The organism is Tistlia consotensis USBA 355, assembly GCF_900177295.1.
Classification (GTDB): Bacteria; Pseudomonadota; Alphaproteobacteria; order Kiloniellales; family DSM-21159; genus Tistlia; species Tistlia consotensis.
Map to the genome: position 1 here is coordinate 148,498 of NZ_FWZX01000002.1, position 115,343 is coordinate 263,840.

The window sequence follows — 115,343 nt, forward strand, 5'->3', positions numbered from 1 at the left end:
GCCTACAACAGCGACAAGATCGCGACCAGGCCGGTCTCCTGGGACGCGCTGCTCGATCCGCAGTGGAAGGGCCGCGTCGCGCTCAAGGGCTCGAGCTCGGCGATGGTCCAGATCGGCGCCCTGATGACCGGCCAGGACTTCAACGCCATCAAGGACCTGGACGCGATCGAGAAGAAGCTGAAGGCGCTCAAGCCGAACCTGCTGAAGTACTGGGGCAGCGGCTCCGAGCTGACCCAGCTGTTCGCCACCGGCGAGGTCTGGATCGCCGACTTCTGGCGCGGCCGGGTCAACAAGCTGAAGGAGGACGGCACGCCGATGGGCTACGTCGTGCCCAAGGAGGGCGCGCCCTCCTGGGTCGACTGCGTGGTCGTGCCGCGGACCTGCGCGAACCGGCGGGCGGCCGAGGCCTTCATCGACATGTCGCTCGATCCCGAGGTGCAGAAGAACTTCGTCACCAAGGGCATCAACTACGCGCCCTCGAACGTCCACACGCAGCTCAGCGACGCGGAGCGCGAGCGGCTTGGCGCCTGGCCGGCGATCTTCGATTCGGCGGTCTTCGTCGACGCCGCCTACCAGGCCACGCACATCGACGAGTGGAACCAGATGGCGAACCGTGTCAAAGCCTGAGCGATGATCCCGGCCCCGCGCCCGGCGCGGGGCCGGCCTTCCCGCTTCCGAAACGCGTCAACGGGATGCAGGGCTGCATGACCGCCAGCGAGCTCGACGTCGAGCTGACCCACGTCTCCAAGTCCTTCGGCATGGTGCGCGCCGTCGACGACGTCTCCTTCGGCGTCGGCCGTGGCGAGTTCTTCTCGCTGCTCGGCCCGAGCGGCTGCGGCAAGACCACGATCATGCGCATGATCTCGGGCTTCGAGGCGCCGACCTCGGGCAGCCTGAAGATCCGCGGCCAGGACGTAGCCGCGCAGCCGCCGTTCCGGCGGCCGACCAACATGGTGTTCCAGCACCTGGCGCTGTTCCCGCACATGACGGTCGCCCAGAACATCGCCTTCGGGCTGGAGATGGAGCGCCTGCCGAAGGCCGAGATCGGCCGCCGCGTCGGCAGCGCGCTCGAGCTGGTGCACCTGGCCGGCTTCGACCGGCGCCGCGTGTCCCAGCTGTCGGGCGGCCAGCGCCAGCGCGTCGCGATCGCGCGTGCCCTGGTCAAGCGGCCCGCCGTGCTGCTGCTCGACGAGCCGCTCGGCGCGCTCGACCTCAAGCTGCGCGAGGAGATGCAGCTCGAGCTGAAGCGCATCCAGCGCGAGATCGGCACGACCTTCGTCTACGTCACGCACGACCAGAAGGAGGCGATCACCATGTCGGACCGGATCGCCGTCATCAACGGCGGCCGGATCGAGCAGCTCGACACGGTGAGCGCGATCTACGAGCGGCCGCGGACCGCCTTCGTCGCCGGCTTCATCGGCGAGACCAACCTGCTGCGCGGCCGCCTGGTCGAGGCCGGCGGCGAGACCGCGACCGTGGCGGTCGGCGAGGCCCGGCTGGCGGTGCGGCCGGAGGCGCCGCTGCCGCGCGACACCGAGGTGCTGGTCTCGCTGCGGCCCGAGAAGATCCGCCTCGGGCCGCCCCTGCCGGAGACCGCCAACCGGCTCGACGGCACGGTCGAGAGCATCGTCTACCTCGGCTCGCACACCCGCTACCGGGTGCAGGTGCCCGGCGTCGGCGGGCTCGACGTCGACGTCCAGAACGCCGAGCCGGCGGCGCCGCACGAGGCCGGCCGGCCGGTGACGCTCGGCTGGCAGCCGGCGGCCGCGGTCGTCATCCCGCAGCCGTCCGGGAGGGCGGAGTGAGCGCCGACGGCACCGCCGCCGCGACCGTGGCCCGGCGCGAGCGGCTGAAGCTGGCCGCCCACATCGGGCCGGGCACGCTGTGGCTGCTGGTCTTCTTCGTCGTGCCGGCCTTCATCGTCCTGAGGACCAGCTTCTATTCCTTCGTCGATGGCCAGATCGTCCCGCAGTTCACCCTCGAGAACTACCTCCGGGTGTTCCGCGAGCCGCTCTATGCCGAGGTCTTCGTCAAGAGCCTGGCCTACGGCCTGATCGTCGTCGCGATCGCGCTGCCGGTCGGCTATCCGGTCGCGCACTTCATCGCGCGCAAGGCGCGGCGCAACCGCGAGATCCTGTTCCTGGCGCTGATCATCCCCTTCTGGACCAGCATCGTCGTCCGGACCTACGCCTGGAAGATCCTGCTCGGCAACTCGGGGCTGGTGAACTACCTGCTGCAGAGCGCCGGGATCACCGACGAGCCGATCCGCTTCCTGTTCTCGCTGCCGGCCGTGCTGATCGGCCTGGTCCATGTCTTCCTGCCCTACATGATCCTGCCGATCTACGCCTCGCTGGAGAAGCAGGAGGCCGAGCTGGAGCAGGCGGCCCAGGACCTCGGCGCCAACCGCTTCCGGACCTTCGTGCGGATCACCTTCCCGCTGTCGCTGCCCGGCGTCGCCACCGGCTGCATGCTGGTCTTCATCATGACCGTCAGCTCCTACCTGACGCCGGACATCCTGGGCGGGCCCTCGCAGGCGATGATCTCCAACGTCATCCAGTCGGAGTACTTCGAGACCTACAACTGGCCGTTCGGCGGCGCCCTGTCGGTGACCTTCCTGGTCTTCTCGCTGGTCTTCTTCGCGATCTACAGCCGGCTGATCAAGCTGGACGGCGGGGCGGCGCACTGAGCCATGGTCAACGCGCTGCAGCGAGCCTGGACCCTGCTGGTCTACCTGTTCCTCTTCGCGCCGATCGTCATGGTCGTGATCATGAGCGTGAACCGCTCGCGCTACTCGGTCTTCCCGGTGCCGGGCTGGTCGCTCGACTGGTACCGCCAGGCGCTGTCGGACCCGAGCATCGTCGAGGCGCTGCGCACCAGCGCGGTCGTCGCGGTGATCGCCTCGGTCCTGGCGACCTCGATCGGCACGCTCGCCGCCGTCGCCCTGGTGCGCCTGCGCTTCCGCCTGCGCAAGGTCGCGCACGCCGCCTTCATGTCGCCGCTGATCATTCCCGAGATCATCATCGCCATCGCGCTGCTGACGCTCTCGACGACGCTCGACTTCCGCGGCGGCTACCCGATCGTCGTCGCCGGCCACGTGCTGATGGGCCTGCCCTTCGTGATCACCGTCGTCTCGGCCCGGCTCTACGGCTTCGACCAGTCGCTGGAGGAGGCCGCGCGCGACCTCGGCGCCGACGAGGTGAGGACCTTCCTCAGGGTGACGCTGCCCCTGGTGCTGCCCGGCGTGGTCGGCGGCCTGCTGCTCGCCTTCACGGTCTCGTTCGACAACTTCCTGGTGACCTTCATGGTCGCCGGCTCCGAGATCGTGACCATGCCGCTGAAGATCTATTCGATGCTGCGCTTCGAGTTCAGCCCGAAGATCCACGCGGCCTCGACGGTGATCATCTTCATCACGATCTCGCTGCTCTTCGTCTACAGGGCTTTGACACGCAAAGACCGCTACCTTTAGGAGCTGTCGTGGGGAATCCGGCAGGGGAGCAGACGAGCCAGGCGATGGCCGAGGGAAGCGCGACAGGGCTGGCGCCGGTGCCGCCGGCGCACAGCGAGGCGGAGATCCAGCGCAGCGTCGGCGCCCGGATCCGCGAGCTGCGCCTGTCGCTGTCGATGAAGTCGGTCGAGCTGGCGCGCCAGGCCGGGATCTCGCAGAGCCAGCTGTCGAAGATCGAGACCGGCAAGGCGACCCTCTCGATCAAGGTGCTCTCGCGGCTCTGCGAGGTGCTCAACCGGCCGCTCTACTACCTGTTCCAGAACGAGGAGAACGTGCCGCGGGTGCTCGGCACGCTGTCGACCGTCGAGGGGCCGGAGCGCCTGGCCTTCTCCTGGTTCGCCGAGGAGCTGGAGCGGCGCACCGAGGGCCGGATCTCGCTGATCCCGCTCAGCGCCTCCCAGCTCGGCAGCGGCACCGACCAGGTGCAGCGGCTGGCCGAGGGCGTGATCGACATGTTCATCGAGGACCTGTCGCACTACAGCCCGCTGGCGCCGCCGCTCGGCTTCCTGGCGGTGCCCTACAGCTTCGCCAGCTTCGAGCACCTGCGCGCCTTCCTGACCAGCCGCCACTTCGACGAGGCCGTGCGCAGGCCGCTGCTCGACCACAACATCCGGCTGCTCAACACGCGCTGGAGCTGGCGCCGCGGCATCGAGCTGGCGCTGGTCGGCCGCGAGACGGTGATCCAGCCGCGCGACGTCCGGGGCCGGCGGGTGCGCGTGCCGGACAGCGGGCCGGCGGCGGCGTTCTGGGCGCGACTCGGCGCGACGCCGGTCGTCATGCCGTGGCACGAGGTCGGCCAGGCGCTGGCGCGCGAGCAGATCGACCTGCTGCCGACCCACAAGACCCACATCACGCCGCTCGGCCTGTGCCGCCACGCGCGCTACGTGACGCTGCTCGGCGACATCTCGATGGCGATCGGCGTCGCCGTCAACGAGGCGAAGTTCCAGGCCCTGCCGCCGACCGTGCAGGACGCGGTGGTCGGCACCAGCATGGAGGCCGGCGAGCGCTTCACCAGCCGGGTCATCGAGGCCGAGAAGGACAACGAGGTCCGCAACATCGCCGAGAACGACGCGGTCTACCTGAAGGTCAACCTGAAGCCCTGGCAGGCGGCGGCGGCGAAGGCGCGCGAGGACCTGGTCGGGCGCGGCATCCTCGATCGGGCGACGCTCGCGGCGATCGAGGCCTGCCGGCCGGCAGCGTCCTGATGGCCCGGCCGACGGTCGCCGGCGGCCTGGCGCGCTTCCTGGCCGGCTTCGCCGCCGACGCGCTGCCGGATCCGGCGCGCGCGGCGGCGCGGCGCTGCCTCTTCGACCTGGTCGCCGCGGCGGCGGCCGGCGCCGGCGGCGCGGCGGCGCGCTCGGTGCGCGGCCTCGCCCTGGCGCGCGGCGGCCCGGGCGGCGTCTGGTTCGCCGCGGGCGGCGGCCCGCCCGAGCTGGCCGCGATGGCCAACGCGACCGCGGCCAGCGCGCTCGACATCGACGACGGCCACCGCGCGGCGGCCGGCCATCCGGGGGCGGCGGTGATCCCGGCGGCCCTGGCCGCCGCCGAGCGCGAAGGCAGCAGCGCCGGGCAGCTGCTGACCGCCGTCGTCCTGGGCTACGAGGTCGCGGTGCGCATCGCGGCCGCCCGCGACTTCGGCCGCCTCTACGCCCTGTCGAGCGGCCGCTGGTCGGGCTACGGCGTGGTCGCCGCGGCCGGCTGGCTGCGCGGCACGCCGGCGCCGGCGCTGGCGCAGGCGCTGGCCATGGCCGGCGAGCTCTCGCCCTGGCTGGTCGGCTCGGGCTACGGCGGCGACATGGGCAACCAGGTCAAGGAGGGCATCCCCTGGACCGTGCAGGGCGGCCTCGTGGCGCTGGAGCTGGCCGAGCGCGGCTTCACCGGGCCGCTCGACCTGCTCGACCACCCCGAGCACTACGACGGCGCCGCGATCCTGCGCGGCCTCGGCGAGAGCTTCGCCATCGAGGGCACCTACTTCAAGCCCTACGCCTGCTGCCGCTGGATCCACAGCGCCCTTGACGGGCTGCTGGCGATCCTGGCGGAGGAGGCCGTCGAGCCCGGCCGCATCGAGGCGATCCGGGTGCGCTGCGTGCGCCGCGCGGCGACCCTGACCAACAGCGCCGACCCCGACTGCGTCGAGAACGCCCAGTACAGCTTCCCCTACTGCCTCGCGCTCGCCGCCCTGGGCGGCGCCCGGGCGCTGCTGCCGCTCCGGGAGGAGTCGCTGCACCGGCCCGAGGTCGTCGCCCTGGCGCGCCGGGTCGAGCTGGAGGTCGATCCCGAGCTCGACGCCGCCTTCCCGGCCCGCTGCCCGGCCGAGGTCGAGCTGCTCGCCGGCGGCCGCCGGCTGACCCGGCGGGTCGACCTGGCGCTCGGCGATCCCGGCAATCCGCTCGGCGAGCGCGCGCATCTCCGCAAGTTCCTGGCGCTGACCGTGCCGGCGCTCGGCGCGGCGCCGGCCAAGCGGCTGGCGCGGGCCGTGCTCGGTCTCGGCCGCGGCGGCGAGCCCGCCGAGCTGCTGGCCGCCCTGCGGGCGCCGCTCGCCGGATAGCCTGCTCCGACATCGCGGGGCTGGGCGAAGGCACGCCCGGTGAGGCAAGCTCGGGGTCGGCCGGGGAGGAGCGCGCGCGACGTGGCGAGCAGGCGGGGATCGGATCGAGCCGCGGGGACCGGAGCGGCCGCCCTGCCGCGGCAGGCCGCCCGCCTGGTCTTCCGGCACCACATCGAGAACGGCGTCTCGGTCGCCTTCTGCCTGGCCGCCGTCGGCCTCGCGCTCGGCGCGGCGCTCGGGCTGCGCGCGGCGGTGCTGGCCGGCACCGGGGCGCTCTGCGTCAGCATCGTCGACCAGCCGGGGCGGCTGACCGGCAAGGCGCCGGTCTTCCTCGCGGCCCTGGCCGGCAGCGGCGCGATCTCGCTGTTCGCCGGCCTCGCCGAAGGCTCGCCGGTGCTGCTGGCGCTGCTGATCGCCGCGATGAGCGCCGGCTTCGCCCTGGTCACGGTCTACGGCCGGCCGGCCATGACGCTCGGCATCGCGGCCGTGCTGTCCCTGGTGCTCGGCCTCGCCACGCCGGCCGCCGGCACCGGCGAGGCGCTCCGGCACACGGCGCTGTTCTGCGCCGGTGGCCTGCTCTACGGCCTGCTGGCCCTGGCGGTCGCCTGGCTGCTCGACCTGCGCAGCCGGCGCCTGTTCCTCAACGAGGCGCTGCTCGCCTTCGCGGCCTTCCTGGAGGCCCGCGCCCGGGGCTACGACGGCGTGACCCCGACCTCGACCGCGCTGCGCGGCGTCGTCGAGGCGCACGGCCTGCTGATGGAGCGCCTGCAGGCGGCGCGCGACGCGATCTTCACCGGCCGGGCCACGGCGCGCCGGCGCCGCTGGATCGCCGCCATGCTGGCGCTGCTCGACGCCTACGAGACGGTGCTGTCCAGTGACGCCGACTGGCAGACCCTGCCGCGCGCGACCGGCGGCGAGGCGCTGCGCCGGATCTCGGTGCTGATCCGCGCCATGGCCGAGGACGTCGAGGGCATCGCCCTGGCCCTGGTCGCCCCGGCGGCGCTGCCGCCGGCCTGCGACCAGGAAGCGGCGCTCGCGGCGCTCGACGCCGAGCTCGAGCGGCTGGCGGCGGGCGGCGAGGCCGAGGCGGCGGCGAGCCTGCGGCCGACCCGCGAGAAGATCGCCGAGACCCTGCGCCGACTGCGCGTGCTGGCCGGGCTGGTCGATGGCCAGAACGACGGTGCGGCCGACTCCGGCGGACCCGAGCTCGACCTCGCCGCCTTCGTCCAGGTCCAGGACACGCGCCTCGCGACCCTGCGCGCCCACATGACCCTGACCTCGCCGGTCATGCGCTACGCGATCCGCCTGACCCTGGCGATGCTGGCCGGCTACGCGGTCACCCTGGCGCTGCCGCAGCTCGTGCACGGCGGCTGGGTGCTGCTGACCGTCGCGCTGATCATGCGGGCGAGCTATGCCCTGACCCGGCAGCGCCGCAACGACCGGGTGCTCGGCACGCTGGCCGGTTGCGCGGTCGCGGCGCTGCTGATCCCGGCCCTGCCGCCCGAGGCCCTTCTGCCGCTGATGGTCGCCGGCGCCGGCGTCGCGCACGCCTACGCGACGGTCAACTACAAGGTGACCTCCTTTGCCGCCTCGGTCATGGCGCTGCTGCTGCTGCACGTGCTGGAGCCGCAGGAGGTCCTGGTCGTCGACCGCATCGTCGACACGCTGATCGGCGCCGGCCTGTCGGTCGCCTTCAGCCGCCTGCTGCCGAGCTGGGAGTGGCGCGACCTGCCGCGCCTGGTCGGCCGCCTGCTCGAGGCCGACCGCGCCTTCGCCGCCCAGGCCCTGTCGCTGCAGCCGGCCGAGCAGGCCTACCGCCTGGCGCGCAAGCGCGCGCTCGACGCCTTCACCGCGCTCGCGACGACGACCCGGCGCCTGTCCGGCGAGCCGGTCGCCGGGGTGCGCGGCCTCGCCGGCCTGAGCGCGCTGCTCGGCGCCAACTACCTCTTCGCCTCGGACCTCGCCTCGGTGCGCGCCCTGCTGCGCCTGCGCGGCGGCGAGCTCGACCCGCAGGTCGCCGGCGGGCTGCTCGACGGCACGCGCGCGGCGGTGCTGGAGACGCTGGCGCCGCGGCCGGCGGGGGAGGCGCCGCCGGCCCCGGCCCGCCGCTTCGGCTGGACCGAGATGCCGGCGGCCGACGCCCTGACCTTCCTGCGCCGCCGCCTGCGCCACATCGAGTTCGCCGCGCATCGCCTGGAGGCGCTGGCGGCGCGGGCCCTCGAGTAGCTGGTCTTGCTCAGGCCGCCGGCTTCGCCGCCCGGAACAGCGCGGCGTCGAGGCAGAAGCTGCCGTCCGGCTCGGTGTCGAACCAGGCCGTGACCTGGGCCGAGACGGCCTGCTGCAGCGCGCGGATCGCCTCGACCTGGACCGGCGGCGTGCGCATCCGCTCGACCCAGGAGGCGAAGTCCAGGCGCAGCCGCCACTGGTCGGTGCTGGCGACCTGCAGGCCGGCCCGGCCGAGCGCGGCCTCCCACTCGGCGCGGGCATAGTCGCGGACGTGGGAGCAGTCGCGCAGCAGCTCGATCGCCTGGAAGAAGGTGTCGTAGAGCGGGTCGGCCGGCGCGACCGCGTCGACGAAGCCGGCGATGCCGCCCGGCTTCAGCACACGCGCCGCCTCGCGCAGGCCGGCCTCGAAATCGCGCCAGTGGTGGGCGCTGAAGCGGCTCAGCACCAGGTCGAAGCTGGCGTCCTCGAAGGGCAGCTGCTCGACCGCGCCCTGCCGGGTCGCGACGTTGCCGAAGCCGCGCTCGCCGGCGGCCCGCGCGACCACCGCCAGCATCTCGGGCGACAGGTCGTAGGCGACGACCTCGCGGACGTGCGGCGCGACGTTGAAGGTGACATGGCCGCCGCCGCAGCCGAGGTCGAGCACGCGGGCGTCCTTCCGCCCCTCGGCGACCCCGGCCAGGGCCATCAGGTCCGGTCCCGCCGCATGCACCGCGCTGGTCAGGTAGGCGTCGGCCCGCGATCCGAACTGGCCGCCGACCAGGGCCTGGTGGCTCTGCTTTTCCGCCATCTCTTCTCTCCGTTTCTCGAAGGCTGTCCGGCGAGGGTGGCAGGCCTACAACACCAGTGTAAGTTCGCAAAATATACTGGTATGAATTTCACCATGGTGCAGACGGGATCCGAGGAGCGGCGGCGGGAGCTCGGCGCGTTCGTGCGGGCACGCCGCGAGCGGCTGTCGCCGGCCGAGCTCGGGCTCGCGGCCGGGACCCGGCGGCGCACGCCCGGCCTGCGCCGCGAGGAGGTCGCCCAGCTCTGCGGCCTGAGCGCGACCTGGTACACCTGGATCGAGCAGGGGCGGGAGGTCTCGGCCTCGCCCGGCGCCCTGGCGCGCCTCGCCGGCGTGCTGCGCCTCGGCCGGGCCGAGCGCGCCTACCTCTTCGAGCTGGCCGGCAAGCGCGATCCCGAGCCGGGCGGCGTCGGGGCCGAAGCGATGCCCGCGGCGCTGCCGGCCTGCATCGCGGCGATCGCGGCGCCGGCCTACGTCCTGGACCGCTGCTGGACCGCGCGGAGCTGGAACGCCGCCGCCGAGCGGCTGTTCGTCGGCTGGCTCGACCGGCCGGGTGAGCGCAACCTGCTGCGCTTCATCTTCCTGGAGCCGTCGGCGCGCCGGCTGATCTCGGACTGGCCGGCGCGCGCCCGACGCGTCGCGGCCGAGTTCCGGGCCGCCTGCAGCGGCCGCCTCGACGACCCGGAGCTGCGTCCGCTGATCGCCGAGCTGCGCCGGGAGAGCCCCGAGTTCGCCGCGTTCTGGGGCCAGTACGGCGTGCTCGAGCGCGAGGGCGGGGCGCGCGGCTTCGCGCATCCCCGCGACGGCCGGCTCGACTTCGAGCAGGTGACCTTCGAGCTGGCCGGCCGGCCGGACCTCAGGCTGACGATGCTGGTGCAGCTCGGCGGCGCCCCGACCGGCGACTAGCGCGCCGCGGCATACGGCAGGCTGTCCAGGCGCCTGCGGCCTGGGGCAGACTTCCGGGACGAAAATCTGGGAGGAAGCGGATGCGAGAGATCGACGCGGAGAGCCTGACCGAGGCGGTCATCGAGCGGCTCGCCGGAACACCGGACCCGCGGATGCGCCAGGTCGGCGAGGCCCTGGTCCGCCACCTCCACGCCTTCGTCCGGGAGGTCGCGCCGAGCCAGGCCGAGTGGCACGCCGCCATCGACTTCCTGACCCGCACCGGCCAGACCTGCGACGCCAAGCGGCAGGAGTTCATCCTGCTGTCCGACACGCTCGGCGTCTCGATGCTGGTCGACGCGATCAACGCTGGCCGGCGCGGCGAGGCGACCGAGACGACCGTGCTCGGGCCCTTCTATGTCGAGGGCGCGCCCGGCTTTCCGCTCGGCGCTGACATCTCGGGCGGCGTCGAGGGCCGGCCGCTGCTCGTCAGTGGCTCGGTCTCGGGAGCCGGCGGCGGCCCGCTGGCCGGCGCGCAGCTCGACGTCTGGCATGCCGACCCGCGCGGCTTCTACGACGTGCAGAACCTCGAGGGCTACGCCCTGAGGGGCCGTCTCTCGACCGACGCCGACGGCCGCTTCCGCTTCTGGTCGGTCAAGCCGACCTTCTATCCGGTCCCCGACGACGGCCCGGTCGGCGAGCTGCTGCGCGCCCAGGCGCGCCATCCCTACCGTCCGGCCCACGTCCACTTCATGATCGCCGCCGAGGGCTACGAGACGCTGGTCACCCACGTCTTCGAGGCGGGCGATCCCTACCTCGACAGCGACGCCGTCTTCGGCGTCAAGGAGGCGCTGATCCGACCCTTCGTCGAGCAGCAGCCGGGCCGGGCACCCGACGGCCGGATCCTCGATCGGCCCTGGAGCAGCCTCGCCTACGACTTCGTCCTGAAGCCCCTGGCGCCGGGCTGAGGGAGAGGGCGGCATGCTGGACCTGCTGCGCGGCCGCCAGCCCCTGGAGCGGGCGCTCTGGGTCTACGCCATCCTCTACGGCACGCTGCTGAACCTCGTCGCGACTCTCGCCGGCCTGCTGGCGGCGGCGGCCGGCGCGCCGGACTGGCTCGCCGTCGGCCTCTTCCTGCTGCCGCTGCCCTACAGCCTCGCCGCCCTGCTCGGCGTCTGGCGCAGCGCCGGCCGGCCCGGCGTCGCGGCCGCCAGGGCCGCCAGCGCCCGCCTGATCGTCGCCGTCTGGGCGGTCGCCATGCTCGTGGTCTGACCGCCGCTCAGCGTCCGTCGACCAGATGCGGCAGCCAGAGCGAGAGCTCCGGCCAGTAGGTGATGAGCAGCAGCGCCGCGGCGAGCGGCACGTAGAAGGGCAGGATCGCGCGCACGATCTGGCGGAACGAGATCTGGGCGATGTCCATCATGATGAACAGGATGACGCCGAAGGGCGGGGTGATCGCCCCGACCAGCAGGTTGAAGACGACGATCAGCCCGAAATGCACCAGGTCGACGTCGAGGGCGATCAGCACCGGCAGCAGCGCCGGCACCGCGATCAGCAGGATCGCCGTGGTCTCCATGAAGCAGCCGGCGACCAGCAGCATCAGGTTGATCATCGCCAGCACGACCCAGGGCTGGTGGCTGATCCCCAGCAGGCCCTCGGCCAGCGCGGCCGGCAGGTTGTTGATCGCGACGACCCAGCCGAAGGGCACCGCGGCGGCGATGATGAAGACCAGCACGCCGGAGGCGACCAGAGTGTCGACGAAGCACTTCAGCAGGTCGGCGAGGCTCAGCTCGCGGTTCGCGAAGCCGAGCACGATCGCGTAGATCACGATGATCGCGCCGAGCTCGGTCGGGGTCGCGGCGCCGGCCAGCATGCCGGCGACCAGGAAGGCCGGCGCGGCGAGGGCGAGCAGGGCGCGGACGAAGCTGCGCCGGATCTCGCCGAGCGGCGGGCGCGGCGAGACCGGCGCCTCGATGCGGCCGGTCGCCGCCAGGAACCAGATCGTCGCCATCAGCAGCAGGCCGATGCCGAGGCCGGGCAGGATGCCGGCCAGGAACAGGTCGGACAGCGGCACCTGGGCCATCACCGCGTAGATCACCATGATGACCGAGGGCGGGATGATCGGCCCGATGATCGCGGAGGCGGCGGTGACCGCGGCGCTGAAGGGCGCCGAGAAGCCGTTCTGTCGCATCGCCTTGATCTCGACCGTGCCGAGGCCGGCGGCGTCGGCCTGGGCGACGCCCGACATGCCGGCGAAGATCAGGCTGGCGACGACGTTGACGTGGGCGAGGCCGCCGCGCACGTGGCCGACCAGGGCGACGGCGAAGGCGAAGATCCGGTCGGCGATGCCGGCCCGGTTGAGCAGGTTGCCGGCCAGCACGAACAGCGGGATCGCCAGCAGCGGGAAGGAGTCGAGGCCCGGTGCCATGCGCTGCACGACCAGGGTCATCGGCACGCTGGCGCCGACCAGCAGGTAGGTGACGGCGGCGAGCGCCAGGGCGAAGGCGATCGGGATCTCCAGGCCGACGAAGACCGCGAGCGAGAAGAACAGCAGCGCGAGGGTCACAGGATGCCCTCCTCGGCGGCCTGGGGCAGGTGCGGCGCCCGCTCGCCGGTCGCGGCGAGGCGCAGCTCGGCGGCCAGGAAGTAGAGGGTGGTCGCGGCCATCGAGACCATCGAGACGAACAGCGGCAGCGAATAGAACAGGTCGCGCGGCAGCTGGACCGGCAGCGAGACGCTGCTGCTCGAGCCCTCGATCGGCATGACCTTCAGGGCCTGGCGCGCCAGCAGCACCAGCAGGGCGAGCACGAGGGCGTGGGCGAGCGTGCGGAACAGCGCCTCGCGGCGTGGCGCAAGGCCGCTGACGAAGGTCGCGATCTGGATCTGCCGGCCGCGCTTCAGGCCGACCGAGGTGCCGAGGAAGGTCGCCCAGATGAAGGCGTAGGTCGCGAACTCCTCGACCCAGACCAGCGGCGTGCCGAGCAGGTAGCGCGAGACGACCTGCGCGCCGATCGCGGCGACGACGCCGGCGAGCAGCAGCACGCCGAGGGTGATCTCGAGCAGCTCGACGAGGCGCAGGACGCGCCAGTAGAGGGCGAGAAGGGCGGCCATGGTGCCTCCGGTGACGGCGTCGGGGCCGCGCCCGCTCCCGGACGCGGCCCCGGCGACTGCTGGCTCAGAGGTTGTGGATCTGCTCCCAGAGGCCCTTGCTCCAGACCCCGTCGGCCTCCATCTTCTCGACCCCGGCGCGGGCCTTCTCGGCGAAGGGCGCGGTGTCGACCGGCACGATGGTCGCGCCCTCGGCGGCCATCTTCCTGTAGAGCTCCTCGGTCTCGCTGTTGGCCTCGTTGCTCGCCCAGCCGACCGCCTCCTGCGCCGCCTCGGTGACGATCTTCCGCAGCTCCGGCGACAGGCTCTCGTAGGCCTTCTCGTTGATCGCGATGTGGGTCGTCGAGATCAGGTGGTCGGTCTTCATGACGAAGGGCGCGGCCTGGTAGAACTTCGCCGCGTAGGCCGCCGAGACCGGCCCCTCGGCGGCTTCGATCACGCCGGTCTTGAGGCCGAGGAAGACCTCGCCCCAGGTCACGCGGCTCGGCTTGGTGCCCAGCGTCTCCCAGAGCAGCAGGTAGGTGCGGATCTCCGGGACGCGCATCTTGAGGCCGGCGAGGTCGGCCGGCGTCCCGACCTTCTTCTTGGCGAAGAGGTCGTGCGGCTGCGTCGGTGCCGCCGCCAGGATGCGGATGTCGTGCTCCTTCTGCAGCTGATCGGCGAGCTTCCGGTAGACGTCGCTCTTGAAGAAGCGCTCGACCTGGGCCTTGTCCTTGAAGGTGAAGCCCCAGTTGAGGATGGCGAAGTCCTTGACCCAGTTGTTGTACCAGCCGACGACGTCGCCGTAGAGCTGGACCGAGTTCTGCATCATCTGCTCGATGACCTGGACGTCGCTGCCGAGCGCCTCGCCCTCGATGAAATTGATCTTGAGCTCGCCCTTGGCGCGCTCGTTGACCAGCTTGGTGAACATCTTGTTCTGGCGGTCGAGCAGCGAGCCGACCGCGTCGGAGCCCGCGAAGGTCATGGTTGTCTCGGCCTGCGCCGAGACGGCGAGCACGACGCCGAAAGCCGCGGCGGCGAGCCCCGCGGCCAGCTTTGCGAATCGCATCTTCTTTCCTCCCGTTCGCCGTCTTTTTTGGTATGGGACCGGTCGGGGTGGCGAGGCCCGGCCGGCTCGGTTCGACTGCTGTGCGGCTAGGCGACCTCCTCCGCCTCCTGGAAGACGGCGAAGGCGCGCTGACCGGCCTTCTTCTGGGTCTGGTAGATCGAGCCGGCCTGCTCCGGCTTGGGCAGCGGGATGCGCACCGGCACCTCGGCAAGGCGCGGCTGCAGCGTCGGCGAGCCGCAGAGCAGGCGGGCGTCGAAGTCGGCGAGGTCGGCGAAGGCCGGCGCGGCGCCCATCAGCGGCCAGGCGTCGGCGGCCATGACCTCGAACAGCAGCAGGCGCCGGTCGCGGCCCGAGCGGTTGAGGTCGGAGCCGTGGACCGTGCGGGCGTGGTGCAGGCTGATCGAGCCGGCCGGGGCGGTCAGCGGCACCGCCTGCGACAGCCCGAGGCCCGGCGCGTCGGGCGCGATCGCGCCGCAGAACACGCCGTCGCTGTGGTGGTCGAACACCGGGCCCCTGTGGCTGCCCGGCACGACCAGCAGCGGCCCGTTCTCCAGGTCGACGTCGTCGAGCATCACGCCGATCGCCAGCACGTCGTCGTTGGTGTGGGGATAGAAGGCCCAGTCCTGGTGCCACTCGACGGCAGCGCCGAAGCCGGCCGCCTTGAGGTTGAGCTTGCTGCCCTGCAGGCGCAGCGAGGGGCCGAGCAGGTCGCGCACCGGCCCCAGGATCGCCTCGTGCCGGACCAGCCGGTCGAAGACCGCGCTCTGGCGGTGCGGCTGCTTGACCCGGCGCACCCGCGGCCGGTCGGGACGGTGGCTGTCCTCCAGGTCGAGGTCGTCGTTGCTCTCGCTCAGGCCGCGCGCCCTGTCGGTCAGCTCGGCGAGGGCGGTCCGGGCCGCCTCGACCTCGGCGGGCGAGAGCACCCTCTCGAGTACCAGGTAGCCCTGCTCGCGATAGAACTCGATCTGCTGCGCTGAAAGCATGCCGCTCGTCGCTCCTTCACCGTCCACGCCGGCAATCGCCGAATGAAAGCGCTTTCATGAACTATAGATCGGATTCTCCGATGATGAAAGCGCTATCATCCGCTACAAGGGGCGGGCATGAGCGAGGACGGCAGACAGGACGGGGGGGCGCGGCGCGGCCGGCGCCCGCGCATGGCGGACGTGGCGGCGCGGGCGGGAGTCTCGCTGGTCACGGTCTCGCGCGCGCTCGGCCAGCCGCAGCTGGTCTCGCCGGAGACCCGGCAGCGGGTCACCGCCGCGGTCGCCGAGCTCGGCTACCTGCCCGACCTGGTCGCCGGCAGCCTCGCCTCGAGCCAGACGCGCATCGTCGGCGCCGTGGTGCCGACCCTGGCCAACTCCTTTTTCGCGGCCAGCGTCCAGGGCCTGTCCGAGGTGCTGGACGCCGCCGGCTACCAGCTCCTGCTCGGCAACTCCGGCTACGACACGCGGCGCGAGCAGTCCCTGGCGGCTGCCTTCCTCGGCCGGCGCGCCGACGGCCTGGTGCTGACCGGCAGCCGGCACGAGGCGGCGCTGCGCGGCGTGATCGCCGGCGCCGGGGTGCCGGTGGTCGAGACCTGGGAGCTGCCGGCCGAGCCGCTCGACATGGTCGCCGGCTTCTCGAACGACGCCGCTGCCGAGGCCATGACCGCCGGCCTGCTCGACTGGGGCTACCGCCGCATCGCCTTCGTCGGCCTGCCGGACGGCGGCGAATCGCGCTCCGACCAGCGGCGCAAGGGCTGGCGGCGCGCCCATGCCGACCGGGGCCTGGAGGCGGGACCGCACATCGCGGTCGAGGACGCCAACTCTCCGGTCGGCGGCGAGGCCGCGCTCGAGCGGGCCTTGGCCCTGGCCCCGGCGGTCGACGCGCTGTTCTGCGCCAACGACACGCTGGCGCTGGGCGCGATCGTCGCCTGCCAGAAGGCCGGCGTCGCGGTGCCGGGGCGGATCGCGGTCGCCGGCTTCGGCGACTTCGACCTAGCCCCGCATCTCGTGCCGGGCCTGACGACGGTGCGCGTCCCCGGCGGCGAGATGGGCGAGACCGCCGGCCGCATGCTGCTCGACCGCCTGGCAGGACGGCGCGTCGAGCCCCGGGTCGTCGACCTCGGCTTCGAGATCGTCCGCCGCGCCAGCGCCTGAGCGCCCGGTCCGCTCAGATCTCGACCTGGATGCCGAGCTCGACGACCCGTTCCGGGGGCAGGTTGTAGAAGGCCGTGGCGGCGACGGCGTTGCGGCTCAGGAAGGCGAAGAGCTTCTCGCGCCAGAGCGCCATGCCGGGCACCTTGTCGGAGGCGATCACCGCCTCGCGTCCCAGGTAGTAGGTCGTGTGCTCCAGGTCGATCTCCAGGCCGAGCTCCTCGGCCAGGCGCAGCGCCACCGGCACGTTCGGCGACTGCATGAAGCCGTAGCTCACGCGCACCCTGAGGAAGCCCTGCTCGAGCGCCTCGACGCTCAGGCGCTCCTCGGCCCGCACCCGCGGCTCCTCGGCGGTCGTCACGGTCAGCAGCAGCACCTGCTCGTGCAGCACCTGGTTGTGCTCCAGGTGGTGCAGCAGGATCGGCGGGACCGCCGGCTCGGCGGAGGTCAGGAACACGGCGGTGCCCGGCACCCGCAGCGGCGGATCGGCCTCGAGCCTGGCCAGGAAGTCCTCGAGGCTGCCCTTCTGCCTGACCAGGCGGGCGCGCAGCAGCGCGCGGCCGCGCGCCCAGGTGCTCATCAGCAGGAAGATCAGGCCGCCGACCAGGATCGGGTACCAGCCGCCCTGGGCGATCTTCAGGCTGTTGGCGCCGAGGAACAGCAGGTCCGGGACCAGCAGGCCGCCGGCGATCACCGCCGCCAGCCAGGGCCGCCACTTCCAGCGCCGGCTCATCGCCCGGAACAGCAGCAGCGTGGTGATCACCATGGTCGTGCTGACCGCGATGCCGTAGGCCGCGGCCAGGTTGCCGGAGGTCCGGAAGCCGAGCACCAGCCCGATGGTGGCGAGCGCGAGCGCCACGTTGACCGCCGGCACGTAGACCTGGCCGGTCTCCTCCGACGAGGTCTGGACGATGGTCAGGCGCGGGCACTGGCCGAGCTGCACCGCCTGGCGGGTCAGCGAGAAGGCCCCGGAGATCACCGCCTGCGAGGCGATCACCGTGGCGACGGTGGCCAGCCCGATCAGCGGATAGCGGCCCCAGGCCGGGGCCAGGTGGTAGAAGGGATGGACCGCCTGCAGCGGGTCGGCGAGCACCAGGGCGCCCTGGCCGAAGTAGTTGAGCAGCAGGCAGGGGAAGGCGCCGACGAACCAGGCGAGGCGGATCGGCGCGCGGCCGAAGTGGCCCATGTCGGCGTAGAGCGCCTCGCTGCCGGTGACGACCAGGAAGACCGCGCCCAGCACGATCAGCGAGCGCGCGCCGGCCGCGGCGCAGAAGTCGACCGCGTAGAGTGGATCGAGGGCCTTCAGCACCCAGGGCGCCTCGACGATGTGGGCCAGGCCGAGCCCGGCGATGACCAGGAACCAGACGACCATGATCGGCCCGAACAGCGCGGCGACCCGCGCCGTGCCGCGCGACTGGAAGCTGAACAGCAGCACCAGGATCGCGATGGTGATCGGGATCACCCAGGGCGCGATGCCGCTGGCCGTCGTCTCCAGGCCCTCGACCGCGCTCAGCACCGAGATCGCCGGCGTGATCATGCCGTCGCCGTAGAGCAGCGCCGCGCCGAACAGGCCGACGGCGATCAGCACCGCCTTGCTGCGGGTCCGCCGGCCGCGCCAGGGCCGGAGCAGGGCGAGCAGCGCCAGGATGCCGCCCTCGCCGCGGTTGTCGGCGCGCATCACCAGCGCCAGGTACTTCAGCGACACGACGACGATCAGCGACCAGAAGATCAGCGACAGCACGCCGAGCACGTGGCCGGCCGTCGGCGTCAGGCCGGCGAGCGCCTGGCGGAAGGCGTAGAGCGGGCTGGTGCCGATGTCGCCGTAGACGATGCCGAGCGCGGCCAGGGCCAGGCCCGGCAGCCGCGCACGCCGCTCCTCCGCCCCGCTTCCCGTCGTCCTCGCCATCCGCCCCCCTCTCGTCCCTCGCCACGACCGCGGCCCGCCCGGAAGATCAACGGGATGGAGCGCCGAGAGTTGCATTGTCCTCGGTCGACGGCCGGTCCGGCTTGATCCACCGCAAGGTTGCCGCCACCTCAGCCGTTAGTCTGCCGGCCGGCTGAGCGGCGGCGAAAGAGGGGCGAGGCATGACGGCCGACGGGACGCAGGCGCCGGGCGAGCGGCACTGGCACGCGCTCAGCGCGGAGGAGGCCGCGGGCGCGCTCGGCTGCGGGCTCGGCGGCCTGTCGGCGGAAGAGGCGGCGGCGCGGCTGGCCAGGATCGGGCCGAACCGCCTGCCCGAGGCACGCGGGCCGGGCCTCGCGGTGATCCTGCTGCGCCAGTTCATGAGCCCGCTGATCTACCTGCTGGTGGCGGCCGCGCTGGTCTCGCTGGCCATCGGGCACCTCAGCGACGCCTTCTTCATCCTGGTCGTGCTGCTGGTCAACGCCGTGATCGGCGCCTACCAGGAGTTCCGCTCGGAGCGCGGGGCGGCGGCCCTGCAGCAGCTGGTCGCGGTCCGCACCGAGGTCCTGCGCGACGGCCGGCCGGTCATGCTGCCGGCCGCCGAGCTGGTGCCCGGCGACCTGGTGCTGCTGGAGAGCGGCATGGCCGTGCCGGCCGACCTCCGCCTGGTCGAGGCCCAGGGCCTGACGATCGACGAGTCGCTGCTGACCGGCGAGTCCGAGACCGTCGAGAAGAGCAGCGGACCGCGCTGCGCGCCCGAGGCGCCGCTCGCCGAGCGCTTCACTCTGGCCCATGCCGGCACCCAGGTCGCGAGCGGCCGGGCGCGCGCCCTGGTCGTCGCGACCGGGGCGGCGACCCAGGTCGGCACGATCGCCGGCGCGCTGGCGCGCTCGTCCGCAGCCCCGCCGCTGGTCCAGCGCCTGGAGCGCTTCACCCGGCAGCTCAGCCTCGTCTCGCTGGTCGGCATGGCCGGCTTCGGGGTCCTGCTGCTCGGCCGGGGAGTGCCCTGGCAGGAGGTCTTCCTGGTCGCGGTCGCGCTGGCCGTGGCGGCGATCCCCGAGGGCCTGCCGGTCGCGGTCACCGTCGCGCTGTCGATCGGCCGGGCGCGCATGGCGGCGCGCAACGTGATCGTGCGCTCGCTGCCGGCCGTCGAGGGCCTCGGCGCCTGCACCCTGATCGCCTCGGACAAGACCGGCACCCTGACCCAGAACAGCCTGTCGGTCGCCCTGCTGGTGCTGCCCGACGGGCGGCGCGCCAGCGTCACCGGCGAGGGCTACCGGCCGCACGGCGCGCTGGAGCCCGACGGCGAGGCCGACCGGGAGGCGGCCGAGGCGGCGGCCCGGGCGCTGGCGCGGGCGGCCGCGGCGACCTGCGACGCCAGCCTGCATCACGACGGCGAGGACTGGCGCCATCTCGGCGACACGGTCGACGTCGCCTTCCTGGCCCTGGCCGGCAAGCTCGGCCTGGACTGGCAGGCCCTGCAGAGCCCGCCGGGCCGCTTCGGCGTCCTGCCCTACGAGCCGCAGCGCCGCTTCGCCGCCGTCTGCGATCCGGATGGCGAGGCCTGCCGGGTCGCCGTCAAGGGGGCGGCCGAGACGATCTTCGCGATGTGTGCGGAGGTCCCCGAGGCTCTGCAGCACGAGGCCGAGCGGCTGGCCGCGGACGGCTACCGGGTGATCGCCGTCGCCGAGGGCGGCCACGCCCTGCCCGAGCGGCCGGGCCTGCCCGACGACGCGCTCTCCGGTCTGCGCCTGCTCGGCCTCGCCGGCCTGATCGATCCCCTGCGTCCGGAGGTGCCGGAGGCGGTCGAGGCCTGCCGCAGCGCCGGCGTCCAGGTGCGCATGCTGACCGGCGACCATCCGGCGACGGCGCTGGCGATCGCCCGCCAGCTCGGCATCGCCGGCCCGGACGCCGAGGTCGTCACCGGCCGGCAGCTCGCCGAGGCCCAGGCCGACCCGCAGGCGCTGCGCGCCCTGGTCGCCGAGGCGCCGGTCTTCGCCCGGGTCGAGCCGCTGCAGAAGCTCGGCCTGGTCGAGGCGCTGCAGGGCGAGGGCCATTTCGTCGCGGTCACCGGCGACGGCGTCAACGACGCGCCGGCCCTGCGCCAGGCCAACATCGGCGTCGCCATGGGCCGCGGCGGCACCGACGTCGCGCGCGGCGCCGCCGACCTGATCCTGACCGACGACAACTTCGCCTCGATCGTCGCCGGGGTCGAGGAGGGCCGCATCGCCTATGCCAACGTGCGCAAGGTCATCCTCTTCCTGATCGCGACCGGCTTCGGCGAGATCGTGCTCTTCGCGCTCGCCCTGGCCGCCTCCCTGCCGATCCCGCTCTATGCCGTGCAGCTGCTCTGGCTGAACCTGGTGACCAACGGCATCCAGGATGTGGCCCTGGCCTTCGAGCGGGGCGACGGCGAGGCCCTGAAGCGGCGGCCGCGGCCGCCGCGCGAGCCGCTGTTCGACGGCCGGCTGATCCGCCGCACGCTGCTCTACGGCGGCACCATGGGGCTCTTCGCCTTCGGCTTCTTCGCCCTGGCGCTCGACGCCGGCCTGCCCGAGGCCGAGGCACGGACCGCCCTGCTGCTCGCCATGGTGCTGTTCGAGAACGCGCTCTGCCTGGTCTGCCGCTCCGAGCGCCGGCCCTTCTTCGCCGTGTCCTTCGCCGCCAACCGGCTGCTCGTCGCCTCGATCGCCGGGGCGCTGGCCCTGCACCTGGCCGCGACCAACCTGCCGGGCCTCTCGGAGCTGCTCGGCGCCGTGCCGCTGTCGCCCGCCCTCTGGCTGCCGGCCCTGGGCCTGGCGCTCGCCCTGCTCGCCGTCGCCGAGCTGGGCAAGTGGGCCTGGCGGGCGACGGCGTGAGGAGGGCGGCCGGCATTCCCGCGGGGGCCCCTTCATTCGCTTCGTCCTGAGCTTGTCGAAGGGCGGAGCGAACCCAGCCGGGACGGTGCCGGAATGGCTCCGCCCTTCGACAAGCTCAGGACGAAGCCATCGGGAGCGACCGTGGAGCGGGCGCGGTTGGGCTCCGCCTACTGCCGTCCGTAGTTGTCGTCGAAGCGGACGATGTCGTCCTCGCCCAGGTAGGCGCCGGACTGGACCTCGATCATCTCGAGCTGGACCCGGCCCGGGTTGGTCAGGCGGTGGCGCTGGCCGAGCGGGATGTAGGTGCTCTCGTTCTCGGCCAAGAGGAAGGACTCGGTCTCGCGGTTCACCTCGGCCGTGCCGCTGACCACGATCCAGTGCTCGGCCCGATGGTGGTGCATCTGCAGGCTGAGGCTGGCGCCGGGATTGACCGAGATGCGCTTGACCTGGAAGCGCTCGCCCATGTCGAGGGTCTGGAACCAGCCCCAGGGCCGGTGCCACTTGCTGCCCTGGGTCGCCTCGGGGAAGCCCTCGCTCTTCAGCTTCTCGACCAGCTGCTTGACGTCCTGGGCGCGGCCGCGGTCGGCGACCAGCACGGCGTCGTCGGTCTCGACGACCAGCACGCCCTCCAGGCCGAGCACCGTGACCAGGCGGCCGTTCGAGCGGACGTGGCAGTCGCGGGCGTCGAGCAGCGCGGTGCGGCCGACCGTGGCGTTGCCCTGCTCGTCGCGCTCGGCGACCTCGTAGAGCGCGTCGAAGCCGCCGAGGTCCGACCAGCCCATCTCGACCGCGACCGTGCCGACCCGCTCGACCCGCTCGACCAGGGCGTAGTCGATCGAGATCGCCTTGGCCTGGCCGAAGCTCTCGGGATCGAGGCGGGTGAAGTCGATGTCCTTGCTGGCCCGGTCCAGCGCGTCGCGGCAGTGCTGGACCAGCTCGGGCTCCAGGCGCTCCAGCTCGGCGACGACGCGCGCCGCCGGTAGCACGAAGATGCCGGCGTTCCAGAGGTGCCGGCCGTCGGCCAGCATCGCGGCCGCGGTCGCGGCGTCCGGCTTCTCCTTGAAGCGGGCGACCTCGAAGGCGCCGGCGAGCCCGTCGAGGGCGCCGCCCTTCTCGATCCAGCCGTAGCCGGTCTCCGGGCGGTCCGGCGTGATGCCGAGGGTCATGACGCGGCCGGCCGCGGCGGCGGCGCGGGCCGTCTCGACGGCCCGGCGGAAGGCCTTGGCGTCGCGGATCAGGTGGTCGGAGGGCAGCACCAGCATGATCGCGCTGTCGTCGGCGGCCAGCAGGTCGAGGGCGGCGCAGAGGATTGCCGGCGCGGTGTTGCGGCCGACCGCCTCGAGCAGGATCGCGCGCGGCGCGGTGCCGGCGAGGCGCGCCTGCTCGGCGACGGCGAAGCGGTGCTCGGCGTTGACCACCAGGGTCGGCGGGTGGAAGGCGCCGCTGCCCGAGACCCGGCGCAGGGTCGCCTCGAGCAGGGTCTGCCGGCCGACCAGCGGCAGCAGCTGCTTCGGGTTCGACTGCCGCGACAGCGGCCAGAGGCGGCTGCCCGAGCCGCCCGAGAGGATCACCGGATAGAGGCGCTCCATGACGCGCGACCTGCCCTTTCGCACCGATTGCCGACCGCCCCGCAGACTGACGATGGGGCCCGATAAGTCAAGGTCCTCGGCCCCAACGGCGGTCGCGCGGCGAAAAGGCGACTGGCCGTCGCCCGCCGCGGCCCCATAGTTGTCTCCGGCAGGGGGGGCGCCTTGCCTCGACGACAACCAATGCGAGGACGAACCATGACACGGAGACTTGCCCTGACGCTGTCGGGGGCCTTGTTCGGCGCCCTTCTGACGCTGCCGGCCGCGGCCGCGGACCGGACCAAGGCGCCCGAGGGCGCGCGGGTCTACATCATCTCGCCGGCCGACGGCGCGGTGGTCAGCAGCCCGGTGACGGTGCTGTTCGGCGCCGAGGGCATCGGCGTCGCGCCGGCCGGGGTCGACAAGCCCAAGACCGGCCACCACCACCTGATCATCGACGCCGACGTGCCGCCGCTCGACGAACCGATCCCCTCGGACGCGCACCACAGGCACTTCGGCGGCGGCCAGACCCAGGCGACGATCGACCTGCCGCCGGGCAAGCACCGGCTGTTCCTCATGATGGGCGACATGAACCACATGCCCTTCGACCCGCCGGTCATGAGCCAGCCGATCACCATCACCGTGAAGTAGCGGAATCGCCCGTGCGGGCCGGGCCGGCTGTGCCCGGCCCGCACAGGTGGTTTGCCGGCCGCCCCCGCGATCGGCGCTTTACGGGTGCGACACCCCGTCGTATCGGAATCGCCCTCCAGCGTCCGTTCCGAGGAGCGCCCATGGCCACCACCGTCGACCCGCGACCCGCCGCCGGCTGGCGCACGCCGCTGATCGTCATCCTGGCCGGCTGCCTGATCGCCATGGTCGGCTTCGGCGTGCGCTCGGTCTTCGGCCTGTTCCTGGAGCCGATGACCCTGGCCCACGGCTGGAGCCGCGAGACCTTCGGCCTCGCCATGGCGATCCAGAACCTGCTCTGGGGCATCGGCGTGCCGGTCGCCGGCGCGCTCGCCGACCGCTACGGCTCGCCCCGGGTGCTGGCCGTCGGCGCGGTGCTCTACGCGCTCGGCGTCTGGGGCATGGCCGACTCCGACTCCGCGTCGCTGCTGCACCTCAGCGGCGGCGTGCTGACCGGCCTCGGCATCGCCTTCACCTCCTTCTCCCTGGCGCTCGCCGCCATGGCCAAGGTGGTCGGGCCGCAGCGCCGCTCCTTCGCGCTCGGGCTCGGCACGGCGGCCGGCTCGTTCGGGCAGATCGTCTTCTCGCCGCTGGGGCAGGCCTTCATCGTCGAGTACGGCTGGCACACCGCCCTGCTGCTGCTCGCCGCCAGCACGCTGGTGATCATCCCGCTCGCCTTCGTGCTGCCGAGCACGACCTCGGCGGCGGGGGAGAGCCACTTCGAGCAGACCCTCGGCCAGGCGCTGCGCGAGGCGACGGGGCACCGCGGCTTCGTGCTGCTGACCCTCGGCTTCTTCGTCTGCGGCTTCCACGTCGCCTTCATCACCGTGCACTTCCCGGCCTACATCAAGGACCTGGGCCTGCCCGGCACGGTGGCGGCCGGGGCGATCGCGCTGATCGGCGCCTGCAACATCCTCGGCTCCTTCGGCTCGGGCGCCTTCGGCCAGCGCTGGAGCAAGCGCTACGGCCTCTCGGCGATCTACTTCCTGCGCGCGATCGCGATCACCGGCCTGATGCTGGCGCCCAAGACCGCCCTGGCCATCTACCTCTTCTCCGCGGTCATGGGCGTGCTCTGGCTCTCGACCGTGCCGCTGACCACCGGCATCGTCGGCCAGGTGTTCGGCGTGCGCTACATGGCGACGCTGTTCGGCATTGTCTTCCTCAGCCACCAGCTCGGCAGCTTCTCGGGCGTCTGGCTCGGCGGCTACCTCTACGACACGACCGGCAGCTACGACCCGGTCTGGTGGGCCGGCGTCGGCTTCGGCCTGCTCGCCGCCGTTGTCCACCTGCCGATCGACGAGACGCCGCTGGCCAGGCTGGCACCGGCGCGGAGCTAGCTGGCCGCCCCTCCGGCCCGCAGCAGGCGGCGCGGCGCCCGGGTCAGGCGGCGGCCGCCGGACGGGCCGACCGCGACCGACTCGCTGACCGCGATGCCGGCGGCCGAGGCGTAGAGGTGGAAGGTCATGTTCTCGGCCAGGGTCCAGGCGCTGTCCGGCTTGAAGCAGTAGGTGAAGTCGCTGGTCCGCGGCGTGCGGCCGTAGTAGCCGATGGCGTAGCCGCTGACGTTGTCGAAGCGGGTGCGCAGCCCCGACTCCAGCAGCGGCCGGCGCAGCAGCGCATCGACGGCACGCGCCTCGACCCCCGGACGCAGCGCCTCGATCTGGCGGTCCTGCAGGGCGATCAGCGTCTCCGCCGCCGCTTCGAGCGCGGGATCGGCCGGTCCGACCGCGATCGGCCGCATCAGCCGGGCGCTGTAGCCCTTGACCCGGGGCACCAGCTCGACGTGCAGGACGTCGCCCGGCGCCAGCGGCTCCTCTGCCAGGTGGCCGTGCAGGAAGCCGTGCGAGCCGCGCGCGCGGACGATCGGGCCGGTCTCGCCGCTGTCGGCGCCGCGGCGCAGGAACTCGCCGGCCGTGAAGGCCGCGGCGTCGCGCGCCGTCCAGCCCGGCGTCACGGCCTCGGCGAGGCTCAGCATCGTCGCGTCGGCGATCGCCGCGGCCTGCTCCAGATAGGCCAGCTCGCGCGCCGACTTGACCGCCGGCAGCGCCTCCAGCAGATCGGCGAGATCGACCCACTCGGCCTGGGGCAGCAACGCCGCCAGGCGGTCGCGGGTCCAGGCGGTGAAGGCGTAGGAGCGGAAGCTGGCGCCGATCCGCGCGCCGCCGTGGCCGGCGCGGCGGATCGTGCGGGCGACCTCGGCCAGCGGGTCGGCGAGATCGGGGTAGCCGATGACCTGGGAGAGCCAGCTGCGCTGGCGGCAGGGCTCCAGGTCCAGGTCGCGCAGCACGATCCAGGGCTCGCCCTCGTGGGGCACCAGGCAGGCCCGGTAGAGCGTGTCGGAGCAGGCGTAGCCGGTCAGGTGGAACAGGTGCTCGGCCTGGTCGGCGACGAGCAGGTCGACCTGCCGCTCGGCCATGCCGGCGCGCAGGCGCTCCAGCCGGGCGGCGAACTCGACCGGCTCGAACAGCAGGGCCGGCGGATTGGCGTCCGGGGTCATGCCGGCTCGCAGATCTCGAGGATGGTCAGCAGGTAGATGCGGATCATGTCGAGGTAGTCGGGGATGTCGACCCGCTCGTCCGGCATGGTGTTGTAGCGGCCGCCCGGCCCGCAGACGACGCCCTCCATGCCGAGCCGCTGGTAGAAGTGCGCGGCATCGGTGCCGTAGTAGGCCGGCGGCTTGACCGCGCCGGTCGGCTGCGGCTCGCCGCGCACCGCCTGGTAGGCGGCGTTGACCGCCCGGACGATGCGCGAGTCGCGGTCGACCTCGAAGGGCAGCATCGAGGGGCGGCCGCCCTTGTGCTCGGCCTCGACCGTCGTCTTCAGGCCCGGGAAGCGCGCCTCCAGGGCGTCGAGCTCGCGGCGTAGGTCGGCCAGCACCGAGGCCTCGCTCTGGCTCGGGGCGTAGCGGGCCGAGCCGCGGATGCGCGCGACGTCGGCGACCTGCGGCGGGCGCCACTCCAGCAGCTCGCGGCCGAGCCCGGCCTTGAGCACGCCGACATGGGCGCGGTTGATCGCCCGGTGCTCCTCGCTGGCGGCGCCGCTCCAGGTCATGGCGTCGATGCGCGGCACCAGATCGCAGGCCGCGAGGATCGCGTCGACCGCCTCCTCGCGCTTCGACAGGTGGCGGGTGCTGCCGGTCAGCTCGATGACGAAGTTGAAGGCGCCGACGTGCAGGGTCATGGCCTGCAGGTCGGTCGGCTCGGAGTTGACGAAGTAGTCGGCGCGCACGCCGCGCTCGATCGCCGCCACCGTGCCGATGCCGCCCTGCAGCTCGCCGATCACGTAGGTCAGCACGACGTCGCCCCTGAGGCGCACCCCGGCGTCGAGCAGGGTCTTGACCGCGCAGAAGGAGGCGGCGTCGCCGGCCTTCATGTTGGACACGCCGATGCCGTAGATGAACTTGTCGTCGACCAGCCCGCCCCAGGGGTCGACGGTCCAGCCCTCGGTCGCCGGGTTGGTGTCGATGTGGCCGTTGAACAGCAGCGACTTGCCGCCGCCGCTGCCGCGCAGGCGGCCGATCGCGTTGACGCGCGTGCCCTCGACCGGCTGCAGCTCGCTCTCGATGCCGAGCGCCGCCATCTCGGCGGTCAGGTGTTCGGCCAGCTGCCGCTCGCCCTCGGTGTCGCTGTAGCTCTTGAAGCGCACCATGCGTGCCAGGAAGTCGAGGCTGGCCTTCTCGTCGATCCGGGCGAGGAGGGACTGCTTGTCCATGTCGGGTTTTCCCTTGTCGTTGACGTCGTTCCGCCGCGCGTGCCGGTCAGCCGACCGGGGTCGGCACCGCCTCGAGCAGCGCGCGGGTGTAGGCATGGCGCGGGCCGGCGGCGGCCAGCGCCTCGACCTCGACCAGCTCGACCAGGTCGCCGCGGTACATGACCGCGATGCGGTGGGCGATCTGGCGGATCAGGTTGAGGTCGTGGGTGATGAACAGGTAGGTCGTGCCGAAGCGCTCGCGCAGCGACAGCAGCAGCTGGACGATCTGCGCCTGGATCGAGACGTCGAGCGCCGAGGTGATCTCGTCGCAGATCACCAGCTGCGGCCGCGAGGCGAAGGCGCGGGCGATCGCGACGCGCTGCTTCTCGCCGCCGGACAGCTGGTGCGGGTACTTGCGGGCGAAGTCGGCCGGCAGCTGGACCTCGGCGAGCAGCGCCTCGACCCGCTCGGCCAGCGAGGCCGCGCCGGGCGCGTCGTAGAGCCGGAGCGGCCGGGCCAGGATCTCGCGGATCTGCTGGCGCGGGTTCAGCGAGGAATCGGGGTGCTGGAAGACGATCTGCACGGCCCGGCGGTAGGCGCGGTCGAGCTCCGCCGGCCGGGCGAAGCGGCGGCCCTCGAAGCTGAAGCTGCCCTCGAAGGGATTGAGCCCGGCGAGCGCCCGCGCCAGGGTCGACTTGCCCGAGCCCGACTCGCCGACGATGCCGAAGATCTCGCCCGGCCGGACCGCCAGGCTGATCGCGCGGTTGCCCTCGACCTGCCGGCTCGCCCGGCCGCGCAGGCGGTCGAGCAGGCGGTCGCGGCCGTAGCGCACGGTCAGGGCCTCGACCTCGAGCAGCGGTGCCGCGGCGGCCGGCGCCGGGGCCACCAGCCGCCGGTCGGGGCGCGGCACGCTGGCGATCAGCTGGCGGGTGTAGTCCTCGCGCGGCGCCGAGAAGACCTGGGCGGCCGGCTCCTCCTCGACGATCCGGCCGCGGTGGATCACGGCGACCCGGTCGGCGATCCGCGAGACCAGGGCGAGGTCGTGGGAGATGTAGAGCGAGGCGACGCCGGTCTCCTCCTGCAGGCGCTCGAAGAGCTCCAGGATCTGGCGCGCGGTGATGATGTCGAGGGCCGTGGTCGGCTCGTCGAACAGGATGCAGTCGGGCTGGCAGGCGAAGGCCGTCGCGATCGCGACGCGCTGCTTCTCGCCGCCCGAGACCTCGTGGGGATAGCGCCGCATCATCTCGGCCGGCGTCTTGAGCGCGACCCGCGCCAGCGCCGCCTCGGCCTCGCGCCAGGCCTGGCGGCGGCTCAGGCCCTGGTGGCGGCGCAGCACCTCGGCGAGCTGCTCGCCGAGCGGCAGGGTCGGGTTCAGCGAGGTGCCGGGGTCCTGGAAGACCATGGCGATGCGCCGGCCGCGGATCGCCTCCAGCTCGCGCGTGCTCTTGGCCGTCAGCTCCTCGCCGGCGAGGCGGATCGAGCCGCCGGTCTCGCGGGCGTTGGCGCCGAGGTCGCGCAGGATCGCGAAGGCCAGCGAGGTCTTGCCCGAGCCTGACTCGCCGACCAGCCCGAGGACCTCGCTCCGGGCGATCGAGAGGTCGATGTCGCGCAGCGCCGCGAAGCGCCCGGACGGCGTCTCGTAGTCGAGGCCGTAGCCGCTGACCTGGAGCGCGGGGGGCTGGGCAGGGAGGGGCATCGGCTCCGCCTCAGGTGCGCGGGTTGAGGGCGTCGCGCAGCCCGTCGCCCAGCAGGTTGAAGCCGACCGCGACGACGGCGATGGCGATGCCGGGCCAGACGATCATCCAGGGATTGCGGAAGATGAACTGGCGCGCCTCGGCGACCATCAGGCCCCATTCCGAGGAGGGCGGCTGGGCACCGAGGCCGAGGAACGACAGGGTCGCCAGCAGCATCACGGCGAAGGCGACGCGGATCGTCGCCTCGACGATGATCGGCGCGACGCAGTTCGGCAGCATCTCGCGCAGCACGATGTAGCCCTGCGTTTCGCCGCGCGCGATGGCCGCCGAGACGTAGTCCTGCTTGCGCACGGTCAGCGCGACGCTGCGCGCGATCCGCGCCATGCCCGGCGTGAAGGTGATGCCGATGGCGATCAGGGCGTTGAGCTCGCTGGCGCCGAGGGCGGTGACGATGAGCAGGGCGAAGAGCAGCCCGGGGATCGCCATCACGGCGTCGAGCAGGCGCATGACGATCTCGTCGAGCCGGCCGCCGGCGAAGGCCGAGACGTTGCCGATCACGGCGCCGAGCCCGGTGCCCAGGGCGGTCGCGGCGACGGCCATCAGGACCGTCGAGCGGGCGCCCACCAGCAGGCGGCTCAGCAGGTCGCGGCCGAACTGGTCGGTGCCGAGCCAGAAGTCGGGGCCGGGCCCGAGCAGGCGAGCGGTGAAGTGGAACTGCTCCGGGTCGTAGGGTGCCAGCCACGGCCCGGCGACGACCGGCACGGCCAGGGCCAGCAGCAGGGCGCTGCCGAGCGCGCCCTGGGGCGAGCGCAGCAGGCGGGCGAGCGCCTCAGTCATACTGGATTCTCTTGTCGAGCCAGGCGTAGGCGATGTCGGCGGCGAAGTTGGCCAGGCCGTAGGTCGCCGCCATGACCAGGGCGCCGGCCTGGATCGCCGGCAGGTCGCGGGCCTGGATCGCGACGATCAGCTGCCGGCCGATGCCGGGGAAGGCGAAGATCTCCTCGACCACGATGATGCCGCCGAGCAGGTAGCCGACGTCGAGCGCGACCACCGTGATGGTCGGCAGCAGGGCGTTGCGCAGGGCGTGCCTGATCAGCACCGTGCGCCGCCTCAGGCCCTTGAGCCGCGCCGCGCGCACGTAGTCGCTGTGCAGCACGTCGACCATCTCGGAGCGGACCATGCGCGAGACGTGGGCGACCAGGATCACCGAGATGGTCAGGACCGGCAGCACCAGGTGGTGCAGGCCCGCCCAGAAGTCCTCGCCGAGCGGCACGTAGCCGCTCGCCGGGAACAGCCTGAGCGCCGGGTCGGCGAGCAGGATCAGGACGATCGTCGCGGTCACGAACTCCGGGACCGAGACGCCGACGTAGGAGACCAGCGAGACCAGCAGGTCGGCGAGCCGCCCGCGCTTCAGTGCCGCGACCACGCCGAGCGGCACCGCGACGGCCAGCATCAGCAGCAGCGCGGCCGCGGCCAGCAGCAGCGAGCGGCCGAGCGCGCCGAAGATCATCGGCCCGACCGGCAGCCCGGTGCGCAGCGAGGTGCCGAAGTCGCCGGCCAGCACCCCGCTCAGCCAGTGCCAGTACTGCAGCCAGGCCGGCTGGTCGAGGCCGAGCCGGCTGCTGACCGCGGCCAGGGCCTCCGGCGTCGCGTTCTCGCCCAGCAGCATGACGGCGGCATTGCCCGGCAGCAGCTGCGTGATCCCGAAGACCAGCAGCGAGACCACCAGCAGCGTGAAGACGATGTAGCCGCAGCGCCTGATGAAGTACGAGAGCGACACCGGAGGCCTCGGGCCCCTGGCCCTAGCCGCGCTTCGGCGCGCCGGCGCCGAGCGAGACCTTGTCGATGTTGAAGACCGCCCCGCGCGGATGCAGGAAGAAGCCCTCGACGTAGCTGCGGCGCGCCGCGAGCAGGTCGAAGAAGACCGGGATCGCCGAGGGCACCTCCGCCGACATCAGCTCCTGCGCCTTGGCGTAGAGCGCCTTGCGCTTCGGCACGTCGCCGGTCTGCCGGGCCTGCTGGATCAGCGAGTCGAAGTCCTTGTTGTTCCACTTCGTCTCGTTCCAGGGCGCGTCGGAGGTGTAGAGCAGGCTGAAGATCGAGTCGGCGCTCGGCTGCATGTTGTAGAAGCCGACGTAGAAGGGGCCCTTCTTCCAGACCTGGTCCAGGTAGGTGCTGTGCGCCATGGTCTGGACCTCGATGTCGAAGCCGGCGGCCTTGGCCATCTCGCGCACCGCGACGCCCAGCTGGGTGCGCATCGCCGGCTTGTCCGAGGCGATCAGCGTCAGCTTCAGGCCCTCGGTGTGGCCGGCCTCGGCGAGCAGCTGCTTGGCCTTGGCGATGTCCGGCTTCTTGGCCGGCAGCTTGTCGAAGAAGCGGTAGGCCGAGTTGATCGGCGTGTCCTCGCCCGGCGTGCCGTAGCCCTCGGCGATGAAGTCGACCAGGGCGTCGCGGTCGAGGGTCAGGGCCAGGGCCTGGCGCACCCGGATGTCGTCGAAGGGCTTCTGGTCGCAGCCCAGCACCAGGTCGAGGAACTGGCCCGAGGGCGTGCGCAGCGCCTCGACGCCGGCCGCCTCCTTGAGGCGCGGGAAGTCGGACTGGCCGGCCCGGATCATCAGGTCGGTGTCGCCGGCGATCAGCGCTGTGCTCTCGGCCGTCGCGTCGGGATAGACGACGACCTCGACCCGGTCGAGGTAGGGCCGCTCGGGAAGGAAGTAGTGCGGGTTGCGCTCCAGCACGACCAGCCGCTCGGGCTCGTAGGAGACCAGCTTGAAGGGGCCGGTGCCGATCGCCTCCTGGTCGAGCCGCGCGAGTTCGCCCTTGGCGATCTTGGCCGGCACGATCTTGGCGTTGGTGTAGGCGACCGAGACCGGCAGGTCGGCGTAGGCGCCGCTGGTCTTGATGACCACGCTGTGCGGGCCGGCGGCGCTCAGCGAGGCGATCGGGCCGACGTTCTTGCGGCCCGGCGAGCCGGTCTTCGGGTCGAGGATCGCCTCGAAGGTCGCGACCACGTCGTCGGCGGTGACCGGCGAGCCGTCGTGGAAGGCCGCGTTCTCGCGCAGCTTGAAGGTCCACTCGGTCAGGTCGTCGGAGCTGCTCCAGGACTCGGCCAAATCCGGCTCCGGCGCCATGTCGTCGCCGAGGCGGGTCAGGCCGCTGTACAGCATCTCGCCCAGCAGGTACTCCGGGTTGACCCGGTGCAGCAGCGGATTGAGCTTGCCCGGCGCCTGGTCGACGCTGATCCGCAGCGTGCCGCCGCGGGTCGCCGCCCGGGCGGCCGGGGCGAGGCCCTGGCCGGCGACCACGGCGGTCGCGGCAAGGGCGGTGGTGGTGACGAGGAAACGGCGACGGGTCAGTCGAAGGTGACGGTTCATGGTTTCTGCCTCCCTGCTTGCGATGACGGAATGCCCCCGAAGCTCCCTCCTTCAGGTGCCGAACTCGGCGCTCAGGTAGAGCAGCGTGCTGCTGGCGAGCGCGATCAGGTCGTCGAGCGTGGTGAACTCGTCCGCGGCGTGGCCGCGGCTCTCCGGCCGGCCGAGGCCGCCGAGCAGGATCTCCCGGATGCCGGCCTGCTGGACCCAGCCCATGTCGCTGCTGGTCGAGGAGCCCCAGCGCCGGAAGCTCTCGGGCGCATAGCCGAAGCCGGCGGCGACGGCCTGCTGCCAGCGCGGCCAGTGCGGCCCGCCGGGATCGTCGACCGGCGCCAGGTGGCCGACGACCTCGAGGTTCCAGCCGAGCGCGCGGCCGGGGGCGAGCGCCCGCTCGACCGTCCCGCGGATCTCCGCCAGCACCGCCTCGGCCGTCTCCTCCGGCGGGTAGCGCCGGTTGACCACGATCTCGAAGAGGTGCGGCAGGGCCGAGCCCTTGCTGCCGCCGCGCGCCGCCGTCAGGCTGAGCCGCGCGGTCAGCGGCCGGCCCTCGTGGTGCGGCGGCGGCGGCATCGCCGAGGTCCGCTGCTCGACCCGGGCCTTGAGCGCGATGAGGGCGTTCAGCAGCGGCACGGCCTCCTCGAAGGCGTTGATCCCGCCGACCGGATCGCCGGAATGGGCCGAGCGGCCGTGGATGCGGATCCGGAGGTCGAGGCTGCCGAAGCAGCCGGCCCAGATCCGGGGGCCTGCGCTGCCGTTGTAGCTCAGCAGGTGGCCCGACAGTTCACCCTGCTCCGCCAGGTAGCGGATGCCGGGATAGAGGCCGCCCTCCTCGTCGGTGCAGCACAGCAGGACGGGATCGAAGCGCAGCGGCAGCTGGTGCCGCTCGGCGGCGCGCAGCGCCGCCAGCACCGCGGCGATGCAGCCCTTCATGTCGGCGGTGCCGCGGCCGAGCAGGCGGCGGCCGTCGCGGGTCAGCGCCAGCGGCGGCACGCTCCAGCCGTCGCCCGGCGGCACGGTGTCGACGTGGAAGTAGAGGCCGACCGGCTCGCGGCCGCTCGGCCGCTCGGCGATCAGGTTGACCCGCTCGCCCTCGACCTCGGCTCCGTCGCCCGGCAGGCGCCACAGCGCCTCGGGTACCACGACGCGGCGGCAGGCGAAGCCGAGCGGCGCCAGCAGCCCCTCCAGGTGGTCGGCGAAGGCGGCGTAGCCGCGGCCGGGCGGGAAGGAGGTATCGAGCGCAATGAGCGGCGCCAGGGTGTCCACGAGCGCAGACTCGTCGGCCTTGATCTCCGCAAGTGCCGCCGACAGGCGCTCGGACGTCATGCAACTGCCCCCTTGGCTCGTTGGATCATTTCTATATTCTTTATATGAATGAAAGAAGCCGGAGGATCGGCCTGTCAATGGAAAAGCGTGCGGACGAGGTGAATCCCGCGGAGGCCGAGGCGGAGCCCGCCTCGAAGGCGACGCCCTTGCCGGCGCCGACGATCGCGCGGCGCGGCGGCCTGGCGGCGCCGCTCTACGAGCAGCTCAAGCTGCAGATCTCGGAGCTGATCCTGGTCGGCACCTGGCCGCCGGGCACGCTGCTGCCGAGCGAGGTCGAGCTGGCGCGCCGCTACGGCCTGGCCGTCGGCACGGTGCGCCGCGCGCTCAGCGACCTGACCGCCGAGGGCCTGCTGACCCGGCGCCGCAAGACCGGCACCATCGTCAACGACCGCGCGCCGCACCACTCGATGCGCTTCTTCTTCCAGTACTACCGGCTGCACGCCAAGGACGGCACCCTGCTGGTCTCGGAGGCCGAGGTGCTGTCGCGCGAGAGCGCCGTCGCCAGCGAGGCCGAATGCCAGCGCCTGAAGCTGGCCGAGGGCGCGGCGGTCGTGCGGGTCGAGCGCATCCGGCGGGTCGAGGGCCGCGCCGTGATGCACGAGGAGATCACCTGGCCGGCCGAGCGCTTCCCCGAGCTGCTGGCACGCGAGGCCCTGCCGAACCGGCTCTATGTCTTCTTCCTGGAACGCTACGGCATCCGCGTCTCGAGCGTCCGCGAGAGCCTCTCGGCCGAGCTGCCGAGCGAGCGCGACCGGGAGCTGCTCGACCTGCCGGAGGGCCAGGCCGTGCTGGCCATCGACAACCTCGCCTACGACCAGGCCGGCGTGCCGATCGAGTGGCGCCGCTGCCGCGCGCTGACCGACCGCTACTGCTACCTCAACGAGGTGCGCTGAGCGCCGGGCGGCTCAGCTCGAGGCCGCCTCGAGCAGCAGCTCGACCAGGGGGCGGCGGCCGCCGTCGTCGCGGCGGCTGACCAGCATGGTCACGCTGCTGCCGTAGGGCTCGGGCAGCGGCGAGACCGTGAGCTGCGGCGCGTGCAGCGAGATGCGCACCACGGCCTCCGGCAGCACGGCGATGCCGAGGCCGACGGCGGCGCAGCCCAGGATGCCGTCGATCGTGCCGAACTCCATGATCTCGACCGGCGCCCGGCCGCTGGCGCGCAGCCAGCGCTCGGCGACCGAGCGGTAGGTGCAGCCCTGGCGGAAGGCGAGCAGCGGCCGCGCCGCCGGCCGGCCGGTCGGCTCGACCAGGACCAGCCGCTCCTCGAACACCGGCTGCGCCTGCAGCGCCTCGAGGTCGGTGCCGCCAGCCACGAAGGCGGCGTCGAGGCGCCGCTCCAGCACGTCGCGGATCAGCTCGTCGGTCGTGCCGGTCGAGAGCTGCAGCTGGAGGTCGGGCCGGCGCTCGCGGGCGCGCAGCAGCACCGCGGGCAGGCGGGCCCCGGCGGTGCTCTCCATCGAGCCGAGCCGCAGCAGGGTCCGGCCGGCGGCCTGGTCGCGCACCGCCTGCTCGCCCTCGGCCAGGAGGTCGGCGGCGAGCCGCGCCCGCTTCAGCAGCGTCTCGCCGGCCGGGGTCAGGCTGGCGCCCTGGCGGCCGCGGTCGAACAGCACCGCGCCGAGCCGCTGCTCGAGGGAGCGGATCCGGGCGGTGACGTTGGACTGCACGCGGCCGAGCTTCCCGGCGGCGGCCGAGAAGGAGCCGCAGTCGGCGACCGCGAGGAAGGCGGCGAGCTCCTGGCTGGACAGCATTACATCATCTTCAGTGATGGATCGGCGATAAACAATCACTTTTCTGCGGTACCAAGCCGCTTCATGGTTCGACAGGCTCACCATGAAGCGACGGGGACGTTCGCGCAGGCCTCAGGCAGCGCTTCATGGTGAGCCTGTCGAACCACGAAGCGCGGAGGGCGCAAACCCACCCGCGCCTCGGCCGATCAACCAGGAGAACCCGCCATGCCCCGCCTGACGACCGCGCTGACCGAGCTGCTCGGCATCGAGCATCCGATCCTGCTGGCGCCGATGGCGAAGATCAGCGGCGGCCGGCTGGCCGCCGCCGTCTCCGAGGCCGGCGGCCTTGGCCTGCTCGGCGGCGGCTACGCCGAGGCCGACTGGATCGACCCCGCCTTCCGCGACGCCGGCAACGGCCGGATCGGCATCGGCTTCATCACCTGGGCGCTCGACGCCCGGCCCGACTCGCTGACCCGGGCCCTGGCGCACCGGCCGGCCGCGGTGATGCTGTCGTTCGGCGACCCGGCGCCCTACGCGCCGGCGATCAAGCAGGCCGGCGCGACGCTGATCTGCCAGGTCCAGCGGCTTGACGAGGCGCAGCGGGCCGTCGCGCTCGGCGCCGACGTGATCGTCGCGCAGGGCCAGGACGCCGGTGGCCACGGCCGCCTCGGCCGCGGCACCCTGGCCTTCGTGCGCGCCGCCGCCGAGGCCCTGCCGGTGCCGGTCGTGGCGGCCGGCGGCATCGGGGACGGCCGCGGCCTCGCCGCCGCGCTGATGCTGGGGGCCGCCGGCGTGCTGATGGGTACGCGCTTCTACGCCGCCGAGGAGGCGATCGCGCCGGCGCCGGTCAAGCAGGCGCTGGTCGAGGGCCGCGGCGACGACACGGTGTTCGGCGGCGTCTTCGACAGGCTGCGCGGCCCGGCCTGGCCGGCGCCCTTCGCCGGCCGCTCGCTCGCCAACGCCCTGACCGAGCGCTGGGGCGGGCGCGAGCAGGAGCTGGTCGGCGACCTCCTGGAGGCCGAGCGCGCCGCCTACCGCGCCGCCGACCAGGCCGGCGACATGGGCCGGAAGGTGGTCTGGGCCGGCGAGGTGGTCGACATGATCGAGCGCAGCGACCCGGCCGCCACGATCGTCCGACGCACGGTCGCCGAGGCGGTCGAGGCCCTGTCCGGCGCGGCGCGCTTCCTCACCGCTTAGCGCCCGCCCGCCTTGACCGCTCCTTTCCGAGCGCGGAAGGTGCGCCGCAGCCGGGCTCGACGGCACATCTCGGGGAGAGGGGCGGCCATGGCACTCGACAAGGCGCAGCACGGCGTCCTGCGCGGCATGCTCGCCGCGCTGGCCTTGAGCATCGTCGCGCTCGCCGGCGCGGTGCTGTGGCAGCCGGCCTTCCTGCAGGCGCCGGCGCCGATCGCGGAGCGGCTGGCCGCGGCCTTGCGCTGGGAGGTCCTGCCGCTGCTCTGCCTGGTCGCGGCGATCGGCAACCTGGCGCGCCACCGCTTCTTCACGCCGGCCGACATCGACGGCAGCGGCCTGACCGCCGGCACGGAGCGCGCCCGCGTCTTCCAGTCGGTCCTGCAGAACACGCTGGAGCAACTCGTCATCGCCCTGCTCGCCCACCTGCTCTGGGTCGCCGCGGCGCCGCCGGCCTGGTTCGGCGCGGTGCCGGTCGCGGCGGTGCTGTTCCTGGTCGGCCGGATCTCCTTCGCCGCCGGCTATGCCGGCGGCGCCCCGGCCCGCGCCGTCGGCTTCGCCCTGACCTTCTATCCGACCTTGCTGCTGACCCTGGGCAGCGTGCTGCTGCTCCGGCGCGTCGCGGGCGGATAGGGGCCTCCGATGCTTCTCTCCTCTCCGCCCCGGGGGGCGGAGAGGGGCGCGAAGCGCGGCGCTACGCGCGGAGAGGTGGGGGAGACTGCGGCGCGGCCAACGCCCGGGCTTCGGGAAGGCCGCTGTCCCACCTCACCCTCCCGCTCTGCGGGCCCCTCCCTCTCCCCCCGAGAGGGCGGAGAGGGGAAGTCGGGCGTGACGGCGGGGACCGGGGCCCCTACTCCGGCGCGCCCTCCAGCAGCTGCTGGGCGAAGCCGACGTAGAGGCCGGCCAGGGTGTCCCAGGACTTCGGGCCGGCGGCCGTCTCGGCGGCGGCGGCCGAGGCGCGGGCGTAGCGCGCCGGCGATTCCAGCAGGGCCATCACGGCCTGGGCGAAGGCCGGGCCGGTGACCGCCTCGGCGACCGTGCCGCTGCCGTAGTCGGCGATCTCCTCGGCGAGGCCGCCGACCGGCGTCGCCACGGCCGGCAGGGCGGCGTACTCGGCGGCGGCGAGCGCCCCCGACTGGCTGGCCTCGCGGTAGGGCAGCAGCAGGATGTCGGCCTCGGCCAGCATGCCGGCGATCTCGTCCTCGCCGATCCAGCGGCTCTCCCAGTGCAGGCCGGGCAGGTTGCGCAGCATCGGGCCGTAGACCGCCTCGTCGCCGCGCCCGGCGACGGTCAGGCGCACGCGGGTGCCGTAGCGCCGGCGCAGCAGCTTGTAGGCTTCGGCCAGGATGTCGAGGCCCTTGTACTCGAGCAGCCGCCCGAAGAAGAGCAGCTCGACCGCCCGGTTCTGCGGCAGGGCGCGCGGCGCATGCGGCGCGTCGCCGAAGGAGAAGCTGCCGTGCGGGATGACGGCGGTCCGCTCGGGCGGCATGTCCGGATAGAGGCGCTGCAGCTGCCCGGCGACGTGGTGGGTCAGGGCGATCAGCGCGTCGGCCTGGGCCAGGTCCCTGGCCAGGGTCCAGCGGCGCAGCCGGCTCGATTCGCCGGGATGCGGCTCGGCGTCGTGGGCGACCAGGCAGTAGGGCACGCCGGCGCGCTTCAGGGCCGGCGCGACGAAGGGCGACCAGAGGTGGCTCATGGTCGAGACCACCAGGTCGGTCTGCTGGGCGCGCAGGAAGGCGGCGAAGCGCCGGCGCAGCAGCGGCAGGCGCAGGAAGCCGGCGGCATAGCCACGGGCGCTCTCGTAGGTGTCGACCTCGAAGGACGGCAGCTCCAGCGCGCGCATCGCCTCGGCGTAGTCGCTCTGCCGCGAGTAGCTGACCGCGACCTCGACGTCGTCGCGCGCCTTGAGCGCGCGCGCCAGCTCCCAGGTGTAGCGCGGACCGCCGCCCTTGCGGTTCCAGTGCCAGAGCAGGAGGCGCGGGGTCATCGCGCCTCCGCCGGTGTCGGGACGGCGGCCGGCTGCTGCCGCTCGGCGGGGAACACGAAGGGCCGGCCCTCGAGGATGCCGTCGCAGACCGTGTCGAGGCCGGGCGTGGCGCCGGGCCTCAGCGCGGCCAGGCCGGACAGCTCGGGGCGGTAGGGCGGCCAGCCGCCGGTCGGCTCCATGAAGGGCAGGGGGATCATCCTCCGGAAGAAGAAGTGGTAGGCGTAGCGCCGGGCACGGGCGACCGTCTCGCGGTCGAGGCGCCGGCCGGCCGGCAGCGACTCGAGCAGCTCGCGGTAGTGCGCCGGACTGTCGGCGTCCCGGGTCAGGCCCTTGTTGCGGATCCAGGCCTCGCCGGCAACGATCGTCGGAATGCCCATGGCCGTCAGCTCGACTCCCATCTTGGTACCGTAGATCAGCGCGCTGTCGCAAAGCTCAAGCAGCGCGTAGGTGCTAATCGGACTTTCCGGCGGAACGATGAAGACATTCTCGGGCAGACGGGAAAACCGCTTCCCGATCTCCTCGACGACGCGCTGGCGCGAGGCGGGGGTGCCGCGGATCTCGGCCGGGTGGACCCGGATCGCGAGCTGCAGGTCGGGCCGCTCGGCGAAGGCGCGGATGCTCGCCTCGACCCATTCCATCATCGAGCCGAAGGCGTTGGCCGGGTAGTGCAGCTGGGCGTCCCAGACGACGTTGGTCAGCAGGCCGATGGTCGGCTTCTCCGGGTCCAGGCCGAGCTCGCGGCCGATCGCGCTGCCGTCGAAGGTCGGCCGTTCGTGGAAGAAGATCCAGTCGCCGGAGCCGGTCCAGCGGCTCTTCAGGTAGCCGACGATCTCGGCCTCCTGCGCCGGGCTCAGCGCGAGATCCTGCCAGGCCTCGGCCGGCTCGGCCATCAGCGTGTGGTGGTAGGTGTCGTCGTGGCTGAAGATGAAGCAGTGGCGGCGGTAGGCCGGGTTCCAGGTGACGATGCGCGCGCCGCCGGCCGCGGCGCCCAGGGCCGCCGGCCCCTGGGGCACGTAGATGCCGTGGTGGGCGACGACGACCTCGTAGCCGCGCTCGGAGACCAGCCGCTTCATCGCGAGATAGGTCAGCAGGGCGGCGTGCAGGAAGCGGCGCAGCACCGCCTCGCCGCTCGGCTCGCCGGCGAGCGAGCCCTTGGCGAAGAAGCGCAGCGCGCCCGCCAGCGCCTGCTCGCCGAGCGGCGCGTCGTCGAGCCGGACGGCGGCCAGACCCTCGGCCGGGGTCCGGGCGGCCAGGTCGGCGGCCAGACGACGGTCGGCCTCGCTCAGCCAGCCGTCGTAGGTCTCGACGGCCAGGCCGCTGCTGCGGAAGCCGGCCGCCGCGGGCGCGTAGCACTGGCCGCAGAGCTCGCTCGGGCCCTTGCGGACGAAGCGGGCCGGGTCCGGGTACCAGCCGGCCTCGGCCATCTGGCAGGCCGGCAGCGCCTCGTCGCAGAGCAGGAAGTCGACCTGCGCGCCGCGCAGGGTCAGGGCGACGCCGAGCAGCGCGTCGAGGCCGGCGAGGCCGAGGTGGCCGCCGATGCCGGTCGCGACCAGCACGCGCGGCCCCGCGGCCGCGCCGCGCGCTGCCTCCCAGGCCGGCCAGTCGTCGCCGATCAGCCGGCGCCAGTCGGGATGGCCGCCGTGCCGGGCGATGTGGCGCAGCCGCGCCATGCGCACCTGCCGCATGCCGGGCAGGCTGCGCAGCCGCGCCTTCAGTGCCTTGGCGGCCTCCCGTGCGGCCATGGCCGGCCGCCCGGGATCAGTGGCCGAGGGTCGCGGCGATGCCCGCGGCCAGGCTCTCGGCGTCGAGGCCGGCGTGCTTCAGCACGTCGGCGTTGCTGCCGGAGACCGGCACCTTCTCGAGGCCGAAGCGCCGGGCCTTGAGGCCGCCGAGGCCCTGCTCGAAGGCCGCGGTCATGACGCGCTCGCCCTGACCGCCGTCGAGGTAGTGGTTGTCCAGGGTGAAGAGCGCCGACTTGCCGGCCAGGGTCTTGGCCAGCCAGGCGCCGTCGACCCTGTTGAGCCAGGGCAGGTTGACGACCTCCAGGCCGATGCCGCGCTGCTTCAGCAGGTCGGCGGCGGCGCAGGCCTGGGCCAGCATGACCATGCCGTAGGTCACGATCACCGCCTCGCCGTCGTGGCCGCCGACGCGCACGCCGTGGCCGACCGAGGGCTTGTAGCCGGCCGGCAGGGCGAAGGGCACCTGCCAGGGCACCGAGACCATGCGGAAGTAGCTCGAGCCCCGGCTCTCCTCGATCGCCCAGTCGAGCAGCGGGGCGACCTCCTCGGGGCAGGAGGGCTCCAGGATGGTGACGCCCGGCATGGCGCCGACCGCGGCGATGTCGCGCACCGACTGGTGCGAGTGGCCGGGGCCGCCCGGCACCATGCCGGCGAGCCAGCCGACGTAGATCACCTTCGTGTGCTCGGTGGCGTTGTTGTAGATCTGCTCGTTCGGCCGGGTCGAGAGGAAGCAGGCGAAGGAATTGCAGACCGGGATCATGCCCTTGAGGGCCATGCCGCCGGCCTGGCTGACCATGTCCATCTCGGCGATGCCGCACTCGACCGTGCGCTCCGGGAAGCGCTGGCGGAAGGGGATCAGGCCGGTGTCGAGCAGCAGGTCGGCGTCGAGCGCGACCAGGTTGTCGTGGCGCTCGGCGGCGGCGATCAGCGCGTCGCTGTAGGCCGGCAGCAGGCGCCTGGTCTCGCCCGGCTGCGGCGCCGGCTTGTTCTGGACCTTCTCCAGCTCCAGGGAGGCGGCGCCGGCCTTGTCGAGCTGCCGGTTGATGCTGTCGATCAGCTCCTGGGCCGCCTTGGTGTACTGGTCGGCCTTGGGGGCGCCGGAGTGGAAGGTGTACTGCGCGGCGTCGGACTCCATGGCGGTGTGCTCCATGAAGGAGACGCCCTTGCCCTTGATGGTGTCGCAGATGATGACCTGCGGGCCGTCGGCCTTCCTGCAGCGCTCCAGGGCGGCGGCGAGCTGGCCGAGGTCGTGGCCGTCGACGCGCTCGACGTGCCAGCCGAAGGCCGCGAACTTCGCCGGCAGGTCGCCGAGGTCGCTGGTCTGGCTCAGCAGGAAGTCGGACTGCAGCTTGTTGTGGTCGACGACGACCGTGATCTCCCTGAGTTTGTCGTTCGCCGCGGAGACCAGCGACTCCCAGATCTGGCCCTCCTGCAGCTCGCCGTCGCCGGTCATCACGTAGAGGTGGACGTCAAGGCCGCGGCGGCGGTGCGCGAAGGCCATGCCCTTGGCCTTGGAGATGCCCATGCCGAGCGCGCCGGTGTTGGTCACCATGTTCGGCGTGCGCACGTCCGGGTGGCCGGGCAGGCCGTCGGCCTGGCGCAGCTTGTGGACGTACTCCGCCGGCAGCTTGCCGAGCGCGATCATCACGGCATAGAGGCCCGGCGCGTCGTGGCCCTTCGACGAGAAGTAGAGGTCCCGGGCGCTGCCGTCCTCGTTGGTGCGCATCTCGTTGAGGTGCAGCCAGGAGACCACGTCCATCGAGGAGAAGCTGGAGCCGATGTGGCCCGAGCCGGCGCGCGCGATCATGTAGAGCGCGTTGAGCCGCGCCATGTCGGCGAACAGCGCCGTGCGCACGGCGGGCTCGGCATTGAGGCTGCGGATCCGGTCGAACTCCTTGCGGTCCGCGTAATAAAGCTCGCCCTCGACGGCCTTGCCGATCAACTCACCCACGGTTCTCGCTCCCTCGTTTTCCTGCGCTCAAGGTGCCGTCCGCCTCAGGCGGCCGGGCCCTGCCACGGCTCGGTCGTGACCGGCGGCAGCGTCGCCTGGCCCTCGGCCAGCAGGTGCTGCGCGTACCACCAGTCTTCCATGTCGTTGATGTCGAAGCCTTCCATCGGCTCGGTGATGAAGGGCATCAGCACGGTCCCGGCGATCGTGCCTTCCTCCAGCGCGACCCGGGTCCAGGCGATCTCCAGGCTGGCGTTCTGGACGTGGACCGTCGGCAGGCTGGCCATCTGGCTGGAGTGCCAGGGCGTCTCGCCTTCCTTGGTCAGCGGCATCAGAGGATACATGCGCCTGCCGCGCACGACCCACATCTTGCCGGGGTGCTGCTTGACCTTCTCGACCGCGCGCAGGGAATCGACGCCCTCCTCGGCCAGGAACTCGGTCCAGGCGCGCCGGATCGTCTCCGGCTGGCGGAAGGGGCTGGTCGGCCGCAGGATCGAGAAGGCCTCGCGGCCGCGCCCCTGCTCCTGCAGCATCCGCAGGGTATAGGCGATCCACTCGATGTCCGGCGAGGTCGAGGAGGCGAACTCCGCCGGCCTCAGCCCCGGGACCTCGGCGCCGTAGTGGCGCGCGATCTCGGCGTAGCGCTCGCTGTCGGTCGAGACCAGCACCTCGGAGAAGACGCCCGACTCGATCGCTGCGCGGATCGTGTAGGCCATGACCGGATGGTCGCCGAGCCGGCGGATGTTCTTGTCGACGACCCGCTTCGAGCCGGAGCGGGCCGGGATCAGCGCGACGCAGCGAGGGGTGGCGGCCATCTCTGCCCTACAGCTTGGCGGGGTCGACGTTGAGATAGATGTCCTTCAGCTCGCTGTAGACGTCCAGCGCCTCGGTGCCCGGCTCGCGCGTGCCGTTGCCGGACTGCTTCGGGCCGCCGAAGGGCATGTGCGGCTCCGAGCCGTAGGTGCCGGCGTTGACCACCGTGGCGCCGGCCTGCACGCCGTGGCTGAAGGCCAGCGCCCGGTCGAGGCTGCGCGTGTGGATGCAGGCGGTCAGGCCGTAGGGATGGTCATTGGCCATCGCCAGGGCCTGGGCGAAGTCGCGCACCCGGTAGAGGCTGGCGACCGGCCCGAACAGCTCGGTCTGCGAGATCTCGTCGTCGGGCGCCGCCCCTTCGACCACGGTCGGCTCGAGGTAGCAGCCCTTGTCGCCGGCGCGCCTGCCGCCGATCAGCACCTTCGCGCCCTTCCCGGTCGCCCGCTCGATCGCGCCCAGCATGTTGTTGAGCTGGCGCTCGTTGATCACCGGGCCGAGGTCGCAGTCCTCCTCGACGCCCAGCTTCTGCGCCCTGGTCGCCTCGACCAGCTTGTCGCGGAAGGCCTCGTAGACCGACTCGAAGACCAGGAAGCGGCTGCCGGCGGCGCAGCGCTGGCCGGCGTTGGAGTAGGCCGAGAGGCAGGCCCACTTGACCGCGTTGTCCAGGTCGGCGTCGTCGCAGACCACGAAGGGGTTCTTGCCGCCGAGCTCCAGGGACAGCTTCTTCAGCTGCCGGCCGCAGGACTCGGCGATGCGCCGGCCGACCGCGGTCGAGCCGGTGAAGCTCAGCACGTCGACGCCCGGGTGGTCGACGAGCGGCTGGCCGGCCTCGGCACCCAGGCCGTGGACGACGTTCAGCACGCCCTTGGGCAGCCCGGCCTCCTCGCAGATCCTGGCCATCAGCCAGGCCGAGACCGGCGTGTCCTCGGCCGACTTCAGCACCACGGCGTTGCCGCAGATCAACGCCGGGAAGACCTTCCAGGCGAAGTTCGGGGCGGGCGTGTTGGCGGCGATGATCAGGCCGGCGACGCCGCAGGGCGTGCGCACCGTCATGTTGTACTTGTTGGGCGTGCCGCTCGGCATGGTCCGGCCGAACAGGCGCTGGCCCTCGCCGGCGAAGAAGCGGCCGCAGAGGATCGCGCCGCCGACCTCGCCCTTGGAATCCTTCAGGCGCTTGCCGGCCTCGGCCGCGACCGCCGCGGCGATCTCGTCGGCACGCGCCTCGAGGGCGTTCATGACCTGGTGCAGGATGTGGCCGCGCTGCACGGCCGGCGTCGCCGCCCAGCCCGGCTGTGCGGCGCGCGCCGCGGCGACCGCCGCCGACACGTCGGCGGCCTCGGAGCGGGCGACCTGGCAGATCTCGCTGCCGTCGTGGGGATTGACGTTGGCGAAGCTGCGGCCGCTCTCGGCCGGCCGCTCTTCGCCACCGATCAGGTTCGGCAGGATCGAAGGCAGGTCGGTCATGTCTCGCGAGGCTGTTCGGTGATCGGGAAGGGGGCGGAGAAGGACGCTTCGTCCGGCCGCGCCGGGCCCCGTCCTGGGGCCGCGCCAGCGGCCGGGACCGCGGTCGACCGCTACCAGGCCGTGAAACCGCCGTCGATCGTGAGATTGGCCCCGGTCATATAGGCCGAGGCCTTGGACATCAAGTAGATAATGGTGCCGTTGTACTCGGCCTCGTCGGCCATCCGGCCGAGCGGCACCTTGGCGCAATACTTCTCCAGGAAAGCCGGATCCTGGTTGTTGAAGACGCCGGCGAAGGTCACCGTGTTGACGCGCACGCCCCTGGGTCCCCAGTAGGTCGCGAGGTAGCGCGTCAGGTTGTAGAGCGACGACTTGCTGGCCGAGTAGGCGACCGGCTTGAAGAAGGTCTCGCCGCGCTGGCGCCGGTACTCGTAGAGGCCCTGGTCGGGCGAGACCAGACCGTAGATCGAGGCGACGTTGACGATCGAGCCGCCGCCGGCCTCGGCCATGCCGCCGCCGAACACCTGGCAGCACAGGAAGGGGCCCTTGGCGTTGACCTCCATGACCTTGTCCCAGGAGGACTCGGGATAGGTCTCGAAGGGCCCGGTCTCCTCGGCCGGCGAGTCCGGCGGGGAGTCGAGGGCGGCGTTGTTGACCAGGCCGCTCGGCTCTTCCCAGCGGCTGCGGATGTGCTGGCGGGCGGCCTCAAGCGAGGCGCGGTCGGTGATGTCGCCGCCGACGAACAGCAGGTTCGGGTCGTCGGCGGCGGCACCGAAGCGCTTGCGGACCAGCTCGGCGTCGAGCTCGAGGCCCCGGCCGCGATCGAGCACGGCGACCCGGGCGCCCTGGCCGAGCAGCGCCTGACAGAACTGCCGGCCGAGCTGTCCGAGGCCGCCGGTGACGACCACGACCCGGCCGTCGAGATCGAAGAGTCCGCTCATGCTGCTGCTTCCTTCAGGGGTAGCGCGCCTCGACGCCGCGGGCGGCGCCGATCGCGTCGCAGATCTCGCGCACCGCGCCGTGGCCGCCGGTCCGGCGGGTCAGCCAGCGCACGAAGGGGTGGATGTCCTCGTGGGCGTCGGCGACGCCGAGCGGCAGGCCGACCGCGCGCAGCAGCGGGATGTCGTTGACGTCGTTGCCGACGAAGCCGCAGTCGCCGAGCGCCAGGCCGCGCTCCCCGGCGACCTCGCGGGCCGCGGCGATCTTGTCGGACAGGCCCTGGCGGCAGCCGATCTTCAGCTTGCCGGCGCGCGCCGTGACCACCGGGTTGACCTCGGTCGAGAGGATGAAGGGCTCGACGCCGGCGCGCTCCAGCCGGCGCAGGCCGATGCCGTCGAAGCGGCTGGCGCGCACGGCCTCGCGGCCGTCCTCGAAGACGAAGACCGCGTTGTCGGTGAACACCCCGTCGAAGTCGAAGAACAGCAGCCGCACGGCGGCCTGCGCCTCGACGAAGGCGGGATCCCGCGGGTCCGCGGCGGCGGGCAGGGCGGTCATCGGCGGTGCGCTCGACGGAAGGGCGGCATGGGGCGATTCGGTTCTGCGGCTGCAGCGGCGGGCGGCGCCCTTATAGGGCAGCGGCTTTCGCGCTGTCATCCCCGATGCACCGTCGTCGGTGCCCTCGGGCAGGCTTCCCCGGATTGGCAGGCTATCGCTCGGACGGTGGGGCGAAGACACGGGGGCCTTCCACGGAAGGCGTCGCATTCGCGATTGAACAGGGCCATCGGTCGGTTCCGCCGTCCGTTCGGCCGACATCCTCGGATCGGCTTGTCTGCCTGTCGGCAGCCGCCCCGGCCACCGCATCGTGCAGGCCGGCGAGCGGATGCGGCCGGCCAACAACCTGGGGATCCAGACCCGGATCGTCGCGCGCTCGCGCGGCTTCGTCGGAACTGACGGCGGCCTCAGCTACCTCGCGCCCTTCCTCGGCAAGCCCGCGGTCTGCATCCACGAGAGCGGCAACGAGCTCGACAACGCGCACATCAACAGGGCGCGCACCGTGCTCCGCAGCATGGGCGTGCCCTTCGTGCTGCTGAGCGGTCTGGCCTGGGGTACAAAGAAAACCGGCCGGATCGTTCCCGATCCGGCCGGCGCGTCCGTCTTCCGTCGTCGGACGGCGGAGCCGTCAGGCGAAGTCCTCGAAGGCGTAGTTCTCGTCTTCCTTGACCGCCCGCTTGAGCGTGCGCCCGAGCAGCTTGTCGAACTCGTAGGGCGGGATGCCGTCGTTCGGCACCTTGATCGCGATGTCGTCGGCGGTGATCGTGTGGCCGGCCGGCAGGTCGCGCGCGGCGACCAGCTTCTTGGCCATCTTGAACAGCGGCTTGGCCTCGCTCGGATAGCTGCGCTTGACGCCGTCGCCGAGGGCCGTGTGGGTCCGCTCGAGGTCGCGGATCATCTTCCTGAGGCCGGTCGGCTCCAGCGAGAAGGCCTGGTCGGTGCCCTTCCAGGCCCGGTTCAGGGTGAAGTGCTTCTCGATCATGCGGGCGCCCAGCATGTAGGCGACCAGCGGCATGGCGATGCCGTTGTCGTGCGCCGAGAAGCCGATGACGATGTCCGGGAAGGCCTGCCGGAAGGTATCGATGACCTTCAGGTTGAGCTCCGACCACTCCGGCGGATAGCCGCTGGTGCACTGCATGATGCAGACGTTCGGGTTGATCGGCATCACGGCCTCGTAGGCGCGCTGGGCGTCCGCCATCGTGCCGCCGCCGGTCGACATCACCATCGGCTTGCCGATCTCGGCGACGTACTTGATCAGCGGGATGTTGGTCAGGTCGCCGGAGGCGATCTTGTAGGCCGGCATGTCGAGCTCGGCCAGGAAGTCCGCGCTCTTGTGGTCGAAGGCCGTGGAGAAGAAGGTGACGCCGAGCTCCTTGGCGTACTTCTGCAGCTCCATGTACTCGTCGCGGCCGAACTCCAGGAACTCGCGATGCGCCCCGTACGTGTCGGCGTAGGCGTTCTCGCTGTTGTACGGGCTGTCGTACATCTCCTTGGTGAAGAGCGCGCGGTTGTCGCGCTTCTGCAGCTTCACCGCCTGCGCGCCGCACTCGGCCGCGGCCTTGAACAGCTGCTTGCACTTCTCCAGGTCGCCCTGGTGGTTGTGACCGATCTCCGCGATCACGTAGGCATTGCTGTCGTCGGAGATCTCAACACCGTCAATCGTGAGCGTACGCGCCATCGTGGATCCGATCGGTGACTGGGGGGAACTGGTGCTCGTTCCGGAGTCGGGCATGGGCTGGGGCCCTTCTGCTTGGCTGGGGTAGTGGCTCGCCGCGTCCTTGTCCACCCCTTTCTGGGGCGAGGTGGTGCGGCGATTTCCCTGGGTTCTAGCTCAAGACCTCGCCGCGGTCGAGTGCGTCGAGGTCGGCCTTGACCATCATTTCGGCGAGGTCCTCCAGACTGGTCTGGGCGGACCAGTCCAGCTCGGCCTTGGCCTTGCTCGGATCGCCGACCAGCAGATCGACCTCGGCCGGCCGGAAGAAGGCCGGATTGACCCGGACCAGGGTCTTGCCGCTGGCCCGGTCGATGCCGATCTCGTCGACGCCCTGGCCCTCGAAGGCGAGGTCGTAGCCGCAGGCGGCGCCGGCCAGGCGCACGAAGTCGCGGACCGTCTCGGTGCGGCCGGTCGCCAGCACGTAGTCGCTGGCCCGGTCCTGCTGCAGCATCCGCCACATGCCGTCGACGTAGTCCCCGGCGAAGCCCCAGTCGCGCTTGGCGTCCAGGTTGCCGAGCTCGAGCCGCTCGGCCTCGCCGCGGCGCATGCGCGCGAAGGTCGAGGTGATCTTGCGGGTGACGAACTCGATGCCGCGCAGCGGCGACTCGTGGTTGAACAGGATGCCCGAGGTCGTGTGCAGCCCGAAGGACTCGCGGTAGTTCACCGTGATCCAGTGGGCGTAGAGCTTGGCGACGCCGTAGGGGCTGCGCGGGTAGAAGGGTGTGGTCTCGCTCTGCACCGGCTGCTGGATCTTGCCGAACATCTCGGAGGTCGAGGCCTGGTAGAAGCGCGCCTCCGGCTTGACCAGCCGGATCGCCTCGAGCAGGCGCGCCACGCCCATGCCGTCGACGTCGCCGGTGAAGATCGGCTGCTCGAAGGAGACCCCGACGAAGCTCTGGGCGGCCAGGTTGTAGACCTCGTCGGGCTTCACCTGGTCGATGACCCGCACGATGTTGCTGAACTCCAGCAGCTCGAAGGGAATCAGCTTGATCCGGCTCTCGATGCCCAGGCGGCGCAGGCGCCAGTCGTTGAGCGAGGAGGAACGGCGGAACGCGCCCCAGACCTCGTAGCCCTTGTCGAGCAGCAGCTTCGACAGGTAGGCGCCGTCCTGTCCCAGAACGCCGGTGATCAATGCCTTCTTCACGCTGTCCCCTTTCGCCGGGCCCGCAGCCGTCCCGGCCCCAAGATGCCCGGAGCCCGAATGCCCGGTCTCAGCAGCCGATCTCCTCGCGCCCGCGCAGCAGCTCGAGCAGCGGCCGCCAGCCGCGGCCCTCGGCGACCGAGCGGCCGCGCGCGGCGATGCCTTCCAGCAGGGCCTTGTCGAGCGGCAGCTCACCCTGGCACTGGCGGATGTCGACGATGCTCTCCAGGTGCACGAAGTCGTGCGGCGAGTGCTCGTCGAGATTGGTCAGGACCACCGCGCCGCACTGCATGGCGGTGTTGACCGAGGTGTTGTTGGCGCGCACGCCGCTGCCGAAGAAGGCGGCGAAGAAGGTGCAGCGCCGGAGGTAGTTGTACAGCCCGGTGTCCGAGATGAAGCCGAGGAAGAAGATCTTGTCGCCGAAGATCCGCTTCAGCTCCTCGTAGGCCGAGGTGAAGGAATCATCCAGGCTCTTGCCCTCGTGGATCGCCGCCGAGATGTAGAGGCAGTAGGACTTGCCGGTCGCCTCCAGCAGGTCGTGCAGCTCGTAGTAGTAGTCGGCGCGCACCTTGTGGGCCATGCCGAAGGTGTAGAGCGAGATGTCGACCTCTTCGGGGAAGGGCACGGCGTCGAACAGGTAGCCCGGGCACCAGGCCTCGACGACGTCGTCGTGCAGCGCCTTCAGCTCCGCGGCCAGCGCCTCGTTGCCGACGTAGACCGTGCTGGCGCGGCGCAGCAGCTTGGCCTCGACCGGGGTCGCCGAATAGTCGTGGAAGAACAGGCGCGGCTCGACCGCCTTGCCCCAGCCGTCGACCAGCGCCTCGAGCCGCTCGGCGTCGCCCTCGGCGAACTCCGAGAGCTTGATCGAGAGCAGCGGCCGGCGGCAGCGCGCCGCCTCCGCCGAGAACAGCTGGTGCATGGGCAGGCCGAGCTGGTCGGCCAGCGCGCGGTTGAAGCGCGCGACGCCGCAGGTCAGCGGGTTCATGTGGTAGCTGAGCAGGCTGTCCATCGCGACGCCGTCCCGTCTCAGGCCTTCGCCGGCTTCTCGTAGACCAGGACGCGGCGCTTATCGAGCCAGTCCATGGCCTTCTCCAGGTCCGGCCGCCGCTTCATGCCCTGCATGACGAACAGCAGGCGCAGCAGGTCCATGTTCATCAGGGTGATGTGGGTCGGGTCGACCTCGAACTCCGTGGTCACGTCGAACAGGGTCGGCGGCGCCGGATGGAAGCGAGTCGTGAGATAGATGTACTTCGAGGAGATGCGGCAGAGGTTCTCGACCGCCTTCTGCACGTCGAGCACGCGCAGGTGCTCGAAGACCTCGCGGCAGATCACCAGCTCGTAGCCGTCGCTCGGCAGGGCGATGTCGGTGATCGAGCCGATGTGGATGCGGTCGCGCACCTCGGGCGGCGCGGTGTCCTTGCTGGCCTGGGAGAAGTCGACGCCGTCGGCCTTCACGCCCAGCTCGTGCAGCAGGTAGATCAGGTTGCCCGGGCCGCAGCCCATGTCGACGATCGACCTGGCCTGGAAGACGTCGCGGATCAGCTCGGGATTGCGGCCCTCGCGCTTGCGCCGCGCCTCGAGCTGGTAGGAGTTGGCCTCGTCGCGCCACTCGGCGTGGAAGTAGTCGGCGTCGTAGGCGTCGGCGCCCTCGGCCGACTGGTTCTGCACGAAGTCCTCGAAGGCCGAGACCTGCTCGGTCAGGTCGCCGACCTTCAGGAAGTCGCGCACACGCTGGGTCGAGGAGTCGGTGACGGTGTCGAGGTAGACGATCTCGATGCCGTGCTCCTGGCAGACCGCGACCTCCTCGGCGGGCAGGCGGCCTTCCCAGTCCTTGCCCTTGACGTAGTACTTCGGCTGCAGCGCCCGCAGCACCTCGGCGGTCGAGCCCTCGGAGATGTGCACGAAGGCGATCGGCTTGAGCGCGTCGATGACCCTGGCCCGCTCCTCCTGGGGCAGTAGCACCCGGTGCTTCTTCGAGACGTAGGCGTCGCCCGTCAGGTTGCAGAGGACCGGGGCCCCCAGCTTCGCGGCTTCCTCGAAATAGCGCACGTGGCCGGCGTGCAGGGGGTCGAAGCCGCCGTCGACCATGGCGACGGCATGACGGTGAGCGCTCAGCGCATCGGTCGACAGAATCACTTAGTCACTCCGAACGGGAAGCTGCGCCAGAGTCCGGCGCAAGGGCGGCGGCGCCCTTATAGGAAAAACCGCAGGCCCGCGCCACCCGTCGTTCAGGCTCCGGCCGAGGGGGCCGCGGGGGCCGGGAAACCGTCGCTGCGGCCGGGCGCGAGCAGGCCCCGGCGGGCGAAGGCGACCTGGTCTCCGGCGCCGCTGACGTGCAGCGCTTCGAGGCCTTCCGCCGCCAGCGCCTCGACCAGCCGGCGGGCGGCCTCGCGCAGCGCCTGGGGGCCGGCCGGATCCGTCGGGTCGAGCAGGACGACCAGCAGCACGGCGCGCCGCCCCAGGGCGCCGCGCAGGGCCGCGCCGGCCAGCAGCTCGCCGAGGCCGGCGACGGCGGCGAGCGGCTGTCCCGCGGCCGACTCGACGGCCTCGGCCGTGGCGTCGGCGGCGCGCAGCGGCAGGCCGAGGACCTCGGCGGCGAGGGCCGGCTCGCCGGCCTCGCGGGCGGCGCCGAGCAGCAGGATGCTTCCGGGCGCGCTGCCGGCCGTCCGCGCCGCGCCGGCCAGCGCGACCAGCAGCCCGTCGTAGGGCGTATCGACGGCCGCCTCGGCCAGGTCGAAGGGCGTGGCGCCGACCTCGGCCAGCTGGTCGCGATGCTGCCGGCGCAGCAGCGCGGCGGCCAGGGGCAGCAGGCGACGGCGGCGGGCGTTGGCCGCCTCGACGCGCGCCGAGACGCGGCGCAGCTCGCGCTGGCTGCCCTGCACCGCCTCGTCGAGCGCGAGCAGCCGGTCGGCCAGCTTGCGCAGGCCCTGGGGCAGCTTCGCCAGCCCGTCGCTTCCGGCCACGCTCAGACCTCCACCAGGGCCAGTCCGTCGGCCGCGAGGCCGGCGATGAAGTCGGCGCCCGAGGGCTCGCCGCGCCGCCTCGGGTTCTCGCGCCAGACCTCCTCCGGCCGGCGCGTCGGCAGCGCGGGGGCTAGGTCCTGGCGCACGAAGAAGCCGTTGGTGCCGGCGCTGTCGCAGGCGACCAGGCGGTAGCCGCGCTCGCCGGCGAGCGCGGTCAGGGCGGCGAGCGAGACGCCGAAGTAGTGCCGGCGCCGGCTCAGCTCCTGGCTGCCGAGCGGCACGGTGACCCGCGCCTCCGGCCCGAAGCGGTCGTTGTACTCGAGGATCATCAGGCGCGGGCTGCAGGCGGTCATCGCCTTCAGCACCCAGTAGTCGAAGGAGTCGATGTCGAGCGAGAAGAGGTCGACCTCGCCGGCGAGGCCGGCCTCCTCGATCAGGCGGTCGACGTTGTCCGGCGTCACGAAGTCGGTCACTACCTTGACCCGTCCGGTCAGCCCGAAGCGGGCGGCGGCGACCGGCGTCGCCTCGGGGTTGGCGTCGACCATCAGGCCGCGCCAGCCGGCGGTCTGGGCCAGCAGCCCGCTGTTGCCGCCGGTGCGTCCCGAGCCGAGCTCGACGAAGCTGCGGTTCGGCGCGCCGCAATGGCCGAGCAGGGCCAGGACGTAGCCGTCCTCCTCGTTCTGGCTGAGCAGGCTGAAGCGCCGGGCGTCGAGGTCCAGCGGGTCGGCCGGCCGCCCGGACAGCGCCTCCAGCTCCAGGCGGAGCAGGGCCTTGAGGCCGCTCTCGACGCGGCGCAGGCGCTTGCCGAGCACGTCGGCCTCGGCCTCGACGCGCGCCAGGCCGGCCTGCAGGTCGGATTGCCGCTTGAGCGCGCGCTTGGCCAGCTCGTCGAGGATCGCGAGCTGGGCCTCGCTCGCGGCCGGCTCGGGCTGCCGGCGCAGCCGGGCGGCGAGCCCCGCCGCCGGCGGCTCCGCAGCCTCGGCGAGGCGAGCCCTGAGCGAGCGGCGTTCGGCCTCGGGGTCGGGCCGGCTCATGACGCCGGGTCGGCCGCGGGCCCGAGCGCCAGCGGCGCCGAGATCGGCTGGACGCCGAGCAGGCCGCGCTCCGGGTCGAGGTGGCGGATCGCCAGGTCGAGGTGGGTGCCGACGAAGTTCGGCTTGGTGAAGTAGCAGGTCGTCGGCACCTTCAGCAGCGGGCCCAGGTAGGCGAAGCCGCCGTAGGTGCAGTGCAGGGCGCTGGCGTTGGCGACCAGCGCGGTCTGGACCGCCAGGTTGTCGCGCGGCCCGTAGAGCTGCGAGGCGTCGAAGACGTTGGAATGGCCCTCGCCCATGGCGTCGCTGTGGTCGTCGAGCTTCGTGCCGGTGTTGAGCAGCACGACCTTGTGGTTGGCCGACAGGCCCTCGACCAGGCGCTGCAGGAAGGCGTCGGTCTCGGCGCCCTCGGCGAAGCAGCTCGAGTGGTAGAACTTGAGGGCGACGTAGGGCCCCTCGAAGGGCAGGGCCGGGCGCGGGTAGCGGGTCGGGATCGGCTGGATGTCGATGTGCTTCATCAGGCGGTCGGCCGAGTAGCGGCCGCGCCAGATGTTGCGGAACATCGTGTACATGACGCTCGGCGACAGGAAGGCGTAGTCCTCGAGGCCGAGCTTCTCGGCGGCGCGCCGGTAGATCTCCATCTCGAAGTCGGTCGGCAGCACGCCGAAGCCTTTCTTGCCGCCGGCCTGGGCCTCCTGGGCGGTGGTGCGCTCGACGAACTCCTCGACGCTCATCAGGTCGAAGAGGTCGAGGTAGCCGTCGCAGACGCCGTCGTACCAGCTCTGGGCGCCGCCGCGCGAGATCGCGATCAGGCGGCCGGGGGGCACGCCGCGGCGCCGGGCGAAGTAGCGCAGGAAGGGGATCCAGTAGAGGATCTCGAAGCCGATCTCGGTGGTCCAGGGGCCGACCAGGATCGGCCGCTCCGGCACCGGGCCGCCTTCCGTCTCGGCGGCCGGCTCGGCGAAGGCGTCGCGCACGACCAGGCGACAGATCCGCGGCGTGACGATCTCGGCCTCCTGCAGGGTCAGGAAGGCGCTCTTCTCGTTGTTGGTCAGGCGCGTCGGGAAGCGCAGCAGGTAGCGGCCGCCGAGCAGGCGCCGCAGGGTCACCAGGTTCTCGCGCGCGAAGTTCAGCCGCTGCAGCTGCTCGTACTGGCGCTCGGCGTAGCGGCGCAGGCTGCCCGCCAGCGAGGGATCGAGCAGCTTGCGCAGGCGCCAGACCGTCCGCTTGACGACGCGCAGCAGCCGTTCGCCGGGTGAGAGCTTGACCAGGGCCATGGGGGACGAGGGCTCCGCCTGTTCGCGACCGGGGCGCCGCGGAGGCGTTCCCCTCGCGGCCGCGCCTGTCTAGACGCTCGGCCGGCCCAGCGGCAAGCGTCGGCTTGCCGGAGCGCGGGCTCCGGACCTCATCGGCTCTGCCCGGCCTGCCTGCGACGTCGCTTCGCCCGGCGCTTCGGGCTCTCGGTGGCGCGCTGCCAGAAGGCGGCCGCGGCGCGTGCCGGGCGGCGCACCAGCCGGCTGTTGGCCCACTTGGCGCCATGCCCCACCGCACGGACGACCCGGCCGCCGAAGCTGATCTTGTCCCACTTCTTGGTGCCTCGGCCGCCGGCCGCGGCCCGCAGGTAGAGGGCGGCGGGCAGCAGCAGCGGCTGGAACAGCCGGGGCCAGAGCGGCAAGCCGGCCGGCTTCAGCCCGGCCGCCGACTCCAGCGCCGCGACGGCGATCGGCGTCGCCGGCCGGTCGAGGCCGTGGGGCCGCAGGAAGTCGCCGACGAAACGGCGGATCCGCGCCGCTTCCTCCGCCGAGGCGTCGAGCCCCCGGGAGAGCTGCGCCAGGTGCGCGGCGAAGCCGTCGGCGGCCATCAGGAAGCCGTCGCGGGTCAGGTGCGCGAAGTGCACCATGCCTTCCTGGCTCTCGGCGATCTCCGGGTCGAGCACGGTGTAGCAGCGCTTGCCCAGGATGCCGGCCTCCAGCATCGCGCTGGTGTTGATGCCGACGACCGCGGCGGCGTGCCAGAGCGAGTCGAAGTAGTCGGCGCGCGCCGACTCGTTGACCGGATAGCCGCCGAGCCGCGGATGGACCGCGACGTTCTCGGCGTCGCGGATCTCCGGGGCGTCCCACTGCCCGGCGAACTTGGCGCTGCCCGGGTGCGGCCGGATCAGCACGCCGACGCTGCGCAGGCGCGGGTCGTCGGCGGCGCGCAGGGCGGCCAGCCAGCGCTTCAGGAAGACCGACTCGTAGCGCGCGATGAAGACCGAGGAGCAGGTGTAGAGGACGAAGGGGCGCCCGGGATCCAGGCCGACCTGGCGGCAGAAGGTCTCGCGGTCGCGACTCGGCCTGCGCTCGAACCAGGGGTCGAACAGCTGGGCGCCGGTGATCGCGACCCGCTCCGGTGCGACGCCGTGCAGCTCGACCGCCTCGTGGCGCTGCGCCTCGTTCCAGACCAGCATGCGGTCGGGATCGAGCGGCACCACGCCCTTGTTGGTCAGGTTGTCCCAGCTCGCGACGCAGTGCACCGTCGGCACGCCGAGGCGCCGGCCGACCTTGAGGTACTCGGCCTGCATCGAGTTGAGGTCGATCAGCGGCGTGATCGCGATGACGTCGGGCCGGGCGGCGCGCACCGCGCCCAGGATCCGGCGGTCGAGCGGCAGGGCCAGCTCGGTCCAGTAGAGCAGGCGCGAGAGGCGCAGCGCCAGGCGCTCGCGGCGCGCCTCCGGCAGCTCGCCGATGCGGCGCAGCGGCGGATAGAGGTAGCCCTCGGCGCGGCGCGCGCACTTGGCGGCGTGGCGCAGGCGGGGCGTCAGGTAGCGCAGGTAGTTGCGCAGCGAGCGGACCTGGTGGGCCAGCTCGGTCCAGAGGTCGCGGCGCGCCGGCAGGGGCAGCAGCTCGATCGAGGGCAGCTCGGCGACCAGCTGGTCGGCCAGGGCGGCGACGTCGGCCGTGACCTTCTCGTGCGCCTCCTCGTAGCCGAGCACGACGTGGTGGCCGCGTGCCGCCAGGCCGCGCAGCGTCGTCTCGTAGTTCCGCAGGTACATGAAGTGGCGGACCACGAAGAGGATGCGCAGCGAGCGCGCGGCGGCCGGGGCCGCTCCCCTGTCCCGACCGCCGGTCATTTGCCGACCCGCTCCTCGTGCGGGCTGTCCGCCGAGGCCTGCTTTGCCGCCGTCCGGCCGGTGACCCGGGCCGGCAGGGCCCGCAGCCGCCGCAGCACGCGCCGCTCCAGCCACTTGCCGCTGCGCTTGCCGGCGCGGCGCAGGTGGTTGCCGGCCGACCGCAGGGGGCGGCGCAGCAGGTACTTCTCGGCGCGCGCCAGCAGCATCGCCGCCTGGGTGATGCGCAGCTTCAGCAGCGAGGTCTCGGCCCAGCGCTTGCGCAGGCGCAGGTCCTCGACCGACAGGAAGTAGAGCGCGAGCGGCGCGTAGAGCAGGCGGCGGAGGGCGGTGCCCGGCGCCGGCGCGGCCGGGGCGGGCCGCAGCGCGCCGAGCGCCTCGATCGCCCGGGCGAGCTGCGGCGCCGCGGGCCGCTCGAGGCCGTTGGGCCGCAGGAAGTCGGCGACGAAGGCGCGCTCGGCCTCGCTCTGGCCGGGATGCTCGACCGCCTCGGCGATCTGGGCGAAGTGCTGCTCGAAGCTGTCGGCGGTCTTCAGGAAGCCGCCGCGCAGCAGGTGGGCGAAGTGGAGCATGCCGCCCTGGCTCTCGGCGACCTCTGGATCCAGGATCGTGAAGCAGCGCCGGCCCAGGATCGCGGCCTCCAGCATGGCGCTGGTGTTGATGCCGATCAGCCCGGCCGAGTGGTGGAGCGAGTCGTAGTAGTCGTCCTGGGCGGCCGGGGTCACCGGATAGCCGCCCTCCCGGGGGAACAGCGCGGTCTGCTCGGGGAAGCGCTCCAGCAGCTCGGCGACCTGGGCGGCGAACTTGCTGCTGCCGGGATGCGGGCGGACCAGCACCCCGATGCCGGCCAGCGCCGGCGGCGGGTCGTCACGCAGCCTGGTCAGCCAGCGCTCCAGGAACTGGGCCTCGTAGCGGCTGATGAAGATCGACGAGCAGGTGTAGAGCAGGAAGGGCCGGGCCGGATCGAGCCCGACCTGGCGGCAGAAGGTCCCGCGGTCGCGGCTCGGCTCGCGGTCGAACCACTGGTCGAAGAGCTGCGCGCCGGTCACGACGATGCGCTCCGGCGGCACGCCGTGCAGCTCGGCGGCCTCGGCGGCCTGGTGGTGGTTCCAGACCACGACCCGGTCCGGGCAGATCTGGATCAGGCCCTTGTTGGTCAGGTTGTCCCAGCTGGCGACCAGCAGCGCCGAGGGGATGCCGAGGCGGCGCGCCAGCTTGACGTACTCGACCTGGGTCGGGCCGAAGTCGAGCAGCGGCGTCACCAGCAGGCAGTCGGGGCGCTCCTGCTCGATCTGCGCGCGGATCGCCGCGGCGTCGGGCAGCGCCTCCTCGATGCTGGCGGCCAGGCGCTGGATGCGCGGCAGCACCCGGCGGCGCCGCGCCTCGGACAGGCGCGCCAGGGGGCGCAGCGGCGGAAACACGAAGGATTCGGCGCGCGCCGCGCAGCGCCGGGCGGTCTCCAGCCGCGGGTCGCAGTAGCGCAGGAAGTCCATCAGCACGCGGACCTGGGCGGCCAGCGGCGCCCAGAAGCCGCTGCGCGCGACCGCCCGCGCCAGGCGGATGCGCGGCTGCTCGCGCACCAGGGTCTCGGCCGCCTCGGCGACCTCGGGCGGCAGCAGGTTGCGCTCGCTCTCGTAGGTCAGGACGATCTCGTGGCCCTGCTCGGCGAGCAGCCTCAGGGTTGAGCCGTAGTTGCGCAGGTAGAGCAGGTTGCGCATCACGAAGAGGATCTTCACGGCCGCGCTCCCTCGGCCCCGCCGGCCAGGGCCGCGACCGCCGCCTCGTCCATCGCCGCGACCGGCAGGAAGCCGAGCGCGCCGTAGCCCTCACGGTTGAAGGCGCGCAGCGCGAGGTCCAGGTGGCTGGAGACGAAGTGGGTGTGGGTGAAGAAGCTCAGGGTGTCGACCCCGAGCAGCGGCCCCAGGTAGCTGAAGCCGCCGAAGGTGCAGTAGAGCTTGTCGGCGCCCGCGACCAGGGCGGTCTGGACCGCCAGGTTGTCGGCGGCGGTCAGCAGCGGGGTCGCGTCGAACAGCCGGTCGGCGGGCAGGCCGGGCAACAGGCCGGCGGCGTCGCTGTGGTCGTCGAGCCGCAGCCCGGTGTTGAGCAGCACCACCCGGTGACGCTCGGCGAGGCGCCGCAGCAGCCGCTCGACGAAGGGCGCGACGCCCTCGCCGTCGAAGAACTCGGAGGCGTAGAACTTGACGGCGACGTAGGGCCCCTGGAAGGGCAGGCCGGCCGGGCGCGGCCAGGCGCGCTCCAGCGGCGCGTAGTCCAGCGCCGGCAGGAAGGTCTCGCCGCCGAAGCGCCGGATCCAGGTCGTCCGGAACAGGCCGTAGAGCGCGGCCGGATAGATCGTCCGGTAGCCTTCCAGGCCGAGCTCGCCGGCGAGGCGGGCGACCAGCGCCCGCTCCGGCTCGGTCGGCAGGAAGGGCTTCTTGCCCTCGTGCGCCGCCTCGACGCTTTCGCCCAGGGCCCGGAACTCCGCCGGGGTCATGTGGTCGAACAGCTCGACGTAGCGCCCGGCGAGGTCGCCGTACCAGCGTCCGACGCCGCCGCGCGAGACCGCGACGACCCGCTCCGGCGGGATGCCGGCCTCGCGCAGGTAGCGGCGCAGCAGCGGGATCCAGTAGAGCAGCTCGAAGCCGACCTCCATGGTCCAGGGGCCGAGCACGATCGGGTGGTCGCCGGGGCGCAGCACCTCGGCGAGGTCGGCCTGCTCCAGCGCCCGGTCGATCGCCAGCTTCTTGACGATCCGCGCGTCGGCGCCCTGCCGCGCCGCCGGGTCGAGCGGCGCGAGCCCCCTGTCGAGCGTGTCGAGCAGCGCGCCCAGATAGACGCGCGGGCGCAGCTCGGGCGCCAGCCCGGCGAGCCAGCGGCCGGGCAGGGCCCGGCGCACCTCCGCGCTCAGCTTGCCGGCGCCGCTGTCGAGCAGGCGGGCGAAGACGTCCGGGCGCTCCGGCTCCGGAGCGTCGGCGACGGCCTGGGCGACGGCCTTCTCGAGGAAGTCCAGGCGCTCGCCGGAGCCGAGCCGGCCGTAGCCGGCCCGGGTCAGGGCGCCCGCCCGCAGGGGCGTGTCGGCCCGCCGCTCCAAGCGGCGCAGCAGCGCTTGGAAGCCCCGCTCGCCGAGCCGCTTCAGGATGCTCACCGATCCTTCCCCTGGTCGCCGGAACCTGGCCGGTATCCGGTCATTATCGCCCGAGGTCCAGGCCCTCGAAAGCCTCGGACGGCAGGCCCGCGGGATCGCGCGCGTAGAGGCCGTACCAGCAGCGCTCGGCCTCGCCGTGCGCCGTCGGCTTGTGGAACTCGCGGGCCTTGGTCAGGCCCCGTTCCGCGAAGAAGCGGTCGACCTCGGCGGCCATCCCGGGCGTCGAGGTCACCTCGATCATGACGGTCTTGAGGGCCGGGTCGGCGAAGCTCGCCGAGCCGCCGGCCAGGACCTCGAGCTCGCCGCCGTCGACGTCGATCTTGACGTGCTGCGGCAGCGGCAGGCCCAGCGTCTCGACCAGGGCGTCGAGCCGTCGGCCGACGACCGGCAGCACGTGGGCGGCCGCCTCGTCGCCCTTGCCCACCGTCTCCTCGCTGCCGTGCATCGCCGAGCCGGCCTCCAGGTTGCGGAAGCCGAAGGACAGCAGCTGGTCGCGGTCCGAGAGCGCGAAGGGCAGGGGCGTCACCTGCCGCTCCAGCCGGTTCAGCACGATATTCCGGTTGAGATCGGCGAAGTTCGCGAAGGCCGGCTCGAAGGCGACGACCCTGAGCTCCGGGCCGTGAAGCTTCGCCGCCAGCAGGGAGTAGACGCCGGTGTTGGCGCCGATGTCGTAGAGCACCTCGCCGCCGGCCAGGCAGGACTCGATCCAGGCGATGGTCCAGGGCTCCTTGCGCGCCGCCCGGTGGCGCAGCCAGGAGGAGCGGGTCTCGGTGTGCAGCCGGACCTCGGCCTTCTCGTAGTCGAGCCGCTTGACCTGGTGGAAGCCCTGCAGGGAATCGATGACGTCGCGCTCGGTCATCGACTCCAGGGCCGTGCGCACGACCTTGTGGCGCTTCTGGATGTGCAGCTTGCGGACCGTCTTGAGCAGGCGCTGGAACTGCTCCTCCGGGCCGACCGGCTTCTCGGCAGGCTTCGGGAGCAGGCGCTTCAGCCTGTACAGGACCCGTCGCGCGATCGGCTGGCTCATCGGTCTTCCCGGAGGTGCGGGCCGCCGCTCGGCCCGGGGATGCGGCGCGCTGGAATAGCAGACTGCCCGGTGGGGCGGTCAAGCCGTTGGGCCGGACGGGGGCCTTCCCGGGTCAGGCGCCGGGCCGCCCGCCCCTCTGCTGCGGGCCCGCCGTCTTGGCCACGGCCGCCTGCTTGGCCGCCCTGAGCGAGCGGTGGCGCAGCAGCTCGGCGGGCAGCCGGAGCAGGATCGCGGCGAGGCGTGCGCCGCGCCGCCGGACCCGGCGCAGACGGTACCAGAGATTGCCGCTGTAGTCGGCCTCGGCCGTCGAGAGCAGCCGCCGGAGGCGCTGCAGCAGCGGGTGCTCGCGCAGCCACTTCTTGCCCGTGCGCTGGGCCGAGAGCAGCCGGAACAGGCGGGCCAGCGGCCAGAGCACGGCGCGCAGGCCGGCCCCGGTCTCGGGCAGGCCCAGGCCCTGGGGCTGCAGCCCGGCCATCGCCTCGATCGCGTCGGCGAGGATCGGCGTCGCCGGCCGCCGGAGTCCCTGCGGCCGCAGGAAGGCCTCGACGGAGCCCGCGCGCTCCGGATCGTCCGGGCCGTCGCGCAGCGCCGCGGCGAGCTGGGCCAGGTGCGCCGCCATGTCGGGCGCCGGGCGCACGAAGCCGTAGCGGGTCAGGTAGGCGAAGTGCAGCATGCCGTCCTGGGCCTGCTCGGTCTCGGCATCGCGGATCGTGAAGCAGGGCCGGCCGACGATCGCCGCCTCCAGCATGGCGCTGGTGTTGATGCCGACCACGGCCGCGGCGTGGAAGATCGAATCGAAATAGAAGCGCCGGTTCTCGTCGGTCACCGGGTAGCCGCCGCTGGCCGGGCGCACGACGACCCGGCCGAAGGCCGCGATCCGCGGGTCGTTCCACTGCGCCGCCCGCTTGGTGCTGCCCGGGTGCGGGCGGATCAGCACGCCGGCCTCGCGCAGCAGCGGGTCCGGGCTCGACCTCAGGGCGCCGAGCCAGCGCACCAGGAACTCCGATTCCAGCCGCGAGATGAAGATCGACGAGCAGGTGTAGAGGACGACCGGCTTCCCGGGATCGAGCCCGACATCCCGGCAGAAGGCCGCGCGGTCCTGGCTCGGCCGGCGCCCGAACCAGTCGTCGAACAGCTGGGCGCCGGTCACGACGACGCGCTCGCGCGGCACGCCGTGCAGGCTCGCCGTCTCCTCCGCCTGGTCCGCGTTCCAGACGAAGACCCGGTCGGGCAGCACCGGGATCAGGCCCTTGTTGGTCAGGTTGTCCCAGCTGGCGACCAGCAGGCCGGTCGGGATGCCGCGCCGGGCGGCGGCCTTCAGGTAGTCGACCTGGGTCGAGCCGAAGTCGATCAGCGGCGTCACCAGCAGCAGGTCGGGGCGGTCCCGCTCGATCACCGCGGCGACCGCCGGGTCCTCGGGCAGGGCGGCCTCGACGCGGTGGGCCAGCTCGGCCAGCCGCTCGGCGCGCTCCGGCGACCGGCGGCCGCCGCGGAAGGCGAGGCGGCGCAGGGTCGGATGGACCAGCGAGGCGGCGCGCTCGGCGCAGCGGGTCGCCGCCGCGTAGCGCGGGTGCTGGTAGCGGGTGTAGTCGCGCAGCACCCTGGCCTGGTGGGCCAGCACGCTCCAGGCGTCGGCGCGCGCCGGAACGCCGGTCAGCTCGATCGTGGGGCAGTCGGCGGCCAGCCGGTCGGCCGCCTCCTTGATCTCGGGCGGCGCCTTGTCGCGCGCGTCCTCGTAGCCGATCGTGACGCGGTGGCCGCGCGCCGCCAGCTCGCGCACCAGCCCCTCGTAGTTGCGCAGGTACATCAGGTTGCGCATCAGGAGCAGGAGCTTCATCGAGGGATCCGCTTGGCGTGCCGGGGCGGGTGGGGACGGGCCGGGGTGACGGCGCGGACTTTAGTGGCAAGCGCCATCGGGTCAACGGCCCGGTGTTCAAGCGGCGCCGCGCGTGCCAAAAGGGCGGCCGACGGACGACCAGCAGGGAACGGCGGCACCTTGGCGAGCTTGCGACAGACGGCGGTGCGACGGGCGATCCGCGTGGCCAGCCTGACGCTCAACGCGATCGGCATCGGCCCCGCGGTGAAGCGCGCGGTGATGCGCGAGGTGACCGCGGCGATCCTCAAGGGCAACTTCAGCCCGGCGACCGTGCAGGGCTGGCTGGCCGAGCAGGTCGACCGCGAGGTCGCGGAGGCCGCGGCGACCGGCCGGCCCATCGTCGTCGGCCCCTGGCTGATGGAGGTTGGCTTCGAACTGCTCTACTGGATTCCCTTCCTGCGCGCGGCGCTCGCCCGCCAGGGCGTGCCGCCGGAGCGGGTCGTGGCGCTGTCGCGCGGCGGCGTCGCCGATTGGTACGGCGGCCTGGCCGGCCGCTACTGCGAGATCTTCGAGCTGATCGACCGGGAGCGCTTCGTCGCCGGCAACGCCGAGATGGAGCGCGAGAGCCAGGGCAAGAAGCCCTTCGAGGCGACGGCCTTCGAGCGCGAGCTGGTCGGCCTCGCGGCCGGGCGCCTCGGCCTGGAGCGGCCGGCGGTGCTGTTCCCGGGCCTGATGTACCGGATGTTCCGCCAGGCCTGGAACAGCCGGCTCGGCGGCGAGCCGATCCTGCCCTATCTCGACTACCGCCGGATCGAGGGGGCCTTCGAGCGGCCGGCGGCGCTGCCTTTCGAGGGGCCCTACGTCGCCGCCAAGTACTATTTCTCGGACGCCTTCCCGGCCAGCGAGCGCAGCGCGGCCTTCCTGAGGAGGCACCTGCTGGCGCTCGCCGAGCAGGGCCCCGTGGTGCTGCTCAACACCGGCCTGAAGCTCGACGACCACGCCGATTCGATCAGCCTGGAGCACCCGAACCTGCACGAGGCCAGCGGCTTCTGGTCGGCGGCGGACAACCTGGCGGTCCAGACGGCGCTGGTCGCCAACGCCGAGCGGCTCTACTGCACCTACGGCGGCTTCAGCTACCTGGGGCCCCTGGTCGGGGTCAGCACCGAGGCGGTCTACGAGCACCCGAACTTCGTCGGCACCCACCTGGACCTGGCGCTGCGCGCGCTCGACTTCCCCGACGCCGGCCTCGCGGTGGCACCGCTCGCGGCGCTGGAGCCGCCCTCCCGGCTGCCGTGATCCGTCTCTAGCGCAGGGGATCGAAGATCGCGTAGCGGTTCTTCGGGATGAAGTGCGCGCCGCGCGACTCGAAGAGCGCCATCAGCTCGGGATCGCCGTACTTCGGCCCCTCCCGCTCGACCTGCTTGATCATCTTGAGGCAGAGCCGGCCGCCCGGATTGAGCAGCCGGTCGCGGACGTCGTCGAGGAAGAAGCGCCAGTCTTCGAGGTCGAACAGCGTGCCGTCCGGCCGGGTGTTGAAGCCGACCATGAAGGCGGTGACGAGGTCGAAGCGCCGCTCGAAGGCCGGCAGGGGCTGCCGGGGTCCGATCCGGTGGTCGACCCTGTCGAGGCCGGCCAGCTCGCAGAGGTCGTCGTAGAGCGGGATGCCCGGCTGGTCGAGCGCCTCGCACTCGTGGCCGAGGTAGCGGCAGACGAAGGGGAAGTGGCCGGCCCCGGTGCCGAGGTCGAGGACCCGCTGCGGCGGCGTGCCGACCAGCTTCAGCAGGTCGGCGAGCTTCCACTTCTCCTTGAGCCAGCGATCGGGCGCCAGGTACTTGGTCTCGCTGCCGGCCGAGGCGTGGCGCGCGGCGAGCTCCTCCAGCCGCTCGTCGGTCATGACCGATCGGGCGTAGGCGAGGAAGGCGTCCTGGTCGGCCTGGCTGGCCTGAGATGTCTCTGACAGGGCGGTGGATCCATCCATTGAGGGACGCTGGTCCCGGTTTCCGGCGAGAATTAGGCGCCGCGTCTGCCCGATTCGCTACGCTCTACCCAGCCGAGCTGGATCGCGACCCAGGTCTTGATCCGCGCGAGCGGGCGGTTCTTCGGACCCCACTTCTTGGTGTTGCGGCCGGAGCCGACGAAATAGAGCCAGAGCGCGGCCGGCAGCAGCGCGAGGCGGACGAGCGGTGCCGCCAGCGGCGGCCGCGAGCGCGCGGGGCCGAGCTGCGCCAGGCTTTCGCAGGCCTCGGCGACCAGCGGCGTCGCCGGCCGGTCGAGGCCGTGGGGGCGCAGGAAGCCGGCGACGAAGCGGGCGATCCGGCCGTCCTGCTCCGGACCTTCGGCGAGGCTGCGCCGCAGGGCCTCGAGGTGGCCCTCGAAGTCGTCGGCGACATGCAGGAAGCCGTCGCGCGTCAGGTGCTTGAAGTGCACCATGGCTTCCTGGCTCTCGGCGAACTCGGGGGCGAGCAGCGTGAAGGTCGGCCGCCCGACGATGCCGGCCTCCAGCAGGGCGCTGGTGTTGATCCCGAAGACCGCCGCGGCATGGTAGAGCGAGTCGTAGTAGTCGGCCTGGGCCGACTCGACGACCGGATAGCCGCCGGCCTTGGGGAAGACCGCGACGTTGTCGCGGCCGGCGATCTCCGGCACCTGCCACTGCGCGGCGTACTTGGCCGAGCCGGGGTGCGGACGGATCAGGACGCCGGCCTCGCGCAGCAGGGGATCGGGATGGCTTCTCAGGCGCTCCAGCCAGCGGGCCACGAAGCCGGCCTCCTGGCGGGCGATGAAGACCGACGAGCAGGTGTAGAGGATGAAGGGCCTGGCCGGATCGAGCCCGACCTGGCGGCAGAAGGTCGCGCGGTCGCGGCTCGGCTGCCGCTCGAACCAGTGGTCGAACAGCTGGGCGCCGGTCACCATGACCTGCCCGGCCGGCACGCCGTGCAGCTGCGCCGCCTCGTCGCGCTGCGCCTCGTTCCAGACCAGGAGGCGGTCGGGCAGCACCTGGATCAGGCCCTTGTTGGTCAGGTTGTCCCAACTGGCGACCGCCAGGGCGCAGGGCAGGCCGAGCGCGCGGGCCGCCTTGATCAGATCGACCTGGTCGCTGTTGAAGTCGACCAGCGGGGTCACGATCACGGCATCGGGCCGCTCGCGGCGCAGCGCCGCCAGGGACGGGCCGGCCGGCGGCAGGCAGGCCTCGACGCGCCGGGCCGCCGCCGAGACCAGCCGCGCGCGGCGCCAGGCCCGTGCGCCGTCCCGTCCCTTCACGAGGTCGCGCAGCGGCGGATAGAGCAGGCTCTCGGCCCGGGCCGCGCACTTGGTCGAGCCGGCCAGCCGCGGGTCCAGGTAGCGGGCGTAGTCGCGCAGGACGCGGAGTTGCTGGGCGAAGGGCGCCCAGAGGCCGGTGCGGCCCGGCATCGGACGGATCTGCACCCTCTCCGAGCGGGCGAAGAGGCCGTCGGCGACCGAGCGCACCTCTTCTGTGATCTTTCCGTGCTCGGTCTCGCAGAACAGCACGACGCTGTGGCCCCGCTCGGCCAACTCGCGGATTGTCGAGGCATAGTTGCGCAGGTACATCAGGTTGCGCATCGCCAGAACGAAGCGGCGCGGCGGCGCGGAACGGTCGAGGGCGTCAGCGGAGGGCAAGTGTCTGATGCTCGTCGAGGGGGCGGCCGAGGCGGTCGGTCCGGAATGCGGAAGCGGCGCCGAAAGGCCGTGCCTTATGGCGGCGCCGGCAGAGCCTTGTCAATTGACGGCTTGACGGCTCGCTCTATAAGTTGCCGCCTCCCTAGCGGCCGGCGGCTCTATACTGGGGTGGCAGTGTGGCGTCTTCCAACCCGGAGCGCCTTGGGTTGAGGAAGGGCGGCACGATCACAAGCGATGCCATGAAAATTCTTTTCATCATGTATTACCCCGGCTACGTCCGGAACCTGGAGTCGGTGATTCGCGGTCTGGCCGAGCGTGGACATGACGTGATTCTCGGCTTCAATGCGCCGCCGCGCGACCCGAACGACCGCCTCGCCGAGGATCTGCGGGGCCACTACCCCAACGTGTCGACCTGCTTCGTGCCGAACCGGGGCGACCGCTGGCAGCTCACCGCCAGCTTCGTGCGGCGCTGCATCGACTACCTGCGCTACCTCGATCCGGCCTACGACGACGCGCCGGCCCTGAAGGCGCGCATCGCCGGCCGCGTGCCGGGCTTCGTGCGCTTCATCTATTCCGCGCTGCGCCTGCACGACAGCGAGAGCCGGCGGCGCCGGATGCACCGCTTCCTGCTGGCCCTCGAGCAGGCGATCCCGACGGACCGCGAGATCGACGGCTTCCTGCGCCAGACGCGGCCCGACGCCGTCGTCGTGACGCCGCTGATCGACTTCGACAGCAAGCAGGTCGACTGGGTGAAGAGCGCCCAGGCCCAGGGGCTGCCGACCTGTCTGACCGTCTACAGCTGGGACAATCTGACCAACAAGGGGCACATGCGCCTGGTGCCGGACCGCGTGGTGGTCTGGAACGGCGCCCAGCGCGACGAGGCGGTGCGCTTCCACGGCGTGCCCGAGGAGCGGGTCGTGGTGACCGGCGCGCAGACCTACGACAAGTGGTTCGACCGCGCGCCGACGATCGCGCGCGAGGCCTTCATGGCCAGCGCGGAGCTCGATCCCTCCAAGCCCTACCTGCTCTACCTCTGCTCCTCGCCCTTCATCGGCGGCACCCACGAGCCCGAGCTGGTGCGCGACTGGATCGCGGCGCTGCGGGCCTCCGGCGACCCGGCGCTGCGCGAGGTCGGCATCATGGTCCGCCCGCACCCCCAGAACGCCCGCGTCTGGGACAGCGTCGACCTCTCGGGCTTCGGCAACGTCTCGATCTTCCCGCACGGCGGCGCCAATCCGGTCGACGAGGCGCGGCGCGCCGACTTCTTCCACTCGCTCTACTTCAGCAGCGCCGTGGTCGGCATCAACACCAGCGCGATGATCGAGGCCGGCATCGTCGGCCGCACGGTGCTGACGATCCGCGACCCGCGCTTCCAGGCGACCCAGGAAGGCACGCTGCACTTCCGCCACCTGGTCCGGGAGGGCCTGGTGCGCATCGCCGACTCGATCGAGGACAGCGTCGCGCTGAGCGCCCAGGCGCTGGCCGGAGAGCTGTTCGACAAGGAGCGCTCGGCCGCCTTCCTGACGGCCTTCATCCGGCCCCACGGCCTCGACGTGCCGGCGACCCCGCGCTACGTCGAGGCGCTGGAGTCGCTGGGCAGCATCCGGCCCCGGCCGCCGAAGCGCACGCCGCTGCGCAACGCGCTGCTGCGCATGCTGATCGCCCCGGCCGAGTGGTTCGGCCGTCTGAAGGCCGGCAAGCGGGCGACCAAGGCGAAGAAGCGGCCGCAGGCCAAGGGCAAGGCCTCGTTGGACAAGAAGAAGCGAAAGGGCGCGGCCGTCTCCGCGAAGCGGGGCCGCGGCGTCGTGCGGCTCTGCGGCGGCGTGACCAGGGCCCTGGGCATCGAGAGCTTCGTGAAGGGCCACGTCCTGCCGCACCTGATCATGGCGGCCCTGGGCGACAGCAAGGGCGGCGACAGCGGCATGCTGGCGGCCCTCGAAAGCGAGATCGGGCGCGAGCTCGACCGGGTCGCCGAGGGCGACGGGCCGATCATCGTCGGCCCCTGGACCTCCGAGGTCGGCTTCGAGCTGCTCTACTGGATCCCCTTCGTGCGCTGCTTCGCCGAGAGCCGCGGCGTCGATCCCAAGCGGCTCTTCGTGGTCTCGCGGGGCGGCAGCCGCTGCTGGTACGGCGAGCTCGCCGACGGCGGCTACCTCGACGCCTTCGACCTCCAGTCCGTTGCGACCTTCCGCTCGGCCAACGAGACCGCCTGGGCAGATCGCGGGCTGCAGAAGCAGGTCATGGCCAGCCCGCTCGACGACGGCCTGATCGCCGCGGCGCAGGAGCGGCTCGGCGGCGAGCAGGCGCAGGTGCTGCATCCCGAGACGATGTACCGTCTCTTTTCCCCCTTCTGGAGCGGCAAGGCCGGCCGCGACCTGGTCACCCGGCACAGCCGCTCAGGCGGCCGCCTCGACCTGCCGCCGCTGCCCGAGGGCGTCACGCTGCCCGAGCGATTCGTCGCCGTGCGGCTCTACTTCCGGCCGTCGTTCCCGGATACGGCGGAGAACCGGGAGGCGGCGCGCCGGCTGGTCGCCCAGCTGGCCGAGCATCACAGCGTCGTCGTCCTCGAGACCGCCGAGTGCTACGACGATCACGACAGCCTGGCGCTGGGCGGTCTGCCCGGGATCCTGCGCCTGGCACCGCCGCGCGCCGAGGGCAACCTGTCCTTCCAGAGCGCGGTCATCGCCCGCGCCTCGGCCCTGGTCTGCACCTACGGCGGTCTCGCCTATCTGGGCCCGCGCTACGGCGTGCCGACCTTCGGCCTGTGCAGCGAGCGCGAGCGGGTCAAGCTGGAGCACCACCTGATCGCCCTGGCCGATCCGGCGGCGCGCGCCGACATCGCGCTGTTCGCGCCGGCGGCCCTGAACGGCCTGCTGCCCGAGGTGCTGCCGGCCCTGCTCGTCGGCAACGCCGACTAGAGCCAATCGCGATCGGAGCCGGTCGGCCGCCGATCGATCACGAGAATCCGGTCCTGCATCAGGTCGAGTCCGGCCCCGGACCGGCAGTCCTGCGCCGTCGCAGAGGAGGGCGTCCAGGACGCCGGCTGCCTCGCGCTTGCCGCCCCAGGCGGCATCGGCGATCGCGACACTGGCGGGCAGGGCAGGGCTGCCGAGCCGGCGCAAGGTGCGTTCGCGGCACCGTGCCGGGCTGTCGGCCCGGCGCTCGACGGACGCGCGCCCGGCGATCTGCCGCATCCTGCCGCTTGGAGAAATCCGGCCGGGTCTTCCCGTTCGGCCCGCCGCTCTGCCGCCCCTCGTCGCCGGCCGCGTCGAGCCGCGCCGGAGCCGTCGCGCACATCCGGACAACCAGCCGCGATCCTCTTGACACTCTCAGCCCGGTGGTTTCTGATATTGAAAACATGTTTCGAATATAAAAACAACATTGGGAGGGAAGCGTCATGAAGAGACTCGTTGGTCTTGTCGGTGCGCTCCTGCTGGCGGCGGTGGTGCCGGCGCAGGCGCAGGACATCGTGCTGAAGTTCGGGCATGCGGCTTCGTCAAAGCATCTGTTCCAGACCGGTCTGGAGATCTTCGCGAAGAAGGTGGCCGCCAAGACCGGCGGCAAGGTCGAGATCGAGGTCTACGGCGACCGTCAGCTGGGCGACGACAAGCAGCTGCTCGAAGGGCTGCAGATCGGCGTGATCGACGGCGCCCTGGTGTCCTCGGCGACCCTGCCGCTGGTGATCGGCGCCTCGGCCTTCGACGCCCTGCAGCTGCCCTTCGTGGTCGGCAGCTACGGCCAGCTGGCCAAGGCCCTGGGCTCGCCCATCGGCCAGCGGCTGCTCGACACGCTGGAGGCCAAGCAGATCAAGGGACTGGGCTTCATCGAGGCCGGCCAGCGCCACTTCCTGTCGCGCGACAAGCAGATCTCGACCCTGGCCGACTTCGCCGGCGAGAAGACCCGCATCGTGCCGATCCCGCTGCACAAGGCGACCTGGGAGGCGGTCGGTGTCAATCCGATCGGCCTGGCCTACGGCGAGGTCTACTCGGCGCTGGAGACCGGCACGATCGACGCGGTCGAGATCAACCTCTCCTCGGTGCAGTCCGAGAGCCTCTACGAATCGGCCAAGCACGTGACGCTCACCGGCCACTACTTCTGGCCCGGGGTGATCATGATGTCCGGCGTCGCCTGGCAGAAGCTGCCGGCGGACATCCAGGCCGCCCTGGTCGAGGCCGGCAAGGAGGCGACCCAGGAGGAGTATGCGCTGGCCGCCAAGCAGGAGAGCGAGACCGCGGAGTTCCTGCGCGGCAAGGGCGTCGAGATCGGCAAGCTGACCGATCTCGCGGAGATGCGGGCCAGGACCCAGCCGGTCGTCGACAGGTGGCTGACCAAGGACCCGCTGATCCAGGCCTTCTACGACCAGATCAAGTCGGAGCAGTGAGATGGCGGACACGCGAGCCAAGGCGAAGGCCTACCGCTGGACGGAGCTGCCGCGCGAGGTCGTGCGGCAGGGAGTCTCGCGCACGGCCTTCCGCGGCGACAACGCCCTCATGGTGATGAACTGGCTGGAGCCGGGGATGGAGGTGCGGCCCCATTCCCACCCCTTCGAGCAGCTGGCCTACATCCTGTCGGGGCGCGTGCGCTTCACCATCGGGGACGAGGTGGTGGAGGTCGGCCCGGGCGAGGTGGTGCGCATCCCGCCGGACGTCGTGCACTGCGGCGAGCCGCTCGGTGACGAGGTCGCGGTCAACCTCGACGTCTTCGCACCGGTGCGCGACGACTACCGTCACCTGACGGCCTATCAGGACGCCGACTTCCAGGGCTCCGACTGAGCCGATCGCCGGTCGGACGCGGGAGGCCGGGCCCGGCCTTGCCGGGCGTGAAGGGCTCGCGCCGCGCGCGGGCCCGCCACCCGGCCGCAGGAAACGGGGACCATGACCTTCGAGACGGTGCTGAGAGTCTATCGGACAACGATGAAGGCGCTGCTGGTCGCGCTGATCGCGGTCCTGCTGGGGGTGATGACCCTGCAGATCGTCATGCGCTACGGCTTCAACGGCTCGCTGATCTGGGCGGAGGAGCTCTGTCGCTACCTGCTGATCTGGGTCTCGCTGCTCGCCGGCAGCCTGGCCTACGAGCGCGGCGAGATCGCCGCGGTGACGCTGCTGCGCGACGCGCTGCCGCGGCGCGGCGCCCTCTGCCTGGCGACGCTCGCCAACCTGGCGGCGGCCGTCCTCTGCGGCGTGCTGGTGCACTACGGCCTGCGCTACGCGGCGCTGGTCGGCGCCCAGCCGATCCCGGCGCTGCGCTTCCTCTTCCAGGACTCCTTCGGCTGGGCGGCCTGGACGGTGCCCCCGGTCTACTGGGTCTACGTTGCGCTGCCGCTCGGCATGGGCCTGCTCGGCCTGCGCCTGCTGCTCGACGCCGGGCGCTACGGCCTGCTGCTCAAGCGGGGCGGCAGCGTCGACGACCTCTACGGCGGCGCGCCGGCGGAGCTGCCGGAATGACCCTCTACCTCGGCGCCTTCGCCCTCTGCCTGGTGCTGGGCGTGCCGATCGCCTTCAGTCTCGGCCTCGCCTCGCTGGTCTATCTGCTGGCGACCGGCCACGCGATGCTGCTGATGGCCTTCCCGCAGAAGATCATCGCCGGCATCGACAACTTCGTGCTGCTGACCATTCCCTTCTTCATCCTCGCCGGCAACCTGATGAACGCCGCGAAGCTGACGCAGCAGATCGTGCGGCTGGCGCAGCTGATGGTCGGCCGGGTGCAGGGCGGGCTGGCCGCGGTCACCGTGGTCGCCTCCATGCTGTTCTCCGGCGTCAGCGGGGCGGCGACCGCCGAGGCCTCGGCGCTCGGCTCGATGATGATCCCGGCGATGCGGCGCGACGGCTACGCCCCGGCCTACGCGGCGGCGCTGACGGCGGCCGGCTCGCTACTCGGCCCGCTGGTGCCGCCGTCGCTGGCGCTGATCCTCTACGGCGTGCTGACCGGCACCTCGATCGGCGATCTCTTCCTCGCCGGCATCGTGCCGGCCGTCCTGCTCTGCGGCCTGCTGGTCGCCTACACGCTGTGGAAGGCGCGGCGCGAAGACCATCCGCTGCCGCCGCCGCTGCCGGCCGAGGCGCGCCGCGGCGTCGCCGCCCGGGCGCTGCCGGCGCTGCTGCTGCCGGTGATCATCGTCGGCGGCATCCGCAGCGGCGTCTTCACGCCGACCGAGGCTGCCGCCGTCGCCGCGGTCTATGCGCTGCTGATCGGCACGGTCTTCTACCGCACGCTCAGCCTGGCGCAGATCCGCGAGGCCTTCTTCGAGACCGCGACGCTGTCGGCCGGGGTCATGCTCGTCGTCGCCATGGCGAGCATGACCTCCTTCATCCTGGGCATCGAGAACATCCCGCAGGCGATCGCCAGGGCCGTGCTGGGCTTCACGCAGTCGCCGGCCCTGCTGGTCGTCGTGCTGAACGTCGTGCTGCTGGTCCTGGGCTTCTTCCTGGAGCCGCTGGCGGCCCTCGTGCTGGCGATGCCGATCCTCAACCAGCTCGCCCCGATCACCGGGCTCGATCCGGTGCAGTTCGGGGTGATGGTCGTCTTCAACCTGATGATCGGCATGATCACGCCGCCGGTCGGGCTCTGCCTCTTCATCGTCAGCGCCATCGGCCGGGTGCCGATCGACAAGGTCAGCCGGGCGGCGCTGCCGATGATCGGCCTCTGTATCCTGGTGCTGCTGCTGGTCGGCTTCGTGCCGCAGCTCTCGCTGCTGCTGCCGTCGCTCTTTCACCGATAGGAAGCGCCATGTCCCGCGACTTGGACAAGACCACGAACCAGTCGACGCAGGTCGCCTTCATGATCCTGGAGGAGATGGCACCGCTCGGCGAAGGCATCCGTGTCACGGACCTGGCGCTCCGGCTCGGCATGCCGAAGCCGCGGATCTACCGCTTCCTGCAGACGCTGACCGCGCTCGGCTACGTCGCCCAGGACCCGGCGACGGAGCGCTATCACCTGACGCTCAAGCTCTTCCACCTGGGGCAGGCGATCGCCGACGGCACGCAGCTGACCACGGTCGCGCGCCCGGTGATGATCCGGCTGCGCGACGCCACCGGCCAGACCACGACGCTGTCGGTCGTCGAGGACCGCGGCATGCGGGTGATCGACATCGTCCGCATGGAGACGCCGGTGCAGATCGTGACCAAGCCGGGCGCGCTGCTGGAGTTCCACGCCTCGGCGCAGGGCAAGCTGGCGCTCGCCTTCGGCAAGCCGGCGCTCTGGGACTACGTCCGCACGCATCCGCTGGCGGTGCTGACCCGGCAGACCAACACCGACATCGCCCGGCTGGAGCGCGAGGTGCAGCAGGTCAGGCGCCAGGGCTGGGCGGCGGCGCCCGAGGAGACCCTGCCCGGCGTCAACGCCGTCTCGGCGCCGATCCTCGACGCGGGCAACGCGATGATCGGCACCATCACCATCGCCGGCTCGGTCCAGACGATCCTGCCGGAGCCCGAGGAAAGCCAGATCGCCGCGGTCCGCGAGGCCGCGCGGTCGATCTCGAACAGTCTGGGTTGCACGGAGTATCCCGAATGACGCGTTATTCGCTGGCGATCGACATCGGCGGCACCTTCACCGACGCCGTGCTGCTGGCTTCCGACGGTCGCAGCTTCGTCGACAAGACCCTGACCACCCACGAGAACCTGCTCGACGGCTTCTTCCGCGGCGTCGAGCTGGTGCTCGGCCGCGCCGGCGTCGGGCCGCAGGCGGTCGACGACGTCGTGGTGCACGCCACGACGGTCGTCACCAACGCCCTGATCGAGCGCAAGGGGCCGCCGGCGGGCCTGATCCTGACCCAGGGCTTCCGCGACATCCTCTACATCCGCGACGAGCACCGCTACGACATGTACGACCCCCAGATCGAGTTCGCGGAGCCGCTGATCCCGGCCGAGCGCACCTTCACGCTCGACGAGCGGACCTGGGCCGACGGCACGACGGCGAAGCCGGTCTGCCGCGAGGCGGTCGAGGCGATCATCCGGCAGTGCCGCGCCGCCGGCATCGTCTCGGTCGCCGTCTGCCTGCTCAACGCCTATCGCAACGGCGCCAACGAGGAGGCGGTGCGTACCGTCTTCGCCGAGCAGGCGCCGGAGATCTACGTCTCGCTGTCCAGCGAGATCGCCCCGCAGATGCGCGAGTATCTGCGCGCCTCGACCGTCGCGATCAACGCCTACAGCGTGCCGATCACCCGGCCCTACCTGACCGCCCTCATCGCGGAGCTGGGCCGGCGCGGCTTCGCCCAGCAGCCGCTGATCATGCTGTCCAACGGCGGCGTCATCGGCGCCGAGCGGGCGGGGCGCATGCCGGTGCGCATGATCGAGTCGGGCCCGGCGGCCGGCGCCCTGGTCGCCTGCTATTTCTCGCGCCTCTTCGGCATTCCGGACCTGATCTCCTTCGACATGGGCGGCACGACCGCCAAGGCCTGCCTGATCCAGGGCCACGAGCCGCTCGTCACCGGCAGCTTCGAGGTCGACCGGCGCTACCGCTTCAAGCCCGGCAGCGGCATGCCGATCACCGTGCCCTCGATCGACATGATCGAGATCGGCGCCGGCGGCGGCTCGATCGCCTGGGTCGACAGCCTGGGCCTGCTGAAGACCGGCCCGGAGAGCGCCGGCTCCGATCCCGGTCCGGTGTGCTACGGCCGCGGCGGCACCCGCCCTTGCGTCACCGACGCCGACGTCGTGCTCGGCATCCTCGATCCGGAGCAGTTTCTCGGCGGCGACATGAAGCTCGACGCCGCCGGCGCCCGCGAGGCGCTGGCCGGGCTCGGGGCGAGGCTCGGCCTGAGCGCCGAGAAGGCGGCCTGGGGCGTCTTCGAGGTGGTCTGTGAGCAGATGGCGGCGGCGACCCGGACCCACGCCACGGACCGCGGCATCGACTACCGGGGCCTGCCGCTGCTCGCCTTCGGCGGCGCCGGGCCGGTGCACGCCTGCATGGTCGCCGAGCTGGTCGACGGCAGCACCATCATCTACCCGCCGCTGGCCAGCGTGCTCTCGGCCTTCGGCACGCTGGTGACGCCGGCGCAGATCGACCTGGTGCGCAGCCTGGTCGCGCCGCTCGAGGGCCTGGACTGGGTGGCGGTCGACGCGACCCTGCAGTCGATGATCGACGAGAGCAGCCAGGCCCTGAAGGAGGCCGGCATCCGCGAGGCGGACCTGCGGTTCTCCTTCAGCATCGACCTGCGCTACCTCGGCCAGCAGTCCGAGCTGCGCATCGACCTGCCCGGCGACCCCAGGGAGCAGCGCGAAAGCGGCGCCATCCGCCGCCTGTTCGAGCAGGAGTACGAGCAGCAGTACGGGCTCAAGCTCGACGACATGGCGATCGAGGTCGTCAACTGGCGGGTCACCGGCAGCGGCGGCGAGCCGCAGCGCGCCGCCGCCGCCTCGGGCACCAGGGCGGTCGCGGCGGCGCCGGCTGTCCGGCCGGTGTGGATCCGCGGCGAGGCCCGTCCCGTGCCGGTCTACAAGCGCGGCGAGCTGGCCGCCGGGCAGCGCATCGAGGGCCCGGCGATCGTCGAGGAGCGCGAGACCACGATCTTCATCCTCGAGGGCTGGACCCTGAGCCTGCACGAGACCGGCAGCCTGGTTGCCGTGAGAGCCAAGGAGAGCAAGTGATGGACGGCGTCGAGCTGCAGATCCTCTGGAGCAACCTGATCGGCATCGTGAGCGAGCAGGCGCGGGCGCTGCAGCGCATCGCCTTCAGCCCGATCGTTCGCGAGGCCGGCGATCTCGCGAACGGCCTGTTCGACGAGCGCGCCCGCATGGTGGCGCAGGCCGTGACCGGCACACCGGGCCACATCAACTCGCTGGCCGCCGCCGCGCGCAACCTGCTGGGCGAGATCGACGTCGCGGACCTCCAGCCCGGCGACGTGCTGATCACCAACGACCCCTGGATGTCGGCCGGGCACTTCTTCGACATCACGGTGCTCTCGCCGATCTTCCGCGGCGAGCGGCTGATCGGCTACGCCGGCTCGACCATCCACCACACCGACATCGGCGGCTACGGCATCGGCTCGGGCGCGCGAGACATCCACGAGGAGGGGCTCTGGATCCCGGTGCTGAAGCTCTACGAGGCGGGGGTGCCGAACCACACGCTCTTCGAGGTGATCAAGCGCAACACGCGCGAGCCCAAGGCGGTGCTCGGCGACCTCGGCGCCCAGGTGTCGAGCGGCATGATCGCTTCCGAGCGCCTGAACGCGCTCTGCGACCGCTACGGCCTGGACGACATCTCGGCGCTGTCGGACGAGATCATCGCGCGCTCCGAGGCGGCGATGCGCGACTCGATCCGCCAGCTCGCCGCCGGCACCTACCGCGGCAGCACGGCCTTCGACGTCCCGGGCGGCCAGACCATCGAGCTGAAGACGGCGGTGACGGTCGACGCCGAGGCCGGCGAGATCACCATCGACTTCGCCGGCTCCTCGGGGCCCAGCCCCTCCGGCATCAACGTGGTGCCGGCCTACAGCCACGCCTACGCCACCTTCGCGGTGCTCTCGACGCTCTGCCCGGAGCTGCCGAACAACGCCGGCAGCCTGGCGCCGATCAGGCTCGCCCTGCCGGAGTCCTGCATCGTCAACGCGCGCTATCCCTCGCCGGTCAACGCCCGTCATGTGGTCGGCATGTACGTGCCCTTCCCGATTCTCAAGGCCCTGGCCCAGGTGGTGCCGGACCGCGTCGTGGCCGAGGGCTCGGGCGCGGTCTGGACGGTGCAGGTCCAGGGCCGCGACGCCGAGGGCCGGCCCTTCACCAGCTCGATGTTCAACTACTCCGGCGGCATGGGCGCGCGTGCCGGCAAGCCGGGCCTCTCCGCCATCTGCTATCCGACCGGCGTGTCGGCGGTGCCGGTGGAGGTGCTGGAGGCCTCCTACCCGATCGCCTTCACCTGCAAGGAGCTGGAGCGCGGCACCGGCGGGCACGGCCGCCAGCCGGGCGGCGACGGCCAGCGCATCGGCTACCGGATGCGCACCGGCTCGCCCTGGCTGCTCAACACCATCCCGAGCCGCGTGACGACCGCCGCCGAAGGGCTGGCCGGCGGCGGCGCGGGAGCGCCGGGGCGCTTCGAGATCAACGGCAAGGCCGTCTCCGACACCCGCAAGATGGAGATGCAGCCCGACGACGAGGTGCTGATGGTGACGCCCGGCGGAGGCGGCTTCGGCGCCTGAGCGGGGCCCCGGCATTGGAAACGGGCGCAGCCTTCCGCCGCCGCCTGCTGGCCGGCGAGCGGCTGGTCGGCAGCTTCGTCAAGACGCCGAGCCCGGCAGTGATCGAGATCCTGGGGGACGCCGGGCTCGACTTCCTGGTGCTCGACGCCGAGCATGTGCCGCTGGGCCGCGAGGCCGTCGACCTCTGCGTGCTGGCCGGCCGGGCGGCGGGCGTGCCGATCCTCGTGCGCGTGCCGGTCGCTGCCGCGGAATGGATCATGACGGCGCTCGACTGCGGCGCGGCGGGGATCATGGCGCCGCACGTGCAGTCGGCTGAGGAGGCCGCGACGATCGTCGCGGCGATGCGCTACGGCCCGGGCGGGCGCGGCTTCTCGCCCTCGACCCGCGGCGCCGGCTACGGCCGCCGCGGCGTCGCCGAGCACCTGGCGCGCGCCGGCGAGGAGAGCGTGCTGCTCTGCCAGATCGAGGATCCCCTGGGCGCCGAGGCGGCCGGCGCGATCGCCGGCGTCGAGGGCGTCGACTGCCTCTTCGTCGGGCCGGTCGACCTGGCGGTGGCCTGCGGCTTCTCCGACCTCGCCGACCCGGCGCTGGCGGCGCTCTGCCGGCGGATCCTCGGCGCCGGCGGCGCGGCCGCCAGGACCGGCATCTTCGTCGGCGCGGCGGCGGCGGCGCCGCCCTGGCAGGCGGCCGGCGCCAGCCTCTTCGTCGTCGGCACCGACCAGGCCTTCCTGCGCGCCGGCGCCGCCGCGGCCCTGGCCTGAGCGTCCGGGACGGGGCTCACGCCCGGTGGCGGAGGTGCGTCACGACCCGGCCGCTCGGTTGCCCTCGTCGCCGGCCAGCCGCAGCTCGCCGAGCGCCTTCCGCAGCTTCGGCGTCAGCTCGAAGCTGGTGCGCCGGCTCAGGACCAGGCGCCGGTAGAGCAGGCCGAGCCAGCGGTCGAGCCGCGGCCGGCGCGGCCGCAGGGCGGCCGCCTCGACGATCGCCCGGGCGGCGCGGTCGCTCGGCACCTCGGCGAGCTCCGGCGGGCGGATGAAGCCGGCGACGAAGCGCCGGCTCTTCTCGCCGCGCTCGGCCGCCGGCAGGGCCAGAAGCGCGCCGAGCCGGCGCGCCAGCTCCTCGACGCTGCCGGCGACGTGCAGCAGGCCGCCGTTGATGCTGGTCAGGTGGTGGAAGTGCAGCGTGCCGGTCTGGGTCGCGCGGTAGCGCGGGTCGGTCACCGTCAGCACCGGCCGGCCCAGGATGCCGGCCTCGATCTGGGCGCTGGTGTTGATGCCGAAGACGGCGTCGCTGTGCCAGAGCGAGTCGAAGTACTGGTTGCGGCGGTCCCGGTCGATCGGGTTGGCGCCGCTCCTCGGGAAGATCGCGACGTTGCCGAGGCCCGCCAGGTCCAGGCTCTCCCACTGCGCGGCGTTCTGCGGGTGCGGGCGGATCAGCACGCCGAGCGCGCGGGTCGCCGGCTCCGCGCGCAGGGCGCGGATCAGCTCGAGGCAGAAGGCGGCCTCGTTCTGGCCGATGAAGGGCGAGGAGCCGACGTAGAGCAGGTAGCCGGGGCAGGGCGCCAGGCCGACCAGGGCGAGCAGGGCATCGCGGTCGAGGCTCGGCCGCCAGTCGAACCAGTGGTCGTAGCTCCAGGCGCCGCAGACCGTGACCATCCCGGCCGGCGCCCCGTGCAGCTCGACGGCCTCGGCCTTCTGCGCCTCGTTCCAGACCAGGATGCGCTCCGGCAGCACGCGCAGCCGGCCCTTGTTGGTCAGGTTGTCCCAGCTCGCGACCGCCAGCACCGAGGGGAGGCCGCGCAGCTTGGCCTCCTTGATCCAGTCGACCTGGTCGGTGCCGAGCCCGACCAGCGGCGAGACCACGACCAGGTCGGGCCGGAACAGCTCGAAGAAGCGGCTGACGATCGGCCGGACCGGCAGGCTCCATTCCAGCGCCGCGCCGAGCGACAGGGCGGTGCGCAGCGCCAGGGGCGAGCGCGACAGCAGGCGCTCGCCCAGGCCGACCGCCCAGGCCGGGGCGCGGTCGCGGGCACGCTCGCGCAGGGCGTCGGCCTCGGCGTAGCGCGGGTCGAGATAGCGCAGGTAGTCGATGCCGAAGCGCAGGCGCTCTGCCTGCTCGCGCCAGCTCACCCGGGCCGAGGGATCGCGCTTCTCGATGAACTGGCCGGTGATCGTCGGGTGGCTGCGGCAGAGCTCCTCGAACAGGGAGTCCTCGCCGAGCGGCCCGTGGGCGTCGAAGACGAAGTGCAGCCGGTGGCCCTGCCCGGCGAGCCGCCGCACGACCTCGAGCAGGTTGCGCAGATAGCTGGGATGGCGGATCGACAGCAGGATGCGCAAGGGCGGCTCTGGCTCGGCGGAGGAAGGCACGGTCGGCGGCACCAGGGTTCAGTGGCCGGACGATCCGGAACCGGCGCGAGACTCCGGTCGGCGGGCCTCGGGCTGCGCCGGCGGCCGGCTCGCCGGAGGCTTACGGCATGGCCGGTTGCGAGACAAGCCGCTTAGCCGGCCTGCTCCGCCGCCAGCAGTCGCTGCAGCACCCGCTCGAGCGAGTCCTGCCAGGGCGGCAGCGCGACGCCGAAGGTCTGCCGCAGCAGCGCGCAGTCGAGCGCGCTGTTGCGCGGCCTCGGCGCCGGCGTCGGGTAGGCGCTGGTCGGGATCGGCCGCAGCGCCGGCCCGGCCCGGCCGGTCAGGCGCTCGCGCAGCCGGAAGATCTCGCAGGCGAAGCCGTACCAGCTGACGATGCCGGCACCGGCGGCGTGGTAGGTGCCCCAGGCCGCCTCCGGCCGCAGCAGCGCGGGCGCGATGGCCAGGACGGCTGCCGCGAGGTCGGGGGCCGCGGTCGGGCAGCCCCGCTGGTCGTCGACGATCGACAGCGCGTCGCGCTCCTCGGCGAGGCGCAGCATGGTGCGCACGAAGTTGTGGCCCCAGGCGGCATAGACCCAGGAGGTGCGCAGGACGAGATGGCGGGGCCAGCGCGCGCGCACGGCGACCTCGCCGGCCAGCTTGCTGCGGCCGTAGACGCCGAGCGGGCCCGTCGGGTCGTCCTCGCGATAGGGCCGCTCCCCGGCGCCGTCGAAGACGTAGTCGGTCGAGAAGTGGACCAGCGGCAGGTCGTGGCGCGCGCAGGCCTCGGCGATCGCGGCCGGTCCCGCCTCGTTGACGGCGAAGGCCGTGGCGGCGTCGCTCTCGGCCCTGTCGACGGCGGTGTAGGCGGCGGCGTTGACCACCAGGTCGGCGCCGGCGGCCTCGATCGCGGCGGCGACGGCGGCCGGATCGCAGAGATCGGCCGCGCGCCGGTCGAGCAGCGCGAGCTCGACGCCGCGCGGGCCCGCCGCCGCCGCGAGCGCGCGGCCGACCTGGCCGTCGGCGCCGAACACCAGGAGTCTCATGGTCCCAAGGCCTCTTCCCACTGCGCCGGCCACTGCGCCGGCCACTGCGCCGGGCAGCGTGCCCGACCCGCTTTAGGCAAGCCCGCGGCCCTTGGCAACCGGCGCAGCCTTCTGGCCGGCGACCGCGCCGCCGTGATATCAGGCCGCGCGAGGACGGCGACAGGCTGCGGCAGCGAGGGTCGGGCGGCATGAAGGTACTGGTCACCGGCGGAGCGGGCTTCATCGGGTCCGCGGTGATCCGTCACCTGCTCGGCGCAGGCGACGACAGCGTCGTCAACCTCGACAAGCTGACCTATGCGGCCGACCTGCGCACCCTGGCCTCGGTCGCCGACTCGCCGCGCTACGCCTTCGAGAAGACCGACATCTGCGACGGCCCGGCGGTCGCTCGGACGCTGGAGCGGCATCGTCCCGACGCGATCGTGCACCTGGCCGCCGAATCCCACGTCGACCGCTCGATCGACGCGCCGGCCGCCTTCATCGAGACCAACGTGGTCGGCAGCTACCGGCTGCTCGAGGCCGCCGCGGCCTATCGCCGGGGGCTGCCGGCCGCGGCGGCCGCAGCCTTCCGCTTCCTCCACGTCTCGACCGACGAGGTCTACGGCTCGCTGGGCGACAGCGGCCGCTTCACCGAGGCCACGGCCTATGCGCCGACCTCGCCCTATTCGGCCAGCAAGGCGGCCTCGGACCATCTGGCCAAGGCCTGGTTCCACACCTACGGCCTGCCGGTGATCGTCACCCATTGCGGCAACAACTACGGGCCCTTCCAGTTCCCCGAGAAGCTGATCCCGCTGATGATCCTCAAGGCGCTGGCCGGCGAGCCGCTGCCGGTCTACGGCGACGGTCGCAACGTGCGGGACTGGATCCATGTCGAGGATCACGCCCGGGCGCTCTGCCACGTCCTGCGCCACGGCCGGCCCGGCGAGACCTACAACGTCGGCGGCGGCGGCGAGTGCAGCAACCTCGCCGTGGTCGAGGGCATCTGCGATTTGCTCGACCGCCTGCGTCCGGCCGCCGGCGGCCCGCGTCGCGGGCTCGTCACCTTCGTCGCCGACCGGCCGGGCCACGACTTCCGCTACGCCATCGACGACCGGCGGCTGCGCGAGGAGCTGGGCTGGCAGCCGCAGGTCGACTTCGCCGAGGGCCTCAGCGCCACGGTGCAGTGGTACCTCGACCACGAGGACTGGTGGCGGCCGCTGGTCGCGGAGCGACAGGCGACCCGACGCGTCGGCCTGGAGACGGGCCGGAGCGCCTAGGCGCCGCCGCGCAGCCGCGGCCCGGCTCTCGGCAATTGCGATTGCCCGGCGGACATGGTAGCAGCCCGCCGTGCCGTGCCGTGCCGTGCCTGTCCCGGCCGGCGTCCACTCCTGCATTTGGCTTCCGTCTGGCTCAAAAGATTATGCGCGCTCTGGTAACCGGGGGATTGGGGTTCATCGGCTCCCACGTCATCGAAGCCCTTCTCGCGGAAGGCATCGACGTGGTCGCGGTCGACAATCTCTCGACCGGATCCCGCAAGAACGAGATCGACGGCGCCACCTACCGGATCGAGGATCTGGCGGACACGCCGGACGAGATCCTGCTCGACAGCGACTACGTGTTCCACCTGGCGGCGCTGCCGCGCATCCAGCCGTCCTTCTCGGAGCCGGTCGAGCACGAGGAGGTCAACGTCGTCCTGACGATCCGGCTGCTGCAGCGGGTGATGCAGAGCAAGCGGCTGAAGAAGCTGGTCTTCTCCTCCTCCTCGGCGGTCTACGGCAATCCCGAGCAGACGCCGACTCCGGAGGACGCCCGGATCGCGCCGCTCAGCCCCTACGCCCTGCAGAAGTACGCGGCCGAGCAGTACTGTCTGCTGCTCGGCGAGCGCTTCGACCTGCCGGTCATCGCGCTGCGCTACTTCAATCCCTACGGGCCGCGCTCCTTCAACGCCAACAACCCCTACAACGCCTATTCCAGCGTCGTCGGCATCTTCACCAATCAGAAGAAGAGCGGCAGCCCGCTGACCATCACCGGCGACGGCCTGCAGGAGCGCGATTTCATCGACGTCCGGGACGTCGCGCGCGCCAACCTGGCCGCGGCGCGCTCGCCGCTGACCAACCGGGTCTACAACGTCGGCACCGGTTCGCCGATCTCGATCCTGGAGCTGGCCCGCCGGCTCGATCATCCGATCGAGCACGTCGGCCCCCGGCTCGGCGAGGCTCGGATCACCCATGCCGACATCAGCCGGATCACCGCCGAGCTCGACTGGCGGCCGGCCATCTCGATCGACGAGGGAGTAGCGGAACTATGCGCCGAGTGATTCTGGAACAGTCCGACGACTCCCAGGACAACCTGTTCTTCCACCTCGCGCGCTACAAGTTCATCTCGCGGCTGGTCAAGCCGAGCGACCGCCTGATCGAGATCGGCTGCGGCAGCGGCTACGGCTCGCGCTACCTGTCGGACTACGTCGGCGAGGTCGTGGCGGTCGACGAGGAGGTCGAGATGATCGACTACGCCCGCGGCCGCTTCGTGAAGCCGAACCTGGCCTACGACACCGGCATCGGCGAGCGCAGCGGCTTCGACGTCGTGGTCTGCCTCGAGGTCATCGAGCACATGTCCAAGGACAAGGGGCGGCAGCTGCTGGCGACCATCAGGTCGCTGATGAATCCAGGCGGCGTCGCCTTCATCTCGACCCCGCGCAAGATCCCGAATCCGAGCGAAAACCGCAAGAAATACCACGTTCACGAGTACGAGTACGAAGAGTACCGCGAGATCCTGGAGGAGACCTTCTCCCGGGCCCTGGTGCTGACCCAGGTCGACGAGATCATCTCGACGCACAATCCGGCTTGTGCATGGAATTTCGTCGCGATCTGCTACCAATAGGGCGTGGAACCCTGAGGGACCTAGCGTCGCGAGAGATGCCGGATCACGCCAAGCCCGAGTCCGAAGAGGAGATCGCTGCGCGCGCGGAGGAGGAGCCGGACGGAAGCTGGGCGGAGGACGGCTCGGACGAGGACGAGCTGGCCGCGCCGGCCGACCCGGGCGGCCTTTCGCCGATGGCGCTCAAGCAGCGCCGGCTGCTGATCGATCTCTGGGGCTTCCGGGTCCTGCTGGTCGACCTCTACTCCTACCAGTACGGCCACCTCGGCTACGAGCTGCTGATGGCCGCGCAGCGCGCCGAGGCGAGGTCGGCGGCGCTCTACGTCGTCAACAGCGTGGCGACGCCCAATCCGGCCCTGCTCGAGCTCGAGAGCCTGCGCTGCCGCAAGCTGCCGCGCAGCCGCCTCTTCGACGCCCTGGCCGGCTTCCTGTGGCGCCGGCTCTACGTCGACGTCGACGCGCGCTTCGAGGCGCTGGAGGGCGAGCTGGCCGGGCGGCGCGCCGAGCTGGAGCGGATCGCCGCCGAGGACCCGCACCAGTCGCGCTGGTACCGGCGCCTGCCGAAGTGGCTGTGCAGGGGCCAGCTCAAGGACTTCCTGCGCCGCAAGGAGCGCCTGATCCGCAAGCGGCGCTTCGAGCGCCGCGTCGCCCGGGCGCGGGCGGCGGCCGAGGCGACGCACCGGCGCCTAGTGGCGCTGCGCGCGGCACCCGGCCGTGCCGGCCGCTGGCCGGGCAATGTCGAGCAGGACTGGGAACTGGCCCGCCGCATCCACCGGGGCCGCCGGCTGGCGCGCGGCACGGACCGCCTGAGGGCCTACCTGGCGCGCAGCCAGATCGGCGAGGCGCCGGAGTTCCGGCTCCCCGCCGAGGCGCTGCGGGACTGCGGCCGGCTCGCCCGCTCCCTGGGCATCGCCGACGCGGATCCGGTCGTCTGCGTCCACGTGCGCGAAGCCGGCTACAAGGCCGGCCGCGAGATCGAGGAGAAGGCGACGACCCGCCGCCACGACGTCACGCGCAACGCCGACATCGCGACCTACTTCCCGGCGATCGACCGGCTGGTCGCGGGCGGCTACCGGGTGGTGCGGATCGGTGATCCCAGCATGACCCCGGTCGAGCGGCCCGGGGTCGTCGACCTGGCGACCTCGCCGCAGCGCACGCCGATGCTCGAGCTCTACTTCCTGGACCGCAGCCGCTTCCTGCTCGGCTCGGAATCGGGGCCCTATCACGTCTGCTACCTGTTCGGCACGCCGACCCTGATCGCCAATGCCACGGACGTCATCGGCGGCTATCCGATCCGCAGCTTCGACCGCTACCTGCTGAAGCGCGTGCGGGACCGGGAGACCGGGCAGCTGCTCGACCTCGAGGGCCTGGTCGGCAGCAGGCACTACGAGCACTTCCGCGACATCGACTTCTTCGAGTATCTCGACAACAGCGCCGGGGAGATCCTGGCGGCCGTCGAGGAGATGCTCGCGGTGGTCGAGGGCCGGGCGGCGCCGGCCAATGCCGCGCAGCGGCACTTCCACGACCGCTGCCTCGCCTCGTCGATCGAGCTCACCCGCGAGCTCGCCTATGTGCGCAAGTGGGGCGCGGACGCCGGGTTCCTGGGACGCGGCTTCATCTGCCAGGCCTTCCTTGATAGCCTTTCGGCCGCATCGGAGGCCGCTCCCCGACCGCTGCCGGTGCCGGCGGCGGTGCGGCATTCGGCGGGCGGCGGCTCAACTCTCGGAGGCAGGTGAATGGGGCTCGGCCCGCCGGTTTTCTCGCTCTACAAGTTCATGATCGACCAGGGGCTGTTCGAGGGCGTCGATTCCGTCGTCGAGATCGGCTCCCAGGAGTACGACACCAAGCGGCCGGAGTACGATGCCGTCCTGGAGCGCCTCTGCGCCCAGTGCGGCGTGGAGACGCCCCCGGGGCGCGACCCGGAGACCGGCCGCTACAAGGGCCCGGCCGGCGACCTCTACCGCCTGCTCGGCTGCCGCTACGCCTCGCTCGACATCGACGGCCGCTTCGGGGCGATCGCCTTCGACCTGAACTACGACAGGATCGGCGAGGACCTGCGCTGGTCCTCGGCCCTGACCACCAACCTCGGCACCACCGAGCACGTCTTCAACCAGGACAACTGCTTCAGGACGATCCACGACCTGACCCGGCCGGGCGGGCTGATGCTGCACGTCCTGCCGATGAACAACTACGTCAACCACGGCCTCTTCTCCTACTCGCCGACCTTCTTCGACTCGCTGGCCGCGGCCAACGGCTACGAGCTGCTCGGCCTGTGGCTGACCGCCAAGCCCCACCTCAACCTGCTGCCGCCGGCCCGCCCGCGCTTCCCGGCCGGCCGCAGCATGGTGATCGCGCTGTCGCGCCGCAGCGACGAGCGCGACTTCGTGATGCCGCTGCAGCTGTCCAATCCGATGCTCGTCGACGACGCGATGGAGGCCCGCTACGCGACGACGGAGCGCCGGGACAGGTCGAGCGCGCGGGGCCTGCGCTACGACGGCGTGGTCTTCGTCGACCTGGAGACCTTCGCCTCAGAGCTGCTGGCCCCCGGCGACGAGCGCCTGGCCGCGCTGGCCAAGTCGGCGCGGAAGCCGGCCGGTAAGCGCCCGGCGGCCAAGGAGAAGGCGAAGCCCGAGAGGGCCGAGGGAGCGACCGAGGCGGCCGGCGCCGAGCCGCCGAGGGAAAAGAAGGCGAAGCAGGCCCGGCCGGCCAAGGCCAGGCCGCCGAAGCAGCGCTCGCTCCTGGGCCGGCTGTTCGGCGCCGGGGCATGACTCCTCCGACGGCCGCCGCGACGCAGCCGGAGGCGGAGGTCCAGGCCACCGGCGCGCCGCGGCGCTTCCTGCTGATCTTCAAGGGCACCGGCTTCCTGCGCCACTTCGCCGGGACGATCGAGCTGCTGCTGCAGCGCGGCCACCGGGTCGAGGCCTACTACGAGAGCATGTCGGACGCGCCGCAGTACGCCGAGGATACGGCGCGCCTGGAGGCCTATCCGAACTTCAGCGGCCAGGCCCTGCCGCGCTTCCGCAAGGATCCCCGGGACCGCCAGCGCGCCGAGCTGCGCTACACCTGGGACTACCTGCGCTACTACCACCCGGCCTTCCGCAACGCCGACTTCCTGCGCGACCGGGTCGCCCCCAAGGTGCCGCCCCGGATTCTCGCCTGGGGCCGCCGCGGGCTGTTCCGGATCGGCCTGGTCCGCCGCCTCGGCGAGGCGCTGCTGCGACGGCGCGAATGGCGCGAGCCGGTCAAGCAGGGCGTCGAGGAGTTCGTCGCCGCTCACGAGCCGGACCTCGTCGTGCTGTCGCCGCTGATCTGGTTCGGCTCGCAGCAGACCGAGTACGTCAAGGCCGCGGCCCACCTGGGCATTCCCAGCGTGCTCTGCGTCGCGAGCTGGGACAACCTGTCGAACAAGGGCGCGGTGCGCATCGCGCCGGACCACGTGGTGGTCTGGAACGAGACCCAGGTCGAGGAGGCCGTCGACTTCCACGGCGTGGCGCGCCGGCGCCTGATCGCGACCGGCGCCCAGACCTTCGATCCCTGGTTCGACCGCCGGCCGAGCCGCAGCCGCGAGGCCTTCCTGGCGGAGCACGGCCTGCCGGCCGGCGGCAAGCTGGTGGTCTACCTCTGCTCCTCGGCCTCGATCGGCGGCGCCGAGCGCAGCTTCATCGAGGCCTGGCTGGCCGCCCTGCGCGCCTCGGAGCGGCCCCTGATCGCCGGGGCGGCGGTGCTGGTGCGGCCGCACCCGAAGAACCTGAAGCAGTGGCGCGAGGGCGGCATGGACCTGGGCGCGGGCGCCGCGGTCTGGCCGGTCGGCGACGAGGGCTTCTACGGCGACAGCGGCCGCGACAGCCTGTTCGACACGCTCTACCACGCCGACGTCCTGGTCGGCCTGAACACCACGGCGATGATCGAGGCGGCGATCCTGGAGAAGCCGGTCCTGACCCCACAGCTGCTCGAGTTCGCCCAGGTCCGCCAGGGCACCGAGGAGATGTACCACTTCAAGTACATCCGGGCCGACAACGGCGGCTTCGTGCGGATCGCCGGCACCATGGACGAGCATCTGGACCAGCTCGACGAGGCCCTGGCCGACCCGAGCCGCTACCGGCTCGGCGCACGGGCCTTCGTCGATCGCTTCGTGCGGCCGTTCGGGCGCGACCAGCGGGCGACCGATCGCCTCGCCGACGTCCTGGAGGATCTGGCCGGCCGGGCTGCCTCCGAGGGCCGCCGTGCCGGCGGATAGCGCGGCGCGGGCGCGCGGCGTCGAGGCGGCTCTCGGACTGGCGTTCCTGACCGGCCTCGCGGCGCTCGCGCTCGACCTCCTCCTGCTCGACTTCGTGCGCCGCGGCGTCGAGTTCGCGGCCGGCCTGCAGCTCGCGGCGATCCTCTACCTGCTTGCCCATGTCGCGGGCGCGCTGGCCATCGCCGTCGGGGTCGGCGACCCGCTGCGCCGCCTGCTGCTGCTCGCCGGCTGGTTCCTCTTCGCGACGGCGGTCTTTCCCAGCCTCGGCCTGCTGGGGCCGCTCGGCGCCCTGCCGGCCGGGGCGATCGGCCTGGCCGCCGGCGTTCTGTCCTGGCGTGCCGGCCTGCCCCGTCCCGGCGGGCGGCTGCCGATCCTGCTGCTGCTCGCCCTGCTCGCGGCGGGGCTGCTCGGCCTGGCCGGCTACCAGCACCAGGAGGGACAGACCCACTTCTTCCTGCCGGAGTTCGCGCGGCTCGGCATCCTGCACAAGGACCCGCTGGGCTTCCTCAGCCTGGCCGCGCAGATCCGCGACGGCATCCTGCCGGGAGCGGCGCTCGACGGGATCCAGCTCGTTCCCTACCACTTCGGCATCCACTACTTCTTCGTCGGCCTCGCGGAGCTGACCGGCGCCCGGACCGCCGAGGCCTTCGTGGCCGGGCAGCACCTGGTCTCGATTCCCCTGCTGCTGTTCTACGCCGCCCTCGCGACGGCCGAGCTGCTGCGGCTCCGGCCCGCGCCGGCGCCCCTGGCGGTGCCCCTGGCCGCCGGACTGGTCCTGGCCCTGCCCTCGATGGTCTGGCTGGTCGGCTACTACAGCGAATCCTCGACGGTCTCGACGCCGCTGCTCTTCCTGTTCCTGCCGCTCGTCGCCGCGTGGCGTCCGGAGGCCGGGCGGGGCTCCTGGCCGGCCCTGGGCGGCGTGGTCCTGGTCGCGCTCTGTGCCGCGGTCCTCAAGGTCTCTGCCGCCGTCCTGCTGCTTCCCCTGGCCGGCTACCTGGCGCTGCGCCTGCTCCTGGCGCCGGCGCGGGCCGTCGGCGCCTTCGTCGCGCTCGGGCTGCTCGCCCTGCTGCTGGCGGCCGCCGCCTGGCCGAGCCTGACCGGCACGCCTTTCAGGCTCGACTTCAGCCGGGACCCCGGCTTCGGCTCGGTCGCCAAGCAGGCCTGGTGGGCGCTCGGCCTGGTCGCCGCGGCCGCGCTGGCCCAGCTGCTGCGCCGCCGCACCGAGGGCGGCCGGGCGGGGGGCGAGACCGGCGCCCTGGCGCCGCTCTGGCTGCTGCTGCTGTGGATCGCGCCGCTGGGCACGATCGCCATCGGCAACCTGCAGAACGTCGTCAACGGCAGCTACCTGTTCAACGACGTCGTCCTGGCGGTCGGCCCGGTCGCGGCGCTCGAGCTCGCGATCCTGGCCGAGCGGGCGCTGGGGGCCCTGGCGGGCCGCTCGCCCCGGCGCCTGCCGGCGGCACGGGCCGGACTCGCGGTCCTGCTGTTCGGCCTGTTCCTGCTCACGCTCGAGTGCAGCCGGCTGGTGCCGTCGATCGCCTTCGCCCGGATCGACGCCCTGGCCGGCCGGATCTGCGCGCGGGTCGAGGGGGCCTGCCCGGCCGACGGCGGCCTCCTGCCGCAGTCGCTCTCGTCCGCCACGGAGCGTGCGATCGCCGGGAGCGAGGGCGGTCGGCTGGCGCAGGCGGCGGAGGCGCTGGTCGCCGAGGGCGCGCAGGCCTTCTTCGTGCCGCCTTCGGCGGGCGACGTCTGGGACTTCCTGCTGCACCAGAAGGAGCGGCCGATCGAGAACCTGATGTTCCTGCCGGCGATGACCGGGCGTCCGATGCTGCTCGGCCTGCCGCCGGCGCCGCGCGGCGTGCCGCTGGCGATGGTCCACGGCGGCATTCTCGGCGACTACGACGACCGGGACCGCAGCCGCGCGATCGATGATGCCGGGCTCTGCCGCCAGGCGCAGCGTCGCGGCGTCGCGGTGGTCGGCGTCATCGACGGCTTGACGCCGTCGCCCCGGACGCGCCTTCTGCGCTGCGGTTCGGACGGGCCTGCCGGCACGGCAGCCACTCAGGGATAGGGCGCAGGGGCGATGGCTTTTCGATCTGGACCGATCGCCGCCGCCGGGCGGGGCGCGCATGGCTAGGCCGCTGTCGGCCCTGCCGCCGGCCGACCGCTCGAGCCTGGGACTGGCCTTCCTGGCCGGCCTCGCGGCCCTGGCGGTCAATCTCGGGCTGCTCGACCTGGTGCGGCGCGGCGTCGAGTTCGAACTGTCCCTCCAGCTCGCCGGCATCCTCTACACGCTCGCCAACATGGCCGGGGCGCTGGCCATCGCCGTCAGGGTCGGCGACCCGCTGCGCCGCCTGCTGCTGCTCGCCGGCTGGTTCCTCTTCGCCACGGCGGTCTTTCCGAGCCTCGGCTTTCTGGGCCCGCTCGGCGCCCTGCCGGCCGCCGCGATCGGCCTGGCCGCCGCCGTCCTGTCGTGGCGCGCCGGCCTGCCGCGCCCGGTCGCTCCCTGGGCCGTGGCGCTCCTGCTGGTCGCGGTCCTCGGCCTGGGCCTGCTGAGCGTGGCCGGCTATCAGGCGGTCGAGCAGCAGACCCACTTCTTCCTGCCCGAGTTCGCGCGGCTCGGCATCCTGCACAAGGACCCGCTCACCTTCCTCAGCCTGGCCGCGCTGATCCGCAACGGCAGCCTGCCGGGCGCCGTGCTCGACGGCGTCCAGCACGTGCCCTACCACTTCGGCGTCCACTACTTCTTCGTCGGCCTCGCCGAGCTGACCGGCGTGACGACCGCCAAGGCCTTCGTCGTCGGGCAGCAGCTGACCGCGATCCCGCTGCTGCTCTTCTACGCCGCCCTCGCGACCGCGGAGCTGCTGCGCCTGCGCGGCGAGCCGGCACCGCTGGCGCTGCCCCTGGCGGTCGGGCTGGTCATGGCGCTGCCCGGGCTGGTCTGGCTGGTCGCCTACTACAGCGAGTCCTCGACGGTCTCGGCACCGCTGCTCTTCCTGGCCCTGCCGCTCGTCGCCGCCTGGCGGCCGGAAGCGGTGCAGCGGCCCTGGACGGCGGTGGCGGGAGTCTTCCTGATCGCGCTCGTCTCGATCGTGCTGAAGGTCACGACCGCTCTGATGCTGCTGCAGCTCGCGGTCTACCTGCTGCTCAGTCTGTTCCTGAGGCCGTCCCGGGCGGCGGCGGCCTTCGTCGGCCTGGGGCTGCTGGCCGTGCTGCTCGCGGCCGCCGTCTGGCCGCGCCTGGCCGGCGTGCCGCTGACGGTCGACTTCCGCCAGGCCCCCGGCTTCGGCGCGCTCGGCAACGAGATCGACTGGGCCGCCAGCCTGGTCGCCGCGGCCACGCTGCTCCATCTGCTGCGGCGCCTCGTCGCGGGCGCCGGCGCGGGCTTCGCCGGGGCCGGGCGGGGCGGCGGGCTGGCCGCGCTCTGGCTGCTGTTCTGCGCTGCGCCCTTCGGCATGGTCGCGATCGGCAACCTGCAGCTGGTGACCAACGCCCGCTACCTCTTCAACGACGTGATCCTGGTCTCGGGCCTCGTCATGGCGACGGACGCCGCCGGCCTGATCGCCTGGGCCCTGCGCGGCCGTTCGGCCCGCCTCATGCAGGCGGCCTACGCCGGCCTCGCGGTCCTGCTGCTCGGCCTCTTCCTGGCGACCCTCGAGCACGGCCGGATGCCGCCCTCGGAGGCCGTCGCGCGCACCGACGCCCTGGTCGAGCGGATCTGCGCGCAGCCCGGCGTCGCCTGCCCCGCGGACTCGCGCTTCCTGACGCGACGCCTGTCGGCCGAGAGCGAGCGGACGATCGCGGAGGCGACCGGCGGCCGGCTGATCGAGGTGGCGCGGGAACTCGTCGCCCGCGGCGCTCAAGCCTTCTTCGTGCCGCCCTCGGCGGCCGACGTCTGGGACTTCCTGCTGCACTTCAAGCCGCGGCCGATCGAGAACCTGCAGTTCCTGCCGGCGATGACCGGGCGGCCGATGCTGCTCGGCCTGCCGCCGGCGGCGCGCGGCATTCCGCTGACCATGGTCCGCGGCGCGCTGCTCGGCGACTATGGCGACGCGAACCGCAGCCGCGAGATCAACGACGCGGCGCTCTGCCGGCATGCTCTGGAGCGTCGCATCGACACGGTGGGCATCATCGACCGCTTGACGCCGTCGCCGCGGACGCGCCTTCTGCGCTGCGGTTCCGGGGAGTTGTCGGGGCCGGCCGAGGGAACGGATTCGACAAGAGGATAGGGTACGGGCGGGGCGATGATCTTTCGGGTTCTGCGGATCGTCGTCGCGATCGGTCTGGTTGCGGCGCTCTTCCACTTCGATCTCATCCAGGTTTCCGTGCTGCGGCGGCTGTTCGACGAGCCGCTGAAGCTGGCGGCGGCGGTGGCGCTGCTGCTGATGACCACGCCGCTGGCGGCGGCGCGCTGGCATGCGCTGCTGCGCTGCCAGGGCTTCCGCCCGACCCTGGCCAAGGTGGTGCAGATCACCTTCATCGGGCAGTTCTTCAACAACTTCCTGCCCGGTTCCTACGGCGGCGACGCGGTGCGGCTCGGCTTCCTCTACAAGGCCTCGGGCAAGGGCCTGAGCCGGCTGCTGTTCTCGCTGGTCATCGACCGCCTGGCCGGCCTGCTGGGCCTGGTCACCCTGGGCCTGGTGGCGCTGCTGCTGCTCAACGACCTCTCGACCTCGGCGCTGGCCTTCAGCCTGCTCGGCTTCGTCGGCGTGGTCCTGGTCTGCGGCAGCATCGCGGCGCTGTTCGGCGAGCGCCTGGTCGACCTGCTGAAGCCGCTGCAGGGCGGCCCGCTGCGCAAGCTGCACAGCTTCGCGCGCGAGATCCTGCAGGGCTTCCGGCTCTATTTCGGCTCGCCGGGTGTGCTCGGCCTCGCCTGGGCGATCTCGCTGGCGCAGTTCATGCTGGTCTCGGCCTGCCTGCTGCTGGTCGCCGACCTGATCCACGTCGGCGTGCTCAGCTGGCTCGGCAAGATCATCGTCGGGACGCTGTCGCTGATCGTCAACGCGGTGCCGCTGAGCCCCGGCGGCATCGGCCTCGGCGAGACCAGCTACGAGCACTTCGCCCGGATCGTCGAGCACGGCCGCTCGGCCGCGCCCTACGCGACGGTGTTCCTGGCCTTTCGGGTTGTCGGGGCACTGTGCAGCCTGCCCGGCGCGGCGCTGTTCCTGATCTACAAGCAGGAGGTCACGGAGTACGTGCACGTCCAGCCGCCGGCACCGCGCAAGAGCGCGCCGGGCGGCGAGGGCGGCCTCAGCTCCGAAACGCGATGATCGGGCGCAGCACGCGGCCCGATTCGAGGTCGTCGAGCGCCTGGTTGATCTCGTCCAGGCCGTAGACCCGGCCGATCATCGCCGTCAGGTCGAGCTTGCCCTCGCCCGCCATCCGCGCATAGAGCGGCAGGTCCCGGTCGGGCTGGGTCTCGCCGCCCCAGGTGCCGACCAGACGGCGCCCCTTGATCAGGTCGTAGGGGTCCAGGCGGATGGTCTCGCCGGCGGTCACGTTGCCGGCCAGCACGCAGAGCCCGCCGCCGGTGCGCACGCTGGCGAAGGCCTGCTCCATGACCTTCGGCACGCCGGCCGCCTCGACTGCGAGGTCGACGCCCGAGCCGCCGGCGATCTCGCGGATCCGCGCCGGCACGTCCTCCGAGCGGGCGTCGATCGTGTGGCTGGCGCCGAAGCGGCGGGCCGTCTCGAGCTTCTCCGGCACCACGTCGACGGCGATCAGCGGGGCGGCGCCGAGGGCGGCGGCGACGGCGACGGCGGCGCTGCCGATGCCGCCGACGCCGAACACCGCGACGCTCTTGCCGCCGGTCACGGCGCCCGAGTTCATGACCACGCCGCCGCCGGTCGGCACGGCGCAGCCGAGCAGCGCCGCCTCGCGCAGCGGCAGGCCCTCGGGCAGCGGCACCACCCGGTTCTCGCAGGTGATGCAGCGCTCCATGAAGGTCGCGATCGCCCCCGAGTTCACCGGGCCGAGCGCCGAGCCGTAGACCGTCGAGGGCACGTCGGCGCCCTGGCCCTTGATCCAGGTGAGGATCACGGCGTCACCGACGCCGACCTTGGTGACGCCCTCGCCGACCGCCAGCACGCGGCCGGCGCCCTCGTGGCCCATGGCGTGGGGGATGTAGGGATCGGCGCCCTTGCGGCCGCGCGCCTCGTTGAGCTGGCTGTGGCAGACGCCGCTGTAGGCGACCTCGACCAGCAGCTGGCCGGGCTTGAGCGGCGGCAGCTCGAGCTCGAGGATCTCCAGCGGCTGGTTCAGGCCGGTCAGCACCGCCGCCCGGGTGGTCGTCGGCAGGGCCTCTGCAGTCATCTCTTCGTCTCCAGCCAGCGGGCGTAGCTCAGCAGGCCCATGATCGTCATGCCGCAGTGGATGCCGCCGCTCTCGGCCAGCCCCAGGGCCTCGTCGAGCGGCACCCAGCGGCGCTCCACGACCTCGCCGGCGTCGGCCGCGAAGCCGCCGCTGTCCTCGACGTCGAGGGCGACGAAGATGTCCGTGTGGTTCAGCAGGTTGTCCATGCCGGGCAGGTAGTGGACCAGGCGCTCGACGCGCCGGCAGACCAGGCCGGTCTCCTCGCGGCACTCGCGCAGCGCCGCCTGCTCCGGGGTCTCGCCCTCGTCGACCTTGCCGCCCGGCAGCTCCAGCGAGGGGCCGTCGATCAGCAGGCGGTACTGGCTGACCATCATGACGGCCCGCTCCGTGCCGCCGCCCGGGCGCGGCACCACCAGCCCGACCCGCGGCTTGTGGTCGGAGGGATAGTAGACCTTCGAGAAGCCGCCGAAGTCGGCCTCGACCCGGTAGACGCTGTAGCGCTCGTTCTCGTGGATCGGCCGCCAGGGGCCGATGCGCGGCCGCTCCATGGTCACGTCGCCCCGATCACGCCGACTGGGCGATGAACCACCAGTAGTCGCCGGTGTAGCCGACCTCGTCGAAGGTCTTCTTCCAGTCGTCGGTGCTCATGTAGGTCAGGGCCGTCAGGTTCCACTTCAGCAGGGCCTGGTGCTCGGCCTCGTTGCGCCAGGCGTCGATCATGACGAAGCCGTCCTTGGCGCTGACCCGCTGCATCTCGCGCAGCGCCTGCTTGCAGTCGTCGAGGGCCAGGTTGTGGATCGAGTTGATCGCGATCACCAGGTCGAAGGCGTTGTCCTCGAAGGGCAGGTCCTTGGCGTTGGCGATCGAGATGCGGTCGGCGACCTCGGGCTTGGCATGGGTCTTGGCGTACTGCGAGACGTCGACGCCCTGGATCCTGAGCTGCGGCATCAGCTGCAGGAAGTCGTACATCATGAAGCCCTTGGCGCAGCCGACGTCGAGCACGCGCGCGTCGGGGGCGAGCTCGTAGTGCTCGGCGAAGCGCTTGACCGTCTCGGTCCAGAAGCGCGGGTGGTAGTTGTAGCCGCCGTAGCCGGTCAGGCGCTCGCCGTCGAAGTACTCGACGTCGAACTTGCGCGCGGTCGCGCGGTGCGCCTCGGTGATCTGCTGGCCGCGCTCGTCGATCGGGCGCTTCGACTGCGGATAGCGGTCGAGCAGGTTGATCTCCTGACCCATGGGGGGAACTCTCGCTAGTCGATGGTGAGGGATGCCGGCATCGGCTCGACGATCATGTTCGCCAGGAACTCCTCGCGCGGCAGCAAGGGCTCCTGGTCCTCGATCGGACGGCCGAACTTGACCTGGGGAATGACGCGCTCGGCGGCGGCGACCTCGAGCTCGATCAGCATCGGCCCGTCGCTCGCCAGGGCCTCGGCGAGCACCGCCTCGACCTGGTCGTTCGCGCCGATGTGGCGGGACGGGATGCCGTAGGACTCGGCGACCTTCAGGAAGTCGGGGAAGGCCAGGCCGCCCTCGACCGAGGAGGCCAGGTACTCGGAGCCGAGCCACTGGTCCTGGGTCTGCTGGATCATGCCGTGGCCGTGGTTGTTGAACAGCACGACCTTGATCGGCAGGGCGTGGCGCGCCACGGTCGCCAGCTCCTGGATGTTGATCATCAGGCCGCCGTCGCCGGTCAGGCAGAGCACGCGCCGGCCCGAGGCGATGGTGGCACCGATCGCGCCGGCCAGGCCGTAGCCCATCGGCGTGTTGTTGAAGGCGTGGAAGAAGCGCTGGCCGGCCTTGAAGGCGAAGGCCTGGCAGGCCCAGGCGAGGCCGCAGCCGGTGTCCGAGACGACGATGTCGTCGGCGCGCGCCGCGGCGGCGAGGCTGCGCATGAAGCCGTAGGGGTCGACGCTGCCCTCGCGCGGCGTGCGCCGGCCGCCGGTCGGGTAGGCGCGCTTCCAGGCGTCGATGCGGGCCCGCCAGGGCGCCCAGTCCGGCAGCGCCTTCGGCTCGACCTTGTCCAGCAGGCCGCGCAGCACGGCGCCGGCATCGAACGGCAGCTTGACGTCGATGACCATCTGGTGGCGCTCGAACTTGGCGATCTCGGCCGGGTCGATGTCGACCATCACCTTGCGGGCGCCGCGCGCGAAGGACGAGAAGGGCGAGCCGACGCAGTGGGTGTCGAGCCGCGAGCCGATCGACAGCACCAGGTCGGCGTTCTGCACCGCGTAGTTGCCGTTGCGGCTGCCGTGGGTGCCGAAGGTGCCGACCATCAGCGGGTGGTCGCTCGGCAGGAAGTCGAGGGCGCCCCAGGTCGGCAGCACCGGCAGGCCGCAGGACTCGGCGAGGCGCAGGCTCTCGGCGATCGCGCCGGCCGCCCGCACGCCGGTGCCGAGCACCAGGATCGGCCGCTCGCTGCCCTTCAGCAGCTCGGCGACCCGCTCGATCTCGGCGGCCGGGACGTCGGACGTGCCGCTCGGCGGCGGCTCGAAGCCGCGCAGCTTCTCGACCTCGACCTCGCTGCGCTGCAGGTTGTCCGGCACGTCGACCAGCACCGGGCCGGGCCGGCCGCTGGTCGCCATCCAGTAGGCCTTCTCCAGCTCGTAGCGGATGTCCATCGGATCGGCGATCTGGACGACGTACTTCGTGATCGAGCGGCAGACGTCGACGATGTTGGTTTCCTGGAAGCCGAGCTGGCGCACGCCGGTGTCGCCGCTCATCCGGAAGGTCGCGACCTGGCCGGTGATGCAGATCATCGGGATCGAATCGTAGTAGGCGCAGCAGATCCCGGTGATCAGGTTGGTGGCGCCGGGCCCGCTGGTCGCCATCGCGACGCCGGGCACCCCGGCGACGCGGGCGTAGGCGTCGGCGGCCATCGCGCAGGCCTGCTCGTGCTGGGCGCAGACGAAGTCGATGCCCGGCGTCTTGGCCACCGAGTGGATCAGGTGCAGGGACGCGCCCCCGGACATCACGAAGGCATGACGGATAGACCGGCTCGCGAGGAATCCGGCGATGTAGTCGGAGAGCTTCATCTTCAAGAGCGGCTCGGCCCCGGTCGGTTGGCGTCCCGTTGATAGGGCCCGCCCGGAGGCGACGCAAGGCTTAACTCGGCGGCGCTCCGGCCTCCGCCGCGGGCCGGCCGCGCTCGCGTCGCAGGAACCAGACGAGGGCGCCCGGCGCCAGGCCGAGCACCGTCACGACGCGGAAGATCAGGAAGATCGTCGCATAGGCGACGACAGGCCCGCCGGTCGAAAGCGCGCCGGCGACCTGGGCGAAGGCGATCTCGCCGAAGCCGAGCCCGCCGGGGGTCAGCGGGATCAGGTTGGCGAGCAGGCCGATCGCCATGGCGGCGGCATAGCCGTCGGCGTCCAGGCCGAGGTTGCCGAAGCCGCGCGACACGACCAGGAGGCCGACGATCGTCAGGCCGTGGCCGAGCAGCGAGATGAGCACGCCTACCGCCAGCCGGCCGGCGTGGTAGCGGTAGCTGCCGACCGCGTCGACCAGCTGGCCGAGCACGGCCAGCCAGACCGGCCGCTTCGGCGCCGTCAGCGCCCGGTAGAGGCGGCCACGGTGACCGGCCAGCCAGATCGCCAGCAGGGTCAGGACGAAGGCGCCGCCCGAGACCGCCGCGATCACCGTGCCGGCCAGCGCCAGGGCCGGATGGCCGGCGATCTCGCGCCAGCGCAGCAGCATGGCGCCGGCGCCGATCATCGACAGGCCGAGCAGGCCGAGCCACTTGTCCATGAAGATCGAGACCAGCGCCCTGGTCCGGCGCTCGTCGAGCCGCCGCACGACCGCCAGGCAGCGCAGGGCGTCGCCGCCCGATCCGCCGGGCAGCGTCAGGTTGCAGAACAGCGCGAGGCCGGTCAGGCCGAAGATCGTGCCGAAGGGCAGCGCCAGGCCCTGCACCGAGAGCAGCAGGCGCCAGCGCTCCGCCAGCAGCGGCACGGTGGCGAGGACCAGCAGCGCGCCGAGCAGGAAGGGCCAGGGATGGAGGACCGTGCCTTCCGGCAGGTGCAGCTGCAGGATGTCGAGTCGGTAGAGGCCGGCCAGGATCAGCAGCGCCAGGCCGAACTTGCAGAGCGGCAGCAGGATGCGCCGGAACAGGCCGCGCCTGGATTCGGGACGTCCGGCGACAGCCGGCCGGTCCTGCTCGCTCACCGCCACGGGGGCACGCTCGGAGCGACGCTTGCCGCTCCGCCCGCGATCTGCAATGAGGGGGTGCGACGGCGGTGGGGCTGTCTCGTCATGGCACCTCGCGCCTCGGCTCTACGGGGAGATGCTTAGTGGAATCGGGCCTCGGACGGAACCGGCAATCGCTCGACTGGCGCCCCGGCCTCGGCCTGCTGGGCCGTGCCTCGCAGCCGACGATCCGGGCCCTGTCCGCCTGCTTCCTGCCCGCCGGGGCGGTCGGCACGCCGCTGCATCGCCAGGTCGCGCACAAGGTCGCCCGCAAGATCAGCCTGATGCCGGTGTTCGTCGCGGCGCCGATCCTGGTCCTGACCCTGCTGTTCGAGCTCTCGGCGCGCCTGCGCTTCGGGTGCGCCGCCGGGCGGCTCGACGGTCCGCGCCGCGCGGTGCTCGCCGGGCTGTGGCGGCGCGCGCCGCTCGGCCTGCTGCGCGATCTCGTCACGGTCCACGAGCGGCTCACCAGCTTCGTCTACTTCGAGGCGCTGCGGGACGTCGCGGAACAGGGCAGCCCGCAGCCGTGACCGAGAGCCTCGATTGCGAGATCCTGGTCGTCGGCTCGGGGCCTGGCGGCGCCGTGACCGCGGCCGCCCTCGCCGCGGCTGGCCGCGACGTGCTGCTGGTCGAGGAGGGGCCCGACACGCGCCGGCTGGCGACGCGGCCCTATTCCTCCGAGGAGATGGACGCCAAGTACCGCAACGCGGGCCTGACGCCCTGCCTCGGCAAGGCGCGGGTGACCTACGCCGAGGGCCGCTGCCTGGGCGGCGGCAGCGAGGTCAACTCGGGCTTCTTCCACCGGCTGCCCGAGGAGACGCTGGCGCGCTGGCAGCGCGAGCACGGCTTCTCAGACGTCTCGCTCGACGCGCTGGCTCCGCTCTACGACGAGATCGGCCGGTGCCTGGGCGTCGGGCCCGTCGAGGGCGGCGAGGGGGCGGCCTCGGCGAAGCTGCGCGCCGGGGCCGAGGCGCTCGGCTGGGCCTCGCAGGAGGTGCCGCGCTGGATCACCTCGCGGCGCGACGAGGCGGGGCGCTGGACCTCGACCCACCACGGCATGAGCTCGACCTACGTCGCCGACGCCCTGGCCGCCGGCTGCCGGCTGGAGACCGGGGTCAGGATCGAGCGCCTGACCTTCGAGGGCGCGCGCGCCGTCGCCGCCTCGGGCCGGCGCCTCGCCGGCTACCGCGCCGAGGGCCGCCTGACGATCCGCTTTCGCGAGGTCTTCATCTGTGCGGGGGCGACCGGCACGCCCGCCCTGCTGCGCCGCAGCGGCCTGCGCCGCAACGTCGGCACGGCCCTGCAGCTGCACCCGATGCTGCGCGCCATCGCCCGCTTCGACGAGCCGGTCGACGAGGGCGACTTCGGCGTGCCGGTCCGCCAGGTCATGGAGTTCAAGCCCGACCTGACGCTCGGCTGCTCGGTCAGCGCCCTGCCCCACCTGGCGCTCTGGCTGGCCGGCCAGGACCGCGAGCTGCTGATCGAGCGGCAGCGCCAGCTCGCGATCTTCTACGCCCTGGTCACCTCGGAGAGCCGCGGCTCCGTGCGCAACCTGCCGGGCCTGTCCGAGCCCCTGGTCCGCTTCGACCTGAGCGGGCGGGACCACGATCGCCTGGCCGACGGCCTGGACAAGCTGGTGCGGCTGCTGTTCGCGGCCGGCGCACGGGAGGTCCACCTGCCGCTGCCCGGCGCCGGGCCGATCGCCGACCCGGACGCGCTGCGGCCGCTGCTCGGCGATTTCGGCCGGCGCCGCCCCGAGGTGACGGCGATCCATCTCTTCGCCTCGGCGCCGATGGGCGGCGACCCGGAGCGCCATCCGGTCGACCTCGAGGGCCGGCTGCGCGGCACCGACAACGTCAGGGTCAACGACGTCTCGATGCTGCCCGGCTGCACCGGCGTCAATCCGCAGGCCACGGTCATGGCCTTCGCGCGCCGCAACGCGGCGGCCTTCCTGGCGGGCTGAGCGCTCGGCACCATTGGTTGCCGTGCCAGGGTGGCTATGCTAAAGCGCCGAATCGTCGCACTAGGACCGAGACCTCCCCGGGCGGCACGGCCCCTCCGACAGCCGGCTGATGCCCCGCGTTCACTGGTGAAAGCTGTTCCGTGAAATTCCAGAGCCACGACTTCTGCATTGTCGGCGCAGGCCCGGCCGGCTTGACGCTCGCCCAGCGCCTGACCGCCGCCGGCAAGAGCGTGCTGATCGTCGAGCGCAACGATCGCCCGGGCGGCCTGTCGAAGAGCTACGACTACGACGGCCACATCTTCGATACCGGGCCGAAGCGCTTCCACACCGACGATCCGATCGTGAAGGACTTCATCACCGAGGTCCTGGCGATGCACGAGATCGGCCGCTCGACCCTGGTGCACTTCGCGGACCGCTACTTCAACTGGCCGCTGAAGAGCTCCGAGCTGTGGAAGATGCCGCCGCAGATCTCGGTTCGCGCGGCGCTGGACATGGTGCGGAAGAAGAAGGACCTCGACCTCACCACCTTCCGCGACTACATCCGCCTGCAGTACGGCGACACGCTCTACAACATCTTCTTCAAGCCCTACACGCAGAAGTTCCTGCGCTGGAGCGCCGACGACATCCATTCCGACTGGGCCTCGACGGGCATCAACCGGACGGTCATCGACGAGCGGGTCAAGGCGAACTCGCTGTTCGACCTGCTGAAGGGCCTGACCCTGCCGAAGAAGATCGACACCAAGTTCCTCTATCCGATGGAAGGCGGCTTCGGCGGCTTCTTCGACCGGCTGTTCGATATCTGCGAGTCGACCGGCTGCCTGGACTTCCTGCCGAGCGATTCGATCGCCGCCATCGAGGACAAGGGCGACGCCTTCCAGGCGACGACGCGCGGCGGCCGGGAGCTCGCCTTCGAGACGCTGATCTGGACCGGCAACCTCAACGACCTGGCGGCGCTGGTCGGCGACGAGGCCTTCGAGCTGAAGTATCTCAACACGATCTTCTTCAACGTGATCGCGCGCGAGGAGGCGGTGCGCAACAACCGCGCCCAGTGGATCTACATGAGCCGCGGCGACTCGCTGGTCAGCCGCATCACCTGCATGCGCGAGTTCCACGGCAGCACGACGCCGGCCGGCTACTACAACTTCATCTGCGAGGTCACCGACTCCCAGAGCGAGCCGCGCTTCTTCGACAAGGCGCAGGGCCTGACCGACCCGGTGCTCGCCGAGATGGAGGCGATGAAGTTCCTGAAGTCGCGGCGCGGTGTCGAGGCGGTGCACGTCAACCCGGTCGTCGACACCTATCCGATCTATCACCGGCGCTACAAGCAGGCCTTCGGGGGCGCGGTGCGCACGGTCAAGGGCTTCTCGCGGCGCGTCCACCTGCTCGGCCGCTCCGGCGCCTACTGGTACAACAACAGCGACCACTCGATCCGCATGGCGCTGGACTTCGCCGAGAAGCTGCTGCGCGATCCCGAGCGGCACTTCGACCACCGGCAGTACTTCGGCGGTTCGGTCAAGGACGAGCACTCCGACGAGCACCTGACGACATGAGCTTCGCGGGCAAGCGCGCGCTGGTCGTCGGCGGCGCCAAGGGCATCGGCCTGGCCACGGCCCGACGCCTGTGCTCGGCAGGGGGCGAGGTCATCGTCTGGGACAACGACGCCGCGGCCCTCGAGGGACTGGACTTCCTGGAGGCCGGCGCTCGCGCCCTGGTCGAGCTGACCGACAGGGCAGCGGTGGCCGAGCGGATCGCGGGACTGCGGCAGGCCGGGACGAGGCTCGACGCCGTGATCGTCGCGGCCGGCGTGCACGCGACCTGTCCGGTCGAGTTCATGTCCGACGCGCTGCTCGACCGGACCCTGGAGGTCAACTTCACGGCCCACGCCAAGCTGGTCCGCGACCTGATCCCGCTGATGGCGCCGGACGGCCGGATCGTCGGGGTTAGCTCGATCGCCGCCGCCGTCGGCATTCCCATGTCCTCGGCCTATGCCGCCTCGAAGGCGGCGCTGGAGCTGTTCTACGAGACGCTCGCGACCGAGCTGCTGCCGCGCCGCCTCTGGGCGGTGATCGTCCAGCCCGGCAACGTCAACACGGGCTTCAACGAGACCGGCAACGACTTCCGGGGCGCCGCGGGCGACCCGCTGGCCGAGGGCTACCGCAAGGTCGTCGACTCGATCCACAGCCGCCACGGCATGCCGCCCGAGGCGGTCGCCGAGGCGATCTGCGCGGCGCTGGCCGCGCGCCGTCCGCGGCTGCATTATGTCGTCGGCAAGAACGCCGCCAAGGCGAACCTGGCCAAGCGCCTGCTCGGCCGCCAGGGTGCGGCGGTCATGCTGCGCCGCCACTTCGGCCTGGGCGGCTAGAGCCGGGAGACCAGACGGGATGTGCGGCATCCTGGGACACGTGGCCTGGCAGTCGGGCGCCCAGCTGGCGCCGGAGCGGCTGACCGAGCTCAACGACCTGATGACGCACCGGGGGCCGAGCTCCGACGGGCAGTTCGTCGAGGGGCCGGTCGGCCTCGCCATGCGGCGCTTGGCGATCATCGACCTGACCAGCGGCGACCAGCCGATGACCTCCGGCGACGGCCGCTACGTCATCGTCTACAACGGCGAGATCTACAACTACCGCGAGATCCGCGAGGAGCTGGCCGCCGAGGGCCACCGCTTCCAGACGACCAGCGACACCGAGGTGCTGCTGACCGCCTATCAGGCCTGGGGGCCGGCCTGCCTGGGGAAGTGCAACGGCATGTTCGCCGTGGCGATCTGGGACCGCCGCGAGCAGTCGCTGTTCCTGGCGCGCGACCGCCTGGGCGTGAAGCCCCTCTACCTGGCCAACGACGGCCGGCGCCTGCTGTTCGCCTCGGAGCTGCGGCCGATCCAGAAATCCGGCCTGTTCGAGCTGGAGATCGACCTGCGCGCCGTCGCCGACCTGCTGGCCTACTGGTACGTCTGCGAGCCGAAGACGATCTTCCGCGGCATCACCCAGCTGCCGCCCGGCCACTACGCGCTGATCAAGGACGGCCGGATCGACCTGACCCGCTGGTGGGACATGCCGGCCGGGCCGGCGCGCCGAGTCGGCTTCGGCGAGGCCTGCGAGGAGCTCGACGCGCTGCTGCTGGACTCGGTGCGCCTGCGCCTGCGCTCCGACGTCCCGGTCGGCACGCTGCTCAGCGGCGGCATCGACTCCGGGCTGGTCACCGCCTACACGAAGCAGGCGACGGACCAGCCGGTCACCTGCTTCTCGATCGGCTTCAAGGAGCGCTCCTACTCGGAGCTGCCGCTCGCCGAGCAGACCGCCGAGCGGCTGTCGGTCGAGCTGGTCAGCGACATGATGGGCGAGATCTCGGCGCCGCAGATCGACGGCATCCTCGGGGCCATGGACGAGCCGCTCGGCAATGCCAGCCTGGTGCCCAGCTACCTGCTGTTCCGCCTGGCGAGCCAGCGGGTCCGGGTCGTGCTGACCGGCGACGGCGGCGACGAGCTGTTCGGCGGCTATCCGACCTACCAGGCGCCCTTCTTCCGGCGCCTCTGGAACCTGCCGCCGAAGCCGGTGCGCCGGCTGCTGCGCTCGGCCATCCATGCGCTGCCGGTCTCGCACAGCCGGATCAGCCTGGACTACCGCCTGAAGCGCTTCGTCGACGGCGTCGACCTGCCCTTCGACCGCGGCCATGCCTCCTGGCGCGAGGTGCTGAACGTCGAGGGCCAGAAGCGGCTCTACAACAGGGGCTCGCTCGACAGTCTCGACGGCTACGACCCCTTCGAGAGCTATGCGGCGGCCTTCGCCGGCTCCGGCGCGATGCCCGAGATCACCCGCCTGATGCAGGCCGACGCTCAGAGCTATCTGCTCAACGACCATCTGCGCAAGGTCGACCGGACCTCGATGCTGAACTCGGTCGAGGCGCGCGAGCCGCTGCTCGACTACCGGCTGGTCGAGTTCGCCATGGCCCTGCCGCCGGAGCACAAGGTGACCCTGCGCAGGACCAAGCGGATCCTCAAGGCGCTGGCCCGTCCGCGGCTGCCGCGAGACGTCGTCGAGGGCAAGAAGAAGGGCCTGACCCCGCCGATCCCGCTCTGGGTCAGCCGCGACCTGACGGGCTACGTGCGCGAGAACCTGGAGGGCGGGCTGCTCGGCCGCCTGTTCGAGCCGGCCGCCCTGGCCGGCGTGCTCGACGAGCACCTGGCCAAGCGGCGCGACAACAGCCGGCTCATCTGGGCGCTGGTCAGCCTGCAGGCCTGGGCGCGCGGCAGCGGCTACGCCGCCTGAGCGGCTCCGCTTCCTGCCCCTTCAGTTCTTGCAGTCGCGGGTCCGCAGCACCTCGTAGAAACGTGTCTGCTGCACCGTCTCCAGGGTGCAGCGCGCCTGGTACTGCGCGAAGAGCTCGCGCTCGGCCAGGCTCAGGATGTCGTGCTCCTTCTCGACGATCAGCTGCTCGCCGTCCCGGGCCGGCAGGGCGGAGCCGAGGATCAGCCGGATCAGGCTGCTCGAGCCGCTGTCGTTGTCGGAGCTCGAGATCGGCCAGCGGTACCACGTGCCGAGCTCGGTGAAGGCGAGCACCCCGAGGTAGGGCAGGTGGGTCGTGTCGACCAGCAGGCCGGTCCGCTCGCTCTCCCCGTCCTCGTGGGCGAGGGTCAGGATCTCGGACAGGCGCTCGGGCAGGTCCTGGCCGGCGAAGACGTAGTTCTTCGGGTCATCCTCGCGCAGCTCGATGGCCTGCTCGTTGATCGCCCGGTCGATTCGGCCCAGCACGGTCGCCGGCGCGCAACCGGCCTCCGTGAAGCAGTGGCGCAGGATCGTCGCGTTGCCCTTGCCGGGATTGTAGGGCCGCGCGAAGCGCTCGAGCGAGAAGGCGAAGACGGCGGCGATGGCGAGGCCGACCAGCAGGCGCTCCCAGCGCAGCTCGCGCGCCGGCCGGCTGCGCCAGCGCTGCAGCAGCGCGTCGATGCCGACCAGGACGACCAGCAGGAAGGGCAGCAGGGCGAGGCCGAGGGTCGTGGTGAAGGAGCGGCCGACGTAGTAGCTGGCCTCGCCGACGGCGAGCACGGCGGCCGGCACCAGCAGCCAGGCGCGCGGATGGTCGGGGCGGCCGGCCAGCGCGTCGCGGAAGGCCAGGGCCAGGACGGCGAAGAGCGGCACCGAGAAGGGCACCCAGAGCCCGAAGGCCGAGGGCATGGGGCGCGCCCAGGCGGCGGTGGCGGCCGAGCCAGGCTCGAAGGTGCCGGTCAGCTCCAGGTAGGGGGCGTAGTCGGGCAGGCGGCCGTAGAAGACCAGCAGCATCAGGGTCAGCAGCGCCTGCGCGGCGGCGATGCCGGCGAGGCCCGCCAGGCCGTCGCGCAGCAGCGCGCGGAGCGAGCGGTCGCGGACCGCGGTCAGGAAGGCGAGAGCGCCGACCGGGCCGGCTGTCATCACCACGGCCTCGATGCTGGTCAGCGAGGCGATGCCGGCGAGCAGCGCGAGCCCCAGGGTCCGCTCCCGGCCGCGTCGCGCCACGGCCAGGAACAGGATCGCGAACTGCGGCAGCAGGTAGCGGTAGCCCTCGGTCGAGGGCAGGGCGTTCAGGTTGAAGAGGTTGCCGTGGAAGGTGACCGCCCAGATCAGGCCGACCGCCGCGAGCAGCAGTCCGACCGCCTTGTCCTCGACCAGGCGATAGGCGGTCAGCACGAAGACGGCGAACCAGGCGAGCGTGAAGAGTCGGACGACCACGGCGGCCGTTCCGAAGGTCTCGGGCAGCCAGTGGTAGACGAGGCTCAGCACGGCCCAGGGCAGGAAGCCGTACTGGGAGTAGACCTCGACCATCGGCACGCCACCGTGCAGGGCGTGCAGCGCCGGGCCGACGTAGGCGGCGTAGTGGGCGTACTCGATGAAATGGCCGTCGTCGTAGAGCAGCAGGGCGAGGCACAGGACCAGGGCGAGCGGCAGCCAGGCGAGGGGCCCGCCGCGCAGTTTCGGCAGGCGGGGCAACAGATAGCCGACCGGCCAGGCGGCGAGCAGCAGGATCGGGAACAGCGGGTCGCCGACGATCCAGGCGAAGAAGGCCGAGACCTCGACCTTGCCGGGATAGAGTGGCGTGTAGAGGGCGCAGAAGGCCATCAGCGCGGCGAGCAGCAGCGGCACGGCGTGGGGCGCCAGCGGCTCCAGGCGCCGCTCCAGGCCGGCGGGCAGGCGGTCCGCCAGCACGGCCAGGGAGAGCAGCAGGAAGCTGCCGAGCGACAGGGCGACGGCGACCGGCAGGAGCGGTACCCCGCTGACCTGCCGCAGCAGGGCGGCGAGGCCGAGCAGCAGCAGCGTGGCGGCGGCGAGCAGCAGGATCCGCCGGGCGGCCGCCTGCCAGGCGGCAGCGTTCCGTCCGAGCAGGGCCGAGAGCAGGCCGCCGGCGAAGGGGCCGAGCACCAGCAGCAGCAGGTAGCCCCAGAACTCGCGGCTTTCGGTCTGGCCGAAGAGGTTGACGCCGAGCACCACCGTGGCGGCGAAGATCGCGAAGAGCGCCGCGGCGGACAGCGGCCAGGCCGGCCGCGGCGCCTCGTCCGTCACAGATGTCACCGGCGTTCCTCCCGATTCGACCAGCCGAAGCCGGCAGAGGTGCCCCAGAGGCACAGGGCGATCATCAGCAGGCCGAGCAGCGGCGAGGCGAAGAGATGCGCCTCGACCAGGCGGCGCGTCCAGGCGTCCGAAGCCGCCGACCGGTAGGCGAAGACCACCTTGTGCCGGCCGGCCGGGACCCGGACCGCCATGGCCGTGCGGTCGGCGATGTAGACCGGCACCGGCTCGCCGTCCAGCGTCGCCTGCCAGCCGTCGTCGTAGGGCGCGCGCCAGACCAGCCAGCCATCGGCCGGCGCCTGGACCTCGAGGCCGGTGACGTCGTTGCGGTTCGGCCGCACGTCCTTGAGCAGGCCGTCGATCGTGACGCTGAGCAGCAGGCGCGAGCCGGGCGGCTGGTCGGCCGGCAGGGCGACGACCAGGCGGTCGGTCGCGACGTTGCGCACGTCGAAGGTGAAGGGGCGGATCAGGTAGCCCTGGGCGGGCGCCAGCTCCTGGCCGTCGAGCCACAGGCGGATCGAGTCGCGGTCGGCGGTGAAGAGGTTGGTCGCCATGTAGGCGGGAAAGCCCTTCGGCAGCGGGAAGTCGTACTCGACGAAGCCCCCCGCCGTCGCGAGGCCAGGCGCCCGCGGGCGCCTGGCGACGGCATCGCCGACCGTGAGGTCGAAGTCTCGCTGCTCCTCGGGCTGCGGCGGCAGGACGGGTGCTGCCGCGGGCAACGCCTCCTGCACGCTCGGCACCTTGCCGCCGGCCGGGTCCTCCAGCGAGACCGCCCAGCGGCCGGCGTCGGCCGCGACCAGCTCGGCGGGACCGACCTTGTCGGCGGCGACGGCCACCGGCGCGAAGAACAGCGCCCGGTCGTCGGCCTTGAGCAGCGGATAAAGCGCCTTCTGCTCGCGGTCGCGCCAGTCCGCCTCTCCGACGATCTTCTCGCTGGCCGCGGCGTAGCTACGGTGCCGCAGCTCGTAGAGGTTGGGATGCTTGAACTCGCGGTTCAGGAAGACCGTGTCGAAGTAGGCGCCGATGTAGCACTGGTCGACGAAATAGACGGCATAGTCGATGACGAAGAAGCCGGGATCGGTGCTCGGCGTGACCGGATAGGGCGCGACGCGGACGTGGCGCGGGAAGGCCAGCGTCGCCGGGTTCTGGTAGTCGATGACCACCGGGTTGATCTGGCGGCCGTCAGAGGCCTCCAGGCCTTCGAAGCTGCGCGGCTGGATGCGGTCGCCGGTGTAGGGCACCCGCTCCAGGTAGAGCGAATAACCCCAGAGGTCGGCTGCGACCGCGGCGAGCGGCAGCGCCACGGCGAGGGCACGCGGCCGCACGCCCACGCGCAGCGGGCCGATGCGTGGCGCCAGCAGGCAGAGCGTCAGGCCGGCGAAGACCGCGGCCGACTCGATCGCAGCGGCCGTCGGCAGGGCGGTCGCCGCGAAGACCGCTCCGGCCAGCAGGACCGCCGTCGCGACGGCATCGGCGAGCCACCCTTTCCGGGATACCTCAGTTTCCTGCGCGCGTCGCCAGAGGGTGGCCAGGCCGAGGCCGGTCGGCACGATCAGGAAGTAGCCGATCAGCATGGTCGACATCTGCGAGCTGCGGATCAGGAAGGCGAAGGGATCGGTGAAGGCGATGACCAGATGCGCCGGCAGGCCGGCGAGCTCCTGCCGGGGCAGCTGAGACAGGATCGTGAGGCCGAAGGCGGCAGCGTAGAGCCAGCGCTCGCGGTGCCGGCCGTGGGTCAGGCCGATCAGCGACAGGCCCAGGCTCGCGGCGCCGATCAGCTGCCAGGAGAGCCACCAGCGATTCACCGTGAAGTCCAGCACCTCGGACGCCAGCGGCGCCAGGTCCGGGCCGTTGTAGCGTCCGGCCAGATAGGCGAAGGGGGAGAAGAGCTGGTCGAAGCGGCCGTGGGTGCCGCCCAGGCCCGAGCCGGTGAGATAGAAGGTCGACTTCAGCAGGCCGAGGTAGTCGAGATCCATGGCCAGGATCACGGCGAAGGCGCCGCAGCCGAGCGCCAGGGCCAGCCCCGCGGGGCCGCGCAGCGCCGGCGCGGCCACGGCCGGCCGTGCCTCGCCGACCCGCCGCGCGCGGAAGGCCCACCAGCCGAACGCGAGAAGGCAGCAGACCGCAAAGAGGTGGATCGGCAGGTAGAAGTAGCCGACCGCGACCAGCGGCATCTGCGCGAAGGCGAACCCGAGCCCCAGCACCGCCCAGAGCAGCGTGGCCGGGCTGACCCGGCGGAAGAACAGGATCAGGAGATAGAGGACCAGCGGCGTCAGGCTGTAGAGGAAGCCCGCCATCATGCCGTCGTAGGCCTGGGTAGCGAGCAGCGTGTTGGCCAGCAGCAGGGCCAGGACCCGGGCCCAGCGTGGCACCGGGTAGAGGCCGAGCAGCGCGAGGCCGCCGGCCGTGCGGAACAGGGTCGCCAGGACGTTGAAGGCGACCGGATGGAAGTGCTGGAAGGCCTCGCCCGGCCGGGCGAGGCCGCCGCCGAACAGCGAGAAGAGCCAGCCCTCGACGATCGGCGTCAGTCCCTGGAAGCCGGTCGAGAGGTGCAGGTAGGCGTGGTTGACCTGATCGAAGCGGTTCCAGAGCTGCATGCCGCCGCGTAGGAGGTAGCCTGCCTGCACCCAGGCCGACTGGTAGGGGATCATGCTGTCGTGGCCGGCGGTGAAGCGCACCTGGGCCGTGACCAGCAGGTCCGGATAGACCAGCGCCATGACCAGCATCGAGCCGGTCGCGACCAGCAGCCACTCCAGGACGATGGGAGCGAAGCGGCGTGTCATGGTGCCCGGCGGGGCAGGCCGAGGCCGGCTGCCGCGCCGGTCAGCGCCATGCCGAGCACGACGAGCGCGAGCAGCGGCGAGGCGACGAGGTGCGCCTCGACCAGACGGCGCGTCCAGCCCTTCGGCTTGTAGGCGAAGACCACCTTGTGCCGTCCGGCCGGGACCTGGACGGCCATCGCCGTCCGGTCGGCGATGTAGACCGGCGCCGGGCGGCCGTCGAGCGTCGCCTGCCAGCCGTCTTCCCAGGGGTTGCGCCAGACCAGCCAGCCGTCGGCCGGCGCCTCCACCTCGAGGCCGGTCGTGTCGTTTCGGTTCGGCTTCACGTCATCGAGGAAGCCGTCGAGCCTGACGACCAGGCGCAGGGCCGTCCCGGCCGGCAGGCCGGGTGGCAGGGCGACGACCAGGCGGTCGGTCGCCACGTTGCGCACGTCGAAGGTGAAGGGACGGATCAGGTAGCCCTGGGCCGGAGCGAGCTCCCGGTCGCCAGCGAACAGGCGGAGCTCGCGGCGGTCGGCGGAGAACAGGCTGGTCGCCATGTAGCCGGGGAAGCCCTTCGGCAGCGGGAAGTCGTATTCGGTGAAGCTTCCCTCGGCCGCGAGGGCAGGCTCGCGCCGGCGCTCCGCCACGGCGTCGCCCAGGGCCAGGGAGTAGCTTTGCTGCCGCGCTGACTGCGGCGGCAGCGGCGGCCCGTCGGGCAGGGCAGCGAGCGTGCCGGGCACCGCGCCGCCGCCGGGATCCTCCAGCGACACCGCCCAGCGGGCGGCGCCGGCGGCGAGCAGCGCGGCCGGGCCGAGCCGTTCCGCGGAGACGGCGACCGGCGCGAAGAAGAGGGCCCGGTCGTCGCCCTTCAGCAGCGGGGCAATCGCCTTGTCGTCGGCCGGCCGATCGTCCGGCTGGCCGACGTAGTCGCCGGCCTGGGCGTAGCGGATATGGCGAATCTCGTAGAGGTGCGGCCGGACGAACTGGCGCTCCATGAACACCGTGTTGAAGAAGGCCGCCGCGTAGGTCGGCGCATAGAAATAGACGGCGTTCTTGCTTGGGAAGCCCGGATCGGTGCTGGGCGTGGTCGGCGGTGGTTCGACCCGGAGGTGGAGTGGGAACACCAGGGTTGCGGGGTTCTGGTAGTCGACGACGACCGGGTTGATCCTGGGGCCGTCCGCCGTCTCCAGCCCCTCGAAGCTGCGCGGCAGGATCCGGTCGCCGGTGTAGGGCACCTGCTTCAGGTAGACAGAGTAGCCGCAGAGGTCGCCCGCTGCGGCGGCGAGCGGGACCGCGAGGGCGAGCCGCTTCAGCCGCGGCCCCCTCGACAGGACCGCGATGCGCGGCGCCATCAGGCAGAGCAGGAGGGCGAGAAAGATCGCCGCCGCCGTCGCCGCGGCGGCGGTCGGCAGCATCAGCAGGGCGGCAAGGGCGCCCGCTGCCAGCAGCATGGCCGCGACGCCGTCCGCGGCTCCTTCGCCCTGCGGCGCCTCCCCTTGTCCGGCGCGGCGCCACAGGGCCGCCAGCCCGAGCCCGATCGGCACGATCAGGAAGAAGGGCATCAGCATCATCGACATGTGCGTATGCGCGATCAGGAAGGCGAAGGGGTCGGTGAAGGCGGTGATCAGGTGTGCCGGCAGGCCGACCGAGGTCCAGTTCCGCGGCGCCTGGGCCAGGACGAGCAGCAGCAGGGTCGCGGCATAGAGCCAGCGCTCGCGGTGCCGGCCGTGGGTCAGGCCGATCAGCGCGAGTCCGAGACAGCCGGCGCCGATGAACGGCCAGGACAGCCACCAGCGGTTCTCGGTGAAGTCCAGGACATGGGCGAAGAGGTCGCCGATGTCGGGGCCGGGCGGCGGCTTCGTCATGTAGGAGAGCGGCGCGAAGATCTGGTCGAAGCGGCCCTGGCTTCCGCTCAGGCCGGAGTCCGCGATGAAGAAGGTCCTGGTCAGCAGGTGCAGGTAGTCGAGGTCCAGGGCGAGCACGACCGCCAGGGCGGCGCAGCCGATCAGCAGCGGTGCCGTGCCGCGCCAGCCGGAGGGCGGTGCCGCGACCTGCGCGCCGGGGCCGTCCCGGTGCCGGCCGCGCCAGCGCCACCAGCCGAAGGCGACCAGGGTCGAGAGCAGGAAGAAGTGAACCGGCAGGTAGAAGTAGCCGACCGCCAGCAGTGGGGCCTGGGCGAACGCAAGGCCGAGCGCCAGCACGACCCAGAGCGCGGTCGCCAGGCTGACCCGCCGGAAGAAGAGGATCAGGAAATAGAGCACCAGGGGCAGCAGGCTGAAGAGGAAGCCCGCGATCACGCCGCTCCAGGTCTGGACGGAGAGCAGCGTGTTGGCCAGCAGCAGGGTCAGCAAACGTGCCCAGCGCGGCACCGGGTAGAGGCTGAGCAGGGCGAGGCCGCCGGCGGTGCGGAACAGCGCCGCCAGGGTGAAGAACGCGACCGGGTGGAAGTGCTGGAAGACCTCCCCGGGACGCGCGACGGCTCCGCCGAACAGCGAGAACAGCCAGCCCTCCACGATCGGTGCGAGGCCCTGAAAGCCCAGCGAGAGATGGAGGTAGGCATGGTTGACCTGGTCGAGGCGGTTCCAGAGCTGGACGCCGCCGCGCAGGAAGTAGCCGGCATGGAGCCAGGCCGACTGGAAGGGGACCGCCCCGTCGTGGCCGGCGGTGAAACGGACCTGCGCCGAGACCAGCATGTCCGGATAGACCAGCGCCATGACCAGCATGGAGGCCACTGTTACCAGAAGCCAGTCGACCAGGACGCCGGCAGTACGACCCATCGGACCTACATTCCCCCCCTCGCCCAGGCCGGAATAGCCCAGGGCGGGTGGCGATGCCACAGGCTTCTTGTCCCCGCCGCACGCCGCCCTGCCGCAGCCTGGCAGTGTGGGCCGCGGACAGCCACTCAGCCCGGCTTGCGGCCGATCGCGGTCCAGCTGTAGCCGTGGCGGTGGTGGAGCCGCACGTCGGTGAAGCCGGCCTCGGCGAGCAGGGCTTCGACCTCGCCGCGCCGGTAGTACTTGGAGAACTGCGGATTGAGCTGGTCGAAGACGGTCAGGTAGCGGTAGCGCCAGTCGTAGCGGCCGATGATCGCGCGCATGTAGGCGCGCATCGGCAGCGGCAGGAAGCGGCAGGCCCCGCAGTAGGCCGAGAGCACCGCGGTCAGTGCCATGGCGAGCGGCGCGAGCAGCCGGTCGGGCAGCCTGGTCGTGACCCAGCGCAGCGGCTCGGCGAAGGCCAGGTAGAGGCGGTTGCCTTCGCGCCCATAGAGCCAGACCAGGATCCGGCCGCCGGGCTTCAGCCTCTCGAAGGCGCGGCGCACGACCGGTGCCGGCTCCGGGATGTGGTGCAGCACGCCCAGCGCGACGACCAGGTCGAAGGGACCGCCCTCCAGCTGGTCGCCCTTGGCCTGGACGAAGCGCACCTTGTCGCGCGCGCCGTCGAGGTTGTGTCGCAGGACCTCGTAGGCTGCCGAGGGCTCGACCGCGGTGACCTCCGCGGCACCGGCCTCGATCAGCATGGCGACGACCCGGCCGGTGCCGCTGCCGAGGTCAGCGACCGAGGCGCCGGCGAACTCGGCAACCGGCAGCAGCGGGCCGCAGATGTCGGAGAAGATCTCCGCCGAGGCGTAGTAGCCCTCGTTGGCGCGGAAGCGCGTCCACTGCGCCCCGAAGTCGCGGATCGTCTCGTCTGGTTTGGGTCTGGTCAGCGACACGCTTGTCCCGTGCTCCCGATGGCGACTGCTCCGACCGAGCATGCGGCCGAAAGCCGGGCTACCTCTAATCCGGATTCTCCTGTCGCGTCGAAGAGGTATTCGGGCCGGGCAACTTCAACGCGAACACCGGTGTCAGTCATGGCAGTCGCTGGTCCGTACGACGGCGTAGAAGTTGCCTTCCTCGACAGGGGTCAGCCTGCAACGGGTCCGGTACTTCTCGGTCAGGGGGGCGACGATCGCGGCCATCTTGGTGTCGTCCCTGGCGACGATCAGCAGTTCGCCGTCTCGGGGCGTGGCCGACTCCACGGTCCGGCGCGCCAGGCTCGGCGACTCGCCGTCGTTGGTCGGGCTGGAGATCGGCCAGAGGAACCACTTGTCCAGGTCGTCCAGGGCCGCGATGCCCAGATAGGAGAGGCGGGCGGTGTCGGCCAGCAGGCCGACGCGCTCCTGGCCGGCGAAGTGTCTGCGCAGCAGGGCCTCGACCTCCTTCAGGCGCTCCAGGTAGTCGCTACGGCGGACCACGAAGTTCTTCTGGTCCTCGAGGCGGATGTCGACGTTGCGCTCCTCGACCGCCTCGACGACCCGGCGCGCGACCGCACCCGGCGAGCAGCCGGCTTCCGTGAAGCAGTGGCGCAGGATGGTGGCGTTGCTGGCGCCGGCGTCGAAGGGGCGCTGGAAGCGCTCGGCGAAGAAGGCGAAGCAGCCGGCGATCGCCAGGGCGACCAGCAGGCGCTCCGCCCGGACCGGCCGGCCCGAGGAGCCGCGCCAGCGCTCGATCAGGGCGTCGAAGCCGACCAGGCAGACGACCAGGAAGGGCATCAGCGCGAGCCCCAGCGTGGTGCTGTAGGTGCGCCCGACGAAGTAGGTCAGCTCGCCGATCGCCAGCACCGTCGCCGGGATCAGGCTCCAGGCGCGCGGATGCCGGACGCGACCGAGAAAAGCGTCTCGCACCGGCACCGCGAGGGCGACGAAGAGGACGCCGGCGAAGGGTACCCAGAGGCCGAAGCCGTAGGGCATCGGCGCGCTCCAGTGCGAGGCCTCGCCCTCGGCGGGCTTGAAGAAGCCGAGCAGCTCGAAGAAAGGGCCGTAGTCCGGCCAGCGGCCGTAAGCCGCCTGCAGGTAGAGCGCCAGAGCGGCGTGGCCGACGACGACCCCGGCCAGGACCAGCAGCGCCTGGCGAAGCAGCGGGCCGATGCGGCGGTCGCGGATCGAGACCAGCAGGGCGAGCGCGACCGGCGGCCCGGCGACGAAGGCGGCGGTCTCGATGCTCCAGAGCGAGCCGACGACCATCAGCAGGAACATGCCGAGGTCGCGGCGCCGGCCCCCCGGCACCCAGGCCAGCCAGGCGACGGCCAGCGAGGGCAGCAGGTAGCGGTAGCCCTGGGTCGAGGGCATGCCGTTCATGTCGAGGGCGTCGGCGTGGAAGCCGATGACCCAGAGCAGGCCGGTCGCCGAGAGCAGCATCGCCGCCGGCTTGTTGCGGGTCAGCCGGTAGACCGTCAGCGGCAGGGTCAGGTACCAGGCGACGGTGAAGAGGCGCACGATGACCGCCGCGCTGCCGTAAGTCTCGGGCAGCCAGTGGTAGCCGACCCAGAGCAGCACCCAGGGCAGGATCCCGTACTGGGAGTAGACCTCGACCATCGGCACGCCGCCGTGGAGGGCGTGCAGCGCCGGCCCGACATAGGGCATGTAGTGCGAGTACTCGACGAAGAAGCCGTCGTCGTAGAGCAGCAGGCCGAAGACCAGGACCAGCGCCAGCAGCAGCCTCGCGCACAGCCCGCGGCGCACCGCCGGCAGCCGGGGCAGCAGCCAGGCCAGCGGCCAGGCGACGAGCAGCAGGGTGACGAAGGGCGGCCGCAGCTGGGCCCAGTCGAAGAAGGCCGAGATCCGCGTGTCGTTGGGCTGGTAGAGCGGCGTGAAGACCGCGCAGAAGGGCAGCATTCCGGCGATCAGCAGCGGCACCGCCCAGGGCTCGAGCCGCGTCAGCAGGCGCCCTGCCGGCGCCGGCAGCCGATCCGCCAGCGCGAGCAGCGAGAGCAGCAGGAAAGCCGGCAGAATCCAGAGCATGAGCCCGTGGACCGTCGGCCGGAGTCCGACACCCAGGAAGCGGCTCGTCGCGTCGTGGACCAGGTCGCTCTGCTGGTAGGCGAGGCCGCCGAGCGCGAGCAGCATCTGGGTCAGGCTCGCGAGCAGCAGGACCTGGCGGGCCCGGGATTCCCAGTCCTGCGGATCGCGCCGCTCGCAGAGCAGCCAGATCAGGCCGCCGGCGAAAGGCCCGACCAGGAGCAGCAGCAGGTAGCCGAGGTTCTCGCGCATCTCGGACTGGCCGGCCAGCAGCACGGCGAAGACCAGGTCGGCGACGAAGAGGGTGAAGAGCGCAGCCGGTGCCAGCGGCCAGGCCGGCCGGGCGCGACGCTCGCTCGCCATGTCGGCTCCGGGCGTTGCCCTAGTCATGGCAGTCCGAGGTCCGCACGACCTCGAAGAACCGGCCCGCGTCGATGCGCTCCAGCCTGCAGTGGGCTGCGTACTTCTCGGCCAGCGGCCGGACGACGTCGGCCAGTTCGTCCCGCTTCTTGTCGATGATCAGGATCTCGCCGTCGCTCGGTCTGGCCGAGGCGACGATCCGGCGCGCCACGGCGGGCGTCTGCCCGTCGTTGACCGGGCTGTTGATCGGCCATGCGTACCACTTGTCGAGATCGGCCAGGGTCGGCACGCCGACGAAGGAGTAGTTGCCGGTGTCGACCAGCAGGCCGACCCGTTCCTGGTCAGGGGCGTAGGCCTCGACAAGGCGTTCGGCCTCGCGCACGCGCGCCAGGAACTCGTTCTTGGCGACCAGGGCGTTCTTCGGATCGGCGAGGTCGAGATCGGCGGCCTTCTCCTTCGTGGCGTCGACGATCCGGCGCACGACCGTCGCGGGCGCACAGCCGGCCTCTGTGAAGCAGTGGCGCAGGATCGATGCGTTGGTCTTGCCGGGATCGTAGGGGCGCAGGAACCGCTCCATTGCGAAGGCGGC

The 115,343-nt window shown here is 72.2% G+C and carries 90 protein-coding genes (2 of these 90 only partly in view); 41 read left to right on the forward strand and 49 right to left on the reverse strand.

Translation table 11 applies throughout. The features are described from left to right. The 7 genes from B9O00_RS04295 to B9O00_RS04325 form a co-directional block, all read left to right on the forward strand. Nucleotides 1–627 carry the 3' portion of an ABC transporter substrate-binding protein gene (locus B9O00_RS04295; protein WP_085121211.1) on the forward strand. It extends 495 nt beyond the left edge of the window, so the window shows 627 of its 1,122 coding nt (coding positions 496–1,122); its start codon lies off the left edge, out of view; it ends in the stop codon at nt 625–627. Between the two features lie 77 nt (nt 628–704). Next, on the forward strand, nt 705–1,805 hold the full coding sequence (locus B9O00_RS04300; protein WP_085121443.1) for an ABC transporter ATP-binding protein: 1,101 nt from the start codon (nt 705–707) through the stop codon (nt 1,803–1,805). Further along, a complete protein-coding gene (locus B9O00_RS04305) occupies nt 1,802–2,686 on the forward strand; it encodes an ABC transporter permease (protein ID WP_159460102.1) in 885 nt (294 codons plus the stop codon). The genes B9O00_RS04300 and B9O00_RS04305 overlap by 4 nt, the downstream gene beginning before the upstream one ends. 3 nt (nt 2,687–2,689) lie before the next feature. Then, entirely contained in the window at nt 2,690–3,466 is a 777-nt protein-coding gene (locus tag B9O00_RS04310; protein ID WP_085121213.1) for an ABC transporter permease, read from the forward strand. A 44-nt stretch (nt 3,467–3,510) separates the two neighbouring features. Further along, nucleotides 3,511–4,710 carry a TRAP transporter substrate-binding protein DctP gene (dctP, locus tag B9O00_RS04315; RefSeq protein ID WP_085121214.1) on the forward strand — a complete coding sequence of 400 codons (1,200 nt, stop codon included), beginning with the start codon at nt 3,511–3,513 and terminating at the stop codon, nt 4,708–4,710. Further along, nucleotides 4,710–6,053, forward strand: coding sequence for an MmgE/PrpD family protein (locus tag B9O00_RS04320; protein WP_085121215.1), 1,344 nt, complete (start codon nt 4,710–4,712; stop codon nt 6,051–6,053). Before dctP ends, B9O00_RS04320 begins: the two co-directional genes overlap by 1 nt. A gap of 81 nt (nt 6,054–6,134) precedes the next feature. Beyond that, a complete protein-coding gene (locus tag B9O00_RS04325; protein ID WP_159460103.1) occupies nt 6,135–8,279 on the forward strand; it encodes an FUSC family protein in 2,145 nt (714 codons plus the stop codon). Nucleotides 8,280–8,289: 10 nt separating this feature from the next. Here the strand turns inward: B9O00_RS04325 and B9O00_RS04330 are convergent, their stop codons facing one another. Then, nucleotides 8,290–9,066 (reverse strand): class I SAM-dependent methyltransferase, encoded by a 777-nt coding sequence (locus tag B9O00_RS04330; RefSeq protein ID WP_085121217.1) that lies wholly within the window; start codon nt 9,064–9,066, stop codon nt 8,290–8,292. Nucleotides 9,067–9,159: 93 nt separating this feature from the next. Between B9O00_RS04330 and B9O00_RS04335 the strand changes: the two genes are divergently transcribed. The 3 genes from B9O00_RS04335 to B9O00_RS04345 all read left to right on the forward strand — a co-directional run bounded on the left by B9O00_RS04335 (nt 9,160) and on the right by B9O00_RS04345 (nt 11,217). After that, the gene (locus tag B9O00_RS04335) at nt 9,160–9,969 is read left to right on the forward strand and encodes a helix-turn-helix transcriptional regulator (protein WP_085121218.1); all 810 of its coding nucleotides are present in this window, start codon (nt 9,160–9,162) and stop codon (nt 9,967–9,969) included. An 80-nt stretch (nt 9,970–10,049) separates the two neighbouring features. Then, nucleotides 10,050–10,913: a dioxygenase family protein gene (locus tag B9O00_RS04340; protein WP_085121219.1), complete on the forward strand. Its 864-nt coding sequence runs from the start codon at nt 10,050–10,052 to the stop codon at nt 10,911–10,913. Between the two features lie 13 nt (nt 10,914–10,926). Further along, nucleotides 10,927–11,217, forward strand: a complete 291-nt coding sequence (locus tag B9O00_RS04345; RefSeq protein WP_085121220.1) for a hypothetical protein — start codon at nt 10,927–10,929, stop codon at nt 11,215–11,217. A gap of 7 nt (nt 11,218–11,224) precedes the next feature. Here the strand turns inward: B9O00_RS04345 and B9O00_RS04350 are convergent, their stop codons facing one another. The 4 genes from B9O00_RS04350 to B9O00_RS04365 form a co-directional block, all read right to left on the reverse strand. Next, entirely contained in the window at nt 11,225–12,511 is a 1,287-nt protein-coding gene (locus B9O00_RS04350; RefSeq protein ID WP_085121221.1) for a TRAP transporter large permease, read from the reverse strand. Beyond that, the gene (locus B9O00_RS04355) at nt 12,508–13,056 is read right to left on the reverse strand and encodes a TRAP transporter small permease (RefSeq protein ID WP_085121222.1); all 549 of its coding nucleotides are present in this window, start codon (nt 13,054–13,056) and stop codon (nt 12,508–12,510) included. The genes B9O00_RS04350 and B9O00_RS04355 overlap by 4 nt, the downstream gene beginning before the upstream one ends. A gap of 64 nt (nt 13,057–13,120) precedes the next feature. Next, nucleotides 13,121–14,101 (reverse strand): TRAP transporter substrate-binding protein, encoded by a 981-nt coding sequence (locus B9O00_RS04360; RefSeq protein ID WP_179243938.1) that lies wholly within the window; start codon nt 14,099–14,101, stop codon nt 13,121–13,123. An 86-nt stretch (nt 14,102–14,187) separates the two neighbouring features. Next, nucleotides 14,188–15,084 (reverse strand): phytanoyl-CoA dioxygenase family protein, encoded by an 897-nt coding sequence (locus tag B9O00_RS04365; RefSeq protein ID WP_085121223.1) that lies wholly within the window; start codon nt 15,082–15,084, stop codon nt 14,188–14,190. 117 nt (nt 15,085–15,201) lie between these two features. On the opposite strand from B9O00_RS04365, the gene B9O00_RS04370 reads away from it, so the two are divergent. Continuing rightward, entirely contained in the window at nt 15,202–16,239 is a 1,038-nt protein-coding gene (locus tag B9O00_RS04370) for a LacI family DNA-binding transcriptional regulator (protein WP_085121224.1), read from the forward strand. Between the two features lie 13 nt (nt 16,240–16,252). Here the strand turns inward: B9O00_RS04370 and B9O00_RS04375 are convergent, their stop codons facing one another. Beyond that, nucleotides 16,253–18,142 carry a potassium transporter Kup gene (locus tag B9O00_RS04375; RefSeq protein ID WP_085121225.1) on the reverse strand — a complete coding sequence of 630 codons (1,890 nt, stop codon included), beginning with the start codon at nt 18,140–18,142 and terminating at the stop codon, nt 16,253–16,255. A gap of 179 nt (nt 18,143–18,321) precedes the next feature. Here B9O00_RS04375 and B9O00_RS04380 point away from each other — a divergent pair, with 179 nt between their 5' ends. Next, nucleotides 18,322–20,997, forward strand: a complete 2,676-nt coding sequence (locus B9O00_RS04380) for a cation-translocating P-type ATPase (RefSeq protein ID WP_085121226.1) — start codon at nt 18,322–18,324, stop codon at nt 20,995–20,997. Nucleotides 20,998–21,164: 167 nt separating this feature from the next. Here the strand turns inward: B9O00_RS04380 and B9O00_RS04385 are convergent, their stop codons facing one another. After that, complete coding sequence (locus B9O00_RS04385; protein WP_085121227.1) at nt 21,165–22,586, reverse strand: mannose-1-phosphate guanylyltransferase/mannose-6-phosphate isomerase; 1,422 nt, start codon at nt 22,584–22,586, stop codon at nt 21,165–21,167. 195 nt (nt 22,587–22,781) lie between these two features. Between B9O00_RS04385 and B9O00_RS04390 the strand changes: the two genes are divergently transcribed. Together B9O00_RS04390 and B9O00_RS04395 are read left to right on the forward strand one after the other, a co-directional pair. Next, nucleotides 22,782–23,213 (forward strand): DUF4399 domain-containing protein, encoded by a 432-nt coding sequence (locus B9O00_RS04390; protein ID WP_085121228.1) that lies wholly within the window; start codon nt 22,782–22,784, stop codon nt 23,211–23,213. Nucleotides 23,214–23,353: 140 nt separating this feature from the next. Then, nucleotides 23,354–24,586, forward strand: a complete 1,233-nt coding sequence (locus tag B9O00_RS04395; protein WP_179243939.1) for an MFS transporter — start codon at nt 23,354–23,356, stop codon at nt 24,584–24,586. On the opposite strand, the gene B9O00_RS04400 is transcribed toward B9O00_RS04395, so the two are convergent. Genes B9O00_RS04400 through B9O00_RS04430 form a run of 7 tightly spaced genes read right to left on the reverse strand, consistent with a single transcriptional unit; the run spans nt 24,583 to nt 33,327 of the window. After that, nucleotides 24,583–25,746 (reverse strand): M24 family metallopeptidase, encoded by a 1,164-nt coding sequence (locus B9O00_RS04400; RefSeq protein ID WP_085121229.1) that lies wholly within the window; start codon nt 25,744–25,746, stop codon nt 24,583–24,585. The genes B9O00_RS04395 and B9O00_RS04400 overlap by 4 nt on opposite strands. Continuing rightward, nucleotides 25,743–26,960: a M20 family metallopeptidase gene (locus B9O00_RS04405; RefSeq protein WP_085121230.1), complete on the reverse strand. Its 1,218-nt coding sequence runs from the start codon at nt 26,958–26,960 to the stop codon at nt 25,743–25,745. The genes B9O00_RS04400 and B9O00_RS04405 overlap by 4 nt, the downstream gene beginning before the upstream one ends. Nucleotides 26,961–27,006: 46 nt before the next feature. Beyond that, the gene (locus B9O00_RS04410; protein WP_085121231.1) at nt 27,007–28,635 is read right to left on the reverse strand and encodes a dipeptide ABC transporter ATP-binding protein; all 1,629 of its coding nucleotides are present in this window, start codon (nt 28,633–28,635) and stop codon (nt 27,007–27,009) included. A gap of 10 nt (nt 28,636–28,645) precedes the next feature. Beyond that, nucleotides 28,646–29,470 carry an ABC transporter permease gene (locus B9O00_RS04415; RefSeq protein WP_085121232.1) on the reverse strand — a complete coding sequence of 275 codons (825 nt, stop codon included), beginning with the start codon at nt 29,468–29,470 and terminating at the stop codon, nt 28,646–28,648. Beyond that, nucleotides 29,463–30,413: an ABC transporter permease gene (locus B9O00_RS04420; RefSeq protein ID WP_085121233.1), complete on the reverse strand. Its 951-nt coding sequence runs from the start codon at nt 30,411–30,413 to the stop codon at nt 29,463–29,465. The genes B9O00_RS04415 and B9O00_RS04420 overlap by 8 nt, the downstream gene beginning before the upstream one ends. A gap of 22 nt (nt 30,414–30,435) precedes the next feature. Continuing rightward, complete coding sequence (locus B9O00_RS04425; protein ID WP_085121234.1) at nt 30,436–32,007, reverse strand: ABC transporter substrate-binding protein; 1,572 nt, start codon at nt 32,005–32,007, stop codon at nt 30,436–30,438. A 51-nt stretch (nt 32,008–32,058) separates the two neighbouring features. After that, nucleotides 32,059–33,327 (reverse strand): M20 family metallopeptidase, encoded by a 1,269-nt coding sequence (locus B9O00_RS04430; RefSeq protein WP_085121235.1) that lies wholly within the window; start codon nt 33,325–33,327, stop codon nt 32,059–32,061. A gap of 77 nt (nt 33,328–33,404) precedes the next feature. Here B9O00_RS04430 and B9O00_RS04435 point away from each other — a divergent pair, with 77 nt between their 5' ends. Continuing rightward, nucleotides 33,405–34,220, forward strand: coding sequence for a GntR family transcriptional regulator (locus B9O00_RS04435; protein WP_085121236.1), 816 nt, complete (start codon nt 33,405–33,407; stop codon nt 34,218–34,220). A gap of 12 nt (nt 34,221–34,232) precedes the next feature. Here the strand turns inward: B9O00_RS04435 and B9O00_RS04440 are convergent, their stop codons facing one another. Further along, nucleotides 34,233–35,075: a LysR family transcriptional regulator gene (locus B9O00_RS04440; RefSeq protein ID WP_159460104.1), complete on the reverse strand. Its 843-nt coding sequence runs from the start codon at nt 35,073–35,075 to the stop codon at nt 34,233–34,235. A gap of 204 nt (nt 35,076–35,279) precedes the next feature. On the opposite strand from B9O00_RS04440, the gene B9O00_RS04445 reads away from it, so the two are divergent. Both B9O00_RS04445 and B9O00_RS04450 read left to right on the forward strand, forming a co-directional pair. Then, complete coding sequence (locus tag B9O00_RS04445) at nt 35,280–36,251, forward strand: NAD(P)H-dependent flavin oxidoreductase (protein WP_085121238.1); 972 nt, start codon at nt 35,280–35,282, stop codon at nt 36,249–36,251. 87 nt (nt 36,252–36,338) lie between these two features. Next, entirely contained in the window at nt 36,339–36,878 is a 540-nt protein-coding gene (locus B9O00_RS04450) for an MAPEG family protein (RefSeq protein WP_089229676.1), read from the forward strand. Between the two features lie 217 nt (nt 36,879–37,095). On the opposite strand, the gene B9O00_RS04455 is transcribed toward B9O00_RS04450, so the two are convergent. The 19 genes from B9O00_RS04455 to B9O00_RS04545 all read right to left on the reverse strand — a co-directional run bounded on the left by B9O00_RS04455 (nt 37,096) and on the right by B9O00_RS04545 (nt 61,651). Then, entirely contained in the window at nt 37,096–38,232 is a 1,137-nt protein-coding gene (locus B9O00_RS04455; RefSeq protein ID WP_085121239.1) for a glycosyltransferase family 4 protein, read from the reverse strand. Beyond that, complete coding sequence (locus B9O00_RS04460; protein WP_200808399.1) at nt 38,229–39,974, reverse strand: capsular polysaccharide export protein, LipB/KpsS family; 1,746 nt, start codon at nt 39,972–39,974, stop codon at nt 38,229–38,231. The genes B9O00_RS04455 and B9O00_RS04460 overlap by 4 nt, the downstream gene beginning before the upstream one ends. Nucleotides 39,975–39,990: 16 nt before the next feature. Then, a complete protein-coding gene (locus B9O00_RS04465; RefSeq protein WP_200808400.1) occupies nt 39,991–41,922 on the reverse strand; it encodes a thiamine pyrophosphate-binding protein in 1,932 nt (643 codons plus the stop codon). Between the two features lie 44 nt (nt 41,923–41,966). Then, nucleotides 41,967–42,734, reverse strand: coding sequence for an acylneuraminate cytidylyltransferase family protein (locus B9O00_RS04470; protein ID WP_085121240.1), 768 nt, complete (start codon nt 42,732–42,734; stop codon nt 41,967–41,969). Nucleotides 42,735–42,741: 7 nt separating this feature from the next. Continuing rightward, entirely contained in the window at nt 42,742–44,196 is a 1,455-nt protein-coding gene (locus B9O00_RS04475) for an aldehyde dehydrogenase family protein (RefSeq protein WP_085121241.1), read from the reverse strand. A gap of 110 nt (nt 44,197–44,306) precedes the next feature. Further along, the gene (locus B9O00_RS04480) at nt 44,307–45,134 is read right to left on the reverse strand and encodes an SDR family oxidoreductase (RefSeq protein WP_085121242.1); all 828 of its coding nucleotides are present in this window, start codon (nt 45,132–45,134) and stop codon (nt 44,307–44,309) included. Nucleotides 45,135–45,147: 13 nt separating this feature from the next. Continuing rightward, nucleotides 45,148–45,687, reverse strand: coding sequence for a KdsC family phosphatase (locus tag B9O00_RS04485; protein WP_200808401.1), 540 nt, complete (start codon nt 45,685–45,687; stop codon nt 45,148–45,150). Between the two features lie 625 nt (nt 45,688–46,312). Beyond that, nucleotides 46,313–47,362 (reverse strand): N-acetylneuraminate synthase family protein, encoded by a 1,050-nt coding sequence (locus B9O00_RS04490; protein WP_085121243.1) that lies wholly within the window; start codon nt 47,360–47,362, stop codon nt 46,313–46,315. Nucleotides 47,363–47,510: 148 nt separating this feature from the next. Continuing rightward, nucleotides 47,511–48,542: a GDP-mannose 4,6-dehydratase gene (gene gmd, locus B9O00_RS04495; RefSeq protein WP_085121244.1), complete on the reverse strand. Its 1,032-nt coding sequence runs from the start codon at nt 48,540–48,542 to the stop codon at nt 47,511–47,513. A 67-nt stretch (nt 48,543–48,609) separates the two neighbouring features. After that, nucleotides 48,610–49,548 (reverse strand): glycosyltransferase family protein, encoded by a 939-nt coding sequence (locus B9O00_RS04500; RefSeq protein WP_085121245.1) that lies wholly within the window; start codon nt 49,546–49,548, stop codon nt 48,610–48,612. 17 nt (nt 49,549–49,565) lie between these two features. Further along, a complete protein-coding gene (locus B9O00_RS04505; protein WP_143596140.1) occupies nt 49,566–50,675 on the reverse strand; it encodes a methyltransferase domain-containing protein in 1,110 nt (369 codons plus the stop codon). 92 nt (nt 50,676–50,767) lie between these two features. Beyond that, nucleotides 50,768–51,502 carry a hypothetical protein gene (locus B9O00_RS04510; protein ID WP_085121247.1) on the reverse strand — a complete coding sequence of 245 codons (735 nt, stop codon included), beginning with the start codon at nt 51,500–51,502 and terminating at the stop codon, nt 50,768–50,770. A gap of 2 nt (nt 51,503–51,504) precedes the next feature. Beyond that, nucleotides 51,505–52,536, reverse strand: coding sequence for a hypothetical protein (locus B9O00_RS04515; RefSeq protein WP_085121248.1), 1,032 nt, complete (start codon nt 52,534–52,536; stop codon nt 51,505–51,507). Next, complete coding sequence (locus tag B9O00_RS04520) at nt 52,533–53,810, reverse strand: hypothetical protein (RefSeq protein ID WP_085121249.1); 1,278 nt, start codon at nt 53,808–53,810, stop codon at nt 52,533–52,535. Before B9O00_RS04520 ends, B9O00_RS04515 begins: the two co-directional genes overlap by 4 nt. Before the next feature lie 128 nt (nt 53,811–53,938). Then, the gene (locus B9O00_RS04525; protein ID WP_085121250.1) at nt 53,939–55,645 is read right to left on the reverse strand and encodes a glycosyltransferase family protein; all 1,707 of its coding nucleotides are present in this window, start codon (nt 55,643–55,645) and stop codon (nt 53,939–53,941) included. Continuing rightward, nucleotides 55,642–57,378: a CDP-glycerol glycerophosphotransferase family protein gene (locus B9O00_RS04530; RefSeq protein WP_085121251.1), complete on the reverse strand. Its 1,737-nt coding sequence runs from the start codon at nt 57,376–57,378 to the stop codon at nt 55,642–55,644. Before B9O00_RS04530 ends, B9O00_RS04525 begins: the two co-directional genes overlap by 4 nt. Next, nucleotides 57,375–58,787, reverse strand: a complete 1,413-nt coding sequence (locus B9O00_RS04535) for a hypothetical protein (protein ID WP_085121252.1) — start codon at nt 58,785–58,787, stop codon at nt 57,375–57,377. Before B9O00_RS04535 ends, B9O00_RS04530 begins: the two co-directional genes overlap by 4 nt. Nucleotides 58,788–58,830: 43 nt before the next feature. Further along, nucleotides 58,831–59,814, reverse strand: a complete 984-nt coding sequence (locus B9O00_RS04540) for an FkbM family methyltransferase (protein WP_085121253.1) — start codon at nt 59,812–59,814, stop codon at nt 58,831–58,833. A gap of 112 nt (nt 59,815–59,926) precedes the next feature. Beyond that, nucleotides 59,927–61,651: a CDP-glycerol glycerophosphotransferase family protein gene (locus B9O00_RS04545; RefSeq protein ID WP_085121254.1), complete on the reverse strand. Its 1,725-nt coding sequence runs from the start codon at nt 61,649–61,651 to the stop codon at nt 59,927–59,929. A 159-nt stretch (nt 61,652–61,810) separates the two neighbouring features. Here B9O00_RS04545 and B9O00_RS04550 point away from each other — a divergent pair, with 159 nt between their 5' ends. After that, the gene (locus B9O00_RS04550) at nt 61,811–62,926 is read left to right on the forward strand and encodes a hypothetical protein (protein ID WP_143596141.1); all 1,116 of its coding nucleotides are present in this window, start codon (nt 61,811–61,813) and stop codon (nt 62,924–62,926) included. Between the two features lie 7 nt (nt 62,927–62,933). Here the strand turns inward: B9O00_RS04550 and B9O00_RS04555 are convergent, their stop codons facing one another. Both B9O00_RS04555 and B9O00_RS04560 read right to left on the reverse strand, forming a co-directional pair. After that, nucleotides 62,934–63,608, reverse strand: a complete 675-nt coding sequence (locus B9O00_RS04555; RefSeq protein ID WP_085121256.1) for a class I SAM-dependent methyltransferase — start codon at nt 63,606–63,608, stop codon at nt 62,934–62,936. Between the two features lie 32 nt (nt 63,609–63,640). After that, nucleotides 63,641–65,266 carry a CDP-glycerol glycerophosphotransferase family protein gene (locus tag B9O00_RS04560; RefSeq protein WP_085121257.1) on the reverse strand — a complete coding sequence of 542 codons (1,626 nt, stop codon included), beginning with the start codon at nt 65,264–65,266 and terminating at the stop codon, nt 63,641–63,643. 239 nt (nt 65,267–65,505) lie between these two features. Between B9O00_RS04560 and B9O00_RS04565 the strand changes: the two genes are divergently transcribed. The 9 genes from B9O00_RS04565 to B9O00_RS04610 all read left to right on the forward strand — a co-directional run bounded on the left by B9O00_RS04565 (nt 65,506) and on the right by B9O00_RS04610 (nt 77,155). Beyond that, nucleotides 65,506–68,184, forward strand: a complete 2,679-nt coding sequence (locus B9O00_RS04565; RefSeq protein WP_143596142.1) for a UDP-N-acetyl glucosamine 2-epimerase — start codon at nt 65,506–65,508, stop codon at nt 68,182–68,184. Nucleotides 68,185–68,663: 479 nt separating this feature from the next. Next, complete coding sequence (locus B9O00_RS04575) at nt 68,664–69,647, forward strand: TRAP transporter substrate-binding protein (RefSeq protein ID WP_085121260.1); 984 nt, start codon at nt 68,664–68,666, stop codon at nt 69,645–69,647. Between the two features lies 1 nt (nt 69,648). Then, nucleotides 69,649–70,038: a cupin domain-containing protein gene (locus B9O00_RS04580; RefSeq protein ID WP_085121261.1), complete on the forward strand. Its 390-nt coding sequence runs from the start codon at nt 69,649–69,651 to the stop codon at nt 70,036–70,038. Nucleotides 70,039–70,140: 102 nt separating this feature from the next. After that, nucleotides 70,141–70,710 (forward strand): TRAP transporter small permease, encoded by a 570-nt coding sequence (locus B9O00_RS04585; protein WP_085121262.1) that lies wholly within the window; start codon nt 70,141–70,143, stop codon nt 70,708–70,710. Next, nucleotides 70,707–71,984 carry a TRAP transporter large permease gene (locus B9O00_RS04590; RefSeq protein ID WP_085121263.1) on the forward strand — a complete coding sequence of 426 codons (1,278 nt, stop codon included), beginning with the start codon at nt 70,707–70,709 and terminating at the stop codon, nt 71,982–71,984. The genes B9O00_RS04585 and B9O00_RS04590 overlap by 4 nt, the downstream gene beginning before the upstream one ends. Before the next feature lie 8 nt (nt 71,985–71,992). Further along, on the forward strand, nt 71,993–72,775 hold the full coding sequence (locus tag B9O00_RS04595) for an IclR family transcriptional regulator (RefSeq protein ID WP_085121264.1): 783 nt from the start codon (nt 71,993–71,995) through the stop codon (nt 72,773–72,775). Beyond that, entirely contained in the window at nt 72,772–74,850 is a 2,079-nt protein-coding gene (locus B9O00_RS04600; protein WP_085121265.1) for a hydantoinase/oxoprolinase family protein, read from the forward strand. The genes B9O00_RS04595 and B9O00_RS04600 overlap by 4 nt, the downstream gene beginning before the upstream one ends. Beyond that, nucleotides 74,850–76,394 carry a hydantoinase B/oxoprolinase family protein gene (locus B9O00_RS04605; RefSeq protein WP_085121266.1) on the forward strand — a complete coding sequence of 515 codons (1,545 nt, stop codon included), beginning with the start codon at nt 74,850–74,852 and terminating at the stop codon, nt 76,392–76,394. The genes B9O00_RS04600 and B9O00_RS04605 overlap by 1 nt, the downstream gene beginning before the upstream one ends. Nucleotides 76,395–76,408: 14 nt before the next feature. Then, nucleotides 76,409–77,155, forward strand: a complete 747-nt coding sequence (locus B9O00_RS04610; protein ID WP_200808402.1) for an HpcH/HpaI aldolase family protein — start codon at nt 76,409–76,411, stop codon at nt 77,153–77,155. Between the two features lie 39 nt (nt 77,156–77,194). On the opposite strand, the gene B9O00_RS04615 is transcribed toward B9O00_RS04610, so the two are convergent. Both B9O00_RS04615 and rfbD read right to left on the reverse strand, forming a co-directional pair. Then, entirely contained in the window at nt 77,195–78,727 is a 1,533-nt protein-coding gene (locus tag B9O00_RS04615) for a hypothetical protein (RefSeq protein ID WP_085121268.1), read from the reverse strand. A gap of 161 nt (nt 78,728–78,888) precedes the next feature. Continuing rightward, on the reverse strand, nt 78,889–79,779 hold the full coding sequence (rfbD, locus tag B9O00_RS04620; RefSeq protein ID WP_085121269.1) for a dTDP-4-dehydrorhamnose reductase: 891 nt from the start codon (nt 79,777–79,779) through the stop codon (nt 78,889–78,891). A 188-nt stretch (nt 79,780–79,967) separates the two neighbouring features. Here rfbD and rfbB point away from each other — a divergent pair, with 188 nt between their 5' ends. The 9 genes from rfbB (at nt 79,968) to B9O00_RS04665 (ending at nt 92,139) form a co-directional block, all read left to right on the forward strand. Next, the gene (gene rfbB / locus B9O00_RS04625; protein ID WP_085121270.1) at nt 79,968–81,032 is read left to right on the forward strand and encodes a dTDP-glucose 4,6-dehydratase; all 1,065 of its coding nucleotides are present in this window, start codon (nt 79,968–79,970) and stop codon (nt 81,030–81,032) included. Between the two features lie 143 nt (nt 81,033–81,175). Continuing rightward, a complete protein-coding gene (locus B9O00_RS04630) occupies nt 81,176–82,072 on the forward strand; it encodes an NAD-dependent epimerase/dehydratase family protein (protein ID WP_085121271.1) in 897 nt (298 codons plus the stop codon). Next, on the forward strand, nt 82,060–82,635 hold the full coding sequence (locus B9O00_RS04635; RefSeq protein ID WP_085121272.1) for a class I SAM-dependent methyltransferase: 576 nt from the start codon (nt 82,060–82,062) through the stop codon (nt 82,633–82,635). The genes B9O00_RS04630 and B9O00_RS04635 overlap by 13 nt, the downstream gene beginning before the upstream one ends. Nucleotides 82,636–82,670: 35 nt before the next feature. Then, nucleotides 82,671–84,368: a TIGR04372 family glycosyltransferase gene (locus B9O00_RS04640; RefSeq protein ID WP_143596143.1), complete on the forward strand. Its 1,698-nt coding sequence runs from the start codon at nt 82,671–82,673 to the stop codon at nt 84,366–84,368. Beyond that, on the forward strand, nt 84,369–85,400 hold the full coding sequence (locus tag B9O00_RS04645) for a hypothetical protein (protein WP_085121274.1): 1,032 nt from the start codon (nt 84,369–84,371) through the stop codon (nt 85,398–85,400). It begins immediately after the preceding gene. Continuing rightward, nucleotides 85,397–86,869: a CDP-glycerol glycerophosphotransferase family protein gene (locus tag B9O00_RS04650; RefSeq protein ID WP_085121275.1), complete on the forward strand. Its 1,473-nt coding sequence runs from the start codon at nt 85,397–85,399 to the stop codon at nt 86,867–86,869. Before B9O00_RS04645 ends, B9O00_RS04650 begins: the two co-directional genes overlap by 4 nt. Continuing rightward, nucleotides 86,856–88,940, forward strand: a complete 2,085-nt coding sequence (locus tag B9O00_RS04655) for a hypothetical protein (RefSeq protein WP_085121276.1) — start codon at nt 86,856–86,858, stop codon at nt 88,938–88,940. Before B9O00_RS04650 ends, B9O00_RS04655 begins: the two co-directional genes overlap by 14 nt. Nucleotides 88,941–88,998: 58 nt before the next feature. Then, complete coding sequence (locus tag B9O00_RS04660; RefSeq protein WP_085121277.1) at nt 88,999–91,098, forward strand: hypothetical protein; 2,100 nt, start codon at nt 88,999–89,001, stop codon at nt 91,096–91,098. A gap of 15 nt (nt 91,099–91,113) precedes the next feature. Beyond that, on the forward strand, nt 91,114–92,139 hold the full coding sequence (locus tag B9O00_RS04665; RefSeq protein ID WP_085121278.1) for a lysylphosphatidylglycerol synthase transmembrane domain-containing protein: 1,026 nt from the start codon (nt 91,114–91,116) through the stop codon (nt 92,137–92,139). Here B9O00_RS04665 and B9O00_RS04670 read toward each other — a convergent pair. From B9O00_RS04670 to B9O00_RS04690, 5 genes are all read right to left on the reverse strand, one after another. Beyond that, a complete protein-coding gene (locus B9O00_RS04670) occupies nt 92,120–93,181 on the reverse strand; it encodes a zinc-binding dehydrogenase (RefSeq protein WP_085121279.1) in 1,062 nt (353 codons plus the stop codon). The two genes, B9O00_RS04665 and B9O00_RS04670, sit on opposite strands and share 20 nt — an antisense overlap. Beyond that, nucleotides 93,178–93,729: an NUDIX hydrolase gene (locus tag B9O00_RS04675; protein ID WP_085121280.1), complete on the reverse strand. Its 552-nt coding sequence runs from the start codon at nt 93,727–93,729 to the stop codon at nt 93,178–93,180. Before B9O00_RS04675 ends, B9O00_RS04670 begins: the two co-directional genes overlap by 4 nt. Before the next feature lie 16 nt (nt 93,730–93,745). Beyond that, nucleotides 93,746–94,414 carry a class I SAM-dependent methyltransferase gene (locus tag B9O00_RS04680; RefSeq protein ID WP_085121281.1) on the reverse strand — a complete coding sequence of 223 codons (669 nt, stop codon included), beginning with the start codon at nt 94,412–94,414 and terminating at the stop codon, nt 93,746–93,748. A gap of 14 nt (nt 94,415–94,428) precedes the next feature. After that, a complete protein-coding gene (locus tag B9O00_RS04685) occupies nt 94,429–96,210 on the reverse strand; it encodes a thiamine pyrophosphate-binding protein (RefSeq protein ID WP_143596144.1) in 1,782 nt (593 codons plus the stop codon). A gap of 70 nt (nt 96,211–96,280) precedes the next feature. Beyond that, a complete protein-coding gene (locus tag B9O00_RS04690) occupies nt 96,281–97,345 on the reverse strand; it encodes a lysylphosphatidylglycerol synthase transmembrane domain-containing protein (protein WP_159460106.1) in 1,065 nt (354 codons plus the stop codon). A gap of 119 nt (nt 97,346–97,464) precedes the next feature. Between B9O00_RS04690 and B9O00_RS32990 the strand changes: the two genes are divergently transcribed. The 5 genes from B9O00_RS32990 (at nt 97,465) to asnB (ending at nt 103,585) form a co-directional block, all read left to right on the forward strand. Further along, nucleotides 97,465–97,890, forward strand: a complete 426-nt coding sequence (locus B9O00_RS32990; protein ID WP_159460107.1) for a hypothetical protein — start codon at nt 97,465–97,467, stop codon at nt 97,888–97,890. Next, entirely contained in the window at nt 97,887–99,323 is a 1,437-nt protein-coding gene (locus B9O00_RS04695) for a GMC family oxidoreductase (protein ID WP_159460108.1), read from the forward strand. Before B9O00_RS32990 ends, B9O00_RS04695 begins: the two co-directional genes overlap by 4 nt. 140 nt (nt 99,324–99,463) lie before the next feature. After that, nucleotides 99,464–100,873, forward strand: coding sequence for a protoporphyrinogen/coproporphyrinogen oxidase (locus B9O00_RS04705; RefSeq protein WP_085121284.1), 1,410 nt, complete (start codon nt 99,464–99,466; stop codon nt 100,871–100,873). Then, the gene (locus B9O00_RS04710) at nt 100,870–101,685 is read left to right on the forward strand and encodes an SDR family NAD(P)-dependent oxidoreductase (protein ID WP_085121285.1); all 816 of its coding nucleotides are present in this window, start codon (nt 100,870–100,872) and stop codon (nt 101,683–101,685) included. The genes B9O00_RS04705 and B9O00_RS04710 overlap by 4 nt, the downstream gene beginning before the upstream one ends. A 19-nt stretch (nt 101,686–101,704) precedes the next feature. Further along, entirely contained in the window at nt 101,705–103,585 is a 1,881-nt protein-coding gene (asnB, locus tag B9O00_RS04715; RefSeq protein ID WP_159460109.1) for an asparagine synthase (glutamine-hydrolyzing), read from the forward strand. A 21-nt stretch (nt 103,586–103,606) separates the two neighbouring features. Here the strand turns inward: asnB and B9O00_RS04720 are convergent, their stop codons facing one another. The 6 genes from B9O00_RS04720 to B9O00_RS04745 all read right to left on the reverse strand — a co-directional run. Further along, nucleotides 103,607–105,859 carry a hypothetical protein gene (locus B9O00_RS04720; protein WP_143596146.1) on the reverse strand — a complete coding sequence of 751 codons (2,253 nt, stop codon included), beginning with the start codon at nt 105,857–105,859 and terminating at the stop codon, nt 103,607–103,609. Continuing rightward, entirely contained in the window at nt 105,856–108,639 is a 2,784-nt protein-coding gene (locus tag B9O00_RS04725) for a YfhO family protein (RefSeq protein WP_085121288.1), read from the reverse strand. Before B9O00_RS04725 ends, B9O00_RS04720 begins: the two co-directional genes overlap by 4 nt. Then, a complete protein-coding gene (locus B9O00_RS04730) occupies nt 108,636–111,395 on the reverse strand; it encodes a YfhO family protein (protein WP_143596147.1) in 2,760 nt (919 codons plus the stop codon). Before B9O00_RS04730 ends, B9O00_RS04725 begins: the two co-directional genes overlap by 4 nt. 125 nt (nt 111,396–111,520) lie before the next feature. Continuing rightward, complete coding sequence (locus B9O00_RS04735) at nt 111,521–112,330, reverse strand: class I SAM-dependent methyltransferase (RefSeq protein ID WP_200808403.1); 810 nt, start codon at nt 112,328–112,330, stop codon at nt 111,521–111,523. A 132-nt stretch (nt 112,331–112,462) separates the two neighbouring features. After that, entirely contained in the window at nt 112,463–114,757 is a 2,295-nt protein-coding gene (locus tag B9O00_RS04740) for a hypothetical protein (RefSeq protein WP_085121291.1), read from the reverse strand. Nucleotides 114,758–114,776: 19 nt separating this feature from the next. Further along, nucleotides 114,777–115,343, reverse strand: the 3' end of a protein-coding gene (locus B9O00_RS04745; protein WP_085121292.1) for a hypothetical protein. It continues 1,749 nt past the right edge of the window; the window shows 567 of its 2,316 coding nt (coding positions 1,750–2,316); its start codon lies off the right edge, out of view; it ends in the stop codon at nt 114,777–114,779.

Coding starts and splice junctions, on each gene's coding strand:
- B9O00_RS04380 (WP_085121226.1), top strand. CDS start 18,322: ATGACGGCCGACGGGACGCAGGCGCCGGGCGAGCGGCACTGGCACGCG.
- B9O00_RS04665 (WP_085121278.1), top strand. CDS start 91,114: ATGATCTTTCGGGTTCTGCGGATCGTCGTCGCGATCGGTCTGGTTGCG.
- B9O00_RS04330 (WP_085121217.1), bottom strand. CDS start 9,066: ATGGCGGAAAAGCAGAGCCACCAGGCCCTGGTCGGCGGCCAGTTCGGA.
- B9O00_RS04340 (WP_085121219.1), top strand. CDS start 10,050: ATGCGAGAGATCGACGCGGAGAGCCTGACCGAGGCGGTCATCGAGCGG.
- B9O00_RS04360 (WP_179243938.1), bottom strand. CDS start 14,101: ATGCGATTCGCAAAGCTGGCCGCGGGGCTCGCCGCCGCGGCTTTCGGC.
- B9O00_RS04640 (WP_143596143.1), top strand. CDS start 82,671: ATGCCGGATCACGCCAAGCCCGAGTCCGAAGAGGAGATCGCTGCGCGC.
- B9O00_RS04730 (WP_143596147.1), bottom strand. CDS start 111,395: ATGGGTCGTACTGCCGGCGTCCTGGTCGACTGGCTTCTGGTAACAGTG.
- B9O00_RS04605 (WP_085121266.1), top strand. CDS start 74,850: ATGGACGGCGTCGAGCTGCAGATCCTCTGGAGCAACCTGATCGGCATC.
- B9O00_RS04515 (WP_085121248.1), bottom strand. CDS start 52,536: ATGAGCCGGCCCGACCCCGAGGCCGAACGCCGCTCGCTCAGGGCTCGC.
- B9O00_RS04400 (WP_085121229.1), bottom strand. CDS start 25,746: ATGACCCCGGACGCCAATCCGCCGGCCCTGCTGTTCGAGCCGGTCGAG.
- rfbD (WP_085121269.1), bottom strand. CDS start 79,779: ATGAGACTCCTGGTGTTCGGCGCCGACGGCCAGGTCGGCCGCGCGCTC.
- B9O00_RS04365 (WP_085121223.1), bottom strand. CDS start 15,084: ATGCTTTCAGCGCAGCAGATCGAGTTCTATCGCGAGCAGGGCTACCTG.
- B9O00_RS04455 (WP_085121239.1), bottom strand. CDS start 38,232: ATGACCCCGCGCCTCCTGCTCTGGCACTGGAACCGCAAGGGCGGCGGT.
- B9O00_RS04425 (WP_085121234.1), bottom strand. CDS start 32,007: ATGAACCGTCACCTTCGACTGACCCGTCGCCGTTTCCTCGTCACCACC.
- B9O00_RS04540 (WP_085121253.1), bottom strand. CDS start 59,814: ATGAGCCAGCCGATCGCGCGACGGGTCCTGTACAGGCTGAAGCGCCTG.
- B9O00_RS04415 (WP_085121232.1), bottom strand. CDS start 29,470: ATGACTGAGGCGCTCGCCCGCCTGCTGCGCTCGCCCCAGGGCGCGCTC.
- B9O00_RS04645 (WP_085121274.1), top strand. CDS start 84,369: ATGGGGCTCGGCCCGCCGGTTTTCTCGCTCTACAAGTTCATGATCGAC.
- B9O00_RS04740 (WP_085121291.1), bottom strand. CDS start 114,757: ATGGCGAGCGAGCGTCGCGCCCGGCCGGCCTGGCCGCTGGCACCGGCT.
- B9O00_RS04565 (WP_143596142.1), top strand. CDS start 65,506: ATGAAAATTCTTTTCATCATGTATTACCCCGGCTACGTCCGGAACCTG.
- dctP (WP_085121214.1), top strand. CDS start 3,511: ATGGCCGAGGGAAGCGCGACAGGGCTGGCGCCGGTGCCGCCGGCGCAC.
- B9O00_RS04525 (WP_085121250.1), bottom strand. CDS start 55,645: ATGACCGGCGGTCGGGACAGGGGAGCGGCCCCGGCCGCCGCGCGCTCG.
- B9O00_RS04670 (WP_085121279.1), bottom strand. CDS start 93,181: ATGACTGCAGAGGCCCTGCCGACGACCACCCGGGCGGCGGTGCTGACC.
- B9O00_RS04390 (WP_085121228.1), top strand. CDS start 22,782: ATGACACGGAGACTTGCCCTGACGCTGTCGGGGGCCTTGTTCGGCGCC.
- B9O00_RS04320 (WP_085121215.1), top strand. CDS start 4,710: ATGGCCCGGCCGACGGTCGCCGGCGGCCTGGCGCGCTTCCTGGCCGGC.
- B9O00_RS04580 (WP_085121261.1), top strand. CDS start 69,649: ATGGCGGACACGCGAGCCAAGGCGAAGGCCTACCGCTGGACGGAGCTG.
- B9O00_RS04555 (WP_085121256.1), bottom strand. CDS start 63,608: ATGGATGGATCCACCGCCCTGTCAGAGACATCTCAGGCCAGCCAGGCC.
- B9O00_RS04660 (WP_085121277.1), top strand. CDS start 88,999: ATGGCTAGGCCGCTGTCGGCCCTGCCGCCGGCCGACCGCTCGAGCCTG.
- B9O00_RS04630 (WP_085121271.1), top strand. CDS start 81,176: ATGCGCGCTCTGGTAACCGGGGGATTGGGGTTCATCGGCTCCCACGTC.
- B9O00_RS04590 (WP_085121263.1), top strand. CDS start 70,707: ATGACCCTCTACCTCGGCGCCTTCGCCCTCTGCCTGGTGCTGGGCGTG.
- B9O00_RS04410 (WP_085121231.1), bottom strand. CDS start 28,635: ATGCCCCTCCCTGCCCAGCCCCCCGCGCTCCAGGTCAGCGGCTACGGC.
- B9O00_RS04435 (WP_085121236.1), top strand. CDS start 33,405: ATGGAAAAGCGTGCGGACGAGGTGAATCCCGCGGAGGCCGAGGCGGAG.
- B9O00_RS04575 (WP_085121260.1), top strand. CDS start 68,664: ATGAAGAGACTCGTTGGTCTTGTCGGTGCGCTCCTGCTGGCGGCGGTG.
- B9O00_RS04725 (WP_085121288.1), bottom strand. CDS start 108,639: ATGACACGCCGCTTCGCTCCCATCGTCCTGGAGTGGCTGCTGGTCGCG.
- B9O00_RS04310 (WP_085121213.1), top strand. CDS start 2,690: ATGGTCAACGCGCTGCAGCGAGCCTGGACCCTGCTGGTCTACCTGTTC.
- B9O00_RS04405 (WP_085121230.1), bottom strand. CDS start 26,960: ATGGACAAGCAGTCCCTCCTCGCCCGGATCGACGAGAAGGCCAGCCTC.
- B9O00_RS04430 (WP_085121235.1), bottom strand. CDS start 33,327: ATGACGTCCGAGCGCCTGTCGGCGGCACTTGCGGAGATCAAGGCCGAC.
- B9O00_RS04500 (WP_085121245.1), bottom strand. CDS start 49,548: ATGGACAGCCTGCTCAGCTACCACATGAACCCGCTGACCTGCGGCGTC.
- B9O00_RS04650 (WP_085121275.1), top strand. CDS start 85,397: ATGACTCCTCCGACGGCCGCCGCGACGCAGCCGGAGGCGGAGGTCCAG.
- B9O00_RS04520 (WP_085121249.1), bottom strand. CDS start 53,810: ATGGCCCTGGTCAAGCTCTCACCCGGCGAACGGCTGCTGCGCGTCGTC.
- B9O00_RS04355 (WP_085121222.1), bottom strand. CDS start 13,056: ATGGCCGCCCTTCTCGCCCTCTACTGGCGCGTCCTGCGCCTCGTCGAG.
- B9O00_RS04345 (WP_085121220.1), top strand. CDS start 10,927: ATGCTGGACCTGCTGCGCGGCCGCCAGCCCCTGGAGCGGGCGCTCTGG.
- B9O00_RS04490 (WP_085121243.1), bottom strand. CDS start 47,362: ATGGCGCGTACGCTCACGATTGACGGTGTTGAGATCTCCGACGACAGC.
- B9O00_RS04395 (WP_179243939.1), top strand. CDS start 23,354: ATGGCCACCACCGTCGACCCGCGACCCGCCGCCGGCTGGCGCACGCCG.
- B9O00_RS04450 (WP_089229676.1), top strand. CDS start 36,339: ATGGCACTCGACAAGGCGCAGCACGGCGTCCTGCGCGGCATGCTCGCC.
- B9O00_RS04385 (WP_085121227.1), bottom strand. CDS start 22,586: ATGGAGCGCCTCTATCCGGTGATCCTCTCGGGCGGCTCGGGCAGCCGC.
- B9O00_RS04545 (WP_085121254.1), bottom strand. CDS start 61,651: ATGAAGCTCCTGCTCCTGATGCGCAACCTGATGTACCTGCGCAACTAC.
- B9O00_RS04370 (WP_085121224.1), top strand. CDS start 15,202: ATGAGCGAGGACGGCAGACAGGACGGGGGGGCGCGGCGCGGCCGGCGC.
- B9O00_RS04300 (WP_085121443.1), top strand. CDS start 705: ATGACCGCCAGCGAGCTCGACGTCGAGCTGACCCACGTCTCCAAGTCC.
- B9O00_RS04675 (WP_085121280.1), bottom strand. CDS start 93,729: ATGGAGCGGCCGCGCATCGGCCCCTGGCGGCCGATCCACGAGAACGAG.
- B9O00_RS04480 (WP_085121242.1), bottom strand. CDS start 45,134: ATGAGCGGACTCTTCGATCTCGACGGCCGGGTCGTGGTCGTCACCGGC.
- B9O00_RS04475 (WP_085121241.1), bottom strand. CDS start 44,196: ATGACCGACCTGCCTTCGATCCTGCCGAACCTGATCGGTGGCGAAGAG.
- B9O00_RS04595 (WP_085121264.1), top strand. CDS start 71,993: ATGTCCCGCGACTTGGACAAGACCACGAACCAGTCGACGCAGGTCGCC.
- B9O00_RS04440 (WP_159460104.1), bottom strand. CDS start 35,075: ATGCTGTCCAGCCAGGAGCTCGCCGCCTTCCTCGCGGTCGCCGACTGC.
- B9O00_RS04485 (WP_200808401.1), bottom strand. CDS start 45,687: ATGACCGCCCTGCCCGCCGCCGCGGACCCGCGGGATCCCGCCTTCGTC.
- B9O00_RS04680 (WP_085121281.1), bottom strand. CDS start 94,414: ATGGGTCAGGAGATCAACCTGCTCGACCGCTATCCGCAGTCGAAGCGC.
- B9O00_RS04600 (WP_085121265.1), top strand. CDS start 72,772: ATGACGCGTTATTCGCTGGCGATCGACATCGGCGGCACCTTCACCGAC.
- B9O00_RS04635 (WP_085121272.1), top strand. CDS start 82,060: ATGCGCCGAGTGATTCTGGAACAGTCCGACGACTCCCAGGACAACCTG.
- rfbB (WP_085121270.1), top strand. CDS start 79,968: ATGAAGGTACTGGTCACCGGCGGAGCGGGCTTCATCGGGTCCGCGGTG.
- B9O00_RS04460 (WP_200808399.1), bottom strand. CDS start 39,974: ATGGCCGCACGGGAGGCCGCCAAGGCACTGAAGGCGCGGCTGCGCAGC.
- B9O00_RS04375 (WP_085121225.1), bottom strand. CDS start 18,142: ATGGCGAGGACGACGGGAAGCGGGGCGGAGGAGCGGCGTGCGCGGCTG.
- B9O00_RS04445 (WP_085121238.1), top strand. CDS start 35,280: ATGCCCCGCCTGACGACCGCGCTGACCGAGCTGCTCGGCATCGAGCAT.
- B9O00_RS04685 (WP_143596144.1), bottom strand. CDS start 96,210: ATGAAGCTCTCCGACTACATCGCCGGATTCCTCGCGAGCCGGTCTATC.
- B9O00_RS04335 (WP_085121218.1), top strand. CDS start 9,160: ATGGTGCAGACGGGATCCGAGGAGCGGCGGCGGGAGCTCGGCGCGTTC.
- B9O00_RS04470 (WP_085121240.1), bottom strand. CDS start 42,734: ATGGCCGCCACCCCTCGCTGCGTCGCGCTGATCCCGGCCCGCTCCGGC.
- B9O00_RS04585 (WP_085121262.1), top strand. CDS start 70,141: ATGACCTTCGAGACGGTGCTGAGAGTCTATCGGACAACGATGAAGGCG.
- asnB (WP_159460109.1), top strand. CDS start 101,705: ATGTGCGGCATCCTGGGACACGTGGCCTGGCAGTCGGGCGCCCAGCTG.
- B9O00_RS04710 (WP_085121285.1), top strand. CDS start 100,870: ATGAGCTTCGCGGGCAAGCGCGCGCTGGTCGTCGGCGGCGCCAAGGGC.